Genomic DNA, 93,230 nt, shown 5'->3' with positions numbered 1-93,230 from the left:
GACCGGCACCTCACCCCACGTGAGCCAGCCCATCCCGGCCCTCACAACACAATAGGAAGAAAATCCGGGGTAGTTCACCCCGACCCCCACTGCACAGCACCATCCGAAAGGACAACCATGTATCCCACCTACGCCCATCAGCCCGTCTTCACCGTCAGCACCACCAAGCACACCGGCCTGCTGCTGATGTGGATGGACCAATCCGCCACCGTCACCGGAACGTTCGAGCAGTGCGACGCCGCCCTCCGGCAGGCTCAAACGCACAACCTGCTCGCCGGCTGGTGGAGCCCGCTGTCGATGCTGCTGCTCAATTGGTTTGCCCTGCTGGCCAACTGGTCGGCCCGCAAGACCCTGCACCGGCAAGCCGCCCGCGCCCGCGCCATGGCCGCCCATCCCTCGGCGCAGCCCACGCATCCGTACCGGTACCCGGCCGGCTACCCGCAGTACGCCCCGATGCCCGCCCAGCCCGCCGGCTACCGGGCCTGATCCCCGCCGATGCTCCGCCGACCCGCGACACTGCTCGGCATGGCCGCCGGCGGGCCGCGGTGGCCTCGTACTCGTCTTCGGACATACCGATCGGGCCGATGACGACCGGTGAGGAACTGCATGACCGCCGGCTCCTCGGAGGCCAGCAACACCTCACGGGGACCGAACATGACCAGCTGCTTGCGTAACAGCATGCCGATGTTGACGGGCACCATGCGGGCGATGTTGAAGTTGTGCGTCACGATCAGCACCGTGGCGTCGATCTGGGTGTTGATGTCGATCGAAGGTTGCGACAGGTAGGCGGTACGGACGGGTCCACACCGGAGTCCGGCTCGTCGCACATGATGACCTGCGGATCCAGCGCCGAGGCGCGGGCGAGGCCGGCACACTTGCGCATACCGCCGGAGATCTCACCGAAAAACTTGTGCCCATCGTTGGACATACCGACGAGTTAGGGCTTCTCCATCACTATGTTGCGGATCTCGGACTCGCTCTTCTCGGTATGCTCACGCGGCGCGAAGGCGGTGTTGGCGCGGATGTTCATCGAGCCCGAACAGCGCGCCGTCCTGGAACAGCACACCGAACAGGGTGTGGATCTCCTACCTTGGCCGACCACTCCAGAATGCTGGTGTCGTCGATGACGATCGGGCCACGCTCGGGGCGCAGCAGACCGATCAGCGACTTCGGGAACACCGACTTACCGGTACCCGTCGGGCCCAGCAGGACGCTGGCCTCACCGGCGCAATCAACATCGTCACGTCCTCCCCAATTTAGAAGACCCAAGTGATTCGTGAGATTCGAGACATCAATCTGAAGTCCAATACCTCACATCACCTTTCAACGTTGACGCGGGTGCTGCTTCTACGTCAGATACATCCACTCGCGCATGGATCCGCCGGCACCGCAGATTCCGGCGCCAGGACCGCGTCGGCGCCCGCCGGCAGTTGCTGCGTGTAGTCGACATCGCCCTCGAGATCGGGGGCGATGGGCATGAATCGGCACAGCAACGAGACTGCCAGCGCACACGGGTCCTCCGCGTGGCTGGATCCTGCAGGTGGCACCGTCTGCCAAGCAACGACGGCCACTACTGCCGCGAGCAAGCCGCGCGCCAAACGGGTCGTCGCACATGGTGGGGTGACAGTGCATTTCATTTGATCGCCGCGATGAGGTCGCCCGACATGGCGGATAACTGCGGGCCCCAAGTGCCCCAGTCATGCTGACCACCGGTCCGAATATCGAAATGTCCGTTGCTGCCGCCGACGGCCCGGTACTGGTTGTAGAAGGACCGATTGCTGCCCTGCGCCTGGTCGCAATAACCGATCATGGCAGCAGGGTCGCTACATCCCAACGTCGCCGGGCTGAAAATCCACAGTCGAGTGTTGTTGTCCGCCAACGTTTGAGCGTGCACGCTCGGATCGTGCCATTTCCACCGACCGAGCTGCGCCGCGCCCCACATGGCCTGAGTGTTCACCCCTCCGAATCGGGCAAGGCCAGCGGTGATGGCGCCATTCAACGCTGTCGCCGAGGGTGTCATGAAGCCTGACATCGAGCCCGCGTAGCGGAATCGGTCTGGATGAAAAGCGGCGAGGGTGACGGCGGCCGTTCCGCCCTGTGCGGCGCCGACGATGCCGTGTCCGCTTGGGGCCAGACCTTTCTGCGCGGTAAGCCAGTTCGGCAGCTCGGTAGCTAGGAAGGTCTCCCACTGCTTGCTGCCGTCCTGCTCCCAGTTGGTGTACAGGCTCCAGGCGCCGCCGGCTGGTGCGACGACCGAGACTCCCTTGCTCGCGAGCGTGCTGAACGCGCCCGCCCCCACCCAGCTGCTTGCGTCCGGCCCGGCGTTGAACGCGTCGAGCAGATACACGGCATGGGGTCCACCGGGCTGGAAGGTCACTGGGATATCGCGCCCCATCGCCGCCGATGGAACCATCAGCGTCTCAGTGCTGTCGGCGCGCGCTTCTATTGCTGTCCAGAGGCATACGGCGACAACCACCGCGAAGATGAAGCGCAACAGTCGCGTCACGGTGCTTATTTTGAGCTCCTTCACTACCGGTGCTGGTCGGCCCCGCTCGACCGTTCTTAGATGGGTGGGGCCGCGGGCGGGGGGTAGACGCCCCGTAGAGCCCACGGCAGCCAATTGAAGAACATCTCCAGTTCATCGCTCGCGTCATAGTCAGGGACGGGATCCACCAGCTCACTCCGATCTGTGTCGCACGTCATTGCGCGCCGCGTGCCGATAGCAGATCACACCTCGACGAGATTTTCTAGTATAGAGTAAAAATCGGCCGTTAGTCGCGTCGGTGCCCAGGAACGACCGGCAGGACTCGAAATGCCCAAACGTCAATAATGTTCGAGCGCCTACATCCCCCGGCTGCTCGGGATGAGCCGATCTAACGATCGTCGGTCAGCCTGCTTCGAGACGACGCAAAGCGCGGAACGCGTATGGCGTCAGGATTGCGATGAGCACGAAAAACATCACGAAGACTGCCCAAAAGTTCAGAACCCCATGCCAAGCGAACGGGCCGGTGCGCACAAAGGGCACCAGGCTCAGCGGGATATACACCGCGGCGGTGAGAAAGCAGATGTAGCCGACCCAGCGCGGAATCAGCGGCTGTGTCCGACGGTCCATGAGGATCGCGATTCCCAACGCCGCACTCTGGAGGAACGAGAACATGAAGGTGAGATCGAAGAAAAGCCAGCCGAAATCGTAAAGTGCCTGAATGGTTTCGGCCGACCGCGCCTCCGAGCGAAAAGCCGCCGTTTGCCACACAACCGCGGGAACCGCGGTCACCACGCCGGTCATCAAGCCGCCGATCAGCTCGGTCATCGACAGCGGGCCCATAGGCCCCTCCATCCGGCCGATGATCTTCGACAGCGCGATGCTCCATGTGTAGTAGAACGGTGCGCCGACCACCATCAGCACCATGCCGATCCGTATCGCTGCCTCGTGCTCGCGGAGATGCGCTGCGATCGACTCGGCGTCCAGATCTTGACTCGGCGGCGGCCAGAAGCCCGCGAAGGCAGCAAACCCGATGAGGCCGAATCCCACATAGAGACATACCGACCAAAGCGCCAGTCGCAGCATGCGAAAGTCCCCGGCGGCCGCGCCCCGCTCGTCGGGATTTTCGGATGTCCTCGTCGCCGGTGCCATATGTCTCCCCTGATTAGCCGATGCTGATGACTGAGAACATATTCGAATAGACATTAAAATGTCGCGAATTGGGTGAGAAGATGCGCGGTTCCGCGGTTGCGGACCGCGGTCGGCGCCGATCTGGCCTGACGGAAGTGCCTACACGGCGCCCTCGGCCCCGCCCCTGTCGGTGTCGAAAAGATTCAACAGATCGCGAAGAATGGCCTCCAGCCCGTGGAGATCGGGCACCGAGGCTACTTGTTCGTAGCCGACCAGAAGATACAACGCTGTATCGGCAAACCGTTGTGCGCGACCTTCCTCGACCCCGAGTTGACGCGCGGAGTCGAGCACGACACGATGCCGCAGCCGATCGACTTCGGCCTGGACGTCGGCGACATCAGCATCCACCCGGCTCCACGCCCGGATCGCGCCCTCGGCCGGGTGATTCAGATGTACCGCTACGCCGACCAGACGTTCGATACGTCGGCGAGGATCCGGTTCCAGACCGAGCAGGTTCAACTCTGCCAACGTGCCGTGTTCCTTCCAGTAGGCGATCAGCTCGCTGCGGTAGTCCGCCCAACTGGTGAAGAAGTGGTAGAAGGAGCCCGACGTCACCCCGAGCCTTCGGCATACCTCGGCCAACTTCAGGTCGACGTGCCCCCGGTCGGCCAGGACCTCCAAGCCGACGATCATATAGTCATCACGCGTCACGCGATCGGGCCTCCCGCAAGTGGTCCCCGCCCTGGCCATCAAATGACTCTAATCGATGGTAAATAACTTTGGTGTATCGCGGTTTTCGAGGCCGGCTGCGACACCTCTGTTGCCGGGCCTGTGTCTGTCGGAGAGGATCAACCGTGAATGTTCGACCGCCGGGTCCGCATGTCGAACTCAGCTCTTCACTGCGGATGTCTGGGCAGCCGCCAGTTCTGGCCGACTGGCTTTCGCGTCAAGGCGAGACCGTTAACGGCCCGCTGGCGATATCGCGGGTGGGAATCGGACAGTCGAACATCACGTCGATCGTTGTTGATGCAGCGGGCTCCACCTGGGTGTTACGGGAACCGCCGCGCGGAGCGCCCGAGAATGCCGCCCATGATCTGCGACGGGAAGCCGAGATCCTTCAGGCGCTGTCTGCCACGGAGGTACCTGTTCCACGAGTGGTCGGCTGGGGAGACAGCGCCGACGGATCCCCTTTTCTCGTCATGGAGCGGGTCCGGGGTTCGGTCCTTGAGACAAGAGACCAGGCCCGCTCACTTTCTGTCGTGCAGCGTCGCGACCTCGGAGTGTCAGTCGTTCAGACACTGGCCTCGCTGCATCTGATCGATCCCCGCACCCTGGGGCTCCCCGTCTCGCGCACCCCCTACCTCTCGCGGCAGATGCGCAGGATCGACGCAAGTTGGGAACGAGTGCGCACCCTGAGCCGCCATGATGCTGACTGGCAGCGCCTTCGTGTCGAGCTCTCGGCACAACTGCCCGAGCACCCACCCGCGGCTATCATGCATGGCGACTACCGGCTGTCGAACTTGCTGGTCGACCACGGGGCCATCACCGCTGTGCTGGACTGGGAGCTGTGCACTGTCGGTGACCCGCTGGCCGACCTCGCCTGGCTGATCGACGACTGGCGCACACCCGAGGAACCCGCAATCGTGATGCCCAGCCCGACCCGCGCCGGCGGGTTCCCCTCCCGCGACGAGATGATCGACATCTATCAAGGGCTGACCGGGTTGAGCGTCGACCAGCTGGACTACTACCGCGCCTTCACCCAGTGGCGTGCGGCAAGCCTGCTGGAAGGAGTCCGCGCCCGCCGACTGTCCGGGGCGATGGGATCCCACGGCGACATCGATGCGGACGATCTTGAGGATTCCATCGGAGTCCTGCTCGCCTCAGCCTCGAAACACCTGCGGCGGGTGGGGTGAGCGCTACTTGGCAGGTGTCTCGGCAATCCCGTGCCGGATAATCGATTGCGCGTTCTCGACCACCGCCTCGACCGATCCGCGACGCGGGTTCCACCACTCCACAGCCCAGTTCAACGCCCCTAGAACGAGCATCTGGGCAATGTAGAGATCGAGTTCCGGGCGCAACAGACCTTCGCGAGCCACATCGTTGATAAGCCTGCGCCATATATCGCCGTAGCGTTCTTCTTCTAGGATCTGGCGCTTGCGAATGGCTTGCGGCACCTGACCGGAATTCCGGATCGCTGCGGTCGTGTAGTGCGAGATCTCCAACTCGTGCCGCAGGTGTGCTTCTGCCGCGACAAGCAATTTGTCCAGCGGCGCGGTGCCGTCGGGAACGTTCGCAAGCGCCGCGGCCACGTGCTCGCGCATGTCCGCAATGCCCGCCCACATCACTTCCTCGATGAGCTCATCCCGGGACGGGAAGTAGTAGTAGATCGCCGGGGCCTGGAGGTCCGCTGCCGCAGCCACATCGGTGAGGCGCAGGCCCGCGTAACCGCGATCAGAGAGAACACGCGCCGCCGCATCCAGAATCCGCGACCGTGTCAAAGCCGACTTAGATTCCGCGGCCACGTCGTCGACGTCCATCTGGTCCGACGACTCGGCGAGCCGGTTGCTGTGCCTGGGCATCCCCACATGATAAGTCCGACCACGAACCCAGATCGGCGGCGCGCCCGTCGCGTCGATACATCAGCATATCCGTATCCGACATTGTTCCCCCTACACCCGCAGTGTGCTGCTCCTGTCCGTGCGGGCGGGGTTCCGCGCGCCGGCCGTGCCACGCGGATTGCGGCGACCCGAGGACAGGGTGCTTAATCTTAAATAAAAAATTCTTGACCAGCGGGGCGAAATTGCGCACAGTGAGTGGGTGACGTACCCCGCCTCGCCGACTGCCCGCACCGCGCTGCGCCGAACAGGTCTCCTCGCTCGCCGTGTGGTCACGGGCACGTTCCTCGTCGCCGCCGGTGCAGCCGCGTTGGCAGCCGTACCAAGCGCCGCTAACGCTGATGCGGTCGCCTATCTGATCAACGTGACCGTTCGTCCCGGCTATGGCTTCCCGAACGCCGAAGCAGCACTCGCCTACGGGCACGCGTTGTGCGACAAGGTGCAATCCGGCAGTCCGTACGCGTCGCTGATGTCGGAAGTCAAGCAGGACTTCCGTACCAGCGACGACTACCAAGCCTCCTATCTCATCTCTCAAGCGGCCAACGAGTTGTGCCCCGCCGCCATCTGGCAACTACGCAACTCGGCTGTTGGCTACCACCCCGGATCGGAGTAACTCGATGCGTCGGACACTGTCAAAGACAACATGTGGGCGAGCCAGCAACGCAACCTCCAAGAGCTGGCTGGCCCTCGGTGCAGCAACGATGCTCGCAGTGGTTTCAGCGCCGAGCGCTCAGGCCGACAACCGCCGACTCAACGAGAGTGTCATCGCCAACGTGTACACCGTCCAACACCAGGCCGGGTGCACCAACAACGTCGCCCGGAACGCTCAGTTGCAGCTGGCCGCCGAATGGCACACGCGCGATCTGATGAACCACCGAGAACTCAACGGAGAACTGGGATCCGACGGATCCACACCGCAGGCACGGGCCGAAGCGGCCGGCTACCGCGGCGCTGTTGCGCAGACCGTCGCGATCAATCCTGCCTTGGCCATCAGCGGCATCGAACTGATCAACCAGTGGTATCACAACCCCGCCGCCCTGGCGATCATGCGTAACTGCGCTCATGTTCAGATGGGTGTGTGGTCCGAGAACAGTCTGGACCGCACAGTGGTTGTCGCCGTGTACGGCCAACCTGCCTGACCGAACCCTGACGGTGCCGCCGCGCCGGAACCACGCCTTGACGACGGGAATCTGATGACGCTGACTGCCCAACAGGGCTCCACGAACTCGACCTGGTGCCTGATCGGCGATCCCACGTCGGTCGAGACTCGCTTCGGCCTTCGGGACTGCAGCCCGACCGATGCCGGCGGAAACCGATGCTCCTACGCCGTTCCGCCTTGGGCTCGCGATCACACAGGACGGATCCGTGTCGGTGCCCTCATGGTGCTGGCCGATCACATCCTCGGTGAACTGCCCTACATGCGCCGCCCGCCCCGAACCTGGTCGCTGACCGCCGAACTCACCGTCGAAGTCATCCGCGACCTTTCCGATGTCGACACTCTGATCGCTGAAGCACAGGCGGTCACCGAAGGTCCGGAGTCGTTTGTTCAGTGTCGTCTCACCGACGACAGACACAACCTACTGGCTATCGGAAGCACCCGCTGTGTGTATGTGCCGGCGACCGCAGACGATCCGGTGGCCGAGTACTCCGCCGAGACCGAAGTCCACGCCGAGACCGCCGACATCGATCAGTTGCTGGGTTTGAACCATCAGGGCCTGGCTGACGGTGCGCAGGTCATCCTGACCGACCCCGGTTCCTGGTTTAACGGATTCGGCATCATGCATGGCGGCGTTGCGGCGTGCGTCACCGAACTGGCCGCCGCAGCCGCCGTCGGCGCGAAAAACCGGGACCTGCAGACCGCGCACATCCATACGAGCTATCTACGCCCCGTTGTGGCCGGCAGTCCGTTCGTCGCCAGCGCGCGGCCCTTCCATGTTGGCCGGTCCTCGGCAGTGGTCGAGGTTCTCGGACACGGCGGCAGCGGTGAACTGTGCACGGTCTCGACGGTGACCGCGCGGCGACCTCGTCGGGCCGTCTGACCGAAAGCTGCGTTGTGTCAAAGGTGTTGCAGAAGAACGATGTCGTCAGAGGTAAGACCTTCATCAGGGCGTCGGCAAACCAGGTGTACGACACTGTTTCTGACATACGCCGAATCCCCGAGTGGAGTCCCGAATGTGTGCGCGCGGAATGGGTTGCAGCAGACCGGTTCCGGGGATCCAATCGCCGCCGCCTCGGCCGGTGGTCGACGGAGGCACGGATTGTCACCGCAGATCCAGGTCGGCGGTTCAGTTTCGCTGTGCAGATGGGGGGGTCGGATTTCACGCAGTGGACGTATCGCATGGAACCGGCGGCAGCGGGATGCCTGCTCATCGAGGAGATGCGGATGTGCGTCGACCTGCCGGTGCTTGCCCTGCTCTTTGAACGACTGGCCCTGCGGGTCAGGGATCGTCGAGCTGATCTGCAGGGGAACATCGACCAATCCTTGTTGCGGCTGCGGCGGATCGTTGAATCCGAGCACGGCGGACTGCTTTCGGGTGACCCGCGATGAGCGTTGTCCACACCAGCGACTATGTCGTGGTCGGTGCCGGAAGCGCCGGGTGCGTCATCGCCTCCAGACTGGCCTCCGCCGGCGCGGGCGTCACCCTGCTCGAAGCGGGCGGCACCGATCGACGCCCGGATGTCCGATTGCCGATGGGAATCGTCAGCTTGTTCGCCACCGCGAACTGGCGATACCCGATGGCGCCCGACCCCAGCAAGAACAATCAGATCAGCGCGTTCGCCAGCGGGCGCGTCGTCGGCGGCAGCGGCTCCATCAATGCCATGGTCTACGTTCGCGGGCGAGCCGAGGATTACCAGTCCTGGCAGCGTGGCGGCGCCGTCGGCTGGGGCTACGACGACGTGCTTCCGGCCTTTCGTGCCCTCGAGAACTGGTCGGGAGGCGCCGACAACTATCGAGGCTCGGGCGGCCCCATCGATGTAACCTGGTGCGGGCACCGACATCCGCTGGATGCGGCCTTTGTCGAAGCGGCAGTCGAGGCAGGCTTCACGCGTAATCCGGACCAGAACGGCCGCACACAACTCGGGGCAGCGCGGGCTCAGGTCAACCAGTGGCGAGGCCTGCGTTGTTCGGCTGCCACCGGTTTCCTGCGCAGCCTGCCGAGCGACCGTCGTCCACGGCTGTACACCCGGACCCCGATAGATCACGTCATCGTCGAGAATGGCCGCGCTGTCGGCGTGGCAGCACAGGGCCGACAGTGGCGGGCGACGCAGCAGGTCATCCTGGCCGCAGGCGCGATCGGGTCGCCGGCGCTGCTCCTGCGCTCAGGAATCGGGTCGCGCGGCCGGATTGCCGACCTGCCTGGTGTCGGCGAGAACCTACAGGACCACCTGGTGGTCGCTCAGCATTGGGCCAGCCGTGTGCCGACCATCAATTCGATGAACGTGGCGCGCGCTGTACGGTCGGTTGGTTCGCTGGTTGCCCACGGGACCGGTCCGCTGACCACTACCCCCTTCGAGGCACAGCTGTTCACCGAAGAATTCCAAATCGCCATCTCCGCAGTTCACTATCAGTTGGATCCGGTCCGGGGGCGGGCGAAGATCGGCCGCGCCGACGCATTCACCGTGTATACCGTTCTGCTGCATCCGGAGTCACGCGGCCGGATCGAACTACGCGGTGGACAGCCCGTCATCAAACATTCGCGCCTGGCCCAGGCGAAGGACCGAACCCGGCTTCTCGACGGCACCGCGCTGGCACGCGATCTCGTCGAGACGCAGCCCGCCATGCGGGGCATGACGGGCGAATATCTCGACGACGACGGGACCAGCGGCGACGCCTGGTTGGCGTCGAAGGAATCCAGCATCTACCACGCGGTGGGAACCTGCCGGATGGGAATTGACGACCAATCCGTCGTCGATCCCGAGCTTCGCGTGCACGGTGTGGAGGGCCTACGGGTAGTCGATGCGTCTGTCATGCCGACCATCCCCTCCGGCAATACCAACGCGCCTTCGATGATGATCGCACACCGGGCAGCCGATCTCGTCCTGCATGGCTGATCCGATGACCGCAGAGGACAACTGCATGGAACGGGACGATCCGTGAAGTCGCAGCGTCGACGCCGGTCGATCGCCATCAACCCCAGCGAGATTGACGATTTTTGGCCGAGCAGCGGACTTGCCGTGTGGCGTCGGTGTCCGGGACCGGACAACCGCACGTCACGCCGCTCTGGTTCGCTTGGGACGGCGCCGCGGTGTGGCTATACTCGATCGTCGACAGTCAGCGTTGGACCGACCTGACCCGAGATGGTCGAGTCGCGCTCGTCGTCGATGACGGCGAGCAGTACGGCGAGCTTCGAGGGGTAGAGATGGTCGGGGTGGAGGTGGCAGTCGGCGAGGTTCCGCGTGGCGCAACCCCGTCGGCGGAGCTCGCCACACCTGAGCGGCTCTTTTCTGAAAAGTATTTCGGTGCAGAAGACTTTGTGAGCGACGGTTTACATGTGGTTGCGGGTCAGCCCGCGTCACCTGCGCAGCTGGGATTTACGGAAGCTCCGCGCCCGGCCGACCTAGGCGACGGGTGGCGGGAACTCGATGGCGAGATGCTCGACGGCGAGTTGTGCGGTGACTGCGCATGCAGACATACCCGCCTGCGGGAACCGCTTCACACCATCTCCGACGTTTACCAGATTGGCGATCGGCGTTTTCATCGGGTGGTCGTAGCCGGTGATCGCGCGCTGTGCAGGCCAGTTGTGGGCGGTCACGTCGACGGCAAGATCCTGGCCTCATCGAAACCCGGAAAGTAATCCCGTAAATCCGCTTTCAGCAAGTCTACCTCCCGGTCGACGTCGAACTCGCCGCGGGCGGGCCGGGGAGTCGAGGCACCCGAGTACAGATAACAACCCGCCGGAGCACGTCGCTGCGCTGGATCGCTGAAGTTGCCCGCGTAGGTCAGGCGTCGAGACGTGGCGGCCAGCGCCAGGCCGTCCCACCGCGTGAGCGGCTTCTGGCTGGCGAAGTGGATGGTGATGATCGCGGACGGGTCGTTGTTCTCTCGAACTTCGTCCAAATAGCCGGCGGGCAGCGCCGCTTGCGGGATGAGCTCCGCGGTCGCCAGCGGACCGATGTCGGAAATCACCACCCTCGCCGAGACGGTCACCGGATCCTCTCGTGGGCGAATGACCGCGCCGTCGACGGTACCGCCCGTGTTGACCGTCAAAGACTCCACCTTCGAGTTCAGCCAGACTTCGCCTCCGCGTTCGACGACATACTCCGCGAACGGCTTCCAGACTTCAATGGTTCCGCCGGGGGCGAACCCGACCTTCTTGAAGGCCGACCCTTCGGACATGTATGCCAGGAACGCCTCGGCGGGCAGGTCGGCTCCCGAGGCCGCAAAGATCGAACCGACGAGATTGTCGACCAGGTTGTGAAGTTCCCGGTTACGGCTGAAGCGATTCAGCCAATCGGTCGTGGACTGGCTGGGTGTGGGAGTGAATCTGGGAAACTTCGCGATCTTCGCGAGCAATTGCGGCCCGACCGCCCGGGCCCACCCGAAAGGACCCGTCTCCGCGTTGAATTCGCGATTCTTCCAGAGCAACGTCAGCGCCGGCTTGGGGACGTAGAGGTCTAGCGGCTTGCCGATGAGCGAACGTGACTGGTCGACGGGGCCACCGATCTCCACGACAAGCGCGCCGGTGTTGAGCAAAAAACCGTCGACATCCCGAGTTGACGCGCGCCCACCGATCCGCTCAGTCGCCTCGACCAGCAGCGTCCGATATCCACGTCGGGCCAACAATGCGGCGGCCGTTGCCCCGCCTGCACCCGCACCGATCACCACGGCGTCAAAGCTCTCTCTCAAGGGAACTCCTTCCCGCTTGAGCCACAACAGGTGGACCGGGAAACTGACACCGCGGCAGCGGCAGCCGCCCTTCACGGTCAGTCGCCGCCCCTGCGGTCATGCCAGCGCGTACAACCCGATCAACAGCGCGGCGACCGCCACGTTCCACGCACCGAACACCGCTTTCAGCCCGACCGGTGCGTGTCGTAGTTCCATGAAGTACTGACCGACAAAGTGCACCTTGGCAAAGGCGATGACGATGATGCTGAAGGCCGCGTAGTTGTCCGGCAGGTTGTGACCGACACCCAGAATCCAGGATGCCAGCGTCGCCGCGATCAGGATGAACCAGACGACCGTGATGCGGTCGCGAAGCAGAGATGTCAGCATCATTTCACCAAGTAGAGGAGGGGGAAGATCACGATCCACAGGAGGTCGACCATGTGCCAGAAGCAGGCGGAACCTTCGAGGTAGCTCAGTTCTCGTTCGCCCAGCGCAGGACGGCGGGTCAACCTGATGAAGAACCACAGCAGAGCTAGCCCGATGGCGACATGGAACAGGTGCAGCCCGGTCATCACGTAGAAATACATGAAGAACTGATTGGTCGCCGGGACGATTCCATTCGCGAGCTTCTCGCTGTACTCGATCACCTTGTTGATCACGAAGATGACGCCGCACAGGATGGCGCCGTAGGTCAGTAGCCGCGCGAGTCTGAGGTCATCGCGGCGCACCGCACGCACAGCTGTCACCACAAGCAGTGAGCTGGTCAGTAGGACCAGAGTGTTGACCACACCGAACGTTTGGTTGAGCTGCAGCTGCGACTCGTCGAAGGTCGCCACGTCTTGGCCCCGGTAATACAGGTAAACGCTGAAGAGCAGCGCGAACACCGTCATGTCACCGAAGATGAAGACCCACATGCCTTCTTCGCCGGGCAGGTGACGTTCGACGCCCGCCTTCTTCGTTGTTGGCCGACCGGTCGCGGTTTGAGAAGTCGTCATCGTGCACCGTCGAAGCACCCGCGGCGGACGTGGAGTCCTCTCCTCCGGTCCGAGGTGGCCGATGGAACCATCGCTAACATCCAGTCGCCCTTCGTCGTTGAGGTGAGCTCAGTGATAATTTAACATAGAATAAAAATGAGGGTAAGGTGCTTCACATGCCAAGTCAGCTCACCGAGGAAGAGTCGCTACTCGTCGAGACGGTGCGGTCGTTCGTCGACCGCGAAGTGAAGCCGACGGTGCGCGACGTGGAGCATGCCAACGAATATCCCGAAGCCTGGATCGAACAGATGAAGCGCATCGGGATCTACGGGTTGGCGGTATCCGAGGAGTACGGGGGCAATCCGGTGTCCACCGCGTGCTACGTCCTGGTCACCCAGGAACTGGCCCGTGGCTGGATGAGCCTGGCCGGCGCGATGGGCGGCCATACCGTCGTGGCCAAGCTGGTATCCCAGTTCGGCACCGAGGAGCAGCGTCAGAAGTATCTACCCTCCCTCGCCAGCGGCGAGGTGCGTGCCACGATGGCGCTCACCGAGCCCGGCGGCGGATCAGATCTGCAGGCCATGGCCACCGCCGCGTTGCCGGCCGCCGACAACGACAACGAACTGGTCATCAACGGTTCGAAAACCTGGATCTCGAACGCACGACGTTCGGGATTGATCGCACTGCTGTGTAAAACCGATCCGAAGGCGAGTCCGAAGCACGCCGGTATCTCCGTGCTGCTCGTCGAACACGGCCAGGGTCTGACGGTGTCTCGAGACCTACCCAAACTCGGATACAAGGGCGTCGAGAGCTGCGAGTTGTCCTTCGACAACTGCCGCGTGCCGGCATCGGCGATCCTCGGCGGCGTCCCGGGTAAGGGTTTCGGCCAGATGATGCGCGGCTTGGAGACCGGCCGCATCCAGGTGGCGTCGCGCGCGCTCGGTGTCGCGACAGCGGCGCTCGAAGACGCACTGACTTACGCGCAGGACCGGGAGAGCTTCGGTCAGCCGATCTGGAAGCACCAGGCGATCGGTCATTACCTTGCGGATATGGCCACCAAGCTCACCGCTGCGCGGCAATTGACGCTGCACGCCGCCGAACGCTACGACAGCGGCGAACGTGCCGATATGGAAGCCGGTATGGCGAAGTTGTTTGCCTCCGAGGTCGCGATGGAGATTGCCCTCAACGCCGTGCGGATCCACGGTGGCTACGGCTACTCGACCGAGTACGACGTCGAGCGCTACTTTCGCGACGCGCCCCTGATGATAGTCGGCGAAGGCACCAACGAGATCCAGCGCAACGTCATCGCTGCGCAACTCGTTGCGCGCGGCGGCATCTGAGCCGGCGGCCGCGGGGTGGGCGAAGCCGGCACGACGCCGCAGGCCTGGCGGTCCTTGCAGCAACCCTGGCCGCAACTGTTCGGGTGGATCGAACGCCACACCGGTGCCCGAATAGTCGAATGGCACCGGCAGGCCCGATGGCGGCCGGCCTGGTTCCTCACCGTGGAGCAGGATGGGCGGCGGCGGCAGTTGTACGCCCGGTGCCAACGCGAAGAGGCCATGCCGTGGACGCGCACCCTCTCCCTAAAGCGCGAGTACGAGATCATGCGAGTGCTGCACGACAGCGGTGTCGCAGTGCCTGAACCGCTGGGCTTCTGTACCGATCCCGAAGCCATCCTGATGGTCGCAGTCGATGGCCGCGACCGCTTCGACGACGACGATGAGCAGCCGGTGCGGGATGCGGTGATCGGCGACTACGTCCGCCGTCTGGCGCAGGCCCACAGCCTCGACACAACAGCTTTCGAAGCCATCGGGATGTCTCGCCCGACAGATCCTCGGGACATCGGCTACATGGGCTTCGGGCTCTCGGAGAAGTGGTACCGCGACATCAAGCCGGCTCCGGACCCGGTAATCGAGTTCGTCATCGCGTGGCTTCATCGCCATGTCCCCACGCATCGCCGCGACGTTGCATGGATTCACTTCGACGCGGGACAATTCCTGCACGCCGGCGGTGAGGTCACCGCTCTGATGGACGTCGAGTTCTCGTGCCTGGGCGACCCCATGGCCGATTTGGGCGCAATGCGTATGCGCGACACCGCCCAACCGATCGGCGACCTCACCCTTGCGTTCGCTGAGTATGCGCGCCGGACCGGGCGCCCGGTCGATCGATCGGTGGTGAACTTCCACGCGGTCCGCTTCGCGCTGTTGACGGCGATGCTTTCGGCGGGCACGCGGGCGGATCCGCCGCCGGCGTTCGACCTCGCGCAGTGGCAGGCGTGGTCGCTGATGTCCCTGACGATCTGTATGGAGATCATCGCCGAAGAGGGTGGCTACACCCTGGCGCCGCCGTCGCCGGTCGAGTTTCCGCCCATCCGCAACCATGCCGCCCACCAATCGGTCCAACGCATCATCGACGATGTCCTTGCCGACGAGAACCTCGATGCCCACTTGTCTTTCCGGCTGCAGACCGTGCGCGACCTGCTTCCCGGAATCGAACGTGCGGCGCGGGCCGGGGAATCGGTCGAGCACACCGACACGTGCGAAGCGTCAGCGCTGCTGGGGCCGATGCCGGCGGACTGGACGGAGACCGACCGGAGGATCGAGGAGGCCATTCTCTCCGGCGCAGAGAATCACAGAGAGGCCGAGCTCGCACAGCTACTCGCCCGTCGAGTGCGACGGCAGATCAACCTCATCGAACCCGGGATGCGCGACGTGCGCCGCTTCCGAGTACAGACCATCGATTGGTCGCGGGTGCCGACCGCATGACCAGGCCTAACGCTGCCCGGCCAGGAACCGGATCAAACCGCTTCTATCATCGAACGATGGCCAAGAAGTCCGCTGTTGCCGACTCCAGTGACACAAAGGCGCAGCGCACCCGCGCACGTATTCTGGACGCGACCGCGCAGGTGCTCAGCGTCAAGGGTTACGCCGGCACACGTCTGACCGACGTGGCAGAACAGGCCGAACTCCAGGCGCCCGCGATCTACTACTACTTCAAGTCCCGGGAAGAACTCATCGAAGAGGTTATGTTCTGCGGCATCAGCGACATGCGGCGGCATCTACAGCAGACGCTCGATGCACTGCCCGCCGACACGGATTCCATGGATCGCATCCTCGCCGCTGTGGAATCGCACCTGCAACACGAACTCGAGTTGAGCGACTACGCACGCGCCACCATCCGCAATTCCGGGCAGATTCCCACGCATCTTAAGACGCGCCAGAAAAAAGAAGAAGCCGCCCTCGACCGCATCTGGCGGGGCCTGGTCAAGAAGGCGGTGGCCGACGGACACATCCGCGCCGACCTTGATCCGCCCCTGGCGCAGGCTTTGATCCTCGGCGCCCTCAACTGGGCGGCCGAATGGTGGGACCCGCGGCGTAGCTCGGTCGAGACCATGGTGCAGAACGCCAAAGTATTCGTGCGACACAGCCTGAGCCCGGTCCCCGAGAACAAGGCACGAAGCCGACGCTGACGCGGTGAGCGCAGCCAGCGCTCGGTCACCTATGCCAATTTTTGATTCTATGTTAAATTAATTTCATGACTCAGGCTTACATCGTTGACGCCGTACGCACAGCCGTGGGCAGGCGCAAGGGCGGTTTTTCAGGAGCGCACCCGGCCGACATGGCTGCGCACGTGATCAAGACCGTGGTGGGTCGCCACGAGATCGACCCGGCAGCCATCGATGACGTGATCTTGGGCTGTCTGGACAACATCGGCGCCCAAGCCGGTGACATCGCGCGCACCGCCGCCCTCGCTGCGGGCCTGCCGGAGTCCGTGCCGGGAGTCACCATCGACCGGCAGTGCGGATCCGCCCAGCAGGCCGTGCATTTCGCAGCCCAGGCCGTCATGAGCGGTACCTCCGACCTGATCGTCGCCGGCGGTGTGCAGAACATGACGCAATTCCCCATCCTGAGCGCGTTCGCCGCCGGCGAACCCTTCGGCTCCACCGATCCGTGGACCGGATGCGAGGGTTGGCGCGCACGCTACGGCGACCAGGAAATCTCCCAGTTCCGCGGCGCCGAGATGATCGCCGAGCAGTGGAAGCTCAGCCGCGAAGACAACGAGCGCTTCGCCTTCTCCAGCCACCAGCGGGCGCTGAACGCGATCTCGGAGGGGTACTTCGCCAAGGAAATCACCGAATACAGGGGTGTCAGTGTGGACGAGGGTCCGCGTGCCGACACCACCCTGAAAAAGATGGCGGCGCTGCCCACCCTCGTCGAGGGCGGCGTGCTGACCGCCGCCGTCGCCAGCCAGATCTCCGACGGCGCCGCAGCCTTGTTGGTCGCCTCCGACGCCGCGGTCGATCGGTTCGGTCTGACCCCACGCGCTCGCATCCACCACATGTCGGTGCGGGGCGCGGATCCGGTGATGATGCTGACCGCCCCCATCCCGGCAACCCAGCATGCGCTCAAGCGAGCCGGTCTTTCCATCGACGACATCGACACCGTCGAAATCAACGAGGCCTTCGCCCCCGTGGTTCTGGCCTGGCTCACCGAGCTCGGTGCCGACCCGGCCAAGGTCAACCCCAACGGTGGAGCGATCGCGCTCGGGCACCCGATCGGCTGCACGGGCGCCCGGCTGATGACCTCGATGCTGCACGAGCTCGAACGCACCGGCGGCCGCTACGGCCTGCAGACCATGTGCGAGGGGGGCGGCCAGGCCAACGTCACGATCATCGAACGGTTGTAAGAAAATGGAACGCAGACTCTACGAGCCAGACCACGAAGCGTATCGCGAAACCGTGCGGGAGTTCCTGGCCCGCGAGGTCGTCCCGTACCAGCACGACTGGGACCGAGCGCGGTGGATCGACCGCTCGGTGTTTTCCAGAGCAGCCAAGTCCGGGATCTACGCTCTACAGATTCCCGAGCAGTACGGCGGATCCGGCGAACCCGACTACCGTTACCGGATGATCGTGTGCGAAGAGATCGCCAGGATCAACGCGCTGTCGTTCGGGCTGACCATCAGCCTGCAGGACGATCTCGTGTTGCACTATCTGCTCGACCTGACAAACGACGATCAGAAGCAGCGCTGGTTGCCCGGGTTCGCCGCGGGCGAGCTGATCGGCGCCCTCGCCATGACCGAACCCAGCGCCGGCAGCGACCTGCGGGGCATGCGCACGACCGCGCGCCAGGATGGCGACAACTGGATCCTCAACGGCCAGAAGACTTTCATATCGAGCGGCATCATGTCCGATGTGGTGGTCGTCGCCGCAAAGACCGATCCGGACGGTGGGTCGCGGGCCTTCAGCCTCTTCGTCATCGAACGCGATACGCCGGGATTCGAACGCGGACCCAAGCTGGACAAGCTCGGCCTGCCCGCGCAGGACACCGCCGAGCTCTACTTCCAGGACGCGATCGTGCCGTCGAGCAACCTGCTGGGTGAGGAAGGCCGCGGTCTGCAGTACCTGATGAGTCACCTGCCTCGCGAGCGCCTCGGCGTCACCGCCAAAGCGATGGCCACGACCCGCGCGATCTTCGATTCAACTGTCGAGTACTGCAAAACCCGACAGGCCTTCGGCGGTCCGCTGACCGACAAGCAGCACGTCCGTTTCGAACTGGCGGACATGGCCACCGAGATCGACCTTGCCGAGGCATACACGGATCGCAGTGTGCTGGCCTACAACGCCGGCGAGCTCACCCCGGTCGACGCGGCCAAGGGCAAGTGGTACCTGAGTGAGTTGCAGAAGCGAGTCATCGACCGCTGTCTGCAACTGCACGGTGGGTATGGCTACATGCTGGAATACCCGGTCGCACGCGCCTACCTGGACACCCGCATTCAGACGATATATGGCGGAACAACCGAGATTATGAAGGAGATCATCGGCCGCGATATCGCCGCTTCCTGATCGATGCACACTGCGCGGGCCGAGCACCCTCGGCCCGCGCTTTATCGTCTCCGTACGCGGGTGCCGACGGTGAGCAACGGCGCGATCGAAGCGATTAGATCCTTGTGTACCGGTCATTTTCAAATCTATAATAAAAATCACAGCCAGTTCTATGTGAGGAGAACCCGGTGTCCACCAGCCCAATGGAATCGGTCACAGCTCAGCCCGTGTCCGCAGCAACCGACGGTGACGATGCTCGGGAGTATGACCCTGTCGACATCTCTCCCAAGTCCTTCTGGGCGCAATCATTTGAGCAGCGCGACGTGGCCTTCGCCGAGCTGCGTAAGCGCGCGCCCGTGAGCTGGCAGCGGCCGGTCGAAAGTGACCTGCCGGCCTCCGGTGTCCCCGGCTTCTGGGCGGTGACCTCCCATGAACTCATTCGGGAGGTGAGCACCCATCCCGAGATCTACTGCTCCGGGCAGGGCATTCAGCTTGAGGACGTTCCCGAGGAGTTCCTCGAGGCTGCGTCGTCCTTTTTGGCCATGGATGGCCAGCGTCACCTCACCTACCGGAGGTTGATGAGCGGCTCTTTCACCCCCCGGCAGGTCAACCGGATCGAAGAGCAGATCCGTGCCCGTGCCGCGAAGATCGTCGACGACTTCTTGGCAGCTGGCAGCGGCGACTGGGTCGAGAACGTGGCCAAGCAGATGCCGATGAACACGATCTATGAGATGGCTGGACTCCCTCAGGAACAGCGCGACGAGGCAGCCCACTTCGCCGACGAACTGGCCGGCTGGAACGATCCCGACATCGCCGCCGGGCGCTCCTCGGCCGAGGTCCTGAATGACGCACTGATCGGCAATCTCGGTATCGGTCTGGACTTCGCGGCCGCCACCCGTGAATGCCCCCGCGACGACATCTGGTCGAATCTCGTCGCCGCGCGGGTCGACGGCCACGAGCTCACTGATGACGAACTAGCCTCGATGTTCGTCCTGATGTCGTTCGCCGGCAATGACACGACGCGCACCACGCTCTCGCTCGGTGTCAAAGCATTCGTCGACAATCCGGACCAGACCGCTTATCTGCTGGAGGATTTCGACGGCCGGATCGAAGCGGCCATCGACGAGGTGCTGCGCTGGGTCACTCCGGTGATGACGTTCCGTCGCACCGCCACTCAGGACACCGTGCTGGGTGGCCGACAGATCCGCGCCGGTGACTGGGTCGTCATGATCTACTCCTCGGGTAACCGGGATGAAGCGGAGTTCGCTGATCCGTGGAAGTTCGACATCACCCGCAAGCCCAACCGACACGTTGCCTTCGGCGGCGGCGGACCGCACTATTGCCTGGGTGCATTTCTCGCCAGGATGCAGCTCAAGCACATGCTCGACCAGATCCTGCACCGCCTGCCCGCACTGCAGCTCGGAGAGCCCGACATGCTGGTGAGCAACTTTGCCGCCGCGGTGAAGACCATGACCGCCGACGTACGCTGCCCCGTCCAGCACTGATACGAAATTCGGCACCCACATCGACTCCATCGTCGATGTGGGTGCCGTGCGCTTCGTCAGCGAACCAAATGCTGCCGAGTCATGCTGCCCGCGCGAAGAGCCTCTCAATCAGTTTGCGCCGCTCAGTCCATCCCGCCGAGCGTAGGTCGACGTGACCGGCTTCGGTCACGATCACCTCGACGTCATGGGCCGGCGTCGACGCCGGCCTGCTCAGTGCCGCGACCAGGGTCGAACGGCCGCCGAACTGTGCGGGGACCGCGATGATCGACAAGCCGTGCGGATGTAGTCGTGCCGCGGTGCAGTAGTCGGGGTGCCCGCCGATACCGCCGACGACCTTGTCGCCCACTCCCTCGACGTTGATCTGACCCCATGGGTCGATCTCGATGGCGGTGTTGACCGCGTAGAACGGAACGCCGCGCGACAACCGCGTAACGTCGTGCGTGTGTTCGATTCCTCGCAGGATCGGGCGCCCCTCGGCCCATTCATATAAGTGGGAACTACCGAAAAGGTAGGCCGCCGAGGGCTCACCGAGCAGCAGGCCCCGGCGTTCGAGGTCTATCACGGCGTCGGTTAGCAGTCCGGTGTCGATTGCCAACGGCTTGCTGCAACGTTGCAGCAGAGCGGTTCCGAGCTGACCGGGACCGTACTGCACGCGGGCACCCTCGGGAATCAGAGCGAGTACCCGGTCTGCCAGTGCGTCGTGGATCGGCTGCGGCGGTTTCGACGGCACCGAGGCGGGTTCATCACCGGCGCGCCCGACGACGGTGACGGCATCCAACGGTAGCGGTTGTTCCCCACTCCCGACGTGGGCGGACTCGTCGAGCACAGCCCAGACCGGCACGCCCACCTTGACCAACGCCTGCTGCCAGGAAACCTCGGTGCAGAAGTGATATCCGTTTTCCCGCAGTGCCATTCGGGTGATCAGGACATCCGGTCGCAGATGCCCGCCGAGGAGTCCCGGAATGGCCGCCAAACTAACCGGAATCGCGCTGGTCACCGGACTCGGCAGCAGCGCCCGCACCCCCCAGCCCGGCATCAGCGGGATGATCCGGTCGAAAGCGTCCGGTGTGATGCCTTCTGGAACCACCGGGCTCCACCCCAAGATCAGCGTCACGCCCGGATGGGTGGCAGAGAAGCGACTCAACACCGCGCCGACGCACTCCTGCCCCGCCACCGCATTGACCGCACCGACGCCGTCGCCTAGGGCGATGATGCACGGTCGGTCCTGAGGAAGCGTGCGTAGCATGGCCGCCAGAGCGGGTGTCGGCACCTATGCTCCTAGGCCGTGGTGTGTGCTGCCGCCAGCAGCGCGTCACGGTCGACGACCTTCACCCTGGGCCGCGACACCGCCGAGCCCAGCTCGCGTTCGGCTTCATCGATCAGGCGCCAGCCCGACCAGTCCACCACCGCCACACCTCGGGCCGATAGCTCCTCGGCGACGCCGGAGGGCTCGGAAGGTATCGGCAGCACACCCGCATTGGCATCTGCCAGGACATTTTCCACCGTTTCTCGGGCGCACAACCGGTTCGTCCCGATCACCCCGCGGGGACCCCGTTTGATCCAGCCGGTGACATACAGCCCGGGAACCACGGCCCCGTCCCGGGTGACCCGACCGCCCCGATTGGCAACGACACCAGTCACCGGGTCGGTCGGTAACCCGTCGATTGCAGCGCCCCTATATCCGATGGCACGCAGCACCAGCGACGTGGCGACGGTGGTCTTGACCCCCGTCTCGTCGATCACCAGGCCTTCCACCCGCTCCGACCCCACAACCTCCTCCGGTCGACTCCCGAACCGCAGGACAACCCGCCGTTTATCCGGATGGGTGGGACGCTCGGCGTATTCCTGGACGATGTCGAACTTCAGCGCGCCCTCGTGATTTTCGGGACGTTCGCCGACATCTCCTTCGACGACAACGTCCACACCGGACAGCGAACCGAGGGCGAGCAACTCGCCAACCGAGAAGGCGCCATCGCCCGCGCCGCGGCGGCCCAGCACGACCACCTCGCGCACCTGGCTGCTGCTCAACTGTTCCAGCGCGTGTTCAGCGATATCGGTGGCGCGCAACGCATCTTGGTCCAAGACCAGGATACGTGCCACATCGAGTGCGACATTGCCGTTGCCGACGATGACGACCCGCTCACTGTCGAGAGGGAACCGGGACTTCGCCTGATCCGGGTGGCCGTTGTACCAGTTCACGAAGTCCGCCGCGGCGAGGCTACCCGGCAGCTGCTCGCCGGGGATACCGAGTTCGCGCGACTGGGACGCGCCGACGGCGTAGATCACGGCGTCATAGGCGGCCATCAGCTGGTCGTGGCTGACGTCCGTACCGACGGTCACGTTGAAGAAACACTTCACGCTGGGCCCGGACAAGGCGGTCTCGAAGACCTGAACCACATCCTTGGTGCGCTGGTGGTCGGGGGCGACCCCGAATCGCACCAACCCGTACGGAGTGGGCAGCCGATCGAACACGTCGACCCGTACGCCCGGTGACCGCGTCAGATCTGACACCGCGTAACAGGCTGCCGGTCCGGCTCCGATCACAGCCACCCGCAACGAGTCTCGGCGGGCCGCCACCGGTGACCAGGCTGCGGGGATGGCGCGGATGTCGAGCTTGGTTCCGGCGAAGTAGTCGGCGTTGATGGTCTTGAAACGGCGCTGCGTTTCGGGCAGGTCGTCCTCGTGATAGATGGCACCGACCGGGCACACCGCCACACACGCTCCACAGTCGACGCATGTCGCGGGATCGATGTAGAGCATCGGCGCGCCGGCACCCGTTCCGGCCGGCACCGGCCGAATGCAGTCCACCGGGCACACCGGGACACAGCTGGCGTCCGTGCAGCAGTTCTGGGTGATGACGAAGGCCATCGGCTCTCCTAGGTTCTTCCAGGGATCAGGATGAATCGCGTCGCGTCCGCCGCACCGCGCATCCGGTCAGTTCTCGAAGGAGATTGCGCCGGTCGGACAGTTGGAAATTGCTTCCATTGCGGCCTCCCGGTCGCTGTCCGAGTCACCGATCACATGCGACTGGCCATCATCACCGATCTCGAACAGCGACGGTGCCGTCATTTCGCATAGACCGATGCCGGAGCACTTTGTACCGTCCACCCGAACTGTCATCAGAATAACTTCCTCATGAGCTTGATCGCGCCGTCGGTGTACGGCGGATACGTCAACTTCAAATCGGGTTTCGCCGGTTTGGCCAGCACCGCCCGTCGATGGCTGAGCGCCTCGAAGCCCCAGCGCCCGTGGTAGTGGCCGATTCCGCTGGCGCCGACACCGCCGAAGGGAAGCTGCGGCACCAGGCAGTGCATCGCCACGTGGTTGATCACCGCACCTCCGGAGGGGATGGCGTCGACAAGTTGCCGGCCGAGCGACTGCGACGCGGTGAAGACATATAGCGCGAGCGGCTTGGGCCGCGAGTTCACGAAAGTCACAGCGTCCCTGGTGCTTTCGACGGCGAGGATCGGCAACACCGGGCCGAAGATCTCATCCGCCATTACCGGGTCGTCCGGCCCTGGGTCCCGAATTACCGTAGGTTCGATTCGAAGCGCCTCGGCGTCGCACCCACCTCCGGTGACGATCGCTCCGCTCGTCGACTCGATCAGCCCCCGGAGCCTCTCGAACTGACGCTCATTGACGATCCGCTGTCCCTTATCGGACTCTTCGGCGCGGAAGGCGGCAACATTCTCGACGACCTTCGCGGCGAACGCGTCGACTACGGTGCGCTCGGCCAGGACATAGTCGGGAGCAATGCAGGTCTGCCCCGAGTTCATTAACTTCACCCATGCGACGCGACGGGCTGCGACATCCAGGTCGGCGTCGGCGGAGACGATGACGGGGCTCTTTCCGCCCAGCTCGAGCGTCACCGGTGTTAGCGTCGGTGCCGCAGCCGCCATGATCTTGCGGCCGATTTCCGTTCCGCCCGTGAACAGAACGTGATCAAAGCCTTGCCCGATTAGATGCTGAGTGGTGCGCGCGTCCCCCTCGACCACCCGAACAGCTTGACCATCCAGGTATTTGGGGATCAGATCGGCCAGCAGTGCCGATGTCGCCGGCGCCAGCTCCGAAGGTTTGAGCACCGCACAGTTGCCGGCCGCGACAGCGGCGACGAGTGGCCCGACGCTGAGATAGAACGGGTAATTCCAGGGCCCGATCACCAGCACCGACCCGAGCGGGTCGTACTGGACCCAACCGCGAGCCGGTAGCTGCGCCAGTGGCATCGGCTGCCTGCGGCGACGCATCCACTTCTTCAGATGTTTGCGTGCGTAGGCCGCCTCCCCCTTGGTCGAGGCAATATCACCGAGCCAGGCCTCCACCGGCGGTCGGCCCAGGTCGACGGCCAGGGCTGCGGCGATGGCCTGTTCCTGTTCAGTGCACATCGCTTCGATGGCCTCAAGTTGTTCCAGACGCCATCGCAACGGGCGAGTGCGGCCTGTATCGAACACCTGTCGCAACTCGTTCAATGCAAACGTTTCGCCAATCGGCCGTTCATCTGTTGCCGTGTGCGGGGTCATGGCACTCCTCAGAATTCGGGTTTGGGGACAACGCCCGTGGTGACCGCTCCGGTAATTCCGCCGTCGACCGCCAACGCCTGTCCGTTGACCCACCGCGCCGCATCGGAGGCGAGGAAGAGCACGACCGACGCCACATCCTCCGGCTCCGCGTGCCGCCCGAGCAGGTCCTTTACACCGTCCAGCGTCTCGCGACCCATCGACTCTTCGAAATCGGCCAAAATGGGCGTCTCCACAGGGCCCGGAAGGACGGCGTTGATACGGAACCCCATCTGCGCCATCGCAAGCCCCATCGACTGCGTGTACACAGTGGTGACTTCCTTGGAGAAGTTGTAGGCGTTACCCACCTGAGGGTTGGTTTTGAACCACGCAGCGCCCTCCTCGAAGGTCTCGGTGGCCAGCAGGTCGCGAATGGACTCCAATCGGTCCGGCCATCCGATGCCGGCCGTGGACGACACCACCGTGATGGAACCGCTTGGGGTCAGACGGTCGAAGAAGGCTTCGGTGAGCTGACGTACGGCGAGGCTGTTGACTGCAACCACGGTGTCGGCCGGAGCGGTGCCCGGGATACCGGCGATATTCATCAAGCCGTCGTAGGGGCCTTCCAGTGACTCAAGCGCAGCTTCGATGCTGCGTGGATTCGCGAGGTCGACCTCGATGTGGCGGGTCACCGCCGCGGTGGGCTGATTGCGATCCAGGCTGGTGACCATTGCTCCGGCCGTCAGCAGCTGTTCGGCCACCGCGTGGCCGATACCCGACGCCGCGCCGGTGACTACAAAATGCTTGCCCGTGAACTCGGACATGGTGTTCCTCCGGTCAGTTCAGAGTGTAGGGAAGGGATTTCACTGCGTGGACAAAGTTCCCGGTGAGAAAACTCGGCTCGCCGACGCGCAGATTGGGCGCGCGGAAGATCAGTTCACGGAAGATCGACTCCAGTTGCATCTTGGCCAGGAAAGCACCCATGCAGAAGTGCGGCCCTCCACCGCCGAACCCGACATGCCCGTTCGGTTCTCGGGTGACGTCGAACCGGTATGGATCCGGAAACGCGCGCTCGTCCCGGTTGCCCGAGGAGTACATGAGCAGCACCCACTCCCCCTCTTTAACCGGCTGTCCGCACAGTTCGGTGTCCTGAGTTGCGGTGCGGCGGAAAGTCATCACCGGGCTGGCCCACCGCACGAATTCTTCGATCCCGCGTTTGATATGGCGATCATAGTCGGCGTGCAGTAGCGCGCGCTGGTCCGGAAACTGTTGCAGGGCAAGCGTTGTTAATGTCACTGTGTTGCGCGTCGTGTCGTTTCCCGCTACCGACAGCAACACGAAGAAGGCTCCGAGTTCTTCGTCAGTGAGCCGCCGTCCGTCGATCTCGGCTTGTACCAGCAGCGACATCAGATCCGATGTCGGCTCGGCCCGCCGCTGCTCGGCCAGTTCCAATCCCATGGCGAGCAGCCCGACCAGTGACTCGTTGAGGACCTCACCCGGCTCACGTCCGGCAGCCACGTCCGGGTCGGCCCAGGACACCATTCCGTCGGCATGCTGCGCAGCTTCGTCACGACGCTCATCGGGCAGCCCGATCATTTCGTAGATCGTCCACATCGGAAGGCGCTTGGACACTTGCTCGACGAAGTCGCCGCTGGTCGTCGCGAGCAGGTCTGTGACGATGGTCGCGGCTTGGTGTCGGATCTGAGCTTGGATCTTCGCGATCTGGCGCGGGGTGAACACCGAGCTGATGAGTCGGCGCAGGGTGGAGTGTTGCGGACCATCCATGGCCAGGAATGACTGCGCCGCATCGAGAATGTCCTCCGGCACAGCTTCGATCATCACCCCCCGGCCTGAGCAGAACAGTTGCGGGTTCTTGCTCACGTGGGCGATGTCCTCGTTACGCGTGACCGCCCACAGCCCGTCGATCTCGGCCTCCATCAGTGCGCCTTCGATCGGAGCGTGCCAACTCAACGGACGCTCGTCACGGAGCACCCGGAACGACTCCTCGCGCTCGTCGGCGGTCGCCGCCCAGAATTCGAGCGGTGAGATGCTGACCGGATCGAACTCGCGTTTTCGGGCCGGGGTGGCCATCAGCGAGCGCCCACGTACTTGTCGACTATCTTTCTCTTGGCAAGCTTGCCGGTCGCGAGCCTGGGCAGCTCGTCGACGAAATCGACGGTGCGCGGCGCCTTGTAGTGCGCGATCCGCTCGCGAACGTAGGTGATCAGCTCGGCGGCAAGTTCCTCTGAAGGCTGCTGCTCGGCACGCAGTTGCACGACGGCCTTGACCTGCTCACCCATCTCCGGGTCCGGCACCCCGATGACCGCCACGTCGGCGATCTTTGGGTGCAGTGCAAGCACGTTCTCGATTTCCTGCGGGTAGATGTTGACACCGCCGGAAATGATCATGAAGGCCTTGCGGTCAGTCAGGAAGAGGAAGCCGTCGTCGTCGACGTAGCCCATATCGCCAACCGTCGACCAATTGTTGTGTTCGGGATGTCGTGCGCTGCGCGTCTTTTCTGCGTCGTTATGGTATTCGAACGGCGCCTGCTCGCGCTCGAAGTAGACGGTGCCGACCTGCCCGGTTCCGACTTCGGTGCCCTCGTCGTCGCAGATACGCAGCGAACCCAGGACCGCACGGCCCACGGTCCCGCGTTTGGACAACCACTGATCTGTGGTGACCACAGTGACCCCGTGGCCCTCGGTGGCGCCGTAGTACTCGACGAGAATCGGACCCCACCAATCGATCATTGCCTGTTTGACATCGGGTGGGCAGGGCGCCGCGGCGTGCACCGCGAGTCTCAGCGTTGAGACGTCGTAGGCCGCGCGTTCCTCGGCGGGTAACTGCAACATGCGAATCAGCATGGTCGGGACCATCTGGGTGACGGTGATCTGGTGATCTTGGATCGCCGTCAGCGCCTTCTTGGCATCGAATTTCGACATCAGCACCACGGTCCCGCCGAGAGCATGGACACCACCGCACCATTTCAGCGGCGCTGCGTGGTACACCGGCGCCGGCGACAGGTATCGGTCGGCATCGGTGATCCCGAATGCATGCGCGAGCATGCCCACGAGCGGGTCGCCGGGTTCGTCGACCTGGATGTCCGGCAGGATCGGCTTGATACCCTTCGGCCTCCCCGTGGTGCCCGAGGAGTAGAGCATCTCGGTGCCGCGGGGTTGGTCCACCAATTCGACCGGGCCGTCGCCGATGAGATCGCCGTAGTCCCGATGGCCGGCGATCGGACCGCCGAAGGCGAACCGGTGCGCGACCCCGGGGGTCAACGCCACGACCTCTTCGGCCAAGTCACGCACGCCCGCAGATGCGAAGAGGACCCGGGCGCCGCAGTCGCTGACTATGTACGCAGTCTCATCGGCGGCGAGGTGCCAGTTGACTGCGGTGATGTAAAGGCCGGAACGGATTGCCGCCCAGTAGATTTCGAAGGTCTCGACGACGTTGTCGGACAGCAGCGCAATGACGTCGCCGCGGCGGAGGCCGAGGTCGCGTAGAGCCGCCGCGATCGATGCGGAGCGCTGATCCAACTCGCTGTAGGTCAGGGTCTGTCCGGTCTCGGCCATGACAACCGCTGGCTTGTCAGGATTAACCTTGGCGTGGGTTCCAGGAAACATCGTCAGGCCAGCAGATCGTCGCGGCCGTCGGCCTTCAACCGTTCGACGTACGGCCCGTAGAGCTTCTTGCCCAGGGGGGCGAGCTTCAGCAGGCTGGCGACATTGCCCTCGACCTTGATTTTCTTCTTGGCCATCGCCAGCGGCAGATTCACTTTGCCCTGCCAGTAGGCATTGCCTGTGTCGGCGGTCATCGACATGGTCGCCGTCGGCTCCTTGCCCGCATCGACTGCACTGTGGACGGTCTTGTTTGCCATGTCGATCAGCACCACGGCTTGGGGATCGGTGAAGTCGAAAGCGACGACCAGACCGGTCTCCACCAACTTGGGCCCGATCTCCGGATCCTCGAAGGCGGCTTCGAAGATGCCCCCGATGTACTTGACAACCTCGTCAGAGCTGGCGAACCCCATCGTTCTCCTTAATTTATCTTTGATTCAACACTGCGGTGCGGTGTGCTGATGTGAGGCCATCGTCACACTTACGACACCATAAGTCAACCTATGGTTTGTAAGAGATCTCGCGTTTTGCTGCCGTTTTCGGCTCTCGCACGGCGATTCGGGTCAGTCCGTGTCGACCCATGTCAGCCGCTACCCCACCGACAGATGGCCCCGAGGGCGACCTTTTCGATGTGAGATTCAAGGTGGTGGCCCGTGCCGACTCAGGCGATCAACCCGGACCGGCGCGGAGCACTGCAGCGGCGGCATCCGCCTCGGATTCGGGGTCATCGGCCTTCAGCGCTGCGGCCCGCAGGACAACTCCCATCACGATCAGGAACACGCTGTAGGCGGTCAGCGCCAACCAGAAAACGAAGACCCCGCGCCAGGAGAACGGTCCGCCGTGAAAGAAGAAGGCAAGTGGGTCGGGCAGGAACAGCGCCGCCACCCAGAAATTCGTGTAACCCACCCACCGCGGTAAGGTCGCCCTCTTGTCACGGAGGATCGCGGTGCCGATGACGATGTTCTGAATGATGAACGGCGCGATCGGGGTGATGAAGATCAACCAGGCCATGTCGTTGAGCGTGACGGTCAATTCCGGATGGCGGTCCGGCCGGAACGCGATCACCGCCATCAACAGCATCGGCAAGAACAGCAGGACACCGGTGGCCGCACCCGTCACGAGCTGGATGAAGGTGAGCAGCGGGTGGCGCCCTTCGATACGGAGCATGCGATAGCCGATCAGGCCGATGAGCGGGAAGACGAGGCAGATGCCCAATTGCGCGATCACCAGCCCGAACAGCACCCTAATGTCGTTGGCGTAGAAACCGACCACCTCCTCGGTGGTGCTGGACGACCCCAACGGGACCGGGAGTATCCCGGCGATCAGCCAGCCGGTCAAGGTGACGACCACCGTTCCCGGGCCACACCAGGCGCAGATGATCTGTATACGACGTGACATGTGTGACACCGTCCCACTCGACGTGACTTAAAACGTGTTAAAAGAGTAGGGGCTGATCGCGTTCGGTGGCAAGAGAGGCGCGGGCGCCAAGGCCCGGTCAAGGAAGGGCGCATCGACTCTGGGTCGACTGCCTGCACGCCACCCCGCACCTTTCACAGGGCGGCATTGACGCACCTCAAGCCGCCGTCAACTGCGCCAAGCGAAGCGCTTTCAGGCCGCACCCGGCTCGATATGAAACCCGAGAGCAGCGAGCCGACGCGCGGAACGACATCAGTGCCGAAGCCCACGGTGACAAATTCGATCAGGGAGTAAAAAAATCCGCTGAAAATCTTGACTTCCGTCAGCTTTTGTCCCTACGGTCAGTCCCAACCCGTGAGGGAAGACACATTTGACGAGGAGTTCAATGCACACCACACCCCGTACCGCCATCATCGGCGCCGGTATCAGTGGCCTGACCACCGCCAAGAATCTGAGTGACGCGGGAGTCTCGTTCGACGTTTTCGAATCCTCGGATCGGGTGGGCGGCAACTGGGCCTTCCGTAACCCCAACGGACACTCCAGCTCGTACCGCTCGCTGCACATCGACACCTCACGGGATCTGCTGTGCTTCAGAGACTTTCCGATGGATCCCAATCTCCCGGACTACCCGCACCACTCGCAGATCAAGGATTACCTCGACGACTACACCGATGCCTTCGGGCTTCGCGAGCACATCCACTTCAACACCGAGGTTCGGCGCGCGCACCGTTTCCCCGGTGGCGGTTGGCGCATCGACACCAGTGACGGCCAGAGCCGCGTGTACGACGCGCTGGTGGTCGCCAATGGCCACCACTGGGATCCGCGGTTCCCGAATTTCCCCGGCGAGTTCAACGGCGAGACCATCCACTCGCACGCCTACATCGATCCCACCGAGCCACTGAACCTCAAGGGCAAGCGCATCGTGGTTGTCGGGATCGGCAACTCGGCCGCGGACCTGGTCTCCGAACTGTCCCAAAAGTCTTGGCAGAATACGGTGTACCTGTCGACGCGTTCTGGAGCCTGGGTTGTTCCGAAGTACATCTTCGGCATGACATCGGACAAGCTGGCCAGGACCGTGCCCGTGATTCCACTGTCCTGGCAGCGGCGGGTCATGCGTCCGTTGGCGCGGCTGCTGTTCGGGGACCCCGAGCACTACGGTCTGCCCACCCCCAACCACCACTTCCTGGAAGCCCACCCCACCCAATCCGCCGAGCTGCTGATGCGCCTCGGGGCCGGCGATGCCGTCGCGAAGGGCAACATCGAACGCCTGGACGGCGATACGGTGCACTTCGTCGACGGCACCTCGGTTGAGGCGGACGTCATCATCTACGCGACCGGGTACAACATCACCTTCCCGTTCTTCGATCCCGAGTTCCTCAGCGCACCGGACAACCGGCTGCCGCTGTACAAGCGGATGCTCAAGCCAGGTCTGGACGACCTGGTGTTCGTGGGCTTTGCTCAGGCGCTCCCCACGCTGTTCCCGTTCGTGGAAAGCCAGGCCCGGATGGCTGCCGCCTACCTCGCGGGAACCTACCGGCCACCGTCGATCACCGAGATGCACAAGACCATTGCTGCCGACGAACGAAAGTACATCGGGCATTTCGCCGATCGACCGCGGCACACCCAACAGGTCGACTACTTCGACTACGAGCGCAACATGCGCAAACGTGAGCTCCCGGCCGGCGCACGCAGGGTCGCCGCGCATGGTCCGGTCGTCCTGACCGGCCGAGTCCCGGAGTCCTACGCACATGTCGGCTGACGTTCTGGTGCCGCCCGCCCGTCGCAACCCGAACCGACCGCAACCGCGAGGCGAGCTTCGGCGGTCGCGGCTGCTGGCAGTTCTGTCGGCGCAACTGCAGTCCCAGTCACTCGCGGATGTGTCCGTCGCCGAAGTCGCCGAACAGGCCGGCCTGGCCAGGTCGGCCTTCTACTTCTACTTCAGCAGCAAGAACGAAGCCGTCACCCACCTGCTCACCGAGATCTTCGAGCGACAGATCGCGGAGGTCAGCGCGGTGATCGACGAGCAAGGAGATCCTCGGGAAAAACTGTCCCGCGTCCTGTACCTCACGGTCCAATCGTGGGTCACGCAGCGCCGGAAGTTCCTGGCGATGCTCGACGCCCGCGACGCCGACCCGGAGACGCGCAGCATCTGGGACACCTGGCTGGGCAAGTACGAGGACTTCGTGGCCGCCTACATCGAGACCCACCGCCGCGGCGGATCGATCCCATCCAGGGACCTCGCGCACTCCCTCATCTCCCTGAACGCCCTTGTGCTGGAGCGCTACCTGCGCGGCGGCGGCCTGGACAGCCCGGAATCCGTGCACGCGACCCTGGAGCACATCTGGGTCGCGGCGGCCCTCGGAGGTGAACAGTGAGTGTTGTAGAACAAGTTTCCATCCCGACCCCTGGCGGCGGCTACCTGGACGCCGATCACTATCAGTCGACCAACGACGATCTCGCAGGCTCGGCGGGACGCCCATGCGTCGTCATGGCGCACGGAGTCGGCGGCACCCGAGACTGCGGACTGGCGGGGTTCGCCGAGGTGTTGTCCGCGGCCGGTGCGGATGTCATCGCTTTCGACTACCGGCACTTCGCGGCCTCCTCGGGCAGCCCGAAGCAGGTGGTGAATCTGCCCGGGCAGCTGGCCGACTACCACTCGGCAGTGGCTTTCGCGCGCTCGTTGCCGGGCGTCGATCCGGCACGCATAGTGGTCTGGGGCGTGTCACTGTCCGGCGGGCACGTGCTCAACGTCGCCGCCGCCGACCCGGAGATCGCCGCGGTGATCAGCCTGACCGCCGCCGTCGACGGCCTCGCGGCAGTCGCCCAGATGCTGAAAGCCAATGGCGCTGCGCACGTCACCAGATTGATCGGTTCCGGACTTGCCGACGTGGTGTCCGCGGTCCGGCGCAGACCGCCGGTGCTGGCTCCGGTGGTCGGCAGGCCCGGGGAGGTCGCCGCGCTGTGCTCGCCCAGCGCTGTCGACGGCATGCGCAACATCGCGGGCCCGAGCTGGCGCAACGCCATCGCGGCACGGATCTTCCTGCGCATCGGCGCCTACCGCCCGATCACTGCAGCCGGGAAGATCAGCTGCCCCGTGCTGATGCAGATCGCCGATGGTGACCAGTCCGCTCCACCAAGCGCGGCGACCGCTGCCGCGCACCGACTCCGGGCCACCGTGCATCACTACCCCTGCGATCACTTCGACGTGTACCCCGGCGCCTCACACCATGACCGCGTCGCCGCGCACCAGGTTGCCTTCCTGCGCCGCGTGCTGGCGCCGCATTCCCAGGCGGTGCACGCATGAAGGCGGTCCAGCTGGTGGAACCCGGACGGCTGGAGGTCGTCGATACCGAGGTGCCGGCGATCGGCGTCGGCGACGTCCTGCTCAAGGTCGGTGCCGCCGGCTTATGTCATTCGGACATCCACATCCGCCATCTGCCCGAACAGTTCTTCGCACAGCCGACCACGCTGGGACACGAGACCGCCGGGCACATCGCCGAGGTCGGTTCACAGGTCAGGGGCTGGAGTGTCGGCGACGCGGCCCTGGTCCACTTGATCTGGGCTTGTGGTGCCTGCGCTGCATGTGCGCGTGGCGACGACAACGTCTGCCACCAGTCCGGCCGCCTGGCGATGCCTGCCACACCGGGTCTGGGCCCACACGGCGGGATGGCCGAGTACATGGCTGTGCCCGCCCAGTATCTGGTGCCCATTGCGAATCTCGACCCAGTGACCGCGGCGCCGCTGGCCGACGCGGGCATGACGCCCTATCACGCAATCCGCAACTCCGCGAGAGCGTTGCGCCCGGGGTCGACTGCCGTGGTTATCGGCATCGGCGGCCTCGGGCATCTCGCCGTCCAGATACTGCGGACCGTCTCGGCGGCTCGGGTGATCGCGATCGACCTGAGCGAGGATCGGCTGAGAACTGCACGTCGACACGGCGCCCATGAGGTTCTGCACGCCGATAACGAGACTGTCGCAACACTTCTCGAAGTCACCGGTGGCCGTGGCGCCGACGCTGTTTTCGACTTCGTCGGGAATCAGGCCACCGTCGAGTTGGCAGCCGATACGGTCGCCCCGGACGGGATCTACCAGTTGGTCGGCATCGGCGCCGGGCAGGTACCGATCACGGCCACACCGCGGTTCGGGACAGGTTGGCCGTGGGGAGCATCAGTACGCACGTCCTACGGCGGTACCAAGGACGATCTGCTCAGCTGCGTCGCTTTGGCCGCGGCCGGACACCTGACGGTCGACGTGGACACGTTCACCCTCGACGACGCCATCACGGCGTTCGACCGACTCGAAGCAGGGACCATCAACGGAAGGGCGGTATTGATCCCGTGAACCAACGATTCGGTGACCGCACCGTCCTGGTCACCGGCGGTGCCCGTGGGATGGGTGCATGCCACGTCCGCGGATTCGCGGCCGAAGGCGCCCGCGTCGTCGTCGCCGATGTTCTGGACGACGAAGGACAAGCGCTCGCTGACGATCTCGGCGATGCTGCGCTGTATGTCCACCTCGATGTCAGCGACCTGATGCAGTGGAGTGACGTGCTGCGAACGACCGAGGATCGCTTCGGCCCTGTGCACGTCCTGGTGAACAATGCCGGGATCGGTGGCACGCCGGCGGCGTTGGTCGACACGGACGTCGACGAGTGGCACCGAGTCTTGAGCGTCAATCTCGACGGGACGTTCTTCGGCATCAAGGTTGTCGCCCCGTCGATGATCCGGGCCGGCGGCGGCGCGATCGTCAACGTGTCCTCCTTCGCCGGCCTGATCGGCAGCCCTCTTCTCGGTGGTTACGCCGCGAGCAAGTTCGCGATCCGAGGAATCACCAAGGTTGCAGCCATGGAACTCGGCGCCGCCGGCGTCCGGGTCAACTCCGTTCATCCAGGCTATATCCGCACCCCATTGCTGGAGGGCATCCCCGAGGAGGCAGTGCACGGACGATTGGCCATTGATCGTGTCGCAACCCCGGAAGACGTCACGCCCGTCGTGCTGTTCGCGGCGAGTGACGATGCCCGCTACTGCACCGGAGCCGAGTTCGTGGTCGATGGCGGGTGGTCCGCCGGCGAACCGAGCCCGATCTTTGTCGCACCCGGAGCCCCGATGCCGACGGCGGTGCCGCTGTGAACGCGATCATGCCCGAGATCGGGTTCTACACCTTGGCCGGACAGGCCGACCATCCACGCGACCTGATCGACGAGGTGCGCGATGCGGAAAGGCTCGGCATCGGCGAATGCTTCATCTCCGAGCGCTTCTCCACCAAAGAAGCGGCAACCATCTGCGGGGCCGCCGGAGCCGTCAGTGAGAACATCGGAATCACCACCGGCGCAACCAATCACAACACCCGTCATCCGATTGTGACGGCCGCCTACGCGACCACGATGCACCGGCTCACCGGCGGCCGGTTCACCCTCGGGATCGGCCGCGGGGTGCCGCCGATCCAGCGGGCGTTCGGCATGTCGGAGATCACCACTGCGCAGATGGAGGATTTCGCGCACGTCATGCGCAGACTCTTCCGGGGCGAGACGATCGTGGGTCACGATGGCCCGATCGGCCGCTATCCCGCACTGCGCCTGGACCCGAACTTCGACGAGGACGTCAAACTCGGCGTCGTCGCGTTCGGCCCCAGGTCGCTCGCGCTGGGGGGACGCGCTTTCGACAAGGTCATTCTGCACACCTTCTTCACCGACGAAACGCTGCAACGATGCGTCCGCACGGTCAAACGGGCCGCGGAGGAGGCCGGGCGGGATCCGGCCTCGGTGCAGGTGTGGTCGTGTCTAGCGACAATCGGCGATCACCTGCCCGAGGAACAAAGACTTCGTAAAACGGTGGGGCGCCTGGCCACCTACCTGCAGGGCTACGGCGATCTGATGGTCACCACCAACGACTGGGATCCATCGGTGCTGCAACGGTTCCGCGATGATCCGGTGGTCCGGGACTTTCAGCCGCCGGGTGGCGCAATCCGCGTCATCGACAGTCCGTCGACGACGATCGATCAACTGGAACACATCGCCTCACTGTTGCCCGCAGAATGGCTCGCGGTCGCCGCATCCGGCGGCCCTGAGCAGTGCGCAGCGACGGTGAAACGTCAGTTGGACCTCGGCGCCGACGGTGTCATCCTGCACGGCGCGGCTCCGTACGAACTCGAACCCATCATTCCTGCCTATCGCAATATCCGTTGAAACAGAAGGTGTGTCAATGACGACCATTCCGTACGCCCAGGACGACGTGACTCCGGAAGGTCTGACGGCGCTGCTGTCGGGTCGAGCCGAATGGTCCGGTCTGGAGATCACCGACCTGGACTGCGCGCCGGTGGGAACCGGCCAGATGGCACACAGCTATCGGCTGTCGCTGCAGTACGCGAATCGTCCGGACGGAGCTCCGGACAGCGTCATTGCGAAGGTGCCCAGCACCGACCCGACCAGCCGCCAGATGGGCTTGGCGACCGGCGCCTACCAGCGAGAGGTCTTTTTCTACCAACATCTTGCCGGCCTGACTCCGGTACGGTCGCCGCGGTGTTACTTCGGCCAGATCGCTGACAACAACTGCGATTTCCTCCTGCTCCTGGAAGACCTGGGACCCGCCGCCACCGTCGAACAGGTCGGCGGGTGCACCGTCGACCAGGCAGCGCTGGCACTGGAGCAGGCTGCCGCTCTGCACGCCGGATCGTGGAATCACGTCACCCTGCGGGAACAGTCCTGGCTTCCCGTCGAGCATGTATGGAATGCACTGGGCGGTAGCATTCCGCAAGTGATCGCCCCGTGGCTGGACCGGTTCGGCAGTCATCTCCAGTCCGCGCAGATCGACGCGGTCGAACGCCTGGGCCGGGAGGTGCCGGCCTGGCTGGCCACCTTGGCGGAGCACCGCACGTTGTGGCACGGCGACTTCCGGCTCGACAACCTGTTGTTCGAGGCGAAGGGCGGCACAACGCCCATCGCTGTCATCGACTGGCAGAGCGTCGCGGCGGCCCCGGGTGTGATCGACGTGTCCTACCTGCTGGGCACCTCGCTCAGCGAAACGGACCGGTCATCTCACGAGCGCGCCCTGGTCGAGCATTATCACCGCTTACTTATCGCCCACGGTGTCTCCGGATACACCCTCGACCAGTGCTGGCGCGAATACCAGGCACATGCCCTCTACGCTCTTGTCCTCAACATTCCCATCTCGCTGGGCGTGGCGAGCACCGAGCGCGGCGACTCGATGTTCGCTGCGATGGCTAGCCGGGCTGCGCAACAGATCGTCGAGAACGACAGCTTTGCGGCACTGGCATCGTTGACCGACCGATGAACGTCGTTCTGTTGCACACGGAGCCACACGGTCGCGACGGGCCGGGGACGACGCCATTCCGGCTGAAGGCACCCAGCATAAGGGTGGCTCCCACACTCGAAGGACATCTGGGGGGTACGCCCCTGACTGACTGCTCGTCCTCCGGAGGTCGTCGACAGCATCGTCGACGGTATGTGCACCTATCACCGGGAAGTCGAGGAAGCCACCCAGCCCGAACACACCGCGCCGCCGACGTAGGCCGGCGTGTCGGCTAAACGACCAGTGCTCAACGACATCAGGAACTGGAAGAAGCCTTGCTGATCGACTTCGACGATTACCCGATCCACCAGACCGCTGCGCCGCTGGCGCAGTGTGGTGGTGGCAATCCGAACCATTACGACCGGTTCTGGTTCAACGGATTTCGCGAAGACCTCATTTTCGGTATTGCGTTCTGCGTGTACCCCAACCGTCGAATCGTCGACGGAGCCTTCTCTATCGTCCAGTCCGGCCGGCAACGCTCTGTGTTCGCGAGTGGACGCCTCCATCCGGACCCGACGAACACACGCGTCGGCCCGATCCGGATCGAGATCGTCGAGCCGATGCGAACGAATCGTGTGATCATCGACGCCCCAGAGCACGGCCTGGTCGCGGATTTGACGTATACCGCGTCAACCGATGTCATCGAGGAACCCCGCCAACTCTCGTACGTGGGCGCGCGGTTGTTCATGGATGCCACCCGTGCAACGCAGTGGGGTTCCTGGAGCGGCAGTGTGGAGGTGGACGGTCGCCGGGTTGATCTCGGTGACGGGATCTACGCGACCAAGGATCGGTCGTGGGGCGCGCGTTCCACGGCCGGGTGGGGCGACGGCGCCCCCGACGCCCCGCCGGAGGTGCTTTTCCTCTGGGCGCCAATTCATTTTGAGCACGATTGCTTCCATTACCTGGTCTTCGAGAATCCGGACGGCACGACGTGGGCGCACGACGCCCGCATTGTTTCCAAGGGGCCTGGTAGCGGCCGGCCTCTACCGTTGGCACGGGTGGAACACCGGATCGATTGGGCCACCGGCACCCGGCGAGCGCGCGCTGCAACACTGTTGACCCATTCTGCCGACGGCAGTGTAGATGAGCTGACGTTGGAGCCCTTGGCCACCTTTCAGATGAAAGGGCTTGGCTACGGCCATCCGATCTGGGGACACGGAAAATGGCACGACGAGTTGGCCGTCGGATCCGAAAACTATGAGCTCGACGACCTACCCCCGCTGGCGCCGGAGAATCTGCACGTCCAGCAACTCGTGCGAGCGACCTGGCGGGGACAGCAGGGACTCGGCGTGCTGGAACAGGTCATGCTCGGGCCATACCGACGCTACGGGTTCAACTCCTACCTGGATGGGGCGCGGTAGCCGACAAACAGGCGCTATTGCGAACGGATTCTCGGCGCATCAACCAGTTCCGGTGGACCGTTGCCGCGCGGTGACCCGAGCGAGAATGCCCCGGGCCCGGTCGACTACCGGCTTGTCCACCATTTTCCCGTCGATCACACATGCACTGCCGCCCGAGGCTTCCGAAACGACCCGCCTGGCCCAGTCCAGCTCCTGCGCCGATGGCGAGAAGTGTTCGTTTGCCGCACCGACCTGGGTCGGATGGATGCACAGTTTACCCGTGAAGCCCAGACTGGCCGCCTGCGCCAGGTCCTCTACGATTCTGCCGTCCGGACGTAGATCGGTGGTCACACCGTCGAGCGGCGCGGCGCACCCCGCCGCCACCGACCCGATCACCACGGCGCTGCGCGCGTAGTGCAGTGCCTGGTGAGCATCAGGATCGATCCCCAGCTCGGCACACAGATCGATACTGCCGAACGCCGCACGGACAACCGATTCCACACCGCAGATCTCCGCGGCATCGCTGATGCCACGGGCAGTCTCGATCAACGCGATCAGCGGTGTGTTGGCGGGAAGCGCTGCGACCACTTCATCAAGCTGTGCCGCACTATGTGCCTTGGGCATCATGACGGCGCATCTTCGATTCTCCAATGCGGCAACATCGTCGGCGAACCAGTCCGTGTCGGAACCGTTGATTCCCACGATGACCTCAACCCCCGTATCGAGGTATTCTCCGACCGCGGTCCGGGCGAAATCCTTGGCGTCGCCCGCGACGGCGTCCTCCAGGTCCAGGATCACGATGTCAGCTCCGCTGTCTCCCGCTTTGGCGAACCGGTCGGGGCGGTTGCCGGGTACGAAGAGAGCACTGCGCGCGTTCGCGACACGCCGACTCAGGGCGGAACTCCAGGTACTCAGCGCACCACCGCCGGCTTGTGCGCGGCGACGATTTTCTCCACCACGATCTTGGCCGTCTCGGCACACGCGGTCGTTCCGCCGTTCGCGTATTCCTTGACGCCGTCGCCGACGTTCCACAGACCCTCGAACGGGGTGTCATGTGTCAGGTCGTATCCGGCGACAGCCCGCTGTGGCGGCCAATCGTCGCGGGTGACGGCAACGTTCAGTATGCGAGCACGACGGTCGAAATCGTCGATATTGTCCCGCAGGTCCTGCAGCAGGAACTCGGTTTCAGCTTCCTCGTCGAAGTCGCCGGTCGGGTTCTTCGGCACCGAGGTCCCGACATAGAGGTTCCAACCGGGCGGGGCCATCTCCGGGCAGACATCGGTGAAGTTCGCAATGTAGGCCAGCCGGCGGGACTTCGCGAAGCTCAACATCCCAGGGACATCGATCAGCCGTTCCTGGCTGGCGAAATTGATGGTGACCATCGACGTCGGACGGTCGGCCTTCTTCACGAGATCCCGATAGTCAGCCGGCACATTCTCTTCGCCGAGCAGCGCCACCGTGGCCGAAGGGCCGATGTCGCTGACCACAATCGGAGCATCGATGCGCACAGTTTCGCCGTCTCGGACGACATCGATGCCGGTGACGACATCGCTGTCGCCCTTGTAGATCTTGGTGGCCGGAGTTGACAGCCATACCTGTCCGCCGTTGTTCTCGACCACCTCGGCCAATGCCCGCCAGATGCCGATTGTCCCCTCCGGATGGAATCCGAATCGCTTGAAGGCGCTCTTTCGAGTGAAGTACGTCAGGAACACCCGCGCCGGCAGATCTTCGGAACCTACCGCGAAGACCGATGCGCACATATTGCGAAAGATCCCGTGCACGCCCTCGTTGCTGGTGTACTTCGAAACCCAATCCGCCGTGGAGAGTTCATCTTCAGGAAGGCCGGAGTCGTTGCGGGCGGCGCCGATGCCCTTCACCAACTTTGCGCCTTGACGGGTGAGCTTGCCGAGCAGAAAGCCCCAGCCGCCGCCGGTGACATCGACGTCCTTGCCTGCGATACGGTAAAGAATGGGCGGCTGCGGTTCACGAATATCGAAGCGGGCGCCGACCTCTCGGCAGGTTTCCTCGGTGATTCCGCCGACCTCGATGACGATCGCCCCGGTATTGACCTTGAATCCGTCGATATCGTCGGTGGATGCCCGGCCGCCCACCTTGTCCAGCCGTTCGACGACCAGGGTGCGGTAGCCCTGTTTGGTCAGGCGTGCGGCGGTGAACAATCCGCCGGCGCCGGCGCCGATCACGACGGCGTCAAAGGAAATGTCTACTGACGTCATTGTCTGTCTCTTTTCGTTGAGGGGGTCTCAATACGAGCGGGGAAGGCCCAGCGAGGTTTGCGCGACGAAGTTGAGGACCATCTCGCGGCTGACCGGGGCGGTGCGCATGAGCCGCGTGACGAACCACAATTCGGATAGTCCGTATTCGTGGGCCAGGCCGTTGCCGCCGTGGGTCTGGATTGCCTGATCCAGCGCCTTCAGCGCCGCCTCCGACGCGGAGAATTTTGCGATATTGGCGGCTTCGCCTGCCGGAATTCCTGCATCGAACTGCTGCGCGCTTAGCGCGGTGGCCAGTCTGCTCAACTCGACGGCGATGTGGCTTTCGGCCAGAGGATGGGCGATGCCCTGGTGGGCACCGATCGGCGTCGACCACACGGTGCGTTCTTTGGCGTAGTCGACCGCCTTTTCGATGGCATAGCGGCCGACGCCCCCACAGATAGCACCGACCAGAATCCTCTCCGGGTTCAGCCCGTCGAAGACCTGCCGTAATCCGTTGCCGGCCGCACCGATCAGCGCTTCCTCGCCGACCTCAACCTCGTCGAGGAACACGGTGAACTGTTTGTCCGGCGACACGATCGAGGTCTCGATGTGCTGGTACGTCAGCCCCTTGGCAGCGGTGGGAACCACGAACAGCGACAGCTGCGACTTCTCCGGCGTCGAGTGGTCGGCGTCCCGCGCCACCACCAGCAGTGCGTCGCACTGGTCGATCGCCGAGATGTAGTACTTCGCTCCCGAGATGACCCATCCGGTGGCTGTCCTGCGTGCGGTCGTCTTAACATTGTGGCTGTTGGAACCGGCGTCCGGCTCGGTGATGCCGAAGGCCATTTTCTGCGTCCCGTCGGCGATCCCGGGCAACCATGTCTGCTTCATCTGCTCGGACCCGTGCGCGGCCAGAATGCTGCCGCAGATCGCCGGGGAGATGACCCAGATGAGCATTGGCATTCCGTGGGCGGCAAGCTCTTCCACCACCACTACCGCTTCGGCCATACCGCCGCCACCGCCGCCGTAGGCCTCGGGCAGGTGGACGCCGAGCAGGCCGGCGGCGCCAAGGTCTTTCCACAGCGCCTCGATGTCCTGTCCGGTACGGCCTCGTTCGAGGAAGTATTGCGATCCGTACCGATTGGCGATCCCGGCCACGCTGTCGCGGATTGCTCGGTGCTCTTCGGTGTCGTTGATCAGCCCGCTCATGTCATCGTCCCTCGAAAGTCGGCTTTTGTTTAGCGGCAAAGGCTGTGAAGGCCGCTGCCGCATCCTGGGTTCTGCCGGTGGCTTTGGTGCCTTCCAGTTCGGCAGCCAACTGCGCGGTGAGGTCGTTGGACCAGCTGTCGCGCAGCAGTGATCGCATTGTCGCGAAGGCAACTGTCGGTCCCGCCGCGAGTTTTTCGGCCAGTGCTGTCGCGCGGTCACGAAGCTCTGCGGCAGGAACGATCTCGTTGACCAATCCCCAGGCCAGCGCCTCATCGGCGGTGATCGGCGTGTTGCGCAGATACGCCTGCGCGGCGCGACGCGGGCCGATCAGCCGCGGAAGGTGGTATGTGCCGCCGCCGTCGCCGGAGAGACCGATCCCGGCGAAGGCGGTGATGAACTTTGCGCCTTCGGCGGCGAGCACGATATCGGCTGCGTAGATGAACCCCAAGCCACCACCGGCGACCGCACCGTGCGCCGCCGCCACGATGGGCGCCTCGACCCGACTAAGGATCTCGAAACCCCGGTGATAGGGCTTGATCATCCTCTCGAACAACCCGTCGTAGCCCTCTCTACCGCCTTCGAGGAAGAACGAGATATCGCCGCCCACGGTGAATGCCGGACCGTTACCACAGATCAATACCGCGCGGATCGATCGATCAGCCTCGATGCGTTGGGCTACCTCCAGCGTTTCCTCGCCCATGCGCAGGTTGATCGCGTTGTGTTGGTCGGGGCGGTTCAGGCAGACGACGGCAACGCCGTTCTCGACCCGGTAGTCGATGGTCTGCAGGCCGTTTCCGTCGAGTGCAGCCTGCCATGCGGCGGTGTCGGTGAGCTGACGCAACGAGGTGATCCGGCCGCGGTCATCGAACGAGATGATGTGCACGAAGGCCGCGTTCAACTCGGCGCCCGAGCGTCGCCCACTGCCCCGATAGGTGCCGATCACTGCGAGTCGACCATCCGCGAGCGGCTGATGATCCTCGGCAACAGCGCGGGCCTTGAAATGCTCGCCGATTCGCCACCAAAGGTTCTTACGCATCGCCTCCGGCCCGACATGCATTCCACCCATGTTCAACGGCATGCCCTCGGCGGCGTGTCCGACGAACTCCGGCGCCAACAGGACACCTATCGCGTCTGCGTCTCCCCGAGCGAGTGCGTCGTACAGCGCGTCGGCGGAGGCGATCCTCGGATCGCGAGATGTCTCAGTTGACATAGCGAATGATCGATTCGATGACGGCGGCGGGCTTGGCCGCGTCCTGCACCTCAACGGTGGTCACGAAGGTCGCCTGGACGGCGCCGTCGAGCTTTTCCACCTGAGTCACCTTGGCGGATGCTCGTACCTTGGCTCCCACCGGAACCGGCGTGATGAACCGAACCTTATTGAATCCGTAGTTGATTGCCATCGCCACGTTGTCCACACGGTACAGCTCGTGCATGAACCGCGGCAGCAGCGACAAGGTGAGCAGACCGTGGGCGATGGTGCCACCGAACGGTCCCGAAGCGGCCCGCTCGGGGTCGACATGAATCCACTGATGGTCGTCGGTGGACTCGGCAAACTTGTCGACACGCTGTTGATCGACCACGAGCCAGTCGGTCGGCCCCAGCTCGGCATCTGTTGCCGACTCGAACTCCGCAAGACTCTCGAAAACCTTCATGACTACCTGACTCCCTCCGTCACACCCGGATTCCTACCGGCTGCCCGTCTAGCATTTGATCGAGATACTCGGCCATTCCGTGAAGTTGTGGTCCGTCCGCCGGATGCCAGCGGACCGTCGATTCGACGATGCGGGTCTGTCCCCCCTCCTTGAGCCGGTTGGCCAGCCGGAGAAAGCCAGCGAGACCGGTTTCAAGGTCATGGAATTCGAAGTTCATGGACTCCTCGAAGTTGAACTCGGGTTCGACATCGTGGGGGCAGTCGTCGCGGTCGGTCAGCACACCGGCCTCCGTAACAGAGTGGAAGCCTCGAGAAGACTGAACTGAATCTCGTCGAGGACGTTGTCGTGGCCAGATGAATCCTGGATCGTTCGACGCCGCGTTTCCGACGCCTGCAGCAACGTGGCCGCCGTCCAATGCGCGAAGGCACGGTAGAAGGACAGGTGGTCCGGGTTCAGCGCTCTACGAGCGGCATAGCGTTGCGCAAGTTCGTCCCGGGAGCAGAATCCGCCGATTCGGGTCGGACTACCGAGCCGACCGGCCGGTTCATCAGCGTGCCGCCAGCTGTTGAGCAGCCAAGCCAGATCCGACATCGCATTGCCGGAGGTGCATCGCTCCCAGTCGAGGATCGCGGCTGTACTTCCTTTCTGCACAACGAGATTCGGGAGCCGGAAATCGCCGTGCACCAGTTGGACAGGACCTTCCCACGCCGGTCTGCGGGCCAGCAGCCTGGTGCGGACCGCACGCCACGACGAGTCATAGATGCCGCCGCTGCCCGTGCGGGTCCACAGATCGGACAACACGGCGAGCTGCCGATCGAGATGTCCCACCGCAAAGTCAGGCATGCCGACTGCCGACGGGTCGATCGAGTGCAGGTCACAGAGCGTGTCGATGGCACTGATGCCAACTGCCTGTCGGTGCTCGGCCGGAACCCGCGATGCCGTGTGTTCGCTATCAAGCACGGCGCCGGACACAAACCGGGTCACCATGAAGAAGCCACCGCGACGGCGGCCATGACCGACCAGTCCAGGCACCGGAACACCTAACCCCGCCAGGGACACCAGGACCGCCGCCTCACGGTGGAACGGGCGATCGTCGCCTGCCCTCCGCTCCCGTAGCACCCACCGTCGGTCCGCCCGGTCGGCCACCAACCACGATTGGTTGGTATCCCCGCCTGGGATCGAACTTACGCGGATTGCACCGTCGACTTGCTCACCCTGGTCGGCGAGCCATTCTCCGAGCGCCCGTAGGCGTGCCGACGTGGGGCGAGCCGGGGGGACGCTTCGTGGACGCGGCGGTGCACTGACTCCCACCGTGCCACCCCCTCGGACTGTGAAGCAAAATTTTTGAATGACAGCTTGTTCGACGAAGGTGCTGTCGATCACGTAAGCATCCCGACGTTAACACATTTTTCTAGTCGGTGTTAAATTTTGTATCCGACCAGAGGGGAGCTTCTGATGACCGATGTGCCTACCGCCGGTGCAGTCGAGAAGATCACCGATAGTGTTGCGCGTGTCGCGCTGCCGCTACCGCTGCCCGATTTGCGGGTCGTCAACTGCTACCTGCATCACGCCCCTACCGGGGTGACACTCATCGACCCCGGCTGGGCGTACCCGCCCGCCGAGCAGACATTGGTCGAAGCGCTAGCCGATCTCGAATTCAGCGTGTCCGATGTCCGTCGCATCGTGGTCACCCATCAGCACTGGGACCACTACTCCCTCGGCGTTCGGTGGCGGGACCAGCATCACATCGAGTTGCTGCTGGGAGCCGACGAACGGTACAGCATCGAAGCCTTTGAACGCCGGCCCGATGCGGTCCATCCGAACCAGATTCCGAAGTTGGTCGAAGCCGGCGCCGCCGACCTCGCCATTGAGGTTGAGAAACTCGAATGGGAGGTCTTCGAAAAGGGCGTGGCATTCTCACCGCCCGACCGCTGGCTGCACGACGGCGAACTGATCGAGGGAACTGCCGGCGACCTCATCGTTCACGCCACCCCCGGACACACCCGGGGACACATCGTCTTCGAAGACACCGTGCAGGGCCTGATCTTCACCGGCGATCACCTACTGCCGCGCATCACGCCGTCGATCGCTTTCGAGCGGGCTCCGGAGCGATTACCGCTGCGGTCGTACCTGAGTTCATTGCAGCTGATCCTGGCACTCCCGGATGCTCGGATGCTGCCGGCACATGGCAGCGCCGACCGCACCACTCGGGCCCGTGCGATCGAGCTGATCGATCATCACGAGCATCGGCTACAGGAGGTCGGCGACCTCGTTGCCAAGGGAAGCACCACCAGCATGGAAGTTGCCGAGAAGATGCTCTGGACCAGAAAGGAACGCAAGCTCGACGAGCTGAGTACTGTCCATCGTATGACTGCGGTACTGGAGGTGCAGGCCCACCTGGACCTGTTAACCGCGCAGGGCCGGTTGACCGACATCGAAAGTGCCGGGGTACGTTACTTCGCCCCGGCCTGAGGCCTCGTATCCCCGGAAGTCGCAGCCTCGATCTCCTGGGCAAGGCGAAACTTCTGGACCTTGCCGGTCGGCGTGGTTGGAAGGTCTTCCGGCCGGTAGAACACCACCCGCTTCGGGACCTTGAACCGGGCCAGCTTGGCACGACATAGTTCGAGTACATCGCGCTCGGAAACGTCGTGCTCTGGAACGGGAACCACGACTGCGCAACCGATCTCGCCCCACCGATCGTCGGTCAGTCCCACTGCGAACACTTGGCTGATCCCCGGGTGCTCGGCGAGCACATCTTCGATCTCGCGGGGCATGACCAACTCGCCGCCGCTCTTGTAGAGCTCCTTGCTACGGCCGGTGACCTGGAGGTAGCCGTCGGGTCGGATGCAGCCGAGGTCACCCGAATGCAGCCATCCGCCGCGCAGTGTCCGAGCGGTGTCGTCGGGACGGTTCCAGTACTCGTGCATGACCGTCGGGCCCATGGAGACCAGTTCGCCCTCGGCGCCGACTTCGACGTCGGCGCCGTCGTTGGGGTCTATGGCACGGTAGGCCACCAATGCATCCGTGCCTGGAACACCGGCGGAACCTGCGAGTTTCGGCCTGCCGACGGTCTCCGAGGTCATGGTGAGATCGTCCTCGGGCAGCGTCAGGGTCATCGCGCCGCCGCATTCGGTCATGCCATATCCAGTCACGATCTCGTCGATGCCGAAGTCCTTGCTGACCTGTTCCCAAAGCCACACAGGGGCGGGCGCGGACCCGCACAGCAGCGCCTTCAGTGACGACAGGTCGTAGTCGGCGCGGGCAGGACTCTCGACCATGGCTACGGCCATCGTGGGGACACAGAGCATGTCTGAGGCGCGATGCTGCTCGATGCCCCGGAAGTATCCCTCGGCACTGAAGGAGGGCTGCAGGATGACTGCGCCGCCGACGAACATCACCGACAACAGGCCCTCGACGTAGCCGAACATGTGATAGCACGGAAGCGAGTAGAGAATCCGTCGACCGTCTTCGTAGGCGCGGGTCAGCGCCGACGCGTAGGCCGTGCGCAGCACGGCATCATGGGAGACCACAACACCTTTCGGCGATCCGGTGGTGCCGGAGGTGTACAGCATGTCTCCGGGGGACGACGGATCGATCTCCGGCGTCAAATGTGCCGGACGCTCGTCACCCAGGTGCGCCAGGCCGTCGACTGTCAGGACACCGGCACGCGGATCGTCCCCCGTACCGAGGGCCACCACGTGTCGCAGCGCGGGTACGGTGTCGACGCCGTCCGCACGCTCGGCAAAGCCCGGCCGGTCCCACCCGGGAGCGATGGCGTCGAGCATGCCCTGGTAGTTGAGGGAGCCGAATCCGGTCATCGTCACCAGCACGCGACAGCCCGAATCCTGCAGCACAAATGCGAGTTCGCTTTCGCGGTAGAGGTAGTTGAACGGGACGGCCACTGCGCCGACTCGCGCGATGGCAAACTTGATGGTGACGAACTCGGGATAGTTCGCCATCACCATCCCCACCCGGTCGCCGGGACGCACCCCCAACGCGAGCAGACCGGCGGCGAGTCTCCGCGACTCGTCCGAGACCTCGCGATAGGTCGACGACGCCGCGTCTGCCAGGACAAAAGGCCGCCGCGGATAGGTGTTGGCGCACCTGTCCAGCCACTGGGCGAGACCTTGCGGCTCCCACGACGGAAACCGACCGCGCAACAGCGCACGGCGAACAGCGATCGGAAGCCGGTCGCTCACAGCTCTCGCAACTCCTCAGCAGATATCGATTCACGGAGAGCGAAGCGTTGAACCTTGCCCGTTGGCGTTGTCGGGAAGGCGTCAGAGATGAACCAGCGCGCGGGAATCTTGTACGCCGGCATGTGCTTTCGAGCATGGTCGAGCAAACTGTCCCGCAGATCGGCCCGCACGTCGCTGTCCAGTTGACACACGACGGCGACAACCTCGCCGAACCGTTCATCGGGAACACCGACCGCGACGACGTCGAGCACGTCGTCGTGGCGTCTGATCACCGATTCGACCTCCACGGGCGAGATGTTTTCTCCGCCGCGAATGATCAGTTCTTTGAGCCTGCCCGTGACCGTGAGGAATCCGCGTTCATCCATCGCACCGAGATCACCTGTGCGCACGTAGCCTTCGCGATCGAGCGCCCGCTCAGTGGCCTGTGGGTCATGTACATATTCGACGAATTGCTGGTATCCGCGAGCGCAGATCTCCCCGACTTCCCCGATCCCGACCGTGGCTCCCGTGTCGGGATCGATGATCTTGCAGTCGAGGTGCGGCAGCGGCCGGCCAACCGTGGTCAACTGGTCCTCGCGGGAGTCCCCCGGCCGGGTCAGCGACAGGACCGGGGCGAGCTCGGTCTGGCCGTACAGGTTGTAGACGCCGGACCCGAAAACGGCTGCTGTGCCGTCGATCAGTTCACTGGACACGTGTGAGGCACCACCCATGACAACACGAAGCCGTGGTGGTTCTGCCGTGCTGCCGCGTTGAGCCTGCAGCAGAGCCAGCAGCACTGTCGGTACATAGAACAGCACCGTGACGCCTTCGCGCCGCATCGCCGCCAGAGCGAGGTCGGGCATGAACCGTTCACAGAGCACCACGGTTCCGCCGACCCACGCCGGGCCCAACGTGGCGATCACGCAGCCAGCGGTGTGGAACAACGGCAGCGGGTTGAAACAGACCGCTGCTGGCTCGACAGCGGTGGCCTCCATCGTCAGGCGAGCCACGTTGACCAGCGCGCGGTGGGTCAGCAGGACACCTTTCGGCCGGCCCGTGGTACCCGAGGTGTATTGGAGCATCACCGGGGTGTCCGGATCGGCCGGCGCCAGATCGTGATGCAGAGCCTCAGAACCTTGCCACTTCCCCCGTTCGGCCAGCGAGATGCGGGTGATATCCGGAATATCGGCGCAGACCTGTTCGGCGACTGCCGCCATGTCGTAGTCGCGACTGACGTCGGCGTGCAGCAGCACCCGCGCCCTGCTGTGCCGCAGCGCGTAGTCCAGCTCACCCTGACGCAGAACCGGGTTCAGGGCCACCAGAACCACTCCGGCGAACGCCGCGCCGTACTGGATGACCGTCCACTCGATCACATTCGGCGCCCACAGCGCCACGTAGTCGCCGGGACTCGCCAGTTCGGCGAGCGCCGCCGCAACCCTACCGGCCTCATCCAACAGCTCTGCATAGGTCAGGCGGGCATCTTCGCCCGATCCATGCCGAACCCCGATAACCGCCACTCGGTCGGGATGTTCGGCGGCCCGTTGGGCAAGCAGCCCGCCGATCGTGAGGTCAACCAGGGGCGTAGATCGATCAGCCGGCAGAAATGCCGGCTGATTAACACGGCGCTTGTCGTACTCGGCAGCAGGCGGGGTGCTCATCGGCGATCAGACAGGGTTGGTGCCGGGCTTGGCTTCGGACATGTCCCTGATTTGCGACCACTGCGCGGTGATCTCGCTCAGGCTCGGCACCGAGGTGAAGGTTACGCCGTCGTTCTGGAACTGAGCCACCCGCTGCACCAAGCCGCCACCGACGACGAAGACCGATGCGGTGTCCTCGTTTTCCTCCGACACCAGATAACCCACGGCAGGCGCGACCAGTTCGGGGTCGAGCTTATCCAGAAGCTCCTGCGGGGCGATGTCCTCCGTCATTCTGGTCGCGGCCAGCGGCGCGATCGCATTCGCGGTGATCGAGTATTTAGCGCCCTCGATCGCCAGCGAATTGATCAGCCCGACCAGTCCCGCCTTGGCGGCAGAGTAGTTGGCCTGGCCGAAGTTGCCGTACAGGCCGCTGGTCGACGTCGCGACGACAATGCGGCCGAACTTCTGCTCCCGGAAGTGCGGCCACGCGGCGCGAATGACGTTGAAGCCGCCGTAGAGGTGCACCTGCTGGACCGCGTCCCAGTTCTCCTGCGACATCTTGTGGAATGCACCGTCACGCAGAATGCCGGCGTTGCTCACCACACCGTGCACCGCACCGAACTCGTTGAGCGCGGTGTCGACGATCGCCGCAGCACCCTTCGCCTCGGCCACCGAGTCATAGTTGGCAACGGCCCGACCGCCGGCGTCACGAATCTCCGCGACGACTGCGTCGGCGGCCTGGGTGCCAGCTCCCGAGCCGTCTCGGGCACCGCCAAGATCGTTGACCACCACCAGTGCGCCGTTGGCCGCCAGGAAGCGCGCATATGAGCGACCGAGGCCGCCCCCCGCACCGGTGACGATGACGACCCTGTCTGCAACACCTGACACGTACGTTCCTCCGCTCAACCATGCCGTTGATTGAATCTTGGTTAAAAAATGTTCAGAAGTCAAGGTCGCAGTGGAGACGTCTGGTCGCGGCATTCAGGTGTACCGGTTTATTTGATCGCGTTGTCCCGGCTAGTCCAGCGGCTTCCCGCTCCGAACGAGGATTAGAAGAGGATCTGCGACGGTCAGGTGAGAAAGGCGTCCCCGAACCGGGCACCAGGAGCAGCGCTACCTCGGCGTCCAAACGGTCCTCGGAGATCTCACGTCCACGACGCTCCGCCGCCCGCACTCCCCGAGATTCACGGAGTTGACGCGCAGGTGTTTCTCATCGGCGGTCGCCTTGAAGCTGGACCCGGATCACAGGAAGGCCCGCAGCGTCTCGCGGAGTCGCTGGTCACCACCGGTGGCCTGGGCGAGACCTCCCAGAACGCCGCCGACCCACCGGCAGGTGGCGTCGAGGCCGCCACAGAATCGAACGGCGCGGTCACGAATCGCGCGAATTCGTCGACGACGTCGCCGTCGAACTTCCGCTCCGGGTGATCGCCGACACGCAGCTCGGCCTGAATTCCTTGACGGAGACCGGCGGTTACCTCACCGGCATCACGACCCGACGCCGCGACAATCCCGGGCGACGACCTGGTCTCGCGCATGATCGCCGCCGCGGTCGACGGCGACCGTTCGACAGAAGCGGAAGCACCCACTCCGCGGATCACTGACTCTGATGCGGGTCGGCGTCTCCCGCGGCGCACACGTCTCCTAGCCCAGTGGGCAGCCGTCGATATGCCATAGTGGACGGCTGCCAACCCAGTTGCGCGAACCCCAGCCCGGGATCGTTAGGGCCGCCGCCGAAGCTCATTCGTCACGATCGACACAAACGACACACACCCCCCGGGACGACCCCCGAGGTTGTGGGTGAGCGCCGTGTGCGGGTCAGCAAGCTGACGATCGCCAGCCTCGCCTCGGAACTGCAGCCACGCCTCGTACAGCATCCGCAGACCGCTTGCCCCGACGGGGTGTCCGAACGACTTCAGTCCACCGTCGGGGTTGACCGGAAGACGGCCATCCATATCAAAATCACCGGCCAGCACGTCTTTCCAGGCGTGCCCGGTCTCCGAAAAGCCCAGGTCCTCCATCAAAACGATCTCGGTGGGCGTGAAGCAGTCGTGAACTTCGGCCAGCGAGAGCTGCTGCTCTGGCCGATCGATCCCAGCCTGTGCGTACGCGTCCTTTGCGGCCTTCACCACTTCCGGAAAGGTCGTGTAGTCGAAGGCTGAGTCCATGGATCCTCGTGTCGAGCCCGCGACGAGGGACAGCCCCTCGACGAACATCGGTCGGTCGGTGAAGTCATACGCCCTTTCCGCTGGAACGATGAGTGCACACGCCGCGCCGTCGGAAACCCCCGAGCAATCGAACACACCCAACCGACCGGCCACCTTCGGGGCACTGTCGATCGTCTCTCGAGCGACGGGAGAACGGAACTGCGCCTTCGGATTTCGGGTCCCGTTGTCATGATTCTTCCAAGCGACGTGCGTCATTGCGGCTCGCATCTCGTCCGGGTGCACACCGTATCGGTCGCAGTAGGCCGGGTCGAGCAGCGAGAAGGCTGCCGGGGCGGTCATCGAGATTTCCGGGGCCGTACCGTCTCCCGGCGGGTCCTGGCGAAGCAAACCGGAGTATCCCGAGTCCTTCAGCTTCTCTACACCAACGGCCATCACGATCTCGTAGGCGCCGGCGGCGACGGCATAGGAGGCGTTACGAAACGCCTCGGATCCGGTGGCGCAGAAGTTCTCCACTCTGGTCACCGGTTTGTCGTCGCTGCCGATCGCCCGGCTCAAGGTCAAGCCGCCGAGCCCGGAACTCAGCGTTCCCAGCCAGTAGGCGTCGACGTCCTCACGGTTGAAGCCGGGCAGCGAACCCAGGCACTCCTGGTACGCCTCAATGATGAGGTCGTCGGTCGAGGAGTCCCAGCGTTCCCCGAACTTGCTGCAGCCCATGGCCACCACCGCGACCCTGCCGGCAATTCCGTTACTGGGCATCGTCTTGCACCGCCTTCCAAAAGTAATCGTGCACGCCGCCAGCGGTGAACAGTCTCCGGAAGGAGAAGCGCACCCGCGCACCGACTTCGAGATTGTCAGGCCGGGCGTCGGCGACCTCCAAGGTGCAACGTCCGCCGCCGTCGATGTCGATCACGGCCTGCACCATCGGCGGTGACGGCGAGAAGGCCAGCCGGTCCACCGTGTAGGTGACGATGGTGCCGGTCAGGGATGCCACCGGCACTGCGTCCATCGCGTCCAGCGCGTTGCAGGCGCGGCACATCCGCAGTGGTGGCAGATGCGTGAATCCGCACTCGGTGCAACGTGACCCGGTGAAGCCGAACTTCCAGCGCTCGGAACGCCCGGCAGGCGGCGCGGCGGCGCGTTCCGGTTCGGGGCGGCGCGGCGCTTCCAGAGTCACCAGACCGCGCCATGACAGGTAGGTCAGGTGGTCCACGGGGAGGCCGGCTGACCGCTGGGCCGCCAGCGACCTACCCTGGCGGTGCGCCGGCAGCGCGGCTGTGGCCCGCAGCACCACCACATCGCATCCATCGACAGCGGAGATCACGACGATGCTGTCGCCCGGATCGGCTATGTCGAGCACGCCCGCCAGCCCGATCAGCGCGTCGGCGGCGCCGGTATGCCCGATGGGCGACGTTGTCACCGACTTCTGGCCCTTGACCAAGGTTGCGGCTCGTTTGATGACGGCGGTGTTCGGACAGGCCACCACGACGTGGTCAGCGTCGGCACCTCCGGCATCGTCGAGAGCGGACTGCGCGGTCGATCGGATCAACGAACCGTAGCGCTCGGCGCCGAAGCGCTCCTCCCACTGCTGCCCCGTGCTGGCGGCGGGGTCTCGCCACCGGTCCAGGAACTCGGCCGATTGCGACCGGACCGCCAGGACCTCCGCGATCGGCTCGCCGTCTCCGAACCAGGCTGCTGCGGCGCCGTCACCGCCGGTCTTCTCGTCGGCAGACCCCGGCTTGCCGACGCGCACGTCGGCGGCCACCACGAGTCCTCCGGATTGCGCCGCGAGCTTCACGCCCGCGATGGTGCTGCGACCGGTACCGCACAGATCCGCGGCGAACACCTCCCCCGGCAGGCCCAGGGCGGCGTGGACCGCGGTGGCGTTCGTCTTATCGGCGTAGGCCGGCGAGCTGGTCGCCAGATACACCGCTGCGGGCACTGCACCTGGCGCCAGCGCGGCAGTCGCCGCGGCGACCGCCATGGTGGTGGAGTCCTCGTCGTAGGACGCGACGACCCGGTCACCTTTCCGCAGCCCGATCGCCGGCCCGGCGAGCCGGGGTCGCGGCAGGTAGCTGGCGTACCCGAGCAAACCGGTGCTCACGAGGCGCCCCGGAACACTGCGGCAAGGCCCTGCCCGCCACCGATGCACATGGTCTCCAACGCCAGCCCGCCACCACGCCGCTGCAACTCGTGCAACACGGTGGTCAGGATGCGGACCCCGGTCGCACCGATGGGATGGCCGAGTGAGATGCCGGAACCGTTGACGTTCAGCCGGTCTTCGACGTCGTCGAGTTTCAGACCCCAGCCAGACAGGACCGCCAGCACCTGCACGGCGAAGGCCTCGTTGATCTCGATCAAAGTCAGGTCATCGAAAGCCAGTCCGGTTCGCGCGAACAGCTTCTCGGTGGCGCCGACCGGTCCGATCCCCATCCGTGACGGCTCACACCCGATGGCTGCCCACCCCTCTAGGTAACCGATAGGTTCCAGGCCGAGCGACTCCAGCCGATCCTCGGCGACAACCAGACAGGCGGCCGCCGCGTCATTCTGCTGGCTGGAGTTTCCCGCCGTGACCGTGCCGCCGTTCTGGAGGGTGCGCAGTTTGGCCAACGTCTCGATTGTGGTGGTGGGCCGGATTCCTTCGTCACGAGCCACGATGACCGGTTCACCGCGGCGCTGCGGCACCTCCACGGCCACAATCTCGTCGTCGAACGCTCCCGATTGCTGGGCGGCGTGCGCCCTGGCGTGGCTGCGGACCGCGAAAGCATCGGCGGCGGCGCGGTCGATGCCGTAGTCGGCGGCGAGGTTCTCCGCTGTCTCGATCATTCCGCTGATGGCGCCGAATCGCCAGGTCGGCTGGGACAGCTCACGGCCGCGGTCCAGGCGGTCATAGAGCACCTGGTTGCCCGCTCGCGATCCCCACCGCGCGGTGGTGGTGTAGTGCTCGATGTTGCTCATCGACTCGACGCCACCGGCAATCACCACGTCAGCGGCCCCGGTCTGTACGGTCATCGCCGCGGCGATGACCGCCTGCAAACCACCACCGCAACGGCGATCGATCTGCAGGCCCGACACGCTGATCGGAAGGCCGGCATGCAGCGCTGCCCACCGTCCGATGCACGGTGCTTCGGAGTTGGCGTAGGACTGCGCGAAGACCACATCCTCGATAACGTCGGGTGCCACGCCGCTGCGCGCGACGACCTCCTTGATGACTTGTGCGGCCAGGTCCTCGGCACGCAGCGGAAGCAGGCTGCCGCCGAAGGTGCCGACCGGCGTCCGCAATGGTGCGACGATTGCTGCGCGTCTCATTCGTCACCTCGCCAGCGGTCGGCCGACGGATCAAGCAGGCTGTTGAGCCGCTCGTCGGGCAGCCAGACGATGGTTTCGAGTTCGAGTGCGTCGAGGTAGCGGACCCGGCCGGTGCGCAGGTCCTCGACCTTGAGTCGCGGCGCGTTGGCCTGATCGTCGATGCTGACCGCGACCTCGGCGAACTCGCTGCCGATGACCGCGCCGACGCCGGGAATCGTCACCGGTGCCGTACCGTCGAATTCCATGCCCATGCTGCTCCTTAAATGAGGAAGCTCAGTGTCGGAATCGGCTTGTCGGCGTCCACGAGCTGGACCTTCTTGTACGCCAGCTTCAGCTCGGCGCCGACCCTCCGCAATCGGTAGGTGACCCGGCCGCCCCATATGTGGTTTCCGCGCGGGCGCGCCTCCACCACAACGAAGTTCGCCCCGACCTCCAGATCGATCGATCCGTCGGCTCCAGGCCGCCCACCGAGAAATTCGATGTTGGAGATCAATCGGCGCAGATGCGACGGCGGCGCCTGGGCGTACCGCCGGCCGGTGCGGACCTGCTTGAGTCGGGTCGAGATCCGGCTCCGGTTGTCGAAGATGATCGACATCTGCCGGTTGGGATCGACCGAAGCGGAATTGGCCGGCACCCAGTAGATTGCATCGTCGGTCCACAACGCTTCCCATGCGTCGTAGTCGTTCTCGTCGGCGTGGCGCGCTTCGCGGTAGAGGAACTGTTCTACCTCGTATCGGTCAAAGCCGTCGGGAATGGGTCCGAGACCATCGGTCTCTTTCAAGGACGCGGTCACGGCTCAGTCCCTCTCCATCAGTGTCTTGTAGTGCGACCAGAAGCCGCGCATGCCGGTTTCGTCGGTGTTGGTGCCGATCTTGAACCCGTTCTCGTCGACTGTTTCCCGGTGCATGCCGCGGCGGACGTCGAGCCATTCCGGGCTCAGCGCAGCGATGCCCTGCTGGTTGCGCTCGTACATCTCGGTGTCGTCGGCCAGCAACATGCCGGCAGGACCGACCGAGCCGATGCACTGCGACACCATGCGACGGTTCAGCTCCGGGGCACCCGCCAGCTGTACCGCGGTCGCGTACTGGACGCACTCGTCCACACCGGTGGGTTGGATGTTGAAGACCTGGATCTCGGCGATGAACAGGTTGGGGAAGATCATGACGTGCGGCGCACCTTCGATCAGGATCTCCTCGGCGGCATCGCCGTGCTTGGCGCGCATCGCGGCGACGTAATCGGGCACGCGGGACTCCGTGGTGCCGAACCACCGCATGGGCTGCGCGTACTTTCGGAATTCGGGTCGCAGGTCGTTCTCGCTGTGGCCGCCGCCGAGATCGCGCGTCACGGCGATCGAGGAATCGCTGTAGAGCGGGCCGATGGTGCTGCCGGTGACACCGAAGATCGAACCGTGCACGAACTGCGGATGATATCCGTCGGTTTCGTTCTCGGCCAAGAGCTTCCAGTTCGCACGGGCTTTGTGCTGAAGCCACCCGGCAGTGAGCTCCACACGCCCTTCCGGCGACAGTCGGGTCAGGCGGTCGATCTCGCCGGCGGCGGCACCGAGGTGTTCGATCAGCGATGGCCCGTCGGGTGCGAAGCTACCGAAGACGAAGCCGCCGTAGGAGTCGACGCGGGGCACCCGGCCCATGGCCAGATCCAGCTTGCGGCCGCCGTACCCCTTGAAGAACGGAAAGCCGATAAGTTCGCCGTCATTGCGGAAGGTCCACCCGTGGTACGGGCAACGGAAGGTGCTCGAATTGCCTTTGGCGTCGTCGCAGACCTGATTGCCACGATGCGCACACCGATTGAGCAGCAGATGGATTTCGCCGTCGCGGTCCCGCGTCATGATGACGTCTTGCGGGCCGAGTTTCTTGCGCACGTAGTCGTTGGGTTGTGCGACCTCACTCTCGTGGCCGACGAATACCCACGTCCGATACCAGATCTTCTCCAGTTCCTCGGCATAGATGCTGGGGTCGCTGTACAGGCTGCCGTGGACCCGTTCCGGGCGGATCAGCCGTTCATAGCGGCTGCCGGTGCCTGCGCTGGGATCGATCACAGAGGTCATGGATGCACTCCTTGTCGTGTGCCGAATGATGGTCGCCGCTTCTCACGGAATGCTGCGATGCCTTCTGCGAAGTCATCGCTGCCAAAAAGCTTCGCCTGGTGGGCGGCTTCCTGGTTGAGGACGTCGAGCGGATGCAGAGTGGGTGCGATGGCCAGCATCCTCTTGATCACGCCGTAGGCCTGCGCCGGACCGGTCGCCAGGCGGGCTGCGTCCGCGCGCGCCGCCGACAGCGCGTCCCCGGCTTCAACACAAACGTCAACCAACCCCCACTGCAGCGCGACGTGAGCCGTGATCGGTTCTGGCAGCAGCATCATCTGCCGGGCGCGGGCCACGCCCATCCGGCGCGGGAGGGATGCGAAGGCACCCATGTCACCGGCGAGACCGACGTTGATGAAGGTGGTGGCGAACCGCGCGTTGCCGGCCGCGACAATACGGTCACACGCTGCAGCCAGCGCCGCGCCGGCGCCGAAGGCGGCACCCTCTACGGCGGCCAAAACAGGCTTAGGCGTGGTCCAGATAGCACGGATCACCCGCTGGGCGAGCTGCGCCCGTTCCAGCGCGTCCGCCTCCGACATCAACTTCATCGTGGAGATATCACCTCCGGAGCAGAAGGTGGTGCCGGCGCCGGTCAACACGATCACCCGGACATTCGCGTCGGCGTCGGCGGCCTCGAGGGCATCGGCGAGCGCGAGTCGTAGCGGGATGTCGATGGCATTGCGGACATCGGGCCGGTCGAGGGTCAGGATGCGGACAGCGCCGTCGTCCTCGATGAGAACAGTCATCGTCCGATGAACCTCGGCGCACGGCGTTCGATGACGGCTCGCAGGCCTTCCAGCGCGTCGGCGGTGCCAGACAGCTCCGACACGGTCCGAGATTCCTCGGGTAACCGCTCTTCGATGGAGGCCCCGACCCCGGACCAGACGAGCCGTTTGGTCGCCGACAGTGCCAGGGTCGGCATCGCGGCCAGTTCTTCGGCGATCGTCTCGGCACGGGTAACCAGCTTGTCGTCGTCGACCACCTCGGTGATCAGCCCGATCTCGGCGGCCTCGGTCGCGGTCAGGGTCGGGTTGGTCAGCAGAATCCGCAGGGCCTGCCGCAACCCGACGAGTTGGGCGAGCGTCACCGACGAGCCGCCGTCCGGGGCCATCCCGACCCGCACGGCACCCGAGAAGAACTTCGCAGATCGGGCGGCGACCACGATGTCCGAAGCACAGACCAGCCCGAGACCGCCACCACCGGCCGCGAAGCCCTGGACGGCGGTGACGACGGGCACCTTCAGTTGAAACAACGCGGCGGTGGCCAGTTGCAGCCAGGCGGTGGCCTCCCGGAGGTAGTCGGGAAGTCCGTCCCCTTTGGATTCGAAGGTGTGGACGTCTCCCCCGGCGCAGAAGTTGCGCCCTTCGCCCGTGAGCAGCACCACCTTGACGTCGGGGTCAGCGTGGCAGGACAGGATCACCGCGTGCAGCGCTTTGAGGGTCATGACGTTCAAGCCGTTGGAGATGTGCGGACTGTTGAGCCGGACCCTGGCGATGCCGCTCGACGTCACCTCGCGCAGCACCGGGGTGTAGATGGTTTCGGTCATGCGTTGGCCTCCCTGTTCTTGAATGCGGATACCCCCGCCTGACCTGCTTCTCCGCTGAGCCGCCACACCACCGCGTTGGTCTCTTCGAGGTTCGCGGCGTCGAGATCCTTGTCTAGGCCCTCAGTGACCAGACGCTTGATGGTGGTGACCGCGGAGCGGTCTCGTCCGGCTAGCTTGGCGACGAAGGCGTCGACTGACGCTTCGAAGGTGTCAGCCGGGAACGACTTGTAGGCCAGTCCGAGCTCGACGGCGTCAAACCCGCTGATCTTGTCGCCGGACAACAGCAGCCCCAATGCCTGCTGCCGGCCGAGGATTCGGGGCAGCCGAGCGGTGCTGCCACCACCGGGGATCATCCCGAAATTAATGTGGTTGTCGGCGATGCGCGCTCCGTTGGCGGTCAGGACGATGTCGACCGCCTGCATGAGCTCGAACCCGCCGGCCGTGGCCACGCCTTCAACCGCCGCCACCACCGGTACCTGGGCGCGCCCGATGGCATCGCAGGCCTTCTTGAAGGTGGTGAAAAGCGTCCGCAAGGCGGCGCTGCCGTTCGCCCGGAGTCGCTGCACCTCATCGAAATCGCCACCGGCGCAGAAGTTCCCGCCCGCACCCCGGATCAGGATGACGTTCACGTCCTTGCGGTCGCCGAACCGGGTGATCGTCGCACCCAACTCGGAGGCCAACGCAACGTTGATGGCGTTCATCCGGTCAGGTCGGTTGAGCGTGATCCGCCCGATGCCGTCGCGAATTTCACTGAGAACCTCGGTCACATGTATCTCCCGCCACCGACCTCGATGACCGAACCGGTGATGTAGCTGGACAGGTTCGAGCCCAGGAACACCACGGCCCCGGCGACCTCGCCGGGCTCACCGGCCCGCTTCATCGGAACGTCCGCCTCCCGTTGGGCGAACACATCAGCCGGCATCGCCGCTGTCATGGGGGTGCGGATCAGTCCGGGCTGAATGGCGTTGATGCGCACGTTGTGATGGGCAACCTCTTTGGCTGCCGCCTTGGTCAGACCGACGATGCCGGCCTTGGCGGCACTGTAGTTCGTCTGGCCGGGATTACCGGACTTGCCGGACAGCGACGAGATGTTGATGATGCTGCCCGACTTCTGCTCCCGCATGACAGCCGACGCTTCGCGAATGCCCAGCCACGTGCCGCGTAGATGCACGGTGATCACCGAGTCGAAGTCGGAAACCTGCATCTTCTTCAGCGAGGCGTCGCGGGTGATTCCGGCGTTGTTGACGAAGATGTCCAGACGGCCGTACTCGCGGACGGTGTCGGCGACCAGCGCTCGCACGTCGTCCTCGGACGTCACATCGCACACCGCGCTGCTGCAATCGACGCTCGGCCCGGCCACCTCCTCGACGGCGCGCCGACCCGCGTCTCCGTCCAGATCGGCGAGGACAACCTGGGCTCCGTGCCGGTGCAGGGTCCGCGCGATCTCCAGACCGATGCCCTGCGCCGCGCCGGTTACCACTGCGATCTTGTTTTGGAGCAGTTTCTCCACCCGGGTTCTCCCATCGACGCGTACCGACATAGACAAATCTATCGGAAATTTCTAATCTAGGTTAAATCAATAGGTCGAGCGGTTTCAACCGTCGAGCCGCCTGGAGGGACGCAGCATGGATCTGGGACTGTGGGACGCGCGAGTTGTCATCACCGGAGGCGCATCCAACATCGGACGTGGCATCGTGCATGAGTTCGCCGCCGAAGGCGCGCGAATTGTGTTGAATGACATCGATGCACCGCAGGCGGAGAAAGTGCGCGATGAGGCCTTGTCGCTCGGTGCGGCTGCAGTCGAACTTGCCATTGAGGACCTTGCCGAACCCGAGGGGGCTGAACGCGCAGTCGGTGTAGCTGTCTCCCGCTGGGGCGGTGTCGACGTACTGGTCAACAATGCCGGTTGGAGCGTGCCCGGTTTCGTCGCCACTGACACCGACCGGCAGAAGTGGCAGCGCACGGTCGAGGTGAACTTCTTCAGCGCTGTGGCCGCCACGCAGGCGGTAATCGGACCGATGAAGGCCGCCGGCGAGGGTTCCATCGTCTTCATCGCCAGCGACGCCGCCTTCGGCCAGATCCGCCAGGGCATTTACGGCGCCACCAAGGCCGCCATGGTCGCCTTTGCCCGCACTACCGCCCGCGAGCACGGACGCCACGGGATACGCTCGAACATCGTCTGCCCGGGGCTGGTCATGCCGGAGGGCCCCGAAGCAGTCGGCGCCGCCAGCCTGTGGTCGGTCGGTCAGGACGAGGTCTTCAACCCCAAGCAGATCGAGTTCATGCTGAAAGACACCCCGATGCGTCGTCTCACCACCGCCGAGGATGTCGCCCGGTCGGTGCTGTGGTTCGCATCGTCGAAGGCCGCGCGGCAGGTCACCGGTCAGATGATCTCGGTCAGCGGCGGGTACACGATGCCGTGATCGCGCACGGTCGGTATGAACCCCCTAGATGGGTGTGAAGTCGGAAATCAGCCACTGCCCGTCGATTTTCTCCAAGCTAACCTGCACGCTGGACGCGGTATCGGTTGGCGCGTCTGAGCCGACGATCGACGTCTGATTCACGAACACCAGCACCGTGGCGCGATCAGCACTGGCCGCCACCGAAGCTGCCGCGGTGACGTTGGCAATGGCCGAGATCTTCTGCTCCTGCGCTCCCGGGATCACCACTTCCTGTATCAGCTGCCCGTAGGAGTCTCGAAAGGCTCCGGTGAGTCGCGATTGCGCAGCGGCAAGGGTGTCGCCCACGGTATCCGGTTGATAGGAGAGCATTTCAACGGTGATCTCACGCGCCGCGCGAACCGACTCGTCAGCGGCCACCTGCGCCGCGCGTGCCGAACCATCGACCCACTTCAGCCAACCCGCCAGGCCGCTGAGGGCAGCGATCGTCACCGGGAGCACAAGGTAGGCCAGCACGCTGCGCCAGCGGCCGCGCCGCGGTCGCTCGGCCGGAGGGGCCGGATCCGGTTGTGCGGCTTCGAAGCTCTCGGTCTGCTCCGCCTCCGCGGGGGTATCCGACAGGTCGGTGGTGTGGTTGGTGAGCACTGCGGGCCTCTCCATGTTGAGTTCAGTTCGTTCTGACCTGACGTGGGAGTGATCACGGGACGAAGGCGACGTTGGACACCTTCATTACGTCGCCCATCTGCTGGACTGAGATGCGCATCCGCCACGACCTCGGTTGCTGCTCCGCGCCGTCGGCAGTTGTCGTCGTGACCTTGACCGACACCAACACCTGAGCCTCATCACCTGAGACGGACTCCAGCCCTGCCGAGGAAACGGTTCCCTCCGAGGTGGATTGAGCTTTCTTCACCACATCGATGAAGGGCTTCATGCGCGCGCTGAAATCGTCGTAGAAGGCGCCGGTGGCCGAGTCGAGGATCCGCGCAACGTCGGCTTCTGCCTCCGCATGATCGATGGTCGTCAGATTGACGGCGCCCTGCCGAGCAACCTGGATGAACGCTGCGTACTCGTCGTGGATCGTTTTCGCCTGGTAGGCGCGTAGTCCGAGCCAACCGCACAACCCGCCCACTGCGAGGACACCGATCAGTCCGGCGATCAACGCGATCCGCCGTGGCGACCGCTTCCCTGCGGATGACGAAGGTTCCTCGGGTTCAGCGTCCTGCAACCTCGAGACACCGTCGTCGGGATACTTCTCGACAGCGTCGGCGTCAATCAGTTCTTCGGTGGCATCAGCATCGACTGCCATGTCTGCTCCTGCGCGTCGTTGGCCAAATTTGCCTGGGTGTATCGCTTTCCATCCGGGCCGACGTAGCTGCCGGTGGCGGGGTCGTACTCGGCGACCGCAACGGGCGGCACCGGGATTGGGGCGGCAGCCGCCGGTGGCACAGGTGCCTGTCCCGGGCGGGTCTGGGGCACCGGTTGGCCGGACAGCGTTGCGTTGGCATCGCCTTTCCAGTTGAAGCCGTCGTTGAGCGGCACATATTTCTCGTCGCTCTCACACATCTTCACCGTAGGTGCCCGTTTGCCCGGCCGGGTGGCGCATGGCAGGTTGCGCGCGCCACGGACGTTGAACATCGAGTCCTGCGGCACCCGGCAATAGAAATCACCTGCTGGACGCTCAGGGTAGTCCGTCAGGCTGGTCGGTCTCGCCTGCTGCGGTGGGAGGTACCCGGTCAGACATGGTGGCGGCAGGTTGAGATTGAGGTTGAAGCTGAGGAAGGCACCCTTGTAGTCCTGTTTGGTGTTGCGGTTTGTCAGTCCGGCGCCTTGCACCACTTCCACACCCGAGGGCGCAAGCACCAGTAGCTGTTCCAAGTGCGGCTGATAGGTGACCGCAACATCACCCAGTGTCACCAAATTGGCCAGCACCACCGGCAGCGTCGGCTGCAGACGGTCGAACAGCTGGCGGACCTCGTCGGCGGCACGCGGTCCGACCTGCAAGATGCCCGTCACGGCCTGATCTTCGTTCTTCAACTGTTCGGTGACGGAAGCCAAGTTCGCCGCCCAGGCCTCGATGGAACCGGCAGTCGCGGTCTGGGAATCCAGGATCGGTTTCGAGTTGTCGATCAGGTTCGTCAGCGCATCCAGGTTGTTGCGCGCGTCGATGGCCAGCGTGGTGGACCCCTTGACCAGCCGCGCCAGATCCGGGCCGAGTCCGCCGACCGCTGTCGACGCCTCGCTCACGACCGTCTGCAGATTGTCCCGCGGAATGACTTCCAGCCCATTGTTGGTCGCCGCGAGCAACTCGCTGATATCGGGCGGAACCGACGTCCGATTCAGCGGGATGACATCACCTTCCGCCAGGCGTCCGGTGTCGCTGTCCGGGATCAGCGCGACATACTGCTCACCAATGGAGGACGCGCTGTGCACCTCGGCGGTCAGATCGCTCGGGATGGGAATGTCGGATTTTAGCGACAACTCCGCGACGACACCGGTTTCGGTCAACGAGACGCCCTGAACCCGACCGACATTGGTACCTCGATAGGTGACGTTCGCGTTCTCGTACAGACCGGCTGCCGCCGGGAGCTGCACGCTCACCTTGTAGTGCCCGACGCCGAACAACAAGTTGGGCAGGCCCATATAGTTGAAGATCATGATCGATCCCCCGGCCAGCGTGATGACGGCGAAGAAGGCCAGTTGGGTGAGAATTCGTCTGCTGAGTACCATCTAACGTCCCTGATTCAGGTGGTACGGAACGACCAACGGGTTGACCGCGGTGTACGGACTGGGCAGCTGACCGATCGTTCGGCCCCACTGCATTTCGAGCTCGGTGAGGTCGCCCTCGAACCGCGTTCCGGTGAAGAACGACGAGTCGATGCGGCTCAGGGTGAGATCGATGATCGCTGTGAGGTTGGCGTAATCCCCGCGGAACCACTTGTCCAATGTCTCCTGGGCGAACGGGTAAACAGTGAAGAAACCCAACGAGCGGGTGAGTGCCGGACCAGAGTCCGCGAGCGATTTCAGCACCGGCGCGATGTCCTTGAGCTCCTGAACCAGAGCATCCTTGGTCTGGTTGCTTGAGTCCGCCGCCAGGGCGCTGAACTTTCCGAGCTGATCAAGCGCCTCGGCAAGACTGTCGCGTTCCTCCCTGAGGACGTTAAGCGCGTCCGGGATGGTGGTCAGCGCCTTGTCGACGACCGGGTCTTGTTCCGCGAAGTCCGACACCAGGTTGTTCAGACTGTCGGTCGCCGAGATGATGTCGTCGGTCTGCTGGTTTGTGTTAGCGATGAACCTGTCGAGCTCGGTGATCAGACTCCGGAGATCACTCTCGCGGCCGGCAAACGCAGTACTGAGAGCTGTTGTGATGTCCTGAATCTGGCCGATACCACCGCCGTTGAGAAGCATCGACACCGCCGCCAATGTCTGCTCGGTGGACGGATAGGCGCCGCCGGACGTCAGCGGGATGACCGACCCCTCCCGAAGCCTGCCTTCGGCGGGCTCGGCTACCGGCGGCGCTAACTCGATGTGCAGCGATCCCAGCAGGCTGGTCTGCCCGATGGTCGCCGTCGCGTTGGCGGGCAGATTTACGTCGCCGTCGAGAGTCATGGTCAGTACCGCGTGCCATCCCTGACGTTCGATCTCGGTGACCGTTCCGACGTTGACATCGCCGACCCGGACCCGGGAGTTCTGCTGCACGTTGTTCACATCCGGCATTTCGGCCCGGATCGTGAAGGAGCCCGGACCCCCACCGGCCGTCCCCGGCATCGGCAGCGAGTTGAGACCACGCCAATCGCCACATCCGGTGAGCAGCAGGGACATTGCGGCGACAACGCCCAACGATGGGGCGACCGCTCCTCGTGATCTGATCATGAACCTGCTCCGGTTGGCATCATCATGCCCGGCAGTCCGGCCGCGGGGTCGGTCTGCTGCGCCTCGGCGGGCAACGGGGGAACCGCGGGCGGCGCGGGGGCCGCCATCGGCAGGGGTGCCGCGGCGGTCGGCGGCAGCGGCGGGACGAAGTCGGGGCGCATCCAGTCCTCGCTGTAGGTGACTTCGTTGGGCCGCGCGACCGCGCCCACCAAGGGGTTGCCGCCGATCGGGAAGAAGTTCATCTGACGGTTCTTGACGATCGGCGCAAGATACTGCACGCAGAGCTTCGCCGATTGCTCGGCGCCGAGCCTGGACGCAGCTTGGATTGCGCCGCACAGGAAGCTGATCGGGTCACTGAAGTTGTTGGTGGACAGCGCTCCGGTCAACGTGCCCTGTGCAGGCTGGTAGATGTTGATGAAGTTCTGCAGAACCGTTGGCGAGATGTGCAGGAACTGCTTGATGTCATCGACGCTGTCGGTCAGCGCCTGCGATACCGACGCCAGCTTGTCCGAGGTGGTACCGAGCGCCTCTCTGTTGGCGTTGACGAACGTCGCGACTTCCTTCGAAACCTCGCTGACACTCGTTGCCGCAGAGCTGATCTCGTCCGGGTCGTCGGCCAGGGCCCAGGTCACCGAAGCAAGGTTCTGGTTCAGCTGCGACATCACATCCGAGCTGTCCTGCAGGGCCGACACCAGCAGTGACAGGTTGCGCAGCGTGCTGAACAGGTCCGAGCTGTGGTCACCCAACGCCGACGTGGCCTTCGACAGTTTGATCAGGGTGTCGCGAATGTTGGCACCCTGTCCACGCAGATTGTCGGCGGCGGTGTTGACCAGCGCACCCAGCGTGCTGACGCCTCCGGGTTCGGTGGGTTGCAGCATGTCGGTGAACCGCTGCAGCTGCACGCGGACCTCGTCCCATTCCACCGGGACCGCGGTGCGCTCCCTCGGGATGACACTGTCATCGGCCAGGGCCGGACCGCTGGTGTAGACGGGGGTTAGCTGAATGGCCCGAGCGGTCACCAACGAGGGCGCCAGAATCACGGCCCTGACATCGGCGGGCACCTCGTAGTCATCGTTGATCCAGAAACCGACCTTGGCACGGTCGAATTCCACGTCGATGCTGTCGATCTCCCCGACCGGCACGCCGAGAATGCGGATCTCATCGCCGACGAACAGGCCGTTGGTGTTGTCGAAGTAGGCGGTGAACTTGGTACGGGTGATATCCGACGTCGTCCTGATGACCAGGACGACGCCGGCCACCATCACGACCGCAAGCGCAAGCACCAGCCAGATCCGAATGCGCGGCTGTGTCATGACTGGCTGTCTCCTGATTCGACCGGACTGCCGTCGGGGGCGAGTTCACCCGGCGCGTGGTGCAGGACCGGTCCGGGTGTGGGTTCGGGTGTGGATTCCTGCCCGGGCAGTGGGGGTGCCGGCGGCCCCGGTGGAGGGCCGCCCGGCGCGGGTTGCGGCCCGGGATCACGGTAGGGGTAACAACCTGGACCCGGCAGAGGAATACCGGGCGGGCCGCACTGCTGATCCCCCGGATTGCCGGTGATGGCATCGGGGACCGTCAGGCGCGGCTCGCCGCCCTGCCCGGTACGCGGGAACGGCACCGGCAACGCGGGCGTACCCGGCTGCCCGACCTGTGGATCGGTCCGCTCCGACGGTGCCAGAACATTCGGGTCCAGACCCAGATCCGAGAACGCGGCGTCGATGAATGGCTGAATGAACTGTCCGGGGAGAAGATTGGACAGATAGGCCTTGAAGAACGGCCCCGAGGACACCGACTCCCCCAGCGAGAAAATATAGCTGGTGAAGCCCTTGATCGACTGCTGGACCTCGGACTTGCGGTTGTCCACGATGGCCAGGGCTCCGTTGAGTTTGTCCAGCGCCGGTTTCAAGGTGTCCCGGTTGTCGTCGATGAAGCCGGTGATCTGCGAGGCCAGTGCGGTGATGTTGTTGGAGATCTGGTCCAACGCGGCACTTTGACCTTGCAGGGCGACCAGTAAGGCGTTCGAGTCCCGGACGAGCTGAACGATCTTGTCGCTGCGTTCACCCAGAACCGTGGTCGCCCTATTGGCGTTGGCCAACAATTGACGCAGCTGTTCGTCTCGGCGGTTGAGCGTCTCGGAGAACCGCGCCACCCCGTCGACGGCAAGCTGGAGGTTCTCCGGGGTGTCACGGAAGGTTTCGGCCAGGGTGGACAACGAGGTCGACAGCTGGTCGGTGTTCAGCCCACTAATCTGCGCCGTAATGTCACCTATGGCATCCGGCAGCTGGTAAGCCGAGGTGGTGCGCTCCAGCGGGATGACACCGTCCTGCGCACCCCCGCCGCGGGGGGTGATGTCCAGAATCTTGGAGCCCAGCAGACTCTTGGTCTTGACGGCCGCTTCGGTCCGGTCGCCGAGCTGCACGCTGTCGTCGACGGTGAACTTGATGAGCACGCGTGGGCCATCGAGCGCGATGCTCTGCACCTTGCCGACTTCGAAGCCCGAAACCTGTACGGCAGCACCAGATGTCAGACCGCCAGCTTCGGCGAAGTGGGCAGCGTAAGTTCTCTGGGACGACACAAGCGGCAACTTGTCGTAGTTGAGGACACTGAATCCGATCGCGCCGACGGCGACGACTCCGATGATGCCCATGACTGCGGGATTGCGTTCCTGAAAAGTCTTCATCGTGGGGTGCACCTACCCGAGTCTTGGCCGGCCAGCTTCACGTAAACCGGTTGTCCGCCTTTGCCGTTGAGCTTGAGGACCAGGTCACACAGGTAAAAGGAGAAGTAGTCGCCGTTGAGTCCTTGTCGACCGAGGATCCGGTAGGACTCCGGCAGTTCGGCAAGTAGGTTGTCCATGTACTCGTGATCTGCCACCACGATGCCCGCTGCCCGATCGGTCTGATTGACCGTCTCGTTCAGCGGTGGGCGGCCCTGCGCCAGCAGGTCGGCGATGCTCGCCGCCGACTCGTTTGTGTAGGCAACCGCGGTGGACAGATCGCCCTTGCGTGCCTCCAGGGTCTGCACGATCTCGGATAACGAATCCACGGCGGTCCCGAACTTGTCCTTCTGGTCGGCGAGCGAGCCGAGGACCGTGTTGAGATTATTGATGACCTGCCCGACCAGTTCGTCGCGGTCGGCAAGGGTGTTCGTCAACACCGCGGTCTGCGAGAGAAACGATCCGACAGTGGCACCTTGACCCTGAAGGGCCGAAAGGAGCTGTCCGCTGAGCGCATTGACCTGATCGGGATCCAGCGCTCGAAACAGGGGGCGGAATCCGCCGATCAGTGCGTCCAAGTCGAGCGCGGGTGATGTCCTCTCGACCGGGATCGTGGCGCCCGGCTGGAGCCGCCGCACCGATCCCGCGCCCTCCTCCAGCGCCAGGTAGCGGCCACCGATCACGTTGTCGTATCGGATGGCCGCCCGGCTGCCTTCGGTCAGGATCACCGAATCGTCGGCAGTGAACTCCACCGTGACGGTGCTGTCGTTGTTGAGTTCGATGTTGTCGATCTTGCCGACCTCGACGCCGGCGATGCGCACGAAGTTGCCGTTCTCCAGTCCGGTGACGTTGGTGAACACGGCCCGAAACGTGCGCGCTTCACCGAAGCGGAACTGCGCGAAGACGGTAAGGAGCGCGAACATGCCGAAGACGGCGACGACAATGAAGACGGTGAGCCGCCAGGCTGCGCCTGACAGGTTGTCCTTCAATTCGCTTGCCTCTCAGAGTTTGCGACGGCGAGTTGTCTCATGGTGTAGGGGCCGCGCCTGGCGGCACCGGGGCGGCGCCACCGATTCCGGGCGGGATCGGCGCCGGCGGCGGCGCGGGGGGCACCCCCGGGAAGAGCGGCACGCCACCGGGGCCGTACAGCGGTGCGCCGTAGGGAGGTGCTCCGGGGTACGGGAAGGGACCGGGCGCCGGGCCACCGGGATACCGGATGCTCGGCGGCTCCGGCACTGCCCGGGTGACTGGGAAGTAGTTGGCCCAACCGGGGAAGCCGATGCCGGGGTTCGGGCGGTTGTCCAGTCCGGTGCCCCAGCCGGTGTTTGCGATCAGGGTGCGCACCGGCCAGTTTTTGGCCACGTCCGGCAGCGACCCGCATCCGGGCTTGCCTCCGGGTCCCCCCCTGGCGCCGTTGATCGGCAGGTTCTGCGGGTAGCGGTAGGGATCGTCACCCAGCAACAGCGCAGCGTCGACGATCAACGACTTGCCGTTCGCACCACCGGTGTAGGCGGCTTGCCCGAAGTCAATGGCGTTCTTGCCGCCAACGAGGAGACAGGTCAGCATCGGGTCGTACTTGTTCAGCAGACCAGTCGTCGGCTCCAGTGTGTTGATCGCTCGAACCAGGTTGTCCTTGTTCGGACCGATCAACTGGGTGCCGCTCTGCGCGAATCCAATGATGTTGAGCAGCAGGGAATCTAGCTCGCGGGCGTGCTGGGTGACGGTGGCGCTGGTGGTGCTGGCGGCATCGAGCACCCGGATGATATCGGGTGCCGCAGCGTCGTAGGTGTCGTTGAAGTCGCGGAACGCGCGCCAATCCTCACCGATGAGCTCCGAGCGCTGATTGAGCGCGACCAGCACTTCGTTCGCCGCGGTCGTGGCTTCACCCATCCGGGGCCCCTGTCCGCGCACACCTTCGGCGAGGGCGGAGAAGACGGTATTGAGCTTGGCCGGATCGATCTTGTTGATGACACCGACGAGATTCTGGAACACCGTGTTCACTTCGGTGCTGACGTTCTGCGAGTGCAGCACTGCGCCCGCCGCCAAGACCTTGTTCGACGGATCTTCCGGGTAGATCAGATCGACATACTTCGCGCCGAAGATCGTGGTCGACGCGATCCTGGCCTGCACGTTGGCGGGAAGGTAGCGCACCATGTCGGGATCGAGTTCGAGATGCAGGCTGACCGGGTCCTTTCCGCCCGTCACCGAGCCGACGTGGCCGACCTGCACGCCGCGCAGCTTCACCTCGGCGCCGATCTCCATCACCAGGCCGGAGCGGTCGGAGGTGAGTATCACAGGCACGTATCGGTTGAAGGAGCCGTTGAACAGCGCCCAGGTCAGCGAGAGCGCGCCGACGGTGAAGACGATGAGTATTGCTGTCCACCAGTCCGGGTGGATACGGGGTTCTCCTCTACGTGCCATGGCTCAGCCCGCCAGGTTGAAGTTGCCGGACTGTCCGTAGATGGACAGTGTGACCAGCAGGGTGACGAAGACGGCCACCACGAGTGACGTCCGGGTGGCGCGGCCGACGGCTTCACCGACTCCCGCGGGGCCACCGGCCGCGGTGAAGCCGTAGTAGGTGTGCACCAGCATGATGACGACCGCGGTGACCACCGCTTGGACGAAGGACCAGATGAGGTCGGTGGGGATCAAAAAGGTACGGAAGTAGTGGTCGTAGACGCCCGTTGACTGCCCGTAGATCACCGTCGTTCCGAACCGGGCTGCGAGGAAAGACATGATCACCGCCACGCAGTACAGCGGGATGACCACGATGACGCCGGCCAACACTCGACTTGAAGCGAGATAGGCCAGCGAGCGGACCCCCATCACCTCCAGCGCGTCGATCTCTTCGTTGATGCGCATGGCGCCGAGCTGCGCGGTGGCTCCGGCGCCGATGGTGGCCGCCATCGCGATCGCGGCGGTGAGCGGGGCGATCAGTCGCACATTGAAGTAGGCCGACGCGAAGCCGGTGAGAGCTTCAACGCCAACCTGGGCGAACTGGTTGTAACCCTGGACTGCGACCAGCGCACCGGTGGAGATGGTGAGGAACCCGACGATGACCACAGTGCCGCCGATGACGGCGAGTGCTCCTGTTCCCAGACTCATCTGGGCGATGAGCCGCACCAGTTCGGTCTTGTAGTGGACCAGAACGTCCACTGCCGAGGCCAGCGTACGACCGTAGAACTGCGTCTGTTCACCGACGCGGGTCCATCCGGCGTGCCAGCTGCTCGACTTGCGTGCGAGCTTCGGAAATTGCTGACCGAAAGTTGTTTTGACGCTCAAAGGTTCACCTTGATTCCCACGGCGGTCATGAAGATGTTGATGACGAAAAGCGCGAGGAAGGAAAACACCACGGTCTCGTTGACGGCGTTACCGACACCGGCGGGGCCACCGCTCACCGTCGTGCCCATGTAGCAGGCGATCAGCCCGGCCGTCAAACCGAACAACGTCGCCTTGATCAGCGAGACCACGACATCACCCACACCAGTGACCAGCGTTAGGCCTGCGACGAACGCACCCGGGGTGACATTCTGGAAAAAGACCGAGAACGCGAATCCGCCGGCGAGCCCGACGAGAATGACCAGTGATGACAGCAGCAGCGCTACGAGGGTGGCGGCGAGCACCCGCGGAACCACGAGCGCTTGAATGGGATTGATGCCCATGACCCGTTGGGCGTCGAGTTCCTCACGAATGGTGCGGGCACCCAGGTCGGCGCACATCGCCGTCGCCCCGGCGCCCGCCACGACCAAAACCGTGACAATCGGACCGATCTGCGTGACGGCGCCCAGTGCCGCGCCGGTGCCGGAGAAGTCGGCTGCGCCGAACTCGGCGAGCAGCACGTTGAACGTGAACACCGTAAGCACCGTGAACGGAATCGACAGCATCAGGGTAGGCAGCAGGGACACCCGCGCCACGAACCACGTCTGCAGGACGAACTCACGCCACGCGAATGGCGGCTGGAACGTCGCGACGGCGGTATCGAGTGCCATAGCGAAGAAACCGCCGATCCCACGCAGCGGTTTCGATGAACCTAGGGCTTTGAGCACCACGTGGTCACAACTTCCGGTCGGCGGTCGCGCCGGGCGCGGGCGCGCCGCGCTCGGGACGGTCCGCGGCGGCCGGCAGGCTTGCTGAACGAGTCACAACTGCACCTTCTCTTGACGTCAGCGCCAGTCACACCCAGGACATCGAGTGACTCGGCTCACGAATCGAATCAAAATTAAACTAGAAATTCAAGCCGACAGTCGACCTAGATGCGACCTGCGACCCTCGAGTTCGGTGTCGCCGCAGGCAGTCCGGCTTTGACGCGAACGTCAGAGATCATGCCCGGATTCTCGACGCAGGAGGATCTCAGCCTCGAAGTCGCGGCCAGGCGGCCCTCACGCCGCCGCCTTCGCCGGCATGTGGGGTGGAGAGAACCCAGTCGCCGAAAATGCCGTTGATATTTCGAATACTTGATAAATTCTGCGGGTGGCTACACTCCCCCACCCCGCGGAACCAGGGTTTCCAGAGGCCTACAGCCAAGCCTGGACCCACGAGCCCGAGCGCCTCTGCGACTTCTTCGCCGAGGACGGCAGCTACACCGATGTCGCGATGCGCGGAACGTATCGGGGTCGGGCCGAGATCCAGCGATTCCATCGGTGGATGCTCAAGTTCTCGTCCGACTCACTGATTGTCTTCACCCGGCCTGCGGTTCAGGACGACCGCGCCTACTATGAGTGGACCTGGAGCGGGTCGATCAGTGGCCCCCTGCGCCTGCCCGGCGGAGCGACCGTCGACGCCGCCGGCCACGCGTTCGCGGTCGACGGCATCGCGACCTGCCGCTTCGATGACAACGGTAAGTTGACCAGCCATCGCGACTTTTGGGACATCAGTCAGCTCGTGGAGCAACTCGGGCAGACGCTGATCCCTAGAGCATCGAATATCTGACGCGCGCCCTCTGGGCCGCCGCGAAAGTGCAGGTATCCGACCTCTCCGTGTCAGAACATCAAGGCGGTGAAGCGCCAATCCAGGACTGGGCGGTCAGGAGTGCCATCGTGTCCCGCCACGTGCACAACTGAGCGCAGGTTGAGGGCGCCGCCCCGTCCCGCCGGCAACGCCGTCGCCTGCTCGACGTGAAGGTCGCTGTAGAGGGTGTCTCCCTCGTGCACCGGACCGGTGTGGTCACACGACGTCCACTTGAGAACCGTCGCAAGATTCGGAAGCAGTCGGGTCGCCTGTCCGAGAGCCAATCCGATGGTGTGCCCTCCATAGACCAGACGCTGGCCGCCGACTCGTCGATCATGATGTGTCGCAGCAATATTGAGGCTCAGTCGAGCCAATTCCGGAGCGGAGCTGACCACATCACCGGAGCTGCGGTACCGGCGATCGTGAAGCTCCGTGCTGAAGTGCGGGCCGGGGACCTGGGACCGGAAGGCCTTCGCATCCCAGCTGCGGGCCGGATCGGTCGTGACCTCCGCTGTGCCCATTGCGGTCAGGTCATCGTGGTGCCCCGTCTCGAGGACGCCTGGTGACAACGGGAGCATGGCGCACCGGTGGAAGTCGAGAACAAGGCGATCGTGCTGATCGACGGTTCTAATCCGGAGCGCCGCCAGGCCCGTCGGAGCACGTCCCTCACGAACCGAGTTCTGCCGCATACCCACGACTTCCGTGGTCGTGGCCAACGTATCCCCCAACTCTGGGAACCGGTGAAAAGCCAAGCCGCGGTAAAATAGATTTGCCTTCACGCGCCCGGTGGCCAGCGTGCTCTGCCCGATCGCGATGTCCGCCACCAACGCCGGGTGTGCCATCGGGGCGGACCCACCTGTTACCGCGGCGGCCAGTGTGGCGTCGAGAGTCATTCGCATCCGGTCCCCGACGATGGACTGGTGCACTGCAGCGGCGCCCTCGGTAACGGTCATCGCCGGCGCGCTGTCGAACACCTGCCCCGGCCGCAATTCGTCGAAGTACGGCCCCACGGTTGCGCTCACGTCGTTGCTCGCTTCCACTGAAAGCCTTTCCCCGGTGTGTGTCTCGTCCGCGTCAGACTGCGGCCGGCGCGAATTTCTCCTCGACCAGGGCGGCGTTCGCGCGGCGGGTGACGACGGACATCACGATCAAGAAGCCCGCATACGCCGTGAGTGCGAGCCAGAACACAAAGATGCCGTTCCAGGCGAACGGGCCGGAGAAGAAGAAGTACGCCATGACGTCCGGAACGAACGCACAAGCCACCCATATGTTGGCGTACCCGACCCACCGCGGGAACGTCCTGCCACGGTCCGTGAGCACCGCGGCGCCGATCGCCAGGTTCTGAATAATGAACGGCATAATCGGAGTGAAGAAAATCAACCAGGTGAGATCGTTGAGAAACATCGTGGACTCCGGCGCCCGCAGCTCCGGGCGAAAGGTCAGCACGGCGAACAGCAACGAACCCAGCAGGTTGATCATGACCGTGACTGCGCCCGCGCACAACTGAATCAGAGACAGGACAGGCAGTCGACGCTCCATGCGCTGCATGTGCATGGTGATGATGCCGATCAGCGGAAGCGCGAAACAGACCCCCAAGGTGGAGAGCATGAAGCCGAACATCCTGCGGGCGGTGTCGGTCGTGTAGAAGTCCACCACTTCTTGCATTGTGTTCGCAGGCCCCAGCGGAAGCGGCAACAATCCGGCGATCAACCAACCGATGAGGGTCACTACAACGGCCGCAATGCCGCCCCACGAACAGATGTTGAAGATGCGAAGCTTCAGCCGGGCGTCATCGTGGGGCATCTGTACAACCTTCTCGGGTCGGTCCGGGGCGAACTGGAGCCCGCTAGGTTTGGCGAGCCGCCCACCCGGAGAATTTTGAATCTAGACTAGAAATACCGACCGATCAATACCGGTCTGTGCGGTCGGGCCATGCTCACCGGTGCTCAGAACTGGACTCCCCGAGTCAACGCCCCATCAACGATCAGGTTGGTGCCCGTAATGAAGCCCGCCGCCGGACTCGAAAGGAACACCACCGCGTTGGCGACCTCCTGAGCCGTACCCATCCGGCCTGTCGGGTTCTGCGCCATCGCCGCGGCAAACAGGTCAGGATGGTTCTGCTCGATGAATTCCCAGGAGCCGCCGGGAAAGTAGATGTTCCCCGGACTGACACTGTTGGCCCGCACGCCCGCCGCGGCGTGCTTGTTGGCCAGACTTTGTGTGTAGTGCACCATCGCAGCCTTCACCGTTCCGTACGGCACGGCGGCGAAGTCGATCTCGCGGCCGGCCACGCTGGCGATGGTCACGATGGACCCCGCCCCGGACACAGTGAGGTGGGGAAGAGCCGCGTCGACCAGCATCACCGTGCCCAAGAGGTCCACGTCGAAGGTGGCGCGCCAATTCTCGGTCGATGAGCCGACGGCCAACGCACTGACATTGGCCACCACGCCGTCGAGTCCGGCGAACCGATCCGCCACTGCGCCGACCCATGCGGCCAAGGCGGAGTGGTCGGCGACGTCGAGTGCGGTGCCGAGGACTTGTGCACCAACGGCGGTGAGTTCGGTGGTCGTCGCCTCAACGGCATCGGCGTCCCGCGCGCAGAAGGCGACGACCGCACCCTCGGCGAGGAGTCCTTCAACAATGGCACGCCCGATCCCGCGGGTACCGCCGGTGACAATGAAGCGCTTCCCGATGAGCCCAAGATCCAACTGTGTTCAACCCTCCTGTTGCGGCAGCGACTGCTCCATCGGCAGTCAGCCGAGCGCTCGGATGCTTTCGAGATCGATGACTTGCGCCGCGGTGCGCTGAGCCCAGTTGAGCCACAACGCATCGCCCCGGTCGGTACGTTTACTCCGACCGGAGGCGTGAACCGCGGTGAATAGTCCATGAATGGCGTGACGACGATAATCGAGCCAGCAATCGTCGAACGTGTAGTCCGCAACCCCGCCGCGCTGCAACGCGTCGTGGTACACGCCGACGAGTTCTCGCTCGTGCACCCGCCGGACGTCGGTCTGCAGGCTGGTGCCCAGGAAGTAGCTCACGTCGGCGACTCCAGGTCCGAATGCCAGCGTCTGCCAGTCGCAGGTGGCCAGTGGAACCGAACCGTCCAGGCCATCGAACAGCAGATTGTCCGTGCGGAAGTCGTGATGCCAGAGGCATACGGGGTCACCGAGCGTGGCCGCCCAGGCTTGAGCGTGATCACACACCTGGCGGATCGCCTGTAGCTCGTCATGGTGCAACCGGCTACCGAACTTGTCGATGAAGGAGTCGCGAAATGTGTGAGCCGAGGCTGCGGTGGCAACTACGGCTTCGACCATGGTCGCGAGCCACGGTTTGCCCGCAAGTTCTCTACGTCGCCAAGACGAGGCATGCAAGGCAGCTGCCTGCTGCATCGCCAAGCGGGCTTCCTCAACTGTGCATCCCTCGATCTGATCTACTGTCCGGGCCGGTGAGAGATCCTCCATGAGCAGACAAAACCGCCGCCCGTCGTCTGCATGCTCGGCATAGATCGGTCGCGGGGCACGGATGTTCACCCCGGCGGCAATCTCGGAATAGAACTGAACCTCACGTGAGTACATCGACGCGATCGCTGCCAGTTCGCGGGCGGCCGGGTCCGCTGACGCGAACTTCCCCACGATCGAGACAGGCCCGACGCCATCGTGCGCATAGTCGAGTGTGAACCTACTGGCATCGGCGGACAAACCGGTGCCGAACGGCTGCGCGGACACCGAGATGACCTCGTCGTTTGACCCGATGAATCCAGCTGCGTGCAAGTGAGCCGTCAAGAACGAAGCGGAGACCTCATCGGGCCCCGCAGGTACCCGGACAATCTTTGAATCCACGTTAGAATAGTATGTACCCGCCGGGTAGGAGTCAACGGTCACAGCACTGATGACGCTTCGCTCAAGTGCAGCGAGAAGGGCTGGTGCCATGGAGTATTCGCGCGCGGAGTTCGCAGAGCTCGACCCCGCACAGGATGGCAGGCACCGTCTTGACGGTCGGCCGAATGCGCGCGAGTCGCTGATGTACATGATTCAGCTCCCCCACCACGGCCTCTCATTGACGGTCTACACGTGGGTCGACGCCCACGGCCTTGCCGGTGGCTTTTTCTGCGCGTTCGGGCCCGCGGTCGGCGAGAAGATGGTCTTTGAATCCTTTCGGGACGTGGCAATGACGGCAGAGGCCGGCTTCGAGGACTGGCGTGCGAGTGGGATCCGCATCCAGCAGACCGAACCTCTTGTCAAAGCTCATGTTTCATACCTAGGCCAGCGCGCCAGCATCGATTTCGACTTCCGCAGCCTTCATCCCGCGTACCCCTACTCGGAGCGTTCGGACGGATTACCGCCTTTCGTGGCCGATGACCGTTTCGAACAGGCCGGAATCGCGATCGGCAGCCTGGTGCTCGACGGCCGTAAGCTCGACTTCGAGACCTGGTGCCAGCGTGACCACTCCTGGGGTGTGCGAGATTGGTCGATGATCCAACACTGGAAGTGGATCACCGCCCAAGCCGCCGATGTCCATCTGCACGTATTCGAAATCTTTGGTCTGGGCCGTCGCTGGCAGTACGGCTACGTCGACCGCGACGCGACGACAGCCCCCGTTGAATCGGCGACGATCGACTTCGAGCTCGACGACGAGGGTATTCAACTCGGCGTGCATGCAACTCTGATCGACAGCCAGGATCGCCGGACGACGATGCGCGCGCAGCGATTCGCATTCACACCCTGGCCCGCCGCTCCTGGCACGACCATGCACGAAGTAGCGATGACGTCGACGATCGACGGTGCGGCAGGGGTAGCATTCGCTGAATTCGCTTGGCCGACACCATATCTGGAGTCAATGAAGGATTTTCGGAGCAGGCGTGGGTGAACCGTGCCGATCACGGTCCTTTTGTTCTCCATCAAGTAAGAGGTGCTCAACTATGACGTCGAAATCTGGCGGTTCGACACAGCAGTTGCATCCCGGTCGTGCGGGCCGGACGCGCGCCTATCGGCTCGCGGCGCTGCTTCTTGGTTCCGGTCTGCTGCATATGGTCACTCCGGCACGGTTCGACAGCCTAATCCCCCAGGAATTCCCGGGCAGCCCGCGGGCCTATACACCCTCGCGTCGGGGGGTGTCGAAGTCGCAACCGCGGCGATGCTCTTCAACCCGGGGACGCGCCGCGCGGATTGACTGCCGCCGTCCTTCTGATCGGGGTCTTTCCCGCGAACGTCAATACGGTGCGCCTGTGGAAGGACCGGTCCGTGTTGGCGCGGACCGCGGCACTTGCCCGCCTGCCACTGCAGGTCCCGCTGGTCACGATCGCTTGGCGCGTATATCGGCAGCGCGAGACGTAACTGAGCGGCAACATGACCAAGTTCTCGGACGAGTCGAATCGCTCACGCGAATGACCATCGACACGGCTGCTAGCGTCGCCCGTCGGCTCAGCCATCCCGACAGACCCAGATGACGATCTAATATGGCTCGGGCAGAAGGTGAAGCTGTCGACCATGCGCTGCGGCCACCGCAGCGACCGTCAGAGAATGCCCGTATCCACACGCTTCAGTAAACGCCCGCAGGGTATGGCGCAACCCGCTTAGGCCTATTCGACTGCTGTCGCCCGTCAGCTGGTGCTATCCCTCCGGCCGGAACGTTGGCGAGGACAATGCCGGAAGCCCCCTAGATCAACTCCGGTCCACTAGGTCTCGACGGTCTCCGCGATCGCGAGCTCAGCGACCGGCACAGTAGACATGCGGATGCCGCTCCCATGTCCTCCAACACAGCCGTCCGCTGTCGCAACTCGTGGCGCGCCGTCTATTTGATGCCGTCAAGCAAGTCCGACGCGGTGACGCCCAGGGGCTTCCGCTAGGTCACCAAGCCGCTCGTAGGGGAGCCCACGCCTACCGAACTCGACATCGACGATGATGTTCCTGGACACGCCACACTCGAATGAGAGCTGCTTTTGCGTCATCCCTCTTTCGATGCGAAGTTCGACGATGCGAGCACCTACTGCACGCCGCCGCTTCTCCCAAACTTTCCCGCCTTTGTGATCGTCCTGACTGGGGCGGGTCGGCACGTCCTCAAGGGTCCTTCCAACCTTGCGGACGCAGCAGTCCGCCGGCGTGCTCGCCTACGCATCTCTCGTTGGCGAAGTTCATACCGCCGGTGAATTCGATGACTAGACCTAGCGCCGGGATGACAACGAACCCGACCAACCTTCTCTCGAAGGAACGCGCTCGTAGTTGCTGCGAACGCGCCGATCAGTTATTTTCCCATGAAAAGGGCTTCGCTTTGCGGGTCCATGCGCTCGCACTGACAAGTCGCTGCGGGTGGGGCAACAGACACGGGGGCGATGAAGCACGTGAGGACACCATCGGCACCCGGTGCTTGCTGGCCGCGACACGGTACCGCGCTGCCATGAGCCCCTTTGCCGTCGTGGGTGGGTCAGGCGCGGTGCGATCGACCCAATACCATTGGTTCACCGCGCTTTTGGCTGCCCGAGACCTACAGAAGGTGACGTGCCGGATCGTCGCCGCGGTCATCGCTGGGCTCGGCGCCATCCCGCTTCTCCTGCTCGCCGGTCCCCTTGCGCCGCCGGGATGGCAGGGTGCAGCGGTCGCTGTGACGGTCGCGGCATGCTGTGCGGGCATGGCCACGATATGGTTGCGGGACGGCTGGCCGACCCGTCGGCAGTCGCAGAGCTGCGTCATAGCTGGCGCGGTGTGCATCGCGTTATCGGCCGTGGCCCAGGAGCAGCCGGCCCTCGGTCTGGCGGGTTGCGGCGGCTTCGTCGTGCTCTCGGCGTTCGCGCTGTGCTTTCACTCGACGCGGCTGCTGTACCTGGTGTGGGTGATCGCCGTCGCCGCTTTGGCGGTCGTGGTGTGGCGCTCGGCCCAAACCGACGTTGCGATGGCGGTGGCTAGCGCGGCGTTGTTTCTGTTAACCAACATCTTCGTGGCCTTCACGTGCCACACCCTGCTCGGTCTGATCGACCGCACCGATCACTACGGCGACATCGAGCCGGTGACCGGACTACTCACCCGCGATGCGTTCTTCGATCGCGTCGCCACGCTCATTCACGCGCGCAGTCGCGACGACGACCGCTTCCTGGTGGTGATGGCGGTCGCGCTGGACGGATTCTCCGTTCTGGCAGCGACATCGACGGCCGCCGAGACAGACCGTGCCCGGGTCGCGGTCAGCCAGCGCATCCGCGAGGCGGTACGGAGCACCGCCATGGTCGCCCACGTGGGCGAGTCGGAATTTGTGATCGCCGACCTGTTCGCCACCAGCGACTCGTCCCCGCTGGCGGAGCGCATCCGCGCCTGTATCGCCACCGCCCCGCACCGCCTACGGGCCAGCATCGGCGCGGTGAGCACACCGCTGCGTCGGCTGGTGGACCAGTCACCCATTGACGCCTGCGAGGAACTGATGACGCTCGCCGCCGCGGCGATGGGCGACGCCCGCCGGGCGGGCGGCAGTCAGACGGTCTACACCGTCTGCCCCCGGCTGAAGGTGCTCGAAGCGCCGGCTCCCGACCAATGGGTCGACGACACCGACACGTCACTGGGGTGACAGGTCATCTAAGGGAGCACGCCGCCGGACGTTCTGCCGTCGCTCGGCGTTGCGACCGCGTCGCACCTTCGCTATCGATGGGCCGGCGCTAAGCCGAGCTACATCACGCTGACCTCCGCGCTGAAGCGGGGCGTTGTGCCGTCAGTCGTTGATCCGCGCCACCCGTGCGGCATTGGTGTGATCGGCGTCGAGAAGCGTCGCGCCGGCGGCGCCGACAGCCCGGCTTAGGGCGTCGAGCCCTTCGCCCTGCCGCCGCGCGATGGGCTCCCAACGCTGACTCAGCGCAGCTAGTGCCTGGCCGGACCGGCCGACACAGCCGTGAAGGCCGGCGTCGAGCCCTTCTTGGCTCGAGGAGTGGGTGGCGCGAACGTCGTCGGCGTGACAACCGATCCGCCGCGCAGCGGTCAGCACTGCGTCGCTGTCGAGGCCGATCATGGGAGCACGACCGCTGTAGATGCCATAACATGAGTTTAGATCCAGTATTGGACAGTCCAGTGCTTGAATTTCGGCTGTCAGAGTCGACCGCAGCGGACAGTGCTATTCCTCTGGCCGCGCAGCATCGCGCCGAACAATGCGGCCTCTCCGGCGAGCGTCTCTACAAATCACTCCTATTTTAGCCGCGCGCCACAACTTCTAGTGCACCTGCCGTTTCAGCGCCGGCACCAGCGTCTCGTTGAGGTGTTCGGTGGCGGCGTAGCCGGGATTGTCGAGAGCAGTCGTGATGGTCGGGTCGTCGACGATGACCGTCGAACCCCGGTAGGACGAGAACGGTTCGGGCAAACCGTTGTAGCTGCCGTTGCCGGCTCCGGCGTCGGTGCGCACCACCATCCGCACCTCCGGTGGGGCGGTGTTCAGTTGAGCCGGATCGGGCAGCGCGCGGCTGTCGCCGGTGTCCTCGGCGGCGCGCCGCCAGCTGGTGCTGTACCGGAAGCCGATGCCCTCAAGGTAGCGGGCGGCCGGTGAATCCGACAGCGCCGCGGCCACCCCGTCATCGCTGACGGTGACGACCTCGATGCTCTTACCGTCGAACGCCGGGTTCTGCGAACGGATCTCGGCTTGGGCGGAGGAGGCCTCGTCGAGCAGCTGCTTGGCTTTGTCGCTGCGGCCGAGGATGCGGCCCACCCACGACAGTTGGTCCTGCCAGGTCCAGTTGGCCGAGGCCTGCGGGCGGGTGACGGTCGGGGCGATCACCGCGAGCTTGTTGTAGGTCTGCTCGTCGATGCGGCTGCTGTCGATGATGAGGTCGGGGTCGGCGGCGCCCAACGCGACGGTGTCCAGGTCGCCCAGCACCCGCGTGTTGCCGGTGACCAGGTCACGCTCCCAGGCGGGTAGCCCGCCGGCGGGGGCGACCACCACGGCCGGCTGCACGCCCAGCGACAGCACCGCGTCGGGATCGCCCCGTCCGACGGCGGCCACGGCCTGTGGCTCCGAAGCGATCTCGGTGGTGCCGTACATGTGGTTGAGGCTCACTGGCTCGAAGCCCGGCGCCGTCTCGTCGCCGCCACCCCACACCAGCACCCCGGCGACCACCAGGATCGCCACCACCACGACGGCGGCGCCGGAGACGAGCCAGCGGCGCTTTCCGCGCCCCTGCCCCACCGCCGGCGAGGACGGCGGCGGGCTCGGCTGATAGCTCTGCAACCCATCGGCATTCGGGGGCGGACCGCCGAAATGCCCACCACCACCACCGAACTGCCCGCCACCGCCGGTGTTCGCCGGCGCGGCGTAGTAATTGCTGGCCTGGGTGGGCGCGGAACCGGAGTAGCCGGGCCACGGCGGCGGCGCGGTGAAGTGTGACTGGCTACTCGGGGCTGTCGGCCCGGTCGGCGCCGTCGGGCCGGTCGGCGGTCCGGGGTACGTCGGGCCCGAGCGGCCGCCGACACCGCCCTGCGGAATCGGCGGGGTGGGGGCGGCGCGCACCTCGGCGGTGGTCTCATCGAACGCCGCCGCGGCGGCCGCGGCGAGCTCGCGGGCGCTCTGGTAGCGGTCCTTGGGGTCCTTGGCCATTGCGGTGGCGATGACGTCGTCGATCGCGGCGGGCAGCGCCGGGGCGAGTTCGGTGACCCGCGGCGGCGGGGTGGAGATGTGGGCGGCGGCCATGCCGCCCATCCCGCCGGCCTTGCTGAACGGGGTCTTGCCGGTGAGCAGCCGGAACAGCGAGCAGCCCAGCGAGTAGATGTCGGCGCGGTGGTCGACGGGCTCGCCGACGAGGCTCTCCGGGGCGGCGTAGGCGACGCTGGCCATCACCATGCCGGTGGCGGTCAGGTTGACCGCCTCGTCGAGAGCCCGGGCGATGCCGAAATCGGCCAGGAACACCCGCTCGTCGTCGGGGGCGAGCAGGAAGTTCGCGGGTTTGACGTCGCGGTGCAGCAGCTGGCGCCGGTGGGCGTAGTCCAGCGCCTTGGCGACCTCGCTGACGATGTGCAGCGCCCGCGCCGGGGTCATTCGCCCGTCGCGCAGCTCATTGTCGGCGTCGCTGCCGGCCACGAACTGCATGGCGATCCACAGCTGCCCGTCGGTCTCGCCGCGGTTGTAGACGGTGACGATGTTGGGGTGGTCCAGGGTGGCCGCGAGCTCGGCTTCGCGTTCGAAGCGGGCCCGGAAGTGCGCATCGCGGGACAGTTCGGCCGAGAGCACCTTCAGGGCGTCGCTGCGCGGCAACGTGGGGTGCCGCGCCCGGTACACCGTGCCCATGCCGCCGGAACCGAGCACACCTTCGATGGTGTACCCGCCGACGATCGCCCCCGGATCCAGCGCCACGTGCGCCGCCTACCGGCCCGCGGGTATCCGCGCGGGGCGGGAAAGCTGCTGGTTCACGGGCGTTGGACCTCACTGTGCGGCGGACGGACAGGCACGGCCGGCACGGCGATGCGTCCCGACCCGTTGCCACGATAACGGGTCACCGGGTGCTGCGACCGGATGCATGGGTACCGCGGGCGGCGGGTCCGGCAAATCACGGCCGACCCGGCGCCCCCCGCACTACTCCCCCGCCAGGATCCGGTACTGCGCGGACATCTGCTGTTTGACGTCGAGCTCGGTGGCCGAGTACGCGGTGTAGGCCCAGCGGTCGACGTAGGCGACGCACTTGAAGGCCCAGTACACCCGCTGCCACGACGCGGCGTCCTCAGCGCCGGCGGCACCGTCGGTGCGGACGAAGCATTTCGCCGCTGGCAGACCCTTCACCCCTTCGATGGAGCGGGTCGTCGGGTCGCGGAGAATCTGCTGGGCGAGCTGATTGGCCAGACCGGTGGCCTTGCCCGAATCGGAGGCCTCGTAGACGGTGGTCAGTCGCTGCGTAACCACGGTGACCCCGGCCTCGTCGAAGTACCGTTGGGCGGCCACGGGATTCGGTTCGAAGTGCAGCCACGCCGACGGTTTCCACGCCCCGGCCACGAACGGCATGGGTTCGCCGGTGGGGGCCGGCAGCGTGAGCGCCAGCAGCCGGCCGGTGAAGTCCTTGGGCAGCTCGGCCAGTTTGTCCAACGGGGTCGGGGTGTAGTCGTCGAGGCGTTGGGGTTGCCGGTCGGCCACCCAGGTGACCAGCGGAGCGGCTTGATCGGAGTCGACGAACGGGTCGCGTTTGGCGGCCGCCGACTGGTACAGCACATAAGGGCCGTGCGCGGTAAAGCTGTGCACCCGGTAACTGTCGGGGAGGTCCCAGGTCTTCACGCGGGCCTCGGGCACCTCCGGGAAAGGGGTGTCGCGCGGCGGCGGATTCGGCGGCATGGGAGGCAAGCTCGGCGGGCCGGGGTCGGCGGCGGCCATCTCGTCGGCGGCCGCCGTCGCGCCGGCGGGGTCGGCGAAGCGCAGCACGACGTTCTGCAGGCTCCGCTTATCGCTGACCCGGAAGGTGGAGAAGGCGGTGACGTAGCCATGGCGAGCGGCGATGTCGGCCAGCGGCGCGGGCAGCACGTACTGCCGGTGCAGCTGGTTGGCGTCGGCGACCGGTCCGGTCATCACGGTGTCCAGCATGCCGGGCAGATCGTTCACCTTCTCGTCGACTTCCCAAGGGCCCAGGACGAATTCGGCCATGCGTTGCGCTTCGACCAGATTCTGCGTCTGCTTGTCGTCCCCGGCCACGCCGAGCGGCTGGCTCGGCGTCGTTGCGTACCGTCCGGTGTTCATGAGCGCGACGACCGCGCCTCCGGAGCCGGGCTTGTCCGGGGCGCGCCGTGCCGCGCCGGTGACCGTGCTCGAGCATCCGGCCACGGCCAACGCCAGCGCTACCGTGACCGCAATCCCGCGGAACACACTGTGCGTCACGGTCATTCGCCGGCGAGGATGCGGTATTGGGCGGCCATCTGCTGGCGGGCGTCGTCGGCGGTGTCGGAGAAGGTGGTGTAGGCGTAGCGGTCGGCCCAGGCGAAGCACCGGAAGTGCCAGGCGACCCGCCTGATGGTCATCGACGCCGTCGGCGGCACCAGCTCACCGCTCACCCGCTCAAAACAGCTCGCCCTGGGCAGGCCGGGAACGCCGTCGACGGCCTTGAACATGGGATCGTTGCTGAGCGATGTGGTGGACCCTTCGGTGATCGCCTTGGCGGACTCGGCGCTCTTCGCCTCGAAGATGGTCGCCAGCCGCTGGGACACGGCGCTGACGCCGGTTTCGGCGAACACCGTTGAGGTGGCGACCGGATCGGCCTCAAAATGCAGCCAGGCTCGCGGCGCCCAGGCGCCGAGATTGGCCGGTGATCGGTTGTCGGGCGCCCACAGCGTCCGGGCCAACAGATTGCCGGTGGGGTCCATCGGCAGGCTCGCCATTTTGTCGGGCGGGGTGGGCTTGAATTCGTCGATGCGGCGCTGCTGCCGGGTGATCAGCGCATCGAGCAGGTTCTCCGCGCTCGCACCGAAGAACAGGTCGCTGACCTGTGCACTCTGGTAGAAGACGAACTGCCCGTAGGCGGTGAAGCTCTCGGCTCGCGTCACACCGTCGGGCAGGTCGAAAACCTTCGCTCGTGCTCCCGGACTGTCAATTCGGTCTGCGGGGCGGCCCGCGGGATCGACCGCGCCGAAGGGTGGCGGGGTGACCGCGGTGAGTTCGTCAGCGGCCGCTGTCGCCGCCTCGGGAGTGGGGAATTCCATCACATAGTTGAACAGCACGCGGTTCTGCTTCTCGTTCTGCGGCGTGGTGCGCAGCGTGGAGAACCCGGCGATGTAGCCGTGCGTACGCACCGCGGCGATCATCGGTTCGGTGAAGATGCCGGCGCTGGGAAGGTTGTCGGAGGTTTGCACCCCGATCTGGCCGGTGGCGAGGAAGCCGGGCCAGTCGCGCACCGCTTGGTCGACCTCCCACGGCCCGCTGGTGTACTCCGCCAGCCGCATGGACTCGATCTGGCTCTGTCGGGCGGGGTTGTCGCCGGTGGTGCCGAAGGGTGTGCCGGCGGCGGTGGGGTAGGGCCCGGTCTTCATCAAGGCAACGCTGGCGTCGGGATCGTCGGCGGCGAGCGGGGCCTTGATCGCTGTGCCGGTGACCGTGCCCCCACACCCGGCCAGGGTGACCGCGATCGCCCCGGCGAGCATCGTGCGCGATGCTCGAGCCGCCAGTTTGCCCATCCGTCCTCGCCTCGCTGAAGTCGTCGATGTGTGATCCACCCTCCAGCATGCGGCATAACGAGGGTTATCTTGTGCACGGAATTTCTTGCGACGCCGAAACCCCAAGTCAGCGCGGTTTGCAAGCGTCATGCCGGTGCAGCCACCACCTGCAGGAAGTGATCGTGATGCACCCGGATCGGCGCGACGCGTCCTGAGCGCCGTTCGCTGGAGACAGCCGCCTTTCACCACCGCGAGCAACCGTACCGGCGCGGGATCCGCAGAAGCGCGGCCCTTCTACCGTGGCTACGACGTACGGTCTCGAGGCAGACGGGTGTACCGGAGGGGGCACAGATTTGAGCCGCTTTTTGCGCGTGACGGGAGCAGTGGCCCTCACCATCGTGGCGGTCGCCGCATCGGCCGCGATCTTCATGGTGGTCGGCGCCCTCGCGGCGTCGGTGACGGACAGCGACGCTGTAGGGGGCACGGCGTGGCTCGTCGGCACCGGCGTGATGACGTGGTGGCTGATCAGGGTCTACCGGCGGCGATCAGCCGAGAGACGGGCTCGCGTGCCAACCCGCGGGCGGTGGGCGGAGGCCGAGCGTCTCCGGGAAACGCAACGGCGCTCGGCAGAGCAGCACGCCCGACAACAGCAGACCGACCGCGCGGAACGCTCATCGGCCATCAACGCCGCCCTCGCGCGACGCGACAAGTCACTGAGCGCACGCGACGCGCCGTCTGCACACGGTGCGCCGACGTTGTTCGCCGTCGACCGGACTGCGTCAGCGGTGCGCACCGAGGCATTGCAGGACTACCTCTCCGCACACGTGCTCGATCCGCGCGGGCACTTCATCTGCTCGTCAGCGCACAGTTGCAAGACATCGGCGCTGAGCCGTCCGGGTACGGCGTTCCTTGAGGCGCAGGGCCATTCGGTCGGGCCCGCTTACGACTTGGCGACCGAAGCCGGCGCGCCCTATCGCGTGCTGGTCATTCCGATGGAGGTCGGTGGGTCCAATCCGGAGAACCATCACCGCACCATGAACCAGCGAACGCGGGACATCCTCGCCTCGGGCGAGCTGCCGTTCCGCGCTCGTAACCCCCACATGAAGGGCGTCACCTTCGCGCTTCGCTTGGCCTTCGGCTTGCCGGTCGATGACGACCAAGCTGAATACCTCCACTTCACGGATGGAACCACGGCGCAACTGTTTTCGTGCTTCGCGATGACCAACCTCTTGATGTGTTCAGCAGTCGCTACAGGGACGATGTCCTCCCGGTCCACCCGTGTGATGCGCGCGAACTGCTCCCGCCACATGGCGACAACGGTCGATATCTTGCAACCCACGCTGGTCATCTCGCAGGGCGCCCAGCTCGATCAGCCACTGCGCACCGCGCTCGGGGTCACTCGTGTCCTCAGTCCGAACCTGTCCGAGTGCGAGCGCAACGGTCATCGGTTCTTCTGGGCGTCGCTGTATCACCCGACGCGCAACTGGAGCGCGCTGAGCCACCCGTATCTGCGGGACACCGTCATTCCCACGATCGAAGAGGCCCGCGCGCGGGCCCTCACCCTTCCTTAGGTATCTGCTTCCCGCCGTTGACGGGGACCGCGCAGATGACGGCGCCCGACGGGCGTGCCCCCCGGCCGCTGCCCGGCCCGCGCAGCGCGTCCTGAACCCCGTTCGCTGGAGCCCGCGATCGGCACGCCGGCACAGGTGGTCGGCGCCTGCGGCGCCGGCTGCCCCGTCAGGGGATCTGCCTTTCAGCACTGCCCATGATCGCCGGTGACTCGCTGCGCGCAAGGTCGGCTGCGGCCTGCCGGCCCGCGCCCTTCTCCCCGAGGCGCCCGCCGCGACGACGTCACAAGGTGCGGTAGTGACCGCGGCGGGCTGGGAGAACCGCGCGGCACTCCCCTGCGCTGCGCTCGCCATTCCGGCGGATCGGTCCGTGCCTGAAGGCAGAAAAAGCGGGCGGCCACCCGGTCGGCCCGTACCACCGCACGAAAGGACCGGTCATGACGACCACCCCCGAGCAGCACACCGCTCCCGTCGGCACGCTGGAGCACCTGGATCCGCAGACGGTGACGTTGGAGGACAACGTCCGCGACGCCGCCGCCCTCGACGCCGACTTCCTCGCCAGCATCACCGAACACGGTGTGCTGCAACCGGTCACGGCGGTCCGCACCGGCGAGGAGGTTCGCATCCGCGACGGGCAGCGCCGCACCCTGGCCGCCCGCCAGGCCGGGCTGCCCACGATTCCGGTGTACGTCCTCGACGCGCCCGACGGCGCCGCCGAACGGATCGCCCACCAGATCGTCACCAACGACCAGCGCACCGCGCTCACCGACGCCCAACGGGTGCGTGGCATCCAACAGATGCTCGACGCCGGTCTGTCGGCCACCAAGGTCGCCCAGAAGCTCTCGGTACCCCGCGACACCGTGAAGGCCGCCGCCCGCGCCGCCGCCTCGGCCACCGCGCTCGACGCGCTCGACACCGGGCAACTCAGCCTCACCGAGGCCGCCGCGCTCACCGAATTCGACGGCGACACCGAGGCGGTCGCGGCGCTCATCGCCGCCGCCGGCGGTCCGCAGTTCGCGCACCGGTTCGCCCAGCTGCGCCAGGACCGCCTCGCCGAGGCCGCCCGCGCCGAGGTCGCCGCCGACTACACCCGGCGCGGGTTCACGATCCTGACCGAACGCCCCGGATGGCGCGACACCGGCGCGGTGGCGCTGGCCTACCTGCGCACCCCCGACGGGGCACGGGTGGACGAGGAGGCGGTCACCGACCCGGCGCACTGGGCGGTGCTGCTGGTCGAGGACAGCGTGTACGTCGACACCACCACCGGCGAGCCCGTGGACGCGCGGGAGGTGGACTGGGCCACCGAACGCGACCCCGACCGCACCCCCGACGAGGGGCGGCGGCACGCCACCACCGTGACCGAGACGGTCGTGTGGGCGCCGGAGTACTTCTGCCGCGACCCGCAGGCGGCCGGCCTGACACTGGCCGACTTCCTACAGCCCCGGCCCGACACCCCCGCCCCCGAGGACGCGCCCAGTGCCGAGGACCGCGCGGAAACCGAACGCGCCCAACGCCGCCAGGTGCTCGCGCTGAACAAGCTGGGCCTGGCCGCCCAGGAGGTGCGGCGCGGGTGGGTGCGCGAAAGATTGCTGTCCCGCAAGACCCCGGCCAAGGGCACCACCGTGTTCGTCGCCCGGTGCCTCGAGCAGGGACCCGGCCTGCTCACCGACCACAACGCCCGCCACCTCGCTGCCGACCTGCTCGGCGTCGACGACCTGCGCGCCACGCTCACCCGACTCACAACCACCGGGGACGCCCGCGCCCAGGTGCTGCTGCTCGGCATGGCGCTCGCCGCGCTGGAGGGCCGCACCCCCAAGGACGCGTGGCGCCACGCCCACAGCGGGTACGCCCCCACCCCGGGTGCGGCCGAGTATCTGCGGTTCCTTGCCGGCCACGGCTACCCGCTGGCCCCAATCGAACAGGTCGTCACCGGTGAGCGCACCGCCGACGACGTCTACCGCGACACCGAGACCGGCGACTGACCGGGTTGCTGGCCCGCCGTCCGCGCGGCGGACCAGCAACCCCCTCATCCCATCACGAAATGCACTCACACGAGCGGATATCCGCGCACCGATGCACGAAATCTGGGGACTGCGAGCAAGTGTGGATATCCGCGCAACAGCGTTGCTACCCACCGGAAAGCGACCGTAGAATGAGACCAGACCGCAAAAAGCCACTGCGCGAATCGAATCCGCCGAAGGGTGCCGCCATGTATGAGCTGACCGTCGAGCGGATCGGCGCTTCCGACATCACCACGCACCCTACTCGCGAGCTCGCGCACACCCACTTGCTGCACCTCCTCGCCGCGACCGGCGAGGATGCTCGCGCCGTCGACGCCGGCTGGACCCGCACCCGTTACGAGATCCGTTCCCGCACCGGCGACGTCGCGGTCACCGGCCGGGCGGTCATCGCGCAGCTGTGCGGGTGCGGGCACGGCGACACCGACCACCACGGGCATGGCTGCCTCGGCACCGCGTCCGACGGCCGTGACTGCGCCTGCCCGAATTACGCCGCCGACGACGAACCCGCCGCGCTGTTCGGCGCAACAGACTTCACACCCACACCGGCGGTGAGCGCGTGACCGCCGAACCGGCGCCGTCGCGTCCGCTGGCGCTGGTGCCGCCCACCGAGAACGTCGTCGACTGGCGTGCCGAACAGGTGTTGCGCCGCTGGGATCCCGAGCACCAGCTGATCGGCGCGCTGATGCATCTGCCGTGCGCGGCGGCGGCCCCGATCCTCGAATTGGTGCCCGATGAGGCGGTCTGCCATCCGGAGAGCCGGTGGGCGCTCGAGGTGATCCGCGCCTTGGTCGCCGACGGTCGCGATCCGGATCCGGTGGTGGTGTTGCACACCGCCCGGCAGCAGCCGCCCACCGACGCCGCGCATCCCGAGGAGGCGGTGACGCCGGGGCGGCATCACCGGTTGGCGGTGCACCTGGCCGGCATCTACACGCAGGCGCTCGCGCCGGGCGCGACGCGGCAGTACGCCCGCGAGGTTCTCGACGATGCGTTCCGCCGCGCCGTCGCCTTCCACGGGGTGCGGATGCAGCAGCTCGCCGAAACCGGCGCCGGCCGCGACGATCTCACTGATTACCTCACTGCGATGCGCGCGGACCTGGCCGACCTGTGGCGCCGTGCCCGGGCTGCCGCCCTTCCCGCTGACCGCACCGCCTGACCGGGGAGGCCGCGCCCTTGGGGGGCGCGGTGACGGCGCCTGCGGCGCCGTGCGTCCGTAGCCCCTCACCTTTATTGCCGTCTGGGTGCCGCCGAGTGTGACCGATGGGGACCCCGTCGGGGTCAACCCACGCCGCTGTTCGCGCTCGCCCGTTCTCCGCTTCGCCTCGCTGGCGCTCGGCTGCGCTGCGCCCGTGCGGTTCCGGGCACATTCCGCCCCCTAACAACTCGCTGCCGCTCGCGGGGCGAAATTGCCCTCCGGCGCGGCGGCTCAAGGGGTTGACCCCGCCACCCCACCGGTCGAAAGCCAGGCACGCCACCCGGCGTAACTCCTCACCACTCGAACGGAGAACCACCATGTCGCACACCACCACCGCCCGCGGTACCGCCGGCCTCATCACCCACGCCACCGCGCTCATCCGCGGCGCCGCCGACGCCGACCTCAGCGTCTATCACGCCCGCACCGAGCACGCCCGCATCGCGGTGCTGTGGGGCGGGCTGCTGCTCAACATCTACAGCGCCGCCGCCGCGCAGGGCCTGTTCGAGGCGTTCGTCGCCGCCCGCCAGGCCGCGGTCCGCGTCCCGCGCGAACTCCCGGCCGTCGGCACGCCCGAATGCCGCTTCGCCCGCCCGATCGTGGCGATGGAGTGGACCTACCGCCCCACCTACGCGGTGGTGCCGCAGTCCGGGCGCACCCGCACCGGGAACCAGGTGATGCACTGGGTGGATCTGCACACCGGTCCGATCACCTGGCAGATCCGCGACCGGGTCGGGTTGGTCAGCGCCATCGAAACGCTGGCCCAGGTGCACCGCACCGCGGTCGGAATCTTCCTCGACGGGGCCGAGCACGCTCAGGACCCCGCCGCCGACGACTACCCGCACACGCGCCAGCACGCCTGACCCCCGACGGTGCCCGGCTGACCCCTCGGGGCGGCCGGGCACCAATCGGTGCACCCGTAGTGCATGGCGGCAAGGGACAATCACACCCATGGACATCGACTTCGGGTTGGCCTGGCAGTTCGTCGACCTCGACGGCCGGCCCCGCCAGCTGCGGTTCCGCACCGAGTCCACCGGCGACACCGGACAACTCGTCGCCGTCATCGCCGACCCGCACCGCCCGGACGCCGGCGACACCGTCACACTCACCCGGCCCGGCGTCGGCCTGGACACCGTCGAAGCCGCCCTCGACGGCTGGCAGCAGTGGGCCACGATCCTCGACGACCACGGGGCCCGCAGCCTCAGCCTCGCCGAGATCCGCCGCCGCCTCCACACCGCCGGCCTCGCCTGACGCCTCCCACGCGCGCCCGATCACACAATCACACGATCACCGGGTGATCCAGTGACAGCGTCACCGCGTTACTCACCTCGGCCGCGCCCTGGGGGGCGCGGTAACGGCACCTGCGGCGCCGTGCGTCCGTAGCCCCTCACCTTTATTGCCGTCTGGGTGCCGCCGAGTGTGACCGATGGGGACCCCGTCGGGGTCAACCCACGCCGCTGTTCGCGCTCGCCCGTTCTCCGCTTCGCCTCGCTGGCGCTCGGCTGCGCTGCGCCCGTGCGGTTCCGGGCACATTTCGCCCCCTAACAACTCGCTGCCGCTCGCGGGGCGAAATTGCCCTCCGGCGCGGCGGCTCAAGGGGTTGACCCCGCCACCCCACCGGTCGAAAGCCAGGCACGCCACCCGGCGTAACTCCTCACCACTCGAACGGAGAACAGCCATGACCACATCCGAACTGCGCTTCACCACCCCCACCGAGCTGCTCGCGGCGCTGCCACACCTGCTCGGGTTCGTCCCGACCAACGACTTCGTCGCGATCCTGCTCGGACCCGAGGACGACGAGAAGGGGCTGGCGGTCCGCGCAGCGATCCGCTGCCCGATCACCCTCACCCAGAGCCAGGCCGAAGCGTTCCCGCTGTCCTGCAACCTGTCCGCCGACCGGTTCAGCGCCGCGGTGCTCATCGCGATCTGCGAACCGCGGTTCGATGAGCACGCGTACTACACGCTCGACACGCTGCGGGAGGCGCTCGTGCTCAGCGGGATTCCCGTCACCGCTCGGTTCATGCTCGACAGTGTCACCCGCCACGGGAAGTGGTTGAACGTCGACACCCACCGCTACGGCGCGGTCAAGCCCTACACCGACTCCGCGGCCACCGCCCAAGGTGTCTACGACGGCCGGGTCATCGCCGCCTCCCGCGCCGACCTCGCCGCCGAATTCGAGGCCACCGCCTCCGCGGCCGAACTCGCCGACGCCGAAGAGCTCACCGAGGAGTTGGTCGCCGCGACCGCTACCGCGCTGCGGCGCGCGATCACCGAGCGCACCGCACCCGACGAGCAGCTCGCCGCGCGCACCGCCGCGGTCATCACCGCACACATCGGGCTGCGCGACGGATTCCTGCGCCTCGGCGCCGGTCACGAGCGCTCCGCGGGATGGGTGTGGACGCGCATCGCCGCCCAGCACCGCGGCCGCATCCGCGCCGAACTGCTCACCATGGCCGCACTGGCCTACTACTGCGGCGCCGACACCGTCCGCGCCGGACTCGCGCTGCAGCACGCCGAGACCGCCGCCGAAGACGACGACGCCGCACTGCCATCACTGGCCGAGCTGCTGAGTGTCGCCCTCCAGGAGCGGTTGCCGCCTAACGTGCTCAGCACCGTCATCCCCACCCGCGAGAAGGCGCCCATCCCGGGCACCACCTTCTAACACCGCACCGCCGGCCGGGTCACCACGCAGAGGTGGCCCGGCCGGCACCCCAGGTTCACCACCGGCCGGCCCCCGACCCCACCCACCCCCACACCTGCGCACCCACGGCTACCGCGAGAACGAGCACCTCGACCACGAGCACCGCCACCGCCGCCCAAACCTTCGCCACCACAACCCCCTTCACCACCGGGGCGGATCAGACGCCGCCGCGGCCACCCGAAACATTCACCCCGCCAACCTC

General features: G+C 65.2%; 89 protein-coding genes and 3 pseudogenes. 35 read left to right on the top strand and 57 right to left on the bottom strand.

From position 1 onward, the window contains the following. Window positions 1-117: 117 nt before the first annotated feature. Entirely contained in the window at window positions 118-486 is a 369-nt protein-coding gene (locus AU194_RS33030; protein WP_059089766.1) for a hypothetical protein, read from the top strand. A 43-nt stretch (window positions 487-529) separates the two neighbouring features. On the opposite strand, the pseudogene AU194_RS13535 reads toward AU194_RS33030, so the two are convergent. The 5 genes and pseudogenes from AU194_RS13535 to AU194_RS13520 all read right to left on the bottom strand — a co-directional run. After that, window positions 530-1,308 (bottom strand): annotated as a pseudogene (locus tag AU194_RS13535) (ABC transporter ATP-binding protein); the annotation flags it as partial. Window positions 1,309-1,633: 325 nt separating this feature from the next. Beyond that, window positions 1,634-2,506 (bottom strand): alpha/beta hydrolase-fold protein, encoded by an 873-nt coding sequence (locus tag AU194_RS13530; protein ID WP_059089776.1) that lies wholly within the window; start codon window positions 2,504-2,506, stop codon window positions 1,634-1,636. Between the two features lie 56 nt (window positions 2,507-2,562). Beyond that, window positions 2,563-2,673, bottom strand: a pseudogene (locus AU194_RS32595) (CAP domain-containing protein); the annotation flags it as partial. A 214-nt stretch (window positions 2,674-2,887) separates the two neighbouring features. After that, window positions 2,888-3,634: a hypothetical protein gene (locus AU194_RS13525; RefSeq protein ID WP_059089765.1), complete on the bottom strand. Its 747-nt coding sequence runs from the start codon at window positions 3,632-3,634 to the stop codon at window positions 2,888-2,890. Between the two features lie 138 nt (window positions 3,635-3,772). Further along, window positions 3,773-4,324, bottom strand: coding sequence for a TetR/AcrR family transcriptional regulator (locus tag AU194_RS13520; protein WP_231743356.1), 552 nt, complete (start codon window positions 4,322-4,324; stop codon window positions 3,773-3,775). A gap of 143 nt (window positions 4,325-4,467) precedes the next feature. Here AU194_RS13520 and AU194_RS13515 point away from each other — a divergent pair, with 143 nt between their 5' ends. Next, a complete protein-coding gene (locus AU194_RS13515) occupies window positions 4,468-5,526 on the top strand; it encodes a phosphotransferase family protein (protein ID WP_231743355.1) in 1,059 nt (352 codons plus the stop codon). 3 nt (window positions 5,527-5,529) lie between these two features. Here the strand turns inward: AU194_RS13515 and AU194_RS13510 are convergent, their stop codons facing one another. Beyond that, window positions 5,530-6,192: a TetR/AcrR family transcriptional regulator gene (locus AU194_RS13510; RefSeq protein ID WP_059089775.1), complete on the bottom strand. Its 663-nt coding sequence runs from the start codon at window positions 6,190-6,192 to the stop codon at window positions 5,530-5,532. A gap of 304 nt (window positions 6,193-6,496) precedes the next feature. Here AU194_RS13510 and AU194_RS13505 point away from each other — a divergent pair, with 304 nt between their 5' ends. The 6 genes from AU194_RS13505 to AU194_RS32590 all read left to right on the top strand — a co-directional run bounded on the left by AU194_RS13505 (window position 6,497) and on the right by AU194_RS32590 (window position 11,024). Further along, entirely contained in the window at window positions 6,497-6,841 is a 345-nt protein-coding gene (locus AU194_RS13505) for a DUF732 domain-containing protein (protein ID WP_059089762.1), read from the top strand. Window positions 6,842-6,929: 88 nt separating this feature from the next. Further along, a complete protein-coding gene (locus AU194_RS13500) occupies window positions 6,930-7,367 on the top strand; it encodes a CAP domain-containing protein (protein WP_059089761.1) in 438 nt (145 codons plus the stop codon). A gap of 240 nt (window positions 7,368-7,607) precedes the next feature. Beyond that, the gene (locus tag AU194_RS13495) at window positions 7,608-8,267 is read left to right on the top strand and encodes a PaaI family thioesterase (RefSeq protein WP_059089760.1); all 660 of its coding nucleotides are present in this window, start codon (window positions 7,608-7,610) and stop codon (window positions 8,265-8,267) included. Between the two features lie 23 nt (window positions 8,268-8,290). Further along, a complete protein-coding gene (locus AU194_RS13490; protein ID WP_059089759.1) occupies window positions 8,291-8,776 on the top strand; it encodes an SRPBCC family protein in 486 nt (161 codons plus the stop codon). Further along, window positions 8,773-10,281, top strand: coding sequence for a GMC family oxidoreductase (locus tag AU194_RS13485; RefSeq protein ID WP_059089758.1), 1,509 nt, complete (start codon window positions 8,773-8,775; stop codon window positions 10,279-10,281). The genes AU194_RS13490 and AU194_RS13485 overlap by 4 nt, the downstream gene beginning before the upstream one ends. Window positions 10,282-10,406: 125 nt before the next feature. Further along, a complete protein-coding gene (locus tag AU194_RS32590; RefSeq protein WP_231743354.1) occupies window positions 10,407-11,024 on the top strand; it encodes a pyridoxamine 5'-phosphate oxidase family protein in 618 nt (205 codons plus the stop codon). Here the strand turns inward: AU194_RS32590 and AU194_RS13475 are convergent. The 3 genes from AU194_RS13475 to AU194_RS13465 all read right to left on the bottom strand — a co-directional run bounded on the left by AU194_RS13475 (window position 10,979) and on the right by AU194_RS13465 (window position 13,050). After that, window positions 10,979-12,076, bottom strand: coding sequence for an FAD-dependent oxidoreductase (locus AU194_RS13475; RefSeq protein WP_197417615.1), 1,098 nt, complete (start codon window positions 12,074-12,076; stop codon window positions 10,979-10,981). The two genes, AU194_RS32590 and AU194_RS13475, sit on opposite strands and share 46 nt — an antisense overlap. A gap of 96 nt (window positions 12,077-12,172) precedes the next feature. After that, a complete protein-coding gene (locus AU194_RS13470; protein WP_157576075.1) occupies window positions 12,173-12,481 on the bottom strand; it encodes a cytochrome C oxidase subunit IV family protein in 309 nt (102 codons plus the stop codon). Next, on the bottom strand, window positions 12,442-13,050 hold the full coding sequence (locus AU194_RS13465) for a cytochrome c oxidase subunit 3 (RefSeq protein ID WP_059089754.1): 609 nt from the start codon (window positions 13,048-13,050) through the stop codon (window positions 12,442-12,444). Before AU194_RS13465 ends, AU194_RS13470 begins: the two co-directional genes overlap by 40 nt. Window positions 13,051-13,205: 155 nt before the next feature. On the opposite strand from AU194_RS13465, the gene AU194_RS13460 reads away from it, so the two are divergent. The 6 genes from AU194_RS13460 to AU194_RS13435 all read left to right on the top strand — a co-directional run bounded on the left by AU194_RS13460 (window position 13,206) and on the right by AU194_RS13435 (window position 20,355). Continuing rightward, window positions 13,206-14,369 carry an acyl-CoA dehydrogenase family protein gene (locus AU194_RS13460; RefSeq protein ID WP_059089753.1) on the top strand — a complete coding sequence of 388 codons (1,164 nt, stop codon included), beginning with the start codon at window positions 13,206-13,208 and terminating at the stop codon, window positions 14,367-14,369. A gap of 15 nt (window positions 14,370-14,384) precedes the next feature. Next, window positions 14,385-15,794: a phosphotransferase gene (locus tag AU194_RS13455; RefSeq protein WP_059089752.1), complete on the top strand. Its 1,410-nt coding sequence runs from the start codon at window positions 14,385-14,387 to the stop codon at window positions 15,792-15,794. Window positions 15,795-15,934: 140 nt separating this feature from the next. After that, window positions 15,935-16,498, top strand: a complete 564-nt coding sequence (locus AU194_RS13450; protein ID WP_059089774.1) for a TetR/AcrR family transcriptional regulator — start codon at window positions 15,935-15,937, stop codon at window positions 16,496-16,498. A gap of 65 nt (window positions 16,499-16,563) precedes the next feature. Then, window positions 16,564-17,715: an acetyl-CoA C-acetyltransferase gene (locus tag AU194_RS13445; RefSeq protein WP_059089751.1), complete on the top strand. Its 1,152-nt coding sequence runs from the start codon at window positions 16,564-16,566 to the stop codon at window positions 17,713-17,715. A 4-nt stretch (window positions 17,716-17,719) separates the two neighbouring features. Further along, entirely contained in the window at window positions 17,720-18,871 is a 1,152-nt protein-coding gene (locus AU194_RS13440; RefSeq protein WP_059089750.1) for an acyl-CoA dehydrogenase family protein, read from the top strand. A gap of 182 nt (window positions 18,872-19,053) precedes the next feature. After that, window positions 19,054-20,355: a cytochrome P450 gene (locus AU194_RS13435; RefSeq protein ID WP_059089749.1), complete on the top strand. Its 1,302-nt coding sequence runs from the start codon at window positions 19,054-19,056 to the stop codon at window positions 20,353-20,355. A 79-nt stretch (window positions 20,356-20,434) separates the two neighbouring features. On the opposite strand, the gene AU194_RS13430 is transcribed toward AU194_RS13435, so the two are convergent. The 9 genes from AU194_RS13430 to AU194_RS13390 all read right to left on the bottom strand — a co-directional run bounded on the left by AU194_RS13430 (window position 20,435) and on the right by AU194_RS13390 (window position 29,710). Further along, the gene (locus AU194_RS13430; protein ID WP_059089748.1) at window positions 20,435-21,601 is read right to left on the bottom strand and encodes an acetyl-CoA hydrolase/transferase C-terminal domain-containing protein; all 1,167 of its coding nucleotides are present in this window, start codon (window positions 21,599-21,601) and stop codon (window positions 20,435-20,437) included. Between the two features lie 32 nt (window positions 21,602-21,633). Further along, window positions 21,634-23,223, bottom strand: a complete 1,590-nt coding sequence (locus AU194_RS13425; RefSeq protein ID WP_059089747.1) for an FAD-dependent oxidoreductase — start codon at window positions 23,221-23,223, stop codon at window positions 21,634-21,636. 66 nt (window positions 23,224-23,289) lie between these two features. Continuing rightward, on the bottom strand, window positions 23,290-23,475 hold the full coding sequence (locus AU194_RS13420) for a ferredoxin (protein ID WP_059089746.1): 186 nt from the start codon (window positions 23,473-23,475) through the stop codon (window positions 23,290-23,292). After that, window positions 23,475-24,872 carry an aldehyde dehydrogenase family protein gene (locus tag AU194_RS13415; RefSeq protein WP_059089745.1) on the bottom strand — a complete coding sequence of 466 codons (1,398 nt, stop codon included), beginning with the start codon at window positions 24,870-24,872 and terminating at the stop codon, window positions 23,475-23,477. Before AU194_RS13415 ends, AU194_RS13420 begins: the two co-directional genes overlap by 1 nt. Window positions 24,873-24,880: 8 nt before the next feature. Beyond that, the gene (locus tag AU194_RS13410; RefSeq protein ID WP_059089744.1) at window positions 24,881-25,672 is read right to left on the bottom strand and encodes a coniferyl-alcohol dehydrogenase; all 792 of its coding nucleotides are present in this window, start codon (window positions 25,670-25,672) and stop codon (window positions 24,881-24,883) included. 13 nt (window positions 25,673-25,685) lie between these two features. After that, on the bottom strand, window positions 25,686-26,939 hold the full coding sequence (locus AU194_RS13405; RefSeq protein ID WP_059089743.1) for a cytochrome P450: 1,254 nt from the start codon (window positions 26,937-26,939) through the stop codon (window positions 25,686-25,688). Continuing rightward, window positions 26,939-28,474 (bottom strand): acyl-CoA synthetase, encoded by a 1,536-nt coding sequence (locus tag AU194_RS13400; RefSeq protein WP_059089742.1) that lies wholly within the window; start codon window positions 28,472-28,474, stop codon window positions 26,939-26,941. The genes AU194_RS13405 and AU194_RS13400 overlap by 1 nt, the downstream gene beginning before the upstream one ends. Before the next feature lie 2 nt (window positions 28,475-28,476). Continuing rightward, complete coding sequence (locus AU194_RS13395) at window positions 28,477-28,881, bottom strand: SCP2 sterol-binding domain-containing protein (protein WP_059089741.1); 405 nt, start codon at window positions 28,879-28,881, stop codon at window positions 28,477-28,479. A gap of 256 nt (window positions 28,882-29,137) precedes the next feature. Next, window positions 29,138-29,710, bottom strand: coding sequence for a hypothetical protein (locus tag AU194_RS13390; protein ID WP_197417614.1), 573 nt, complete (start codon window positions 29,708-29,710; stop codon window positions 29,138-29,140). A 559-nt stretch (window positions 29,711-30,269) separates the two neighbouring features. Here AU194_RS13390 and AU194_RS13385 point away from each other — a divergent pair. The 8 genes from AU194_RS13385 to AU194_RS13350 all read left to right on the top strand — a co-directional run bounded on the left by AU194_RS13385 (window position 30,270) and on the right by AU194_RS13350 (window position 38,552). Next, entirely contained in the window at window positions 30,270-31,643 is a 1,374-nt protein-coding gene (locus AU194_RS13385) for an NAD(P)/FAD-dependent oxidoreductase (RefSeq protein ID WP_059089740.1), read from the top strand. Next, the gene (locus AU194_RS13380) at window positions 31,633-32,259 is read left to right on the top strand and encodes a TetR/AcrR family transcriptional regulator (RefSeq protein WP_059089739.1); all 627 of its coding nucleotides are present in this window, start codon (window positions 31,633-31,635) and stop codon (window positions 32,257-32,259) included. Before AU194_RS13385 ends, AU194_RS13380 begins: the two co-directional genes overlap by 11 nt. Continuing rightward, a complete protein-coding gene (locus tag AU194_RS13375) occupies window positions 32,256-33,188 on the top strand; it encodes an alpha/beta hydrolase (RefSeq protein WP_059089738.1) in 933 nt (310 codons plus the stop codon). The genes AU194_RS13380 and AU194_RS13375 overlap by 4 nt, the downstream gene beginning before the upstream one ends. After that, the gene (locus AU194_RS13370; RefSeq protein WP_059089737.1) at window positions 33,185-34,225 is read left to right on the top strand and encodes an NAD(P)-dependent alcohol dehydrogenase; all 1,041 of its coding nucleotides are present in this window, start codon (window positions 33,185-33,187) and stop codon (window positions 34,223-34,225) included. The genes AU194_RS13375 and AU194_RS13370 overlap by 4 nt, the downstream gene beginning before the upstream one ends. Then, window positions 34,222-35,013, top strand: coding sequence for a glucose 1-dehydrogenase (locus AU194_RS13365; RefSeq protein WP_082698628.1), 792 nt, complete (start codon window positions 34,222-34,224; stop codon window positions 35,011-35,013). The genes AU194_RS13370 and AU194_RS13365 overlap by 4 nt, the downstream gene beginning before the upstream one ends. Window positions 35,014-35,021: 8 nt before the next feature. Continuing rightward, the gene (locus AU194_RS13360; RefSeq protein ID WP_059089771.1) at window positions 35,022-36,068 is read left to right on the top strand and encodes a TIGR03857 family LLM class F420-dependent oxidoreductase; all 1,047 of its coding nucleotides are present in this window, start codon (window positions 35,022-35,024) and stop codon (window positions 36,066-36,068) included. 16 nt (window positions 36,069-36,084) lie between these two features. Continuing rightward, window positions 36,085-37,173, top strand: a complete 1,089-nt coding sequence (locus AU194_RS13355; protein ID WP_059089736.1) for an oxidoreductase family protein — start codon at window positions 36,085-36,087, stop codon at window positions 37,171-37,173. Between the two features lie 293 nt (window positions 37,174-37,466). Next, on the top strand, window positions 37,467-38,552 hold the full coding sequence (locus AU194_RS13350; RefSeq protein WP_059089735.1) for a hypothetical protein: 1,086 nt from the start codon (window positions 37,467-37,469) through the stop codon (window positions 38,550-38,552). A 39-nt stretch (window positions 38,553-38,591) separates the two neighbouring features. Here AU194_RS13350 and AU194_RS13345 read toward each other — a convergent pair whose 3' ends face one another. From AU194_RS13345 to AU194_RS31185, 7 genes are read right to left on the bottom strand one after another with little or no spacing between them, the layout of a single operon-like run. Next, window positions 38,592-39,425, bottom strand: coding sequence for a CoA ester lyase (locus AU194_RS13345; RefSeq protein WP_059089770.1), 834 nt, complete (start codon window positions 39,423-39,425; stop codon window positions 38,592-38,594). Between the two features lie 17 nt (window positions 39,426-39,442). Further along, window positions 39,443-40,765, bottom strand: coding sequence for an NAD(P)/FAD-dependent oxidoreductase (locus AU194_RS13340; RefSeq protein WP_059089734.1), 1,323 nt, complete (start codon window positions 40,763-40,765; stop codon window positions 39,443-39,445). Window positions 40,766-40,792: 27 nt separating this feature from the next. After that, the gene (locus AU194_RS13335) at window positions 40,793-41,953 is read right to left on the bottom strand and encodes an acyl-CoA dehydrogenase family protein (protein WP_059089733.1); all 1,161 of its coding nucleotides are present in this window, start codon (window positions 41,951-41,953) and stop codon (window positions 40,793-40,795) included. Between the two features lies 1 nt (window position 41,954). After that, the gene (locus AU194_RS13330) at window positions 41,955-43,163 is read right to left on the bottom strand and encodes an enoyl-CoA hydratase-related protein (RefSeq protein ID WP_059089732.1); all 1,209 of its coding nucleotides are present in this window, start codon (window positions 43,161-43,163) and stop codon (window positions 41,955-41,957) included. Continuing rightward, window positions 43,153-43,605 carry a MaoC family dehydratase gene (locus AU194_RS13325; RefSeq protein ID WP_059089731.1) on the bottom strand — a complete coding sequence of 151 codons (453 nt, stop codon included), beginning with the start codon at window positions 43,603-43,605 and terminating at the stop codon, window positions 43,153-43,155. Before AU194_RS13325 ends, AU194_RS13330 begins: the two co-directional genes overlap by 11 nt. Before the next feature lie 19 nt (window positions 43,606-43,624). Further along, window positions 43,625-43,885, bottom strand: a complete 261-nt coding sequence (locus AU194_RS13320) for a hypothetical protein (RefSeq protein ID WP_059089730.1) — start codon at window positions 43,883-43,885, stop codon at window positions 43,625-43,627. After that, the gene (locus AU194_RS31185; protein WP_255374831.1) at window positions 43,879-44,916 is read right to left on the bottom strand and encodes a phosphotransferase family protein; all 1,038 of its coding nucleotides are present in this window, start codon (window positions 44,914-44,916) and stop codon (window positions 43,879-43,881) included. Before AU194_RS31185 ends, AU194_RS13320 begins: the two co-directional genes overlap by 7 nt. A gap of 144 nt (window positions 44,917-45,060) precedes the next feature. On the opposite strand from AU194_RS31185, the gene AU194_RS13310 reads away from it, so the two are divergent. Further along, window positions 45,061-46,077: an MBL fold metallo-hydrolase gene (locus AU194_RS13310; RefSeq protein ID WP_059089728.1), complete on the top strand. Its 1,017-nt coding sequence runs from the start codon at window positions 45,061-45,063 to the stop codon at window positions 46,075-46,077. Here AU194_RS13310 and AU194_RS13305 read toward each other — a convergent pair. From AU194_RS13305 to fabG, 13 genes are all read right to left on the bottom strand, one after another. Then, window positions 46,059-47,804 (bottom strand): class I adenylate-forming enzyme family protein, encoded by a 1,746-nt coding sequence (locus tag AU194_RS13305; protein WP_059089727.1) that lies wholly within the window; start codon window positions 47,802-47,804, stop codon window positions 46,059-46,061. The two genes, AU194_RS13310 and AU194_RS13305, sit on opposite strands and share 19 nt — an antisense overlap. Next, the gene (locus AU194_RS13300) at window positions 47,801-49,441 is read right to left on the bottom strand and encodes a class I adenylate-forming enzyme family protein (protein ID WP_059089726.1); all 1,641 of its coding nucleotides are present in this window, start codon (window positions 49,439-49,441) and stop codon (window positions 47,801-47,803) included. The genes AU194_RS13305 and AU194_RS13300 overlap by 4 nt, the downstream gene beginning before the upstream one ends. Before the next feature lie 6 nt (window positions 49,442-49,447). Continuing rightward, window positions 49,448-50,308, bottom strand: a complete 861-nt coding sequence (locus tag AU194_RS13295; RefSeq protein WP_059089725.1) for an SDR family oxidoreductase — start codon at window positions 50,306-50,308, stop codon at window positions 49,448-49,450. A gap of 830 nt (window positions 50,309-51,138) precedes the next feature. After that, on the bottom strand, window positions 51,139-52,341 hold the full coding sequence (locus tag AU194_RS13285; RefSeq protein WP_059089723.1) for an acetyl-CoA acetyltransferase: 1,203 nt from the start codon (window positions 52,339-52,341) through the stop codon (window positions 51,139-51,141). Next, entirely contained in the window at window positions 52,331-53,686 is a 1,356-nt protein-coding gene (locus AU194_RS13280) for an OB-fold domain-containing protein (protein WP_059089722.1), read from the bottom strand. Before AU194_RS13280 ends, AU194_RS13285 begins: the two co-directional genes overlap by 11 nt. Continuing rightward, window positions 53,683-54,891, bottom strand: coding sequence for an acetyl-CoA C-acetyltransferase (locus tag AU194_RS13275; RefSeq protein WP_059089721.1), 1,209 nt, complete (start codon window positions 54,889-54,891; stop codon window positions 53,683-53,685). Before AU194_RS13275 ends, AU194_RS13280 begins: the two co-directional genes overlap by 4 nt. Beyond that, the gene (locus tag AU194_RS13270; RefSeq protein WP_059089720.1) at window positions 54,888-55,142 is read right to left on the bottom strand and encodes a hypothetical protein; all 255 of its coding nucleotides are present in this window, start codon (window positions 55,140-55,142) and stop codon (window positions 54,888-54,890) included. Before AU194_RS13270 ends, AU194_RS13275 begins: the two co-directional genes overlap by 4 nt. Before the next feature lie 8 nt (window positions 55,143-55,150). After that, entirely contained in the window at window positions 55,151-55,672 is a 522-nt protein-coding gene (locus AU194_RS13265; protein ID WP_369804110.1) for an aromatic-ring-hydroxylating dioxygenase subunit beta, read from the bottom strand. 15 nt (window positions 55,673-55,687) lie between these two features. Then, a complete protein-coding gene (locus AU194_RS13260; RefSeq protein ID WP_059089718.1) occupies window positions 55,688-56,956 on the bottom strand; it encodes a Rieske 2Fe-2S domain-containing protein in 1,269 nt (422 codons plus the stop codon). After that, the gene (locus tag AU194_RS13255) at window positions 56,953-57,738 is read right to left on the bottom strand and encodes an enoyl-CoA hydratase/isomerase family protein (RefSeq protein WP_059089717.1); all 786 of its coding nucleotides are present in this window, start codon (window positions 57,736-57,738) and stop codon (window positions 56,953-56,955) included. Before AU194_RS13255 ends, AU194_RS13260 begins: the two co-directional genes overlap by 4 nt. Then, entirely contained in the window at window positions 57,735-58,538 is an 804-nt protein-coding gene (locus AU194_RS13250; protein ID WP_059089716.1) for an enoyl-CoA hydratase/isomerase family protein, read from the bottom strand. The genes AU194_RS13255 and AU194_RS13250 overlap by 4 nt, the downstream gene beginning before the upstream one ends. Continuing rightward, complete coding sequence (locus tag AU194_RS13245) at window positions 58,535-59,305, bottom strand: enoyl-CoA hydratase/isomerase family protein (protein ID WP_059089715.1); 771 nt, start codon at window positions 59,303-59,305, stop codon at window positions 58,535-58,537. The genes AU194_RS13250 and AU194_RS13245 overlap by 4 nt, the downstream gene beginning before the upstream one ends. Beyond that, entirely contained in the window at window positions 59,302-60,078 is a 777-nt protein-coding gene (fabG, locus tag AU194_RS13240; protein ID WP_059089714.1) for a 3-oxoacyl-ACP reductase FabG, read from the bottom strand. Before fabG ends, AU194_RS13245 begins: the two co-directional genes overlap by 4 nt. An 85-nt stretch (window positions 60,079-60,163) precedes the next feature. Here fabG and AU194_RS13235 point away from each other — a divergent pair, with 85 nt between their 5' ends. Beyond that, on the top strand, window positions 60,164-60,961 hold the full coding sequence (locus tag AU194_RS13235; protein WP_059089713.1) for an SDR family NAD(P)-dependent oxidoreductase: 798 nt from the start codon (window positions 60,164-60,166) through the stop codon (window positions 60,959-60,961). Window positions 60,962-60,985: 24 nt separating this feature from the next. On the opposite strand, the gene AU194_RS13230 is transcribed toward AU194_RS13235, so the two are convergent. The 10 genes from AU194_RS13230 to AU194_RS13185 are packed head-to-tail and all read right to left on the bottom strand — an operon-like array spanning window position 60,986 to window position 71,509. Next, window positions 60,986-61,582 carry a hypothetical protein gene (locus AU194_RS13230; RefSeq protein WP_082698635.1) on the bottom strand — a complete coding sequence of 199 codons (597 nt, stop codon included), beginning with the start codon at window positions 61,580-61,582 and terminating at the stop codon, window positions 60,986-60,988. A gap of 52 nt (window positions 61,583-61,634) precedes the next feature. Continuing rightward, a complete protein-coding gene (locus tag AU194_RS13225) occupies window positions 61,635-62,243 on the bottom strand; it encodes a hypothetical protein (RefSeq protein WP_082698636.1) in 609 nt (202 codons plus the stop codon). Next, a complete protein-coding gene (locus AU194_RS13220; RefSeq protein ID WP_059089711.1) occupies window positions 62,210-63,664 on the bottom strand; it encodes an MCE family protein in 1,455 nt (484 codons plus the stop codon). Before AU194_RS13220 ends, AU194_RS13225 begins: the two co-directional genes overlap by 34 nt. Beyond that, window positions 63,665-64,756: an MCE family protein gene (locus AU194_RS13215; protein WP_304438545.1), complete on the bottom strand. Its 1,092-nt coding sequence runs from the start codon at window positions 64,754-64,756 to the stop codon at window positions 63,665-63,667. It abuts the gene before it with no gap. A gap of 47 nt (window positions 64,757-64,803) precedes the next feature. Then, complete coding sequence (locus AU194_RS13210) at window positions 64,804-66,120, bottom strand: MCE family protein (RefSeq protein ID WP_059089709.1); 1,317 nt, start codon at window positions 66,118-66,120, stop codon at window positions 64,804-64,806. Beyond that, a complete protein-coding gene (locus AU194_RS13205) occupies window positions 66,117-67,484 on the bottom strand; it encodes an MCE family protein (RefSeq protein WP_059089768.1) in 1,368 nt (455 codons plus the stop codon). Before AU194_RS13205 ends, AU194_RS13210 begins: the two co-directional genes overlap by 4 nt. Further along, window positions 67,481-68,509, bottom strand: coding sequence for an MCE family protein (locus AU194_RS13200; RefSeq protein WP_059089708.1), 1,029 nt, complete (start codon window positions 68,507-68,509; stop codon window positions 67,481-67,483). The genes AU194_RS13205 and AU194_RS13200 overlap by 4 nt, the downstream gene beginning before the upstream one ends. Before the next feature lie 37 nt (window positions 68,510-68,546). Next, complete coding sequence (locus tag AU194_RS13195; RefSeq protein WP_059089707.1) at window positions 68,547-69,941, bottom strand: MCE family protein; 1,395 nt, start codon at window positions 69,939-69,941, stop codon at window positions 68,547-68,549. Between the two features lie 3 nt (window positions 69,942-69,944). Beyond that, window positions 69,945-70,802 (bottom strand): ABC transporter permease, encoded by an 858-nt coding sequence (locus AU194_RS13190; RefSeq protein WP_059089706.1) that lies wholly within the window; start codon window positions 70,800-70,802, stop codon window positions 69,945-69,947. Continuing rightward, a complete protein-coding gene (locus AU194_RS13185) occupies window positions 70,799-71,509 on the bottom strand; it encodes an ABC transporter permease (RefSeq protein ID WP_059089705.1) in 711 nt (236 codons plus the stop codon). Before AU194_RS13185 ends, AU194_RS13190 begins: the two co-directional genes overlap by 4 nt. 481 nt (window positions 71,510-71,990) lie before the next feature. Here AU194_RS13185 and AU194_RS13180 point away from each other — a divergent pair, with 481 nt between their 5' ends. Then, entirely contained in the window at window positions 71,991-72,449 is a 459-nt protein-coding gene (locus tag AU194_RS13180; protein ID WP_059089704.1) for a nuclear transport factor 2 family protein, read from the top strand. 50 nt (window positions 72,450-72,499) lie between these two features. Here AU194_RS13180 and AU194_RS13175 read toward each other — a convergent pair whose 3' ends face one another. From AU194_RS13175 to AU194_RS13160, 4 genes are all read right to left on the bottom strand, one after another. After that, window positions 72,500-73,420, bottom strand: a complete 921-nt coding sequence (locus AU194_RS13175) for an acyl dehydratase (RefSeq protein ID WP_082698634.1) — start codon at window positions 73,418-73,420, stop codon at window positions 72,500-72,502. Window positions 73,421-73,541: 121 nt separating this feature from the next. Further along, window positions 73,542-74,270 carry a hypothetical protein gene (locus AU194_RS13170; protein ID WP_082698626.1) on the bottom strand — a complete coding sequence of 243 codons (729 nt, stop codon included), beginning with the start codon at window positions 74,268-74,270 and terminating at the stop codon, window positions 73,542-73,544. A 143-nt stretch (window positions 74,271-74,413) separates the two neighbouring features. Beyond that, on the bottom strand, window positions 74,414-75,175 hold the full coding sequence (locus AU194_RS13165; protein ID WP_059089702.1) for an SDR family NAD(P)-dependent oxidoreductase: 762 nt from the start codon (window positions 75,173-75,175) through the stop codon (window positions 74,414-74,416). A 45-nt stretch (window positions 75,176-75,220) separates the two neighbouring features. Further along, the gene (locus AU194_RS13160) at window positions 75,221-76,309 is read right to left on the bottom strand and encodes a phosphotransferase (RefSeq protein ID WP_059089701.1); all 1,089 of its coding nucleotides are present in this window, start codon (window positions 76,307-76,309) and stop codon (window positions 75,221-75,223) included. Window positions 76,310-76,397: 88 nt separating this feature from the next. Here AU194_RS13160 and AU194_RS13155 point away from each other — a divergent pair, with 88 nt between their 5' ends. Beyond that, window positions 76,398-77,336, top strand: a complete 939-nt coding sequence (locus tag AU194_RS13155; protein WP_059089700.1) for a hypothetical protein — start codon at window positions 76,398-76,400, stop codon at window positions 77,334-77,336. 160 nt (window positions 77,337-77,496) lie between these two features. Then, a pseudogene (locus AU194_RS32580) lies at window positions 77,497-77,803 on the top strand (hypothetical protein). 470 nt (window positions 77,804-78,273) lie between these two features. On the opposite strand, the gene AU194_RS33025 reads toward AU194_RS32580, so the two are convergent. Then, window positions 78,274-78,417, bottom strand: coding sequence for a helix-turn-helix domain-containing protein (locus AU194_RS33025; protein ID WP_369804108.1), 144 nt, complete (start codon window positions 78,415-78,417; stop codon window positions 78,274-78,276). Window positions 78,418-78,590: 173 nt separating this feature from the next. On the opposite strand from AU194_RS33025, the gene AU194_RS31175 reads away from it, so the two are divergent. Next, window positions 78,591-80,018 (top strand): diguanylate cyclase domain-containing protein, encoded by a 1,428-nt coding sequence (locus AU194_RS31175; protein ID WP_157576073.1) that lies wholly within the window; start codon window positions 78,591-78,593, stop codon window positions 80,016-80,018. Between the two features lie 141 nt (window positions 80,019-80,159). On the opposite strand, the gene AU194_RS13140 is transcribed toward AU194_RS31175, so the two are convergent. The 4 genes from AU194_RS13140 to AU194_RS13125 form a co-directional block, all read right to left on the bottom strand. After that, complete coding sequence (locus AU194_RS13140) at window positions 80,160-80,453, bottom strand: hypothetical protein (protein WP_059089698.1); 294 nt, start codon at window positions 80,451-80,453, stop codon at window positions 80,160-80,162. A 198-nt stretch (window positions 80,454-80,651) separates the two neighbouring features. Beyond that, a complete protein-coding gene (locus AU194_RS13135; protein ID WP_059089697.1) occupies window positions 80,652-82,778 on the bottom strand; it encodes a serine/threonine-protein kinase in 2,127 nt (708 codons plus the stop codon). 219 nt (window positions 82,779-82,997) lie between these two features. After that, window positions 82,998-84,287, bottom strand: coding sequence for a hypothetical protein (locus tag AU194_RS13130; protein ID WP_157576070.1), 1,290 nt, complete (start codon window positions 84,285-84,287; stop codon window positions 82,998-83,000). Continuing rightward, the gene (locus AU194_RS13125) at window positions 84,284-85,570 is read right to left on the bottom strand and encodes a hypothetical protein (protein ID WP_059089695.1); all 1,287 of its coding nucleotides are present in this window, start codon (window positions 85,568-85,570) and stop codon (window positions 84,284-84,286) included. The genes AU194_RS13130 and AU194_RS13125 overlap by 4 nt, the downstream gene beginning before the upstream one ends. Window positions 85,571-85,932: 362 nt before the next feature. On the opposite strand from AU194_RS13125, the gene AU194_RS13120 reads away from it, so the two are divergent. The 7 genes from AU194_RS13120 (at window position 85,933) to AU194_RS13090 (ending at window position 92,989) form a co-directional block, all read left to right on the top strand. Further along, a complete protein-coding gene (locus AU194_RS13120; protein ID WP_059089694.1) occupies window positions 85,933-87,120 on the top strand; it encodes a hypothetical protein in 1,188 nt (395 codons plus the stop codon). A 434-nt stretch (window positions 87,121-87,554) separates the two neighbouring features. After that, entirely contained in the window at window positions 87,555-89,099 is a 1,545-nt protein-coding gene (locus tag AU194_RS13115) for a ParB N-terminal domain-containing protein (RefSeq protein WP_059089693.1), read from the top strand. Window positions 89,100-89,326: 227 nt separating this feature from the next. Further along, window positions 89,327-89,698, top strand: a complete 372-nt coding sequence (locus AU194_RS13110; RefSeq protein WP_059089692.1) for a hypothetical protein — start codon at window positions 89,327-89,329, stop codon at window positions 89,696-89,698. Further along, the gene (locus AU194_RS13105; RefSeq protein WP_059089691.1) at window positions 89,695-90,291 is read left to right on the top strand and encodes a hypothetical protein; all 597 of its coding nucleotides are present in this window, start codon (window positions 89,695-89,697) and stop codon (window positions 90,289-90,291) included. Before AU194_RS13110 ends, AU194_RS13105 begins: the two co-directional genes overlap by 4 nt. A 356-nt stretch (window positions 90,292-90,647) precedes the next feature. Continuing rightward, the gene (locus AU194_RS13100; RefSeq protein ID WP_059089690.1) at window positions 90,648-91,190 is read left to right on the top strand and encodes a hypothetical protein; all 543 of its coding nucleotides are present in this window, start codon (window positions 90,648-90,650) and stop codon (window positions 91,188-91,190) included. A gap of 88 nt (window positions 91,191-91,278) precedes the next feature. Further along, a complete protein-coding gene (locus tag AU194_RS13095) occupies window positions 91,279-91,578 on the top strand; it encodes a hypothetical protein (protein ID WP_059089689.1) in 300 nt (99 codons plus the stop codon). A gap of 427 nt (window positions 91,579-92,005) precedes the next feature. Beyond that, window positions 92,006-92,989 (top strand): DUF4192 domain-containing protein, encoded by a 984-nt coding sequence (locus AU194_RS13090; RefSeq protein ID WP_059089688.1) that lies wholly within the window; start codon window positions 92,006-92,008, stop codon window positions 92,987-92,989. Window positions 92,990-93,230: the final 241 nt, after the last annotated feature.

This window comes from Mycobacterium sp. GA-2829 (assembly GCF_001499965.1).
Classification (GTDB): Bacteria; Actinomycetota; Actinomycetes; order Mycobacteriales; family Mycobacteriaceae; genus Mycobacterium.
This window is presented reverse-complemented; position numbering and strand designations above follow the sequence as displayed.

What these genes read in the sequence shown, in the direction of transcription:
- AU194_RS33030 (WP_059089766.1), top strand. Translation starts at nt 118, where the DNA reads ATGTATCCCACCTACGCCCATCAGCCCGTCTTCACCGTCAGCACCACC.
- AU194_RS13525 (WP_059089765.1), bottom strand. Translation starts at nt 3,634, where the DNA reads ATGGCACCGGCGACGAGGACATCCGAAAATCCCGACGAGCGGGGCGCG.
- AU194_RS13510 (WP_059089775.1), bottom strand. Translation starts at nt 6,192, where the DNA reads ATGCCCAGGCACAGCAACCGGCTCGCCGAGTCGTCGGACCAGATGGAC.
- AU194_RS13500 (WP_059089761.1), top strand. Translation starts at nt 6,930, where the DNA reads ATGCTCGCAGTGGTTTCAGCGCCGAGCGCTCAGGCCGACAACCGCCGA.
- AU194_RS13495 (WP_059089760.1), top strand. Translation starts at nt 7,608, where the DNA reads ATGGTGCTGGCCGATCACATCCTCGGTGAACTGCCCTACATGCGCCGC.
- AU194_RS13485 (WP_059089758.1), top strand. Translation starts at nt 8,773, where the DNA reads ATGAGCGTTGTCCACACCAGCGACTATGTCGTGGTCGGTGCCGGAAGC.
- AU194_RS13465 (WP_059089754.1), bottom strand. Translation starts at nt 13,050, where the DNA reads ATGACGACTTCTCAAACCGCGACCGGTCGGCCAACAACGAAGAAGGCG.
- AU194_RS13460 (WP_059089753.1), top strand. Translation starts at nt 13,206, where the DNA reads ATGCCAAGTCAGCTCACCGAGGAAGAGTCGCTACTCGTCGAGACGGTG.
- AU194_RS13445 (WP_059089751.1), top strand. Translation starts at nt 16,564, where the DNA reads ATGACTCAGGCTTACATCGTTGACGCCGTACGCACAGCCGTGGGCAGG.
- AU194_RS13440 (WP_059089750.1), top strand. Translation starts at nt 17,720, where the DNA reads ATGGAACGCAGACTCTACGAGCCAGACCACGAAGCGTATCGCGAAACC.
- AU194_RS13435 (WP_059089749.1), top strand. Translation starts at nt 19,054, where the DNA reads ATGGAATCGGTCACAGCTCAGCCCGTGTCCGCAGCAACCGACGGTGAC.
- AU194_RS13430 (WP_059089748.1), bottom strand. Translation starts at nt 21,601, where the DNA reads ATGCTACGCACGCTTCCTCAGGACCGACCGTGCATCATCGCCCTAGGC.
- AU194_RS13425 (WP_059089747.1), bottom strand. Translation starts at nt 23,223, where the DNA reads ATGGCCTTCGTCATCACCCAGAACTGCTGCACGGACGCCAGCTGTGTC.
- AU194_RS13420 (WP_059089746.1), bottom strand. Translation starts at nt 23,475, where the DNA reads ATGACAGTTCGGGTGGACGGTACAAAGTGCTCCGGCATCGGTCTATGC.
- AU194_RS13415 (WP_059089745.1), bottom strand. Translation starts at nt 24,872, where the DNA reads ATGACCCCGCACACGGCAACAGATGAACGGCCGATTGGCGAAACGTTT.
- AU194_RS13410 (WP_059089744.1), bottom strand. Translation starts at nt 25,672, where the DNA reads ATGTCCGAGTTCACGGGCAAGCATTTTGTAGTCACCGGCGCGGCGTCG.
- AU194_RS13405 (WP_059089743.1), bottom strand. Translation starts at nt 26,939, where the DNA reads ATGGCCACCCCGGCCCGAAAACGCGAGTTCGATCCGGTCAGCATCTCA.
- AU194_RS13400 (WP_059089742.1), bottom strand. Translation starts at nt 28,474, where the DNA reads ATGTTTCCTGGAACCCACGCCAAGGTTAATCCTGACAAGCCAGCGGTT.
- AU194_RS13395 (WP_059089741.1), bottom strand. Translation starts at nt 28,881, where the DNA reads ATGGGGTTCGCCAGCTCTGACGAGGTTGTCAAGTACATCGGGGGCATC.
- AU194_RS13385 (WP_059089740.1), top strand. Translation starts at nt 30,270, where the DNA reads ATGCACACCACACCCCGTACCGCCATCATCGGCGCCGGTATCAGTGGC.
- AU194_RS13380 (WP_059089739.1), top strand. Translation starts at nt 31,633, where the DNA reads ATGTCGGCTGACGTTCTGGTGCCGCCCGCCCGTCGCAACCCGAACCGA.
- AU194_RS13370 (WP_059089737.1), top strand. Translation starts at nt 33,185, where the DNA reads ATGAAGGCGGTCCAGCTGGTGGAACCCGGACGGCTGGAGGTCGTCGAT.
- AU194_RS13360 (WP_059089771.1), top strand. Translation starts at nt 35,022, where the DNA reads ATGCCCGAGATCGGGTTCTACACCTTGGCCGGACAGGCCGACCATCCA.
- AU194_RS13355 (WP_059089736.1), top strand. Translation starts at nt 36,085, where the DNA reads ATGACGACCATTCCGTACGCCCAGGACGACGTGACTCCGGAAGGTCTG.
- AU194_RS13340 (WP_059089734.1), bottom strand. Translation starts at nt 40,765, where the DNA reads ATGACGTCAGTAGACATTTCCTTTGACGCCGTCGTGATCGGCGCCGGC.
- AU194_RS13335 (WP_059089733.1), bottom strand. Translation starts at nt 41,953, where the DNA reads ATGAGCGGGCTGATCAACGACACCGAAGAGCACCGAGCAATCCGCGAC.
- AU194_RS13330 (WP_059089732.1), bottom strand. Translation starts at nt 43,163, where the DNA reads ATGTCAACTGAGACATCTCGCGATCCGAGGATCGCCTCCGCCGACGCG.
- AU194_RS13325 (WP_059089731.1), bottom strand. Translation starts at nt 43,605, where the DNA reads ATGAAGGTTTTCGAGAGTCTTGCGGAGTTCGAGTCGGCAACAGATGCC.
- AU194_RS13310 (WP_059089728.1), top strand. Translation starts at nt 45,061, where the DNA reads ATGACCGATGTGCCTACCGCCGGTGCAGTCGAGAAGATCACCGATAGT.
- AU194_RS13300 (WP_059089726.1), bottom strand. Translation starts at nt 49,441, where the DNA reads ATGAGCACCCCGCCTGCTGCCGAGTACGACAAGCGCCGTGTTAATCAG.
- AU194_RS13285 (WP_059089723.1), bottom strand. Translation starts at nt 52,341, where the DNA reads ATGCCCAGTAACGGAATTGCCGGCAGGGTCGCGGTGGTGGCCATGGGC.
- AU194_RS13275 (WP_059089721.1), bottom strand. Translation starts at nt 54,891, where the DNA reads ATGAGACGCGCAGCAATCGTCGCACCATTGCGGACGCCGGTCGGCACC.
- AU194_RS13270 (WP_059089720.1), bottom strand. Translation starts at nt 55,142, where the DNA reads ATGGGCATGGAATTCGACGGTACGGCACCGGTGACGATTCCCGGCGTC.
- AU194_RS13260 (WP_059089718.1), bottom strand. Translation starts at nt 56,956, where the DNA reads ATGACCTCTGTGATCGATCCCAGCGCAGGCACCGGCAGCCGCTATGAA.
- AU194_RS13255 (WP_059089717.1), bottom strand. Translation starts at nt 57,738, where the DNA reads ATGACTGTTCTCATCGAGGACGACGGCGCTGTCCGCATCCTGACCCTC.
- AU194_RS13250 (WP_059089716.1), bottom strand. Translation starts at nt 58,538, where the DNA reads ATGACCGAAACCATCTACACCCCGGTGCTGCGCGAGGTGACGTCGAGC.
- fabG (WP_059089714.1), bottom strand. Translation starts at nt 60,078, where the DNA reads ATGTCGGTACGCGTCGATGGGAGAACCCGGGTGGAGAAACTGCTCCAA.
- AU194_RS13235 (WP_059089713.1), top strand. Translation starts at nt 60,164, where the DNA reads ATGGATCTGGGACTGTGGGACGCGCGAGTTGTCATCACCGGAGGCGCA.
- AU194_RS13225 (WP_082698636.1), bottom strand. Translation starts at nt 62,243, where the DNA reads ATGGCAGTCGATGCTGATGCCACCGAAGAACTGATTGACGCCGACGCT.
- AU194_RS13220 (WP_059089711.1), bottom strand. Translation starts at nt 63,664, where the DNA reads ATGGTACTCAGCAGACGAATTCTCACCCAACTGGCCTTCTTCGCCGTC.
- AU194_RS13215 (WP_304438545.1), bottom strand. Translation starts at nt 64,756, where the DNA reads ATGTCCCTGCTGCTCACCGGATGTGGCGATTGGCGTGGTCTCAACTCG.
- AU194_RS13210 (WP_059089709.1), bottom strand. Translation starts at nt 66,120, where the DNA reads ATGACACAGCCGCGCATTCGGATCTGGCTGGTGCTTGCGCTTGCGGTC.
- AU194_RS13205 (WP_059089768.1), bottom strand. Translation starts at nt 67,484, where the DNA reads ATGAAGACTTTTCAGGAACGCAATCCCGCAGTCATGGGCATCATCGGA.
- AU194_RS13195 (WP_059089707.1), bottom strand. Translation starts at nt 69,941, where the DNA reads ATGGCACGTAGAGGAGAACCCCGTATCCACCCGGACTGGTGGACAGCA.
- AU194_RS13185 (WP_059089705.1), bottom strand. Translation starts at nt 71,509, where the DNA reads ATGGCACTCGATACCGCCGTCGCGACGTTCCAGCCGCCATTCGCGTGG.
- AU194_RS13175 (WP_082698634.1), bottom strand. Translation starts at nt 73,420, where the DNA reads ATGACCGTTACCGAGGGCGCCGCTGCAGTGCACCAGTCCATCGTCGGG.
- AU194_RS13170 (WP_082698626.1), bottom strand. Translation starts at nt 74,270, where the DNA reads ATGCCCCACGATGACGCCCGGCTGAAGCTTCGCATCTTCAACATCTGT.
- AU194_RS13155 (WP_059089700.1), top strand. Translation starts at nt 76,398, where the DNA reads ATGGAGTATTCGCGCGCGGAGTTCGCAGAGCTCGACCCCGCACAGGAT.
- AU194_RS33025 (WP_369804108.1), bottom strand. Translation starts at nt 78,417, where the DNA reads ATGACGCAAAAGCAGCTCTCATTCGAGTGTGGCGTGTCCAGGAACATC.
- AU194_RS13140 (WP_059089698.1), bottom strand. Translation starts at nt 80,453, where the DNA reads ATGATCGGCCTCGACAGCGACGCAGTGCTGACCGCTGCGCGGCGGATC.
- AU194_RS13130 (WP_157576070.1), bottom strand. Translation starts at nt 84,287, where the DNA reads ATGACCGTGACGCACAGTGTGTTCCGCGGGATTGCGGTCACGGTAGCG.
- AU194_RS13125 (WP_059089695.1), bottom strand. Translation starts at nt 85,570, where the DNA reads ATGGGCAAACTGGCGGCTCGAGCATCGCGCACGATGCTCGCCGGGGCG.
- AU194_RS13115 (WP_059089693.1), top strand. Translation starts at nt 87,555, where the DNA reads ATGACGACCACCCCCGAGCAGCACACCGCTCCCGTCGGCACGCTGGAG.
- AU194_RS13110 (WP_059089692.1), top strand. Translation starts at nt 89,327, where the DNA reads ATGTATGAGCTGACCGTCGAGCGGATCGGCGCTTCCGACATCACCACG.
- AU194_RS13100 (WP_059089690.1), top strand. Translation starts at nt 90,648, where the DNA reads ATGTCGCACACCACCACCGCCCGCGGTACCGCCGGCCTCATCACCCAC.
- AU194_RS13095 (WP_059089689.1), top strand. Translation starts at nt 91,279, where the DNA reads ATGGACATCGACTTCGGGTTGGCCTGGCAGTTCGTCGACCTCGACGGC.
- AU194_RS13090 (WP_059089688.1), top strand. Translation starts at nt 92,006, where the DNA reads ATGACCACATCCGAACTGCGCTTCACCACCCCCACCGAGCTGCTCGCG.